General features: G+C 63.1%; 104 protein-coding genes (1 of these 104 running past the window's edge). 45 read left to right on the forward strand and 59 right to left on the reverse strand.

The genetic code is table 11. From position 1 onward, the window contains the following. The first annotated feature begins 333 nt into the window (after positions 1-333). Complete coding sequence (locus CRO06_RS06660; RefSeq protein WP_022996911.1) at positions 334-723, forward strand: nuclear transport factor 2 family protein; 390 nt, start codon at positions 334-336, stop codon at positions 721-723. Between the two features lie 50 nt (positions 724-773). Here CRO06_RS06660 and CRO06_RS06665 read toward each other — a convergent pair whose 3' ends face one another. The 3 genes from CRO06_RS06665 to CRO06_RS06675 form a co-directional block, all read right to left on the reverse strand. Further along, on the reverse strand, positions 774-1,901 hold the full coding sequence (locus CRO06_RS06665; RefSeq protein WP_022996910.1) for a zinc-dependent alcohol dehydrogenase family protein: 1,128 nt from the start codon (positions 1,899-1,901) through the stop codon (positions 774-776). 10 nt (positions 1,902-1,911) lie between these two features. Continuing rightward, complete coding sequence (locus CRO06_RS06670; RefSeq protein WP_022996909.1) at positions 1,912-3,294, reverse strand: membrane protein; 1,383 nt, start codon at positions 3,292-3,294, stop codon at positions 1,912-1,914. A gap of 122 nt (positions 3,295-3,416) precedes the next feature. Continuing rightward, entirely contained in the window at positions 3,417-4,184 is a 768-nt protein-coding gene (locus CRO06_RS06675; RefSeq protein WP_026948426.1) for a TSUP family transporter, read from the reverse strand. A gap of 159 nt (positions 4,185-4,343) precedes the next feature. Here CRO06_RS06675 and CRO06_RS06680 point away from each other — a divergent pair, with 159 nt between their 5' ends. After that, positions 4,344-5,711 (forward strand): hypothetical protein, encoded by a 1,368-nt coding sequence (locus tag CRO06_RS06680; RefSeq protein ID WP_026948427.1) that lies wholly within the window; start codon positions 4,344-4,346, stop codon positions 5,709-5,711. 91 nt (positions 5,712-5,802) lie between these two features. Continuing rightward, on the forward strand, positions 5,803-6,693 hold the full coding sequence (ypfJ, locus tag CRO06_RS06685) for a KPN_02809 family neutral zinc metallopeptidase (RefSeq protein ID WP_080531824.1): 891 nt from the start codon (positions 5,803-5,805) through the stop codon (positions 6,691-6,693). Positions 6,694-7,150: 457 nt separating this feature from the next. On the opposite strand, the gene CRO06_RS06690 is transcribed toward ypfJ, so the two are convergent. Both CRO06_RS06690 and CRO06_RS06695 read right to left on the reverse strand, forming a co-directional pair. Next, the gene (locus CRO06_RS06690) at positions 7,151-10,207 is read right to left on the reverse strand and encodes an efflux RND transporter permease subunit (RefSeq protein WP_097058055.1); all 3,057 of its coding nucleotides are present in this window, start codon (positions 10,205-10,207) and stop codon (positions 7,151-7,153) included. A 2-nt stretch (positions 10,208-10,209) separates the two neighbouring features. Next, positions 10,210-11,364 carry an efflux RND transporter periplasmic adaptor subunit gene (locus CRO06_RS06695; RefSeq protein WP_244902785.1) on the reverse strand — a complete coding sequence of 385 codons (1,155 nt, stop codon included), beginning with the start codon at positions 11,362-11,364 and terminating at the stop codon, positions 10,210-10,212. A 149-nt stretch (positions 11,365-11,513) separates the two neighbouring features. Between CRO06_RS06695 and CRO06_RS06700 the strand changes: the two genes are divergently transcribed. Beyond that, positions 11,514-12,146, forward strand: a complete 633-nt coding sequence (locus CRO06_RS06700) for a TetR/AcrR family transcriptional regulator (protein ID WP_022996903.1) — start codon at positions 11,514-11,516, stop codon at positions 12,144-12,146. On the opposite strand, the gene CRO06_RS06705 is transcribed toward CRO06_RS06700, so the two are convergent. Continuing rightward, positions 12,134-13,864, reverse strand: a complete 1,731-nt coding sequence (locus tag CRO06_RS06705; RefSeq protein ID WP_026948431.1) for a bifunctional protein-serine/threonine kinase/phosphatase — start codon at positions 13,862-13,864, stop codon at positions 12,134-12,136. The genes CRO06_RS06700 and CRO06_RS06705 overlap by 13 nt on opposite strands. A 58-nt stretch (positions 13,865-13,922) precedes the next feature. Continuing rightward, positions 13,923-14,732 carry a formate/nitrite transporter family protein gene (locus CRO06_RS06710; RefSeq protein ID WP_022996901.1) on the reverse strand — a complete coding sequence of 270 codons (810 nt, stop codon included), beginning with the start codon at positions 14,730-14,732 and terminating at the stop codon, positions 13,923-13,925. A 294-nt stretch (positions 14,733-15,026) separates the two neighbouring features. On the opposite strand from CRO06_RS06710, the gene CRO06_RS06715 reads away from it, so the two are divergent. The 4 genes from CRO06_RS06715 to CRO06_RS06725 all read left to right on the forward strand — a co-directional run bounded on the left by CRO06_RS06715 (position 15,027) and on the right by CRO06_RS06725 (position 16,992). Beyond that, entirely contained in the window at positions 15,027-15,578 is a 552-nt protein-coding gene (locus tag CRO06_RS06715; RefSeq protein ID WP_063142199.1) for a DedA family protein, read from the forward strand. 237 nt (positions 15,579-15,815) lie between these two features. After that, the gene (locus CRO06_RS06720) at positions 15,816-16,439 is read left to right on the forward strand and encodes a glutathione S-transferase family protein (RefSeq protein ID WP_022996899.1); all 624 of its coding nucleotides are present in this window, start codon (positions 15,816-15,818) and stop codon (positions 16,437-16,439) included. A gap of 44 nt (positions 16,440-16,483) precedes the next feature. Then, positions 16,484-16,690, forward strand: a complete 207-nt coding sequence (locus tag CRO06_RS20035; protein ID WP_179746507.1) for a hypothetical protein — start codon at positions 16,484-16,486, stop codon at positions 16,688-16,690. Further along, entirely contained in the window at positions 16,651-16,992 is a 342-nt protein-coding gene (locus CRO06_RS06725) for a methylated-DNA--[protein]-cysteine S-methyltransferase (RefSeq protein WP_280522541.1), read from the forward strand. The genes CRO06_RS20035 and CRO06_RS06725 overlap by 40 nt, the downstream gene beginning before the upstream one ends. On the opposite strand, the gene gcvA is transcribed toward CRO06_RS06725, so the two are convergent. Beyond that, entirely contained in the window at positions 16,993-17,886 is an 894-nt protein-coding gene (gcvA, locus tag CRO06_RS06730) for a transcriptional regulator GcvA (RefSeq protein WP_022996897.1), read from the reverse strand. Positions 17,887-18,061: 175 nt separating this feature from the next. Here gcvA and alkA point away from each other — a divergent pair, with 175 nt between their 5' ends. From alkA to CRO06_RS06745, 3 genes are all read left to right on the forward strand, one after another. Further along, positions 18,062-19,510, forward strand: coding sequence for a DNA-3-methyladenine glycosylase 2 (gene alkA, locus CRO06_RS06735; RefSeq protein ID WP_244902786.1), 1,449 nt, complete (start codon positions 18,062-18,064; stop codon positions 19,508-19,510). After that, positions 19,507-20,007, forward strand: a complete 501-nt coding sequence (locus tag CRO06_RS06740) for a methylated-DNA--[protein]-cysteine S-methyltransferase (protein WP_097058058.1) — start codon at positions 19,507-19,509, stop codon at positions 20,005-20,007. Before alkA ends, CRO06_RS06740 begins: the two co-directional genes overlap by 4 nt. Positions 20,008-20,183: 176 nt before the next feature. Beyond that, positions 20,184-20,591, forward strand: a complete 408-nt coding sequence (locus CRO06_RS06745) for a VOC family protein (RefSeq protein ID WP_022996893.1) — start codon at positions 20,184-20,186, stop codon at positions 20,589-20,591. A 7-nt stretch (positions 20,592-20,598) separates the two neighbouring features. On the opposite strand, the gene CRO06_RS06750 is transcribed toward CRO06_RS06745, so the two are convergent. Further along, positions 20,599-21,819, reverse strand: a complete 1,221-nt coding sequence (locus CRO06_RS06750) for an MFS transporter (protein WP_022996892.1) — start codon at positions 21,817-21,819, stop codon at positions 20,599-20,601. A gap of 284 nt (positions 21,820-22,103) precedes the next feature. Then, positions 22,104-22,838 (reverse strand): lipopolysaccharide kinase InaA family protein, encoded by a 735-nt coding sequence (locus CRO06_RS06755; RefSeq protein WP_244902787.1) that lies wholly within the window; start codon positions 22,836-22,838, stop codon positions 22,104-22,106. A gap of 194 nt (positions 22,839-23,032) precedes the next feature. Between CRO06_RS06755 and CRO06_RS06760 the strand changes: the two genes are divergently transcribed. Both CRO06_RS06760 and CRO06_RS06765 read left to right on the forward strand, forming a co-directional pair. Further along, on the forward strand, positions 23,033-24,391 hold the full coding sequence (locus tag CRO06_RS06760) for a DEAD/DEAH box helicase (protein ID WP_080530318.1): 1,359 nt from the start codon (positions 23,033-23,035) through the stop codon (positions 24,389-24,391). A gap of 29 nt (positions 24,392-24,420) precedes the next feature. Further along, positions 24,421-25,623: a class I SAM-dependent rRNA methyltransferase gene (locus tag CRO06_RS06765; RefSeq protein ID WP_055099364.1), complete on the forward strand. Its 1,203-nt coding sequence runs from the start codon at positions 24,421-24,423 to the stop codon at positions 25,621-25,623. A 224-nt stretch (positions 25,624-25,847) separates the two neighbouring features. On the opposite strand, the gene CRO06_RS06770 is transcribed toward CRO06_RS06765, so the two are convergent. The 5 genes from CRO06_RS06770 to CRO06_RS06790 are packed head-to-tail and all read right to left on the reverse strand — an operon-like array spanning position 25,848 to position 30,554. Then, positions 25,848-26,462 (reverse strand): LysE family translocator, encoded by a 615-nt coding sequence (locus CRO06_RS06770; protein WP_026948438.1) that lies wholly within the window; start codon positions 26,460-26,462, stop codon positions 25,848-25,850. Between the two features lie 52 nt (positions 26,463-26,514). Next, a complete protein-coding gene (locus tag CRO06_RS06775) occupies positions 26,515-26,937 on the reverse strand; it encodes a DUF411 domain-containing protein (protein ID WP_097058059.1) in 423 nt (140 codons plus the stop codon). 26 nt (positions 26,938-26,963) lie between these two features. Beyond that, positions 26,964-27,329, reverse strand: a complete 366-nt coding sequence (locus CRO06_RS06780; RefSeq protein WP_022996886.1) for a cupredoxin domain-containing protein — start codon at positions 27,327-27,329, stop codon at positions 26,964-26,966. Continuing rightward, entirely contained in the window at positions 27,326-27,985 is a 660-nt protein-coding gene (locus tag CRO06_RS06785; RefSeq protein WP_022996885.1) for a class I SAM-dependent methyltransferase, read from the reverse strand. The genes CRO06_RS06780 and CRO06_RS06785 overlap by 4 nt, the downstream gene beginning before the upstream one ends. Beyond that, complete coding sequence (locus CRO06_RS06790; RefSeq protein ID WP_218839876.1) at positions 27,975-30,554, reverse strand: heavy metal translocating P-type ATPase; 2,580 nt, start codon at positions 30,552-30,554, stop codon at positions 27,975-27,977. Before CRO06_RS06790 ends, CRO06_RS06785 begins: the two co-directional genes overlap by 11 nt. Before the next feature lie 272 nt (positions 30,555-30,826). On the opposite strand from CRO06_RS06790, the gene CRO06_RS06795 reads away from it, so the two are divergent. After that, a complete protein-coding gene (locus CRO06_RS06795; RefSeq protein WP_022996883.1) occupies positions 30,827-31,414 on the forward strand; it encodes a hypothetical protein in 588 nt (195 codons plus the stop codon). A 103-nt stretch (positions 31,415-31,517) separates the two neighbouring features. On the opposite strand, the gene CRO06_RS06800 is transcribed toward CRO06_RS06795, so the two are convergent. Together CRO06_RS06800 and CRO06_RS06805 are read right to left on the reverse strand one after the other, a co-directional pair. Next, complete coding sequence (locus CRO06_RS06800) at positions 31,518-32,453, reverse strand: hypothetical protein (RefSeq protein ID WP_097058061.1); 936 nt, start codon at positions 32,451-32,453, stop codon at positions 31,518-31,520. After that, on the reverse strand, positions 32,450-33,112 hold the full coding sequence (locus CRO06_RS06805; protein ID WP_022996881.1) for a histidinol-phosphatase: 663 nt from the start codon (positions 33,110-33,112) through the stop codon (positions 32,450-32,452). The genes CRO06_RS06800 and CRO06_RS06805 overlap by 4 nt, the downstream gene beginning before the upstream one ends. Positions 33,113-33,321: 209 nt before the next feature. On the opposite strand from CRO06_RS06805, the gene CRO06_RS06810 reads away from it, so the two are divergent. Continuing rightward, entirely contained in the window at positions 33,322-33,825 is a 504-nt protein-coding gene (locus CRO06_RS06810) for an RNA pyrophosphohydrolase (RefSeq protein WP_022996880.1), read from the forward strand. Beyond that, the gene (ptsP, locus tag CRO06_RS06815; protein WP_022996879.1) at positions 33,818-36,094 is read left to right on the forward strand and encodes a phosphoenolpyruvate--protein phosphotransferase; all 2,277 of its coding nucleotides are present in this window, start codon (positions 33,818-33,820) and stop codon (positions 36,092-36,094) included. Before CRO06_RS06810 ends, ptsP begins: the two co-directional genes overlap by 8 nt. Positions 36,095-36,194: 100 nt before the next feature. Here the strand turns inward: ptsP and CRO06_RS06820 are convergent, their stop codons facing one another. Next, positions 36,195-36,950, reverse strand: coding sequence for an NRDE family protein (locus CRO06_RS06820; RefSeq protein WP_097058062.1), 756 nt, complete (start codon positions 36,948-36,950; stop codon positions 36,195-36,197). 148 nt (positions 36,951-37,098) lie between these two features. Here CRO06_RS06820 and CRO06_RS06825 point away from each other — a divergent pair, with 148 nt between their 5' ends. From CRO06_RS06825 to CRO06_RS06840, 4 genes are read left to right on the forward strand one after another with little or no spacing between them, the layout of a single operon-like run. Next, complete coding sequence (locus CRO06_RS06825; protein ID WP_022996877.1) at positions 37,099-37,896, forward strand: sulfite exporter TauE/SafE family protein; 798 nt, start codon at positions 37,099-37,101, stop codon at positions 37,894-37,896. 10 nt (positions 37,897-37,906) lie between these two features. Further along, positions 37,907-38,704, forward strand: coding sequence for a prolipoprotein diacylglyceryl transferase (gene lgt / locus CRO06_RS06830; protein WP_218839877.1), 798 nt, complete (start codon positions 37,907-37,909; stop codon positions 38,702-38,704). After that, entirely contained in the window at positions 38,701-39,534 is an 834-nt protein-coding gene (locus tag CRO06_RS06835) for a thymidylate synthase (RefSeq protein WP_026948442.1), read from the forward strand. Before lgt ends, CRO06_RS06835 begins: the two co-directional genes overlap by 4 nt. Beyond that, positions 39,531-40,058 (forward strand): dihydrofolate reductase, encoded by a 528-nt coding sequence (locus CRO06_RS06840; protein WP_097058063.1) that lies wholly within the window; start codon positions 39,531-39,533, stop codon positions 40,056-40,058. Before CRO06_RS06835 ends, CRO06_RS06840 begins: the two co-directional genes overlap by 4 nt. On the opposite strand, the gene CRO06_RS06845 is transcribed toward CRO06_RS06840, so the two are convergent. Together CRO06_RS06845 and CRO06_RS06850 are read right to left on the reverse strand one after the other, a co-directional pair. Further along, positions 40,028-40,456 carry a helix-turn-helix domain-containing protein gene (locus CRO06_RS06845; protein ID WP_244902788.1) on the reverse strand — a complete coding sequence of 143 codons (429 nt, stop codon included), beginning with the start codon at positions 40,454-40,456 and terminating at the stop codon, positions 40,028-40,030. The two genes, CRO06_RS06840 and CRO06_RS06845, sit on opposite strands and share 31 nt — an antisense overlap. An 88-nt stretch (positions 40,457-40,544) precedes the next feature. Further along, complete coding sequence (locus CRO06_RS06850) at positions 40,545-40,898, reverse strand: helix-turn-helix domain-containing protein (RefSeq protein ID WP_022996872.1); 354 nt, start codon at positions 40,896-40,898, stop codon at positions 40,545-40,547. A gap of 389 nt (positions 40,899-41,287) precedes the next feature. Between CRO06_RS06850 and CRO06_RS06855 the strand changes: the two genes are divergently transcribed. Beyond that, positions 41,288-42,565 carry a site-specific DNA-methyltransferase gene (locus CRO06_RS06855; RefSeq protein WP_179746509.1) on the forward strand — a complete coding sequence of 426 codons (1,278 nt, stop codon included), beginning with the start codon at positions 41,288-41,290 and terminating at the stop codon, positions 42,563-42,565. Positions 42,566-42,568: 3 nt separating this feature from the next. On the opposite strand, the gene CRO06_RS06860 is transcribed toward CRO06_RS06855, so the two are convergent. Continuing rightward, entirely contained in the window at positions 42,569-43,249 is a 681-nt protein-coding gene (locus tag CRO06_RS06860) for a hypothetical protein (protein ID WP_097058065.1), read from the reverse strand. Positions 43,250-43,343: 94 nt separating this feature from the next. Next, positions 43,344-43,862, reverse strand: coding sequence for a DUF6231 family protein (locus CRO06_RS06865; protein ID WP_026948446.1), 519 nt, complete (start codon positions 43,860-43,862; stop codon positions 43,344-43,346). A gap of 136 nt (positions 43,863-43,998) precedes the next feature. Here CRO06_RS06865 and hemP point away from each other — a divergent pair, with 136 nt between their 5' ends. Next, on the forward strand, positions 43,999-44,181 hold the full coding sequence (hemP, locus tag CRO06_RS06870) for a hemin uptake protein HemP (RefSeq protein ID WP_014992841.1): 183 nt from the start codon (positions 43,999-44,001) through the stop codon (positions 44,179-44,181). A 225-nt stretch (positions 44,182-44,406) separates the two neighbouring features. Continuing rightward, positions 44,407-45,288: a ChuX/HutX family heme-like substrate-binding protein gene (locus tag CRO06_RS06875; RefSeq protein ID WP_244902789.1), complete on the forward strand. Its 882-nt coding sequence runs from the start codon at positions 44,407-44,409 to the stop codon at positions 45,286-45,288. Positions 45,289-45,408: 120 nt separating this feature from the next. Here CRO06_RS06875 and CRO06_RS06880 read toward each other — a convergent pair whose 3' ends face one another. Next, the gene (locus CRO06_RS06880) at positions 45,409-47,322 is read right to left on the reverse strand and encodes an ATP-binding cassette domain-containing protein (RefSeq protein WP_097058067.1); all 1,914 of its coding nucleotides are present in this window, start codon (positions 47,320-47,322) and stop codon (positions 45,409-45,411) included. A 77-nt stretch (positions 47,323-47,399) separates the two neighbouring features. Here CRO06_RS06880 and CRO06_RS06885 point away from each other — a divergent pair, with 77 nt between their 5' ends. Together CRO06_RS06885 and CRO06_RS06890 are read left to right on the forward strand one after the other, a co-directional pair. After that, complete coding sequence (locus CRO06_RS06885) at positions 47,400-47,870, forward strand: TIGR02444 family protein (protein WP_097058068.1); 471 nt, start codon at positions 47,400-47,402, stop codon at positions 47,868-47,870. Next, positions 47,867-48,190: a YnfA family protein gene (locus CRO06_RS06890; protein WP_097058069.1), complete on the forward strand. Its 324-nt coding sequence runs from the start codon at positions 47,867-47,869 to the stop codon at positions 48,188-48,190. Before CRO06_RS06885 ends, CRO06_RS06890 begins: the two co-directional genes overlap by 4 nt. A gap of 163 nt (positions 48,191-48,353) precedes the next feature. Here CRO06_RS06890 and CRO06_RS06895 read toward each other — a convergent pair whose 3' ends face one another. The 5 genes from CRO06_RS06895 to CRO06_RS06915 all read right to left on the reverse strand — a co-directional run bounded on the left by CRO06_RS06895 (position 48,354) and on the right by CRO06_RS06915 (position 55,600). Continuing rightward, entirely contained in the window at positions 48,354-50,141 is a 1,788-nt protein-coding gene (locus CRO06_RS06895) for an acyclic terpene utilization AtuA family protein (protein ID WP_097058070.1), read from the reverse strand. A 16-nt stretch (positions 50,142-50,157) separates the two neighbouring features. Then, positions 50,158-51,306, reverse strand: coding sequence for an acyl-CoA dehydrogenase family protein (locus tag CRO06_RS06900; protein ID WP_097058071.1), 1,149 nt, complete (start codon positions 51,304-51,306; stop codon positions 50,158-50,160). 42 nt (positions 51,307-51,348) lie between these two features. After that, positions 51,349-52,914, reverse strand: a complete 1,566-nt coding sequence (locus tag CRO06_RS06905; RefSeq protein ID WP_199466590.1) for an acyl-CoA synthetase — start codon at positions 52,912-52,914, stop codon at positions 51,349-51,351. A gap of 300 nt (positions 52,915-53,214) precedes the next feature. Then, positions 53,215-54,360 (reverse strand): C4-dicarboxylate TRAP transporter substrate-binding protein, encoded by a 1,146-nt coding sequence (locus CRO06_RS06910; protein ID WP_097058073.1) that lies wholly within the window; start codon positions 54,358-54,360, stop codon positions 53,215-53,217. Positions 54,361-54,445: 85 nt separating this feature from the next. After that, the gene (locus CRO06_RS06915; protein WP_022996860.1) at positions 54,446-55,600 is read right to left on the reverse strand and encodes an acyl-CoA dehydrogenase family protein; all 1,155 of its coding nucleotides are present in this window, start codon (positions 55,598-55,600) and stop codon (positions 54,446-54,448) included. Positions 55,601-56,104: 504 nt separating this feature from the next. Between CRO06_RS06915 and CRO06_RS06920 the strand changes: the two genes are divergently transcribed. The 8 genes from CRO06_RS06920 to bamJ all read left to right on the forward strand — a co-directional run bounded on the left by CRO06_RS06920 (position 56,105) and on the right by bamJ (position 67,260). Beyond that, a complete protein-coding gene (locus CRO06_RS06920) occupies positions 56,105-56,932 on the forward strand; it encodes a helix-turn-helix transcriptional regulator (RefSeq protein WP_158548999.1) in 828 nt (275 codons plus the stop codon). 338 nt (positions 56,933-57,270) lie between these two features. Further along, the gene (locus CRO06_RS06925) at positions 57,271-58,158 is read left to right on the forward strand and encodes a hypothetical protein (protein ID WP_097058074.1); all 888 of its coding nucleotides are present in this window, start codon (positions 57,271-57,273) and stop codon (positions 58,156-58,158) included. Between the two features lie 88 nt (positions 58,159-58,246). Then, complete coding sequence (gene bioA, locus CRO06_RS06930) at positions 58,247-59,518, forward strand: adenosylmethionine--8-amino-7-oxononanoate transaminase (protein ID WP_097058075.1); 1,272 nt, start codon at positions 58,247-58,249, stop codon at positions 59,516-59,518. A 333-nt stretch (positions 59,519-59,851) separates the two neighbouring features. Continuing rightward, entirely contained in the window at positions 59,852-61,474 is a 1,623-nt protein-coding gene (locus CRO06_RS06935) for an acyl-CoA carboxylase subunit beta (RefSeq protein WP_022996856.1), read from the forward strand. Positions 61,475-61,490: 16 nt separating this feature from the next. Further along, entirely contained in the window at positions 61,491-63,476 is a 1,986-nt protein-coding gene (locus CRO06_RS06940) for an acetyl/propionyl/methylcrotonyl-CoA carboxylase subunit alpha (RefSeq protein WP_097058076.1), read from the forward strand. Beyond that, positions 63,473-64,252 carry an enoyl-CoA hydratase/isomerase family protein gene (locus CRO06_RS06945; RefSeq protein WP_080530331.1) on the forward strand — a complete coding sequence of 260 codons (780 nt, stop codon included), beginning with the start codon at positions 63,473-63,475 and terminating at the stop codon, positions 64,250-64,252. Before CRO06_RS06940 ends, CRO06_RS06945 begins: the two co-directional genes overlap by 4 nt. Positions 64,253-64,329: 77 nt before the next feature. Beyond that, positions 64,330-65,931 carry an AMP-binding protein gene (locus CRO06_RS06950; RefSeq protein WP_026948455.1) on the forward strand — a complete coding sequence of 534 codons (1,602 nt, stop codon included), beginning with the start codon at positions 64,330-64,332 and terminating at the stop codon, positions 65,929-65,931. 558 nt (positions 65,932-66,489) lie between these two features. Continuing rightward, positions 66,490-67,260 (forward strand): BamJ family beta-barrel-assembly machinery protein, encoded by a 771-nt coding sequence (bamJ, locus tag CRO06_RS06955; protein WP_026948456.1) that lies wholly within the window; start codon positions 66,490-66,492, stop codon positions 67,258-67,260. A gap of 42 nt (positions 67,261-67,302) precedes the next feature. Here the strand turns inward: bamJ and rsd are convergent, their stop codons facing one another. Beyond that, the gene (rsd, locus tag CRO06_RS06960; protein ID WP_097058077.1) at positions 67,303-67,800 is read right to left on the reverse strand and encodes a sigma D regulator; all 498 of its coding nucleotides are present in this window, start codon (positions 67,798-67,800) and stop codon (positions 67,303-67,305) included. 318 nt (positions 67,801-68,118) lie between these two features. On the opposite strand from rsd, the gene CRO06_RS06965 reads away from it, so the two are divergent. Further along, positions 68,119-68,985, forward strand: coding sequence for a hypothetical protein (locus CRO06_RS06965; protein ID WP_218839878.1), 867 nt, complete (start codon positions 68,119-68,121; stop codon positions 68,983-68,985). A 24-nt stretch (positions 68,986-69,009) separates the two neighbouring features. Then, positions 69,010-70,440 carry an esterase-like activity of phytase family protein gene (locus CRO06_RS06970; RefSeq protein ID WP_097058078.1) on the forward strand — a complete coding sequence of 477 codons (1,431 nt, stop codon included), beginning with the start codon at positions 69,010-69,012 and terminating at the stop codon, positions 70,438-70,440. Between the two features lie 52 nt (positions 70,441-70,492). Here the strand turns inward: CRO06_RS06970 and CRO06_RS06975 are convergent, their stop codons facing one another. The 6 genes from CRO06_RS06975 to CRO06_RS07000 all read right to left on the reverse strand — a co-directional run bounded on the left by CRO06_RS06975 (position 70,493) and on the right by CRO06_RS07000 (position 77,024). Beyond that, positions 70,493-71,227: an LrgB family protein gene (locus CRO06_RS06975; protein ID WP_022996848.1), complete on the reverse strand. Its 735-nt coding sequence runs from the start codon at positions 71,225-71,227 to the stop codon at positions 70,493-70,495. Next, positions 71,220-71,594 (reverse strand): CidA/LrgA family protein, encoded by a 375-nt coding sequence (locus tag CRO06_RS06980; protein WP_022996847.1) that lies wholly within the window; start codon positions 71,592-71,594, stop codon positions 71,220-71,222. The genes CRO06_RS06975 and CRO06_RS06980 overlap by 8 nt, the downstream gene beginning before the upstream one ends. A gap of 203 nt (positions 71,595-71,797) precedes the next feature. Beyond that, on the reverse strand, positions 71,798-72,301 hold the full coding sequence (locus CRO06_RS06985; RefSeq protein WP_022996846.1) for a disulfide bond formation protein B: 504 nt from the start codon (positions 72,299-72,301) through the stop codon (positions 71,798-71,800). 182 nt (positions 72,302-72,483) lie between these two features. Further along, on the reverse strand, positions 72,484-74,052 hold the full coding sequence (gene gshA, locus CRO06_RS06990; protein ID WP_022996845.1) for a glutamate--cysteine ligase: 1,569 nt from the start codon (positions 74,050-74,052) through the stop codon (positions 72,484-72,486). Between the two features lie 125 nt (positions 74,053-74,177). Then, the gene (locus CRO06_RS06995; protein ID WP_055099345.1) at positions 74,178-76,523 is read right to left on the reverse strand and encodes a Tex family protein; all 2,346 of its coding nucleotides are present in this window, start codon (positions 76,521-76,523) and stop codon (positions 74,178-74,180) included. Positions 76,524-76,661: 138 nt separating this feature from the next. Further along, positions 76,662-77,024: a response regulator gene (locus CRO06_RS07000; RefSeq protein WP_014992868.1), complete on the reverse strand. Its 363-nt coding sequence runs from the start codon at positions 77,022-77,024 to the stop codon at positions 76,662-76,664. 236 nt (positions 77,025-77,260) lie between these two features. Between CRO06_RS07000 and ompR the strand changes: the two genes are divergently transcribed. Together ompR and CRO06_RS07010 are read left to right on the forward strand one after the other, a co-directional pair. Further along, positions 77,261-77,971, forward strand: a complete 711-nt coding sequence (gene ompR / locus CRO06_RS07005) for an osmolarity response regulator transcription factor OmpR (protein WP_022996843.1) — start codon at positions 77,261-77,263, stop codon at positions 77,969-77,971. Positions 77,972-78,072: 101 nt separating this feature from the next. Then, the gene (locus tag CRO06_RS07010; protein WP_063140468.1) at positions 78,073-79,392 is read left to right on the forward strand and encodes an ATP-binding protein; all 1,320 of its coding nucleotides are present in this window, start codon (positions 78,073-78,075) and stop codon (positions 79,390-79,392) included. Positions 79,393-79,619: 227 nt separating this feature from the next. Here CRO06_RS07010 and CRO06_RS07015 read toward each other — a convergent pair whose 3' ends face one another. After that, a complete protein-coding gene (locus tag CRO06_RS07015) occupies positions 79,620-80,807 on the reverse strand; it encodes an MFS transporter (protein ID WP_097058079.1) in 1,188 nt (395 codons plus the stop codon). A gap of 228 nt (positions 80,808-81,035) precedes the next feature. Between CRO06_RS07015 and ilvD the strand changes: the two genes are divergently transcribed. Beyond that, on the forward strand, positions 81,036-82,712 hold the full coding sequence (gene ilvD, locus CRO06_RS07020; RefSeq protein WP_097058080.1) for a dihydroxy-acid dehydratase: 1,677 nt from the start codon (positions 81,036-81,038) through the stop codon (positions 82,710-82,712). A gap of 70 nt (positions 82,713-82,782) precedes the next feature. Here the strand turns inward: ilvD and CRO06_RS07025 are convergent, their stop codons facing one another. Beyond that, a complete protein-coding gene (locus CRO06_RS07025; protein ID WP_097058081.1) occupies positions 82,783-83,223 on the reverse strand; it encodes a carboxymuconolactone decarboxylase family protein in 441 nt (146 codons plus the stop codon). Positions 83,224-83,246: 23 nt separating this feature from the next. After that, positions 83,247-83,687: a carboxymuconolactone decarboxylase family protein gene (locus tag CRO06_RS07030; protein WP_022996838.1), complete on the reverse strand. Its 441-nt coding sequence runs from the start codon at positions 83,685-83,687 to the stop codon at positions 83,247-83,249. Positions 83,688-83,815: 128 nt separating this feature from the next. On the opposite strand from CRO06_RS07030, the gene pdxR reads away from it, so the two are divergent. Together pdxR and CRO06_RS07040 are read left to right on the forward strand one after the other, a co-directional pair. Next, entirely contained in the window at positions 83,816-85,216 is a 1,401-nt protein-coding gene (gene pdxR / locus CRO06_RS07035) for a MocR-like pyridoxine biosynthesis transcription factor PdxR (RefSeq protein ID WP_022996837.1), read from the forward strand. Positions 85,217-85,278: 62 nt separating this feature from the next. After that, on the forward strand, positions 85,279-86,073 hold the full coding sequence (locus CRO06_RS07040) for a VOC family protein (protein WP_022996836.1): 795 nt from the start codon (positions 85,279-85,281) through the stop codon (positions 86,071-86,073). 34 nt (positions 86,074-86,107) lie between these two features. Here the strand turns inward: CRO06_RS07040 and CRO06_RS07045 are convergent, their stop codons facing one another. From CRO06_RS07045 to CRO06_RS07085, 9 genes are all read right to left on the reverse strand, one after another. Further along, positions 86,108-87,223, reverse strand: coding sequence for a PQQ-dependent sugar dehydrogenase (locus CRO06_RS07045; RefSeq protein ID WP_097058082.1), 1,116 nt, complete (start codon positions 87,221-87,223; stop codon positions 86,108-86,110). A gap of 219 nt (positions 87,224-87,442) precedes the next feature. Beyond that, positions 87,443-88,102, reverse strand: a complete 660-nt coding sequence (locus CRO06_RS07050; protein ID WP_026948467.1) for a glutathione S-transferase family protein — start codon at positions 88,100-88,102, stop codon at positions 87,443-87,445. A gap of 24 nt (positions 88,103-88,126) precedes the next feature. Next, entirely contained in the window at positions 88,127-88,918 is a 792-nt protein-coding gene (locus CRO06_RS07055) for a glucose 1-dehydrogenase (RefSeq protein WP_014992881.1), read from the reverse strand. A gap of 119 nt (positions 88,919-89,037) precedes the next feature. Continuing rightward, entirely contained in the window at positions 89,038-89,454 is a 417-nt protein-coding gene (locus CRO06_RS07060; RefSeq protein WP_097058083.1) for a PaaI family thioesterase, read from the reverse strand. Then, a complete protein-coding gene (locus tag CRO06_RS07065) occupies positions 89,451-89,888 on the reverse strand; it encodes a PaaI family thioesterase (RefSeq protein ID WP_014992883.1) in 438 nt (145 codons plus the stop codon). Before CRO06_RS07065 ends, CRO06_RS07060 begins: the two co-directional genes overlap by 4 nt. A gap of 85 nt (positions 89,889-89,973) precedes the next feature. Further along, the gene (locus CRO06_RS07070; RefSeq protein ID WP_022996832.1) at positions 89,974-90,552 is read right to left on the reverse strand and encodes a TetR/AcrR family transcriptional regulator; all 579 of its coding nucleotides are present in this window, start codon (positions 90,550-90,552) and stop codon (positions 89,974-89,976) included. A 63-nt stretch (positions 90,553-90,615) separates the two neighbouring features. Further along, positions 90,616-90,951, reverse strand: coding sequence for a DUF3325 domain-containing protein (locus CRO06_RS07075; protein WP_022996831.1), 336 nt, complete (start codon positions 90,949-90,951; stop codon positions 90,616-90,618). Then, entirely contained in the window at positions 90,948-92,555 is a 1,608-nt protein-coding gene (locus CRO06_RS07080) for a PepSY-associated TM helix domain-containing protein (protein WP_097058084.1), read from the reverse strand. Before CRO06_RS07080 ends, CRO06_RS07075 begins: the two co-directional genes overlap by 4 nt. Next, positions 92,552-92,839, reverse strand: coding sequence for a DUF3649 domain-containing protein (locus tag CRO06_RS07085; protein WP_097058085.1), 288 nt, complete (start codon positions 92,837-92,839; stop codon positions 92,552-92,554). Before CRO06_RS07085 ends, CRO06_RS07080 begins: the two co-directional genes overlap by 4 nt. A gap of 216 nt (positions 92,840-93,055) precedes the next feature. Between CRO06_RS07085 and CRO06_RS07090 the strand changes: the two genes are divergently transcribed. The 3 genes from CRO06_RS07090 to CRO06_RS07100 all read left to right on the forward strand — a co-directional run bounded on the left by CRO06_RS07090 (position 93,056) and on the right by CRO06_RS07100 (position 96,936). After that, complete coding sequence (locus tag CRO06_RS07090) at positions 93,056-93,574, forward strand: sigma-70 family RNA polymerase sigma factor (RefSeq protein ID WP_097058086.1); 519 nt, start codon at positions 93,056-93,058, stop codon at positions 93,572-93,574. Next, on the forward strand, positions 93,571-94,572 hold the full coding sequence (locus CRO06_RS07095; protein WP_097058087.1) for a DUF4880 domain-containing protein: 1,002 nt from the start codon (positions 93,571-93,573) through the stop codon (positions 94,570-94,572). The genes CRO06_RS07090 and CRO06_RS07095 overlap by 4 nt, the downstream gene beginning before the upstream one ends. Positions 94,573-94,692: 120 nt before the next feature. Further along, entirely contained in the window at positions 94,693-96,936 is a 2,244-nt protein-coding gene (locus tag CRO06_RS07100; RefSeq protein WP_097058088.1) for a TonB-dependent receptor, read from the forward strand. Positions 96,937-96,943: 7 nt separating this feature from the next. Here CRO06_RS07100 and CRO06_RS07105 read toward each other — a convergent pair whose 3' ends face one another. The 4 genes from CRO06_RS07105 to CRO06_RS07120 all read right to left on the reverse strand — a co-directional run bounded on the left by CRO06_RS07105 (position 96,944) and on the right by CRO06_RS07120 (position 103,019). Continuing rightward, complete coding sequence (locus CRO06_RS07105; protein WP_218839879.1) at positions 96,944-99,349, reverse strand: membrane-bound PQQ-dependent dehydrogenase, glucose/quinate/shikimate family; 2,406 nt, start codon at positions 99,347-99,349, stop codon at positions 96,944-96,946. A gap of 10 nt (positions 99,350-99,359) precedes the next feature. Then, positions 99,360-100,604 (reverse strand): lytic murein transglycosylase, encoded by a 1,245-nt coding sequence (locus tag CRO06_RS07110; RefSeq protein WP_097058089.1) that lies wholly within the window; start codon positions 100,602-100,604, stop codon positions 99,360-99,362. Positions 100,605-100,643: 39 nt separating this feature from the next. Continuing rightward, positions 100,644-101,555 carry a YihY/virulence factor BrkB family protein gene (locus CRO06_RS07115; RefSeq protein WP_035450515.1) on the reverse strand — a complete coding sequence of 304 codons (912 nt, stop codon included), beginning with the start codon at positions 101,553-101,555 and terminating at the stop codon, positions 100,644-100,646. A gap of 171 nt (positions 101,556-101,726) precedes the next feature. Beyond that, the gene (locus CRO06_RS07120) at positions 101,727-103,019 is read right to left on the reverse strand and encodes an NAD(P)/FAD-dependent oxidoreductase (protein WP_097058090.1); all 1,293 of its coding nucleotides are present in this window, start codon (positions 103,017-103,019) and stop codon (positions 101,727-101,729) included. Positions 103,020-103,275: 256 nt separating this feature from the next. Between CRO06_RS07120 and CRO06_RS07125 the strand changes: the two genes are divergently transcribed. Next, positions 103,276-104,958: an AMP-binding protein gene (locus tag CRO06_RS07125; protein ID WP_097058091.1), complete on the forward strand. Its 1,683-nt coding sequence runs from the start codon at positions 103,276-103,278 to the stop codon at positions 104,956-104,958. A 75-nt stretch (positions 104,959-105,033) separates the two neighbouring features. After that, entirely contained in the window at positions 105,034-106,689 is a 1,656-nt protein-coding gene (locus CRO06_RS07130; protein ID WP_097058092.1) for an AMP-binding protein, read from the forward strand. A gap of 594 nt (positions 106,690-107,283) precedes the next feature. Here CRO06_RS07130 and CRO06_RS07135 read toward each other — a convergent pair. The 8 genes from CRO06_RS07135 to CRO06_RS07170 form a co-directional block, all read right to left on the reverse strand. Continuing rightward, a complete protein-coding gene (locus CRO06_RS07135) occupies positions 107,284-108,771 on the reverse strand; it encodes an aldehyde dehydrogenase family protein (protein ID WP_026948479.1) in 1,488 nt (495 codons plus the stop codon). Between the two features lie 18 nt (positions 108,772-108,789). Next, on the reverse strand, positions 108,790-110,106 hold the full coding sequence (locus CRO06_RS07140; protein WP_097058093.1) for an alginate export family protein: 1,317 nt from the start codon (positions 110,104-110,106) through the stop codon (positions 108,790-108,792). A gap of 18 nt (positions 110,107-110,124) precedes the next feature. Next, positions 110,125-110,658, reverse strand: a complete 534-nt coding sequence (locus CRO06_RS07145) for a cytochrome c family protein (RefSeq protein ID WP_097058094.1) — start codon at positions 110,656-110,658, stop codon at positions 110,125-110,127. A gap of 7 nt (positions 110,659-110,665) precedes the next feature. Beyond that, positions 110,666-111,190, reverse strand: coding sequence for a methylamine dehydrogenase light chain (locus tag CRO06_RS07150; protein ID WP_097058095.1), 525 nt, complete (start codon positions 111,188-111,190; stop codon positions 110,666-110,668). Positions 111,191-111,205: 15 nt separating this feature from the next. Next, positions 111,206-111,811, reverse strand: a complete 606-nt coding sequence (mauD, locus tag CRO06_RS07155) for a methylamine dehydrogenase accessory protein MauD (protein ID WP_097058096.1) — start codon at positions 111,809-111,811, stop codon at positions 111,206-111,208. Between the two features lie 6 nt (positions 111,812-111,817). Then, positions 111,818-112,357 (reverse strand): MauE/DoxX family redox-associated membrane protein, encoded by a 540-nt coding sequence (locus CRO06_RS07160; RefSeq protein ID WP_014992901.1) that lies wholly within the window; start codon positions 112,355-112,357, stop codon positions 111,818-111,820. A gap of 14 nt (positions 112,358-112,371) precedes the next feature. Next, the gene (locus CRO06_RS07165) at positions 112,372-113,514 is read right to left on the reverse strand and encodes an amine dehydrogenase large subunit (RefSeq protein ID WP_097058097.1); all 1,143 of its coding nucleotides are present in this window, start codon (positions 113,512-113,514) and stop codon (positions 112,372-112,374) included. 128 nt (positions 113,515-113,642) lie between these two features. After that, on the reverse strand, positions 113,643-113,978 hold the 3' portion of the coding sequence (locus CRO06_RS07170) for a hypothetical protein (protein ID WP_143247725.1). It continues 195 nt past the right edge of the window; 336 of the gene's 531 nt are visible here — the last part of the coding sequence; its start codon lies off the right edge, out of view — the gene reads right to left on this strand; its stop codon occupies positions 113,643-113,645.

The following is a 113,978-nucleotide window of genomic DNA, read 5'->3' on the forward strand; positions in this document are numbered from 1 at the left end:
CCACAGTCTGTACCCTAGGGTCAGAAGCTTGCCTGGTCCCTCCACCCCGACAAGTCTCTTCTTTCTAAGACTTGCCGGGTAACCATACAAGCTTGCCTGCAAGCGAATAGTGGGGGTCCGGAAGCCTATTCGCTTGAAGGCAATCTCCCACAAATGCTGTTGCGGCCCGGAAGGCCTTCGTGCCCCGGTGGAAAGGTTTCCGCGGCGAACCTTTCCCTTCGATGGTGACAGCGCGCGTCAGTGTGCTATTGTTGGCCTCTGTTATGTTTACGGCGTAAACAATAAAGCGCGAAGATAATTCCTGACGATAAAATCCAACGAGAGGAACTGGCCGTGATAGAAAAAACCATCGCCGAATGGCATAAGCTGGTGGAAGCCCGGGATGCCGCCGGGCTGGATGCGATTCTGGCCGACAACGTGGTATTCCATTCGCCGGTGGTGCATACCCCCCAGGAAGGCAAGGCGATCACCTCCCTGTACCTGACCGCCGCTCTGCGTACCCTGAATAATGAGCACTTCCGTTATGAACGGGAGATTCTTGACGGTAACAACGCGGTGCTGGAATTCACCACCAATCTGGAAGGGATCCACATCAATGGCATCGACATGATCCACTGCGATGATCAGGGCCGTATCGATGACTTCAAGGTGATGGTCCGCCCATTGAAGGCGGTGAACAAGATCCACCAGATGATGGCGGCGATGCTGGAGAAGCTGAAATAGGATAGAAGCGTCTGACGCCGGAAGGCCGGCGTCAGAGCCTGATGCGGGGTTTAGTCGAACAGAATCACCTGGCGGATCGCTTCGCCATCGGCCAGACGGTCGAAGCCTTCATTGATGTCTTCCAGTTTCAACCGATGGGTGAGCAGCTTGTCCACCGGCAGACGGCCGGCCAGGTATAGGGCCACGTACTCGGGAATATCCAGGGCCGGCACATGGCCGCCCAAATAAGAGCCCAGCAGACTGCGCTCTTCCGCCACCAACTGCACCGGGCTCACCGCCATGCGAGTGCTGGGGTGCGGCAAGCCGGCGGTCACCGTTTTGCCGCCCTTGCCGGTGGCGGCGAAAGCGAACTCAAGCGCCGGGCCGACCCCGGCGAACTCCGCGGCGATGTCCACACCGCCGCCGCTGATCGCCTTGACCTGTTCCACCGCGTCCTCGTCTCTGGAATTCACCACATGAGTGGCGCCCAGGGACTTGGCCATGTCCAGTTTGTCCTGGGCGATATCGGCGGCGATGATCTGACGGGCGCCGCCGGCCACCGCTCCCAGTACCGCTGACAACCCGACACCGCCGAGGCCCACCACCAGCACGGACTGGCCGGCGCGCAGACCGGCGGTGTGCACCACCGCACCGACCCCGGTGAGCACGGCGCAGCCGAAGACGGCGGCGATATCGAACGGCAGGTCCTTATTGACCTTCACCGCGGAGCGCCGTGAGGTCACCGCGTACTCGGCGAAGCCGGATACGCCCAGGTGGTGATTCACGGTGTGCTCGTTCTGGTGCAGGCGCATGCCGCCGCCGAGCAGGGTGCCTTCGTTGTTGGCGGCGGCGCCCGGCGCGCACAGAGCGGCACGGCCATCGAGGCAATAATCGCAGGTGCCGCAGCTGGGAACGAAGGAGAACACCACATGATCGCCGACCTCCAGATCGGTGACGCCATCACCCACTTCCATCACTTCGCCGGCGGCTTCGTGACCCAGGGCCATGGGCAGAGGGCGCGGACGGTTGCCGTCGATCACTGACAGATCCGAGTGGCACAGGCCGGCGGCGCGTACCCGCACCAGAATCTCGCCGTGTCCGGGGGCATCCAGTTCCAGCTCTTCGATCTTCAGCGGCTGGGATGTTTTGTAGGGGCGCTGGGCGCCCATTTCGCGCAATACCGCGGCACGTGTTTTCATCGCTCTCCCCTTACTCTTCCGGAGCCTTTTGCTCCAGATCCTTCGTGAAGGTCTGATCGTTTTCACCAGTAAAGAACTGGCGGCCGTAAATCAAAACACACAGGGCCACGCCAACGGCGAAGGCCCAGGTGGCACCCTGGGTGGCAAGGACCGCGGCGGTAACGCCGGCGATACCCAGATCCCGCTGACTGCGGGCCTCCAGAATGCCAATGCGCACGCTGACATAACCCTGGATCAGCAGGGTCAGCGCCAGCGCCACGCCAAGAATCGGTTCCACCAGGCTGACGATGGGCATCAGCAGCAGGCCGGTGTTGGTGCCCCAGCGGAACGAGCCGGCGCCACCGAAAATAGAGTCCATGGCCTTGCGGCCTTCCTTGAAACGCTCGGTAATGACCACGTGCATGGCCGCCCACAGCGGGCCGCACATGGCCACATCAGGGCCGATGATGCTCATGGTGGCATTGCGGCCGCCAAAAATCATATGCGCCCGGTTGGGGTCGTAGTCGATCTTCTCGTCCTTGCGGGCTTCGTCCGCCTCGGTGAGCAGCGCCTTGCCCTGCAGCACATCGCCGAACAGCACGATATAAGCCGCCAGCATGGTCGGGATCGCCTGCAGGAACATACCCGCCGAGGGCAGTCCCAGGCCGAACACGGTGTACTCATTCCAGAGCGTGGCGAAGTCCGGTTTGGTGAAGCCCCATTCGATGGTTGGCCAGGGCGCTTCACCAAAGATCGGCGCCACCACGATGGCCAGAGCGATGATCGGAAAAATGCCCAGTTTCCCGAGTGTGGCCCAGAACGCATTGCGTTTCTTCAGGACATTGAAGTGGCGGGAAAAGATCAGATAGAAGGCGATACCGATGGCAATGGAGATGGTCCAGGGGAAGCTTTCAAAGCGGCCGCCGACCTTGAACACGGTGATCACCGCGGCGATGCCGGCACCCATGATGATGCCGGCCTTGATGGCCGGCGGCACCACATTGACCACCTTGCGGGACAGGCCGGTGAGGCCCAGGAAAATACAAAATCCTCCCAGTAACAGCTGGAAGGCGATCAGCGCGTGCACACGCTCCGGGCCTTCCGGGAAGCCGCCGCAATAGGCCATCAGCAATGGGATCGCCGGAGTGATCCAGCCCGGCACCACCGGGTCGCCCAGCAGGTGGTGAGTCAGATACAGAATGCCGTTGAGCAGTACCACGGCGAGGGCCGCCTCGAAGGGCATGCCGAGCAGCTCGGTCATCAGCGGAATGGCCGCCAGATCCACCGCGCACATCAACAGCCCTTGCAGATAATCGGGCCACTCAAAACGATAGTGGATAAAAGGCAGACGCAGTTTAAACGGGCCGAGAGGCCAATAGAGAGTTTCGCCGTCCGGGCGTCGGTAGTCACGCATAGTGAGGGCCGTACCTACTGGAGGGAATGACAGGGGTCAGTTTAGGGCCTGTTCACCCTATTTGCATCCCGCCTGCCGGATGCAAATAGGGTGAACAGGCCCTGGAGCGCAGCCCTCCCGGGTCAAGCGCCGCCGCCCAGTGTGGTCGCCAGATAGCGAGCCAGCATGGCGACGCAGACCACCACGATCAAAGGCCGGATCAGCCGGGCGCCGCCGCCGATCACCGCGTGAGCACCGAGGCGCGCGCCCAGCAACTGGCCGGCCACCATCACCGCGCCGGTGGCCCAGAGTACCTTGCCGCCGGCGATGAACAACGCGAGCGAGGCGATATTGCTGGCGAAGTTGAGCGCCTTGGCGCGGGCGGTGGCGGTAATCAGGTCGCGGCCGCGCAATGCCACTTCCACCAGGGCGAAAAAGGAACCGGTGCCGGGGCCGAAGAAACCGTCATAAAAGCCGATGCCCGGCACCAGGGTGCGCTCATAGATCTTGTCGCTGACCCGGGGCGCCCGTTCCACCTGGCCGGCGCCCTTTGAGAACAAAAAATAGAGGGCGATGATCACCAACACCACCGGCACCAGAATCTCCAGAATGTCGGTGTGCATGACTTGCACCAGGACAGTGCCGAGGGCGCTGCCAATCAGAGAGGCGAGGAAGGCCCGGCGCACCTCGGCAATGCGGAAGCGTCGCCGGCGCCACAACGTGAACGCGGCCATGCCGGAGCCGAAAGTGCCCTGCAGCTTATTGGTGGCCAGTGCCTGCACGGGCGACAGGCCGGCCAGCATCAAGGCGGGCAATGTCAGCAAGCCGCCGCCGCCGGCCAGGGTGTCGATGAAACCGGCGAGCAGCGACACCGCCGCCAATATCAGCAATATGGAGAGGTCTAATTCCACGATGTCCCTTCCTGGCGAGGGCCTACTTTACCCCGGTCGATGGGGGGCTGGCGATGGCCGTCACTATGTTGCAGCATGATCTGCGTTACCATCGCGGAAAGGGACAGGATGGTGCGGCGTCGCCGGGGCCTCCGGCGTGGACGATTGAGGGCGTTATTGATGGTGGTGTCGGGACAAGGAAGGCTGGAGGGCTGGCTCACGGCGCTGCTGGCGTTGTGGTCACTGACGCTGAGCGGATGCCAGCTGTTACCGCGGGAGCCGCTGCCCGAACCGGGCGTTGCCGGCGATGCCGGGCGGGATCAGCCTGGTACCCTGCATTTCCAGATTTCGCCCGGGCATACCGGATCCTATTACGGCTGGCAGGTGGAAGTGGCCGCCGCCGAGCATAACAAGGGCTTCATCTCATTCACCTCGCGGCCAATGGAGGCGGGTGAGCGCCTGGACGCGCAGCTTTGGGCGGATCGATATCAGGTGCGGGTGTTGCATTTGGGGCGGGTGCGGTTTCAGGAATGGGTGCCGGTGTCCGCTGGTGGCGATACGCTGATCTCGGTGAAACTGAGCTTTCTGCGGAGTACCGTTACCCCCCATGTGGGCGCGGAAGCTCGCGGTCGCCTGTATGGCAAGCCTTCCCGGATACGCGACCTTTCCAGCAACTATCAGCCGTTTACCGTGCATGCCGGTGACGGTCTGCGGGTGATTTTTGATGGGCCCCAATACCGTGGCGAACTGGCTGGCCCGGGGCGGCTCGAGTTCATCCAGAATGGCGCCACGCTGGCCACCATGGAGCAGGCGCGCATCGCCGCCAACGAGATCATCGGTGAGTTGCGTTTCAAGGACGAGCGTAAAGTGGATCAGGCGCTGAACGGCGCCTTCTCGTTTCCCGATGGTACCGTGTCCGAATGGTCCGACGGCCGCCGCTTCGAAGGGGCTTACCGGGGGCTGCAGCCGGATCAGGGCAAATTGCAATTGCCCGACGGCGATCTCTGGTACGGCTCGGTGGAGTTGTTGATGCCGAGGGGGCCGGGTGTGCTCAAGCGTCGCGATGGCAGCTGGCTGGAATTACCGGCGGGCAGTGATTTGCTTACCCTTACCGGAACCGTGCCTTGTGGACGGAGTAGTGGTGGCAGCCGCCAATGCCATTACCTGGATGGCCAGCGCCTGTCCTCGGAAGCGGATTTGAAACGGCGCCTGGCCAGCCGCCAGACCTCCTCCTCCGGCCCCGCCGCCGGGTGCCAACTGGCCCAGGGCCATTTCAGCCGTGGCCTCGGCCGCAGCCGGTTGTTGCTGGGACCCGGTGGCGAAGGGGAGTTTGAGCAGTACTCCGGCAGCCGCCGGTTCCGTTTTTATTCCGCGTTCGAGTACCAGGCGCAGCCCGAGCGGTTGGATGTGAAGTACGGGGAGGGCAGTTACATTCACGTGGAGAGCGGACAGGTCCTGCATCGTACCGGTATCAGTGAGGTGGCTTTGCCGTGCCGTTTCGACGGCCACACCCTGTGGCTGGAAGGAAAGCCCTACCAGCGTGATTGAAGCGTAAGCGCGAATGGGACGTCCCTGAATAAGTATGACGATGTTCCAGCAGACGTCGTCATACTTATTCAGAGACCAGGTGGGTGCCATCATGCGTTGGCGAGGAAGACGGCAAAGCAGCAATGTGGAGGATCGCCGGGGCCAGCCGCTCAGCGCCGGCAGTGGCGGTGGCGGCGCGGCTCTGTTAGTGCTCCGGGTAGTGCCCTGGTTGTTGCGCAGCAAGACCGGCCGGGTGCTGCTTCTGGTGGGCGCGGTGGGGTATGTCGGAGCCCGTTTGCTGGGAATTGACGTGCTGTCGATGGGGCAGGGAAGCATGACGGCGGAGCGCGGGCAGCCATTGTCCGCCGAGCAGCAGGAACTGGCGGAATTCTCCGCCGTGGTGCTGGCGGAAACGGAAGACACCTGGCGACGTATCTTCGCCGGTATGGGGAAACAATACCGCGAACCGACTCTGGTGTTGTTCAGTAATGGGGTGCGATCCGCCTGCGGCACCGCCAGTTCCGCGGTCGGCCCTTTCTATTGCCCCGGCGACCAGAAGCTTTATCTGGATCTGACCTTCTTTAACGAGCTGCGCCGGCGCCATGGCGCGCCCGGCGATTTCGCCCAGGCCTATGTGATCGCCCACGAGGTGGGCCATCATGTGCAGACCCTGCTGGGCATCAGCCAGCGGGTGCGCCAGGCCCAGTCCGGCCTTTCCCAAGCCGACGCCAATGCCCTGTCGGTGCGGCAGGAATTACAGGCGGATTGCTTTGCCGGGGTATGGGGACATGATGCCGGGCAAAAGCAGCTGTTGGAGGAAGGGGACCTGGAAGAAGCCCTGACCGCCGCCAACGCCATCGGTGACGATACGTTGCAGAAGCAGGCGGGGCGCGCCGCGGTGCCGGACAGCTTCACCCATGGCAGCTCGGCCCAGCGGATAAAATGGTTCCGGCGCGGATTTGATAGCGGTGATATCAGCGCCTGCGATACGTTCGCGGGTTGAGACAAAAGGGTTCATTGCGGAATGACGGGAATGAGTGTCTCCATCGGGGGCACGGGTCTGCACGGAGGCCTTCCGGGATCGCCGTGAATACGTCCCTGTAGGCTCCCGGTTTGACGTCCCTGTCAAACAGGGTCCCGGAAGGCCTCCGTGCAGACCCGCTTCGAGTGAACCGCCGTGTTCCGGGCTCCAACAACGACGAACCTTTCTGGAAAGGGAGGAGAATGCCCTCCATCCCGGCGTGGTGGTTTCGTCGCGGTCGAAAGGACACCCTCACTTGCCGATCGCCTCGAAGCGGAGCCGCGTTACGCCTTTGCGGGACCCTGCTTTACGGGGTTCCGCAAAGGCGTAACGCGGCTCCGCTGTCCCTGATGGAGGGCAATTCCTGTTCCCGCCAAACCGCGATGAACCAAAAAAAGGGGGGGCTTGCGCCCCCCATGTGGACTACCCTTTGCCTGGATTAGCGGGCCGGACGAGGAACCCTGAACCAGGCGGCGTACAGCGCGGGCAGAAACAGCAGTGTCAGAGCGGTGGCGACGATCAGTCCGCCCATGATCGCCACGGCCATCGGGCCGAAGAAATCACTGCGGGACAACGGAATCATCGCCAGCACCGCGGTGAGCGCGGTGAGGGCGATAGGCCGGAAGCGCCGCACCGTGGACTCGATGATGGCTTCATGTTGGCCACGGCCCTGGGCCAGATCCTGGCCGATCTGATCCACCAGGATCACCGAGTTGCGCATGATCATGCCGGCCAGCGCGATGGTGCCCAGCATGGCGACGAAACCGAACGGTTGGCCGAAGAACAGCAGGAACAGGGTGACGCCGATCAGTCCCAGGGGCGCGGTCAGGAACACCATCACCGTCAGTGAGAAGCTGCGCAGCTGCAGCATCAGCAGCGTCAACACCACCAGCACGAACAGCGGCATGCCGGCGTTCACCGATTTCTGGCCGCGGGCGGATTCCTCCACGGTGCCGCCCACTTCCAGCAGATAGCCCGGCGGCAGTGCATCACGGATATCCTGCAAGGTGGGCTGGATCTTGTTGACCAGCGTGGCCGGCTGTTCGTCGCCGTAGATATCCGCGCGGACGGTCACCGTGGGCAACCGATTGCGGTGCCAGATGACGCCTTCCTCGAAGCCGTATTCCAGGGTGGCGATCTGGGACAGCGGCACACTGCGGCCGTCCTCGTTCTGCACCGCCAGACTCGGCAACAGCCCCAGCGCCTCGCGCTCGCGGGCATCACCACGGACTTCCACATCGATCAACTCGTTGTCTTCCCGGTACTGGCTGACCGCTACCCCGGACAACGAACTTTGCAGCGCCTGGGACAGATCGGCGGTGTTGACGCCGAGCGCCCGGGCACGGTCCTGGTCGATGTTCAGGCGCACCACCTTGCTGGGTTCTTCCCAGTCCAGGTGCACGTTACTGACCTGTGGTTGCTCGCGTATCCGTTCCGCCACCTGCCTGGCCAGATCACGAACTTCGCCGATGTGTTCCCCGGATACCCGGAACTGGATCGGGTAGCCCACCGGCGGGCCGTTCTCCAGACGCGACACCCGCGAACGCACGGTGGGGAACTCCGCCGCCAGCGTGTCGATCAGCCAGGAGCGTACTTCTTCCCGCTCCTCGATATTGCGGGTCAGTACAACGAACTGGGCGAAGCTCGCCGCCGGCAGTTGCTGGTCCAGAGGCAGATAGAAGCGGGGAGAGCCGGTGCCGACATACGCCACGTAGTTCTCCACCTGGTCATTTTCCGCCAGCAACGCCTCCAGCCGCTCCGCCTGGGCCTGGCTGGCTTCCAGTGAGCTGCCTTCGCTCAGCTTCAGGTCCACCATCAGTTCCAGCCGCGCGGATGGCGGGAAGAACTGTTGCGGCACGAAACGGAACAGCGCCACCGCGCCAATGAAGATCGCCACCGTCATCACGATCACGGTTTTGCGGTGGTAAACGCACCAGCTCACCAGCGCGCGGAAACGGCGATAAAACGGCTTCTGGTAGGGGTCGTGAACTTCACCGGCGTCATCGCGGCGGACCAGATTGGGTAGCAGTTTGTCGCCCAGGTAAGGCACGAACACCACGGCGGTAATCCAGGACACCAGCAACGACAACGTCACCACCTGGAAAATGGAGCGGGTGTATTCGCCGGTGCCGGACTGAGCCGTGGCGATCGGTAGAAAACCGGCCGCGGTGATCAGGGTGCCGGTGAGCATGGGGAAGGCGGTACTGGTCCAGGCGAAACTGGCCGCCTTGATCCGGCTGAGCCCTTGTTCCATCTTGATCGCCATCATCTCCACCGCGATGATGGCGTCGTCCACCATCAGCCCCAGCGCCAGCACCAGCGCCCCCAGCGAAATCTTGTGCAGGCCGATGTCGAAGTAATTCATCAGCGCGAAGGTCATCGCCAGGACCAGGGGAATGGATAACGCCACCACCAGACCAGTGCGCAGTCCCAGCGAGAAAAAACTCACCAGCAGCACGATCACCAGGGCCTCCACCAGCACCCGCACAAAGTCGCCAACGCTGGCGCGTACCGCCGCTGGCTGGTCGGAGACCTTATGCAGTGACAGGCCGGCCGGCAGAGTCTCCTGCAGGCGCGCGAATTCCTTTTCCAGGTTTTCACCGAGGGCGAGAATGTCGCCGCCGGCCTTCATGGAGACCGCCAGGCCGATGGCGTCCTCGCCCATGAAGCGCATGCGTGGTGCCGGCGGGTCGTCAAAGCCACGGTAAACCTTGGCGATGTCCGCCAGACGCAGGGTGCGGCCCTCGAACCGGATGGGGAAGCGGCGGATCTCCTCCACGCTTTGAAAATTACCGGAGGCACGCAGGCGCACGCGGTCGGTAGGGGTCTCAAAATAACCGGCGTCGGAAACCGCGTTCTGTTGTTGCAGGGCCTGCTGCACCGCGCCGAGCGGGATGCCCAGGGCGGCCAGCTTGGTATTGGACAGCTCCACCCAGATTTTCTCGTCCTGCAGGCCAAGCAGCTCCACCTTGCCCACGTCCTCGACCCGTTGCAGGGCCAGTTGCAGGCGGTCGGCGTAGTCTTTCTTCAGCGCGTAATCGAAGCCGTCACCGGTGAGCGCGTAGATATTGCCGTAGGTGGTGCCGAACTCGTCATTGAAGAACGGGCCCTGGATACCCTGGGGCAGGGTGTGGCGGATATCGCCCACCTTCTTGCGCACCTGATACCAGAGATCGGGAATGTCGTCGGAGTGCATATCGTCCCGCGCCATGAACATGACCTGGGACTGACCGGGGCGGGAGAAGGACGTGATGCGGTCATAGTCCCCGGTCTCCATCAGCTTCTTTTCAATACGCTCGGTGACCTGGCGGGAGACGTCCTCGGCGCTGGCGCCGGGCCACAGCGTATTCACCACCATGACCTTGAAAGTGAACGGCGGGTCCTCGCTTTGTCCAAGCTGGCTGTAGGAAAGCGCGCCGAGGGCGCCCAGGAGGATCATCGCGTAGAGCACCAGGGAGCGGTTGTGCAGCGCCCATTCGGACAGATTGAAACGCATCCTCAGTGTCCCCCGTCGCCGAAGTCCACCTGGCGATTGCGCCGGTCCACCGGTTTCACGGTCTGGCCTTCGCGAAATAACTGGGTACCGGCGGCGACGATCCAGTCACCGGCTTGCAGGCCGGCCAGCACCGGTACCTGGTCTTCCTGGTAAGGCCCCACGCGGACGGGGGTCTTCACCAGGGTCTGGTCCGCGGGATTCACTTTCCAGACATAAGGGGCGCCGTCCTCGGCGGTGAGCGCGCTAAGCGGGATGCTCATGCGGGTGCCACCCTGAGGGAAGAATACCCGGGCACTTTGTCCCAGATCGGCGGGTACGTCGCCACTGGTGAAAGCCACCCGCGTCGCGTAGGTGCGCAATTGCGGATCGGCGGAGGGGGCGATCTCGCGGACCCGGCCGTCATAGTGGTCACCGGGCCGCGACCACAGCTCCACTTTGACGTCCTGCTGGAGAGAAACCTGGTTGACGCGGTTTTCCGGGAGATGGATCAGCACTTCACGATCGCCGTCGGCGGCCAGAGTGAACACGGTCTGACCGGCCGCCACCACCTGCCCGACTTCGACCTGGCGGCTCATGATGACCCCGTTCCGGGGCGCACGCAGTTCGGCGTAACCGGCCTGGTTCCGGGCTACTTCCAGATCGGCGCGGGCTTGGCGTAATTGCGCCGCGGCGGCTTCGAGCTGGCTGCTCACCGAATCGTACTGGGACTGGCTGATCACCTTGCGTTCCAGCAGGGTCTGGTAGCGTTTCTGCTCACTGAGCGCCAGATCATGGTCGGCCTTGGCGGCGGCCACCCGGGCCCGGGAAGCATCCAGCCGCAGGCGCACGTCGCGAGGGTCGATACGGGCCAGCGGCTGTCCCTTCTCCACCCGGTCTCCGACTTCCACCGAACGCTCGATCACCTTGCCACCGACCTGGAACGCCAGATCGGGCTCGTAGCGGGCGCGGACCTCGCCGGCGAAGCTGTCATGGCCGGCGTGGGTACTGTCCGGCTGGACCACCAAAGCAGTACTGATGGTGTGCTCGGTGGTGGCGGCATCACCGCTGCAGCCGCCAAGCGCGCTGGCAAGCAGGGCGCCGAGAAACAACAGAGGCAGGCCGGAAGCGCCCACGCGATGAGTGGGTAAATGCGATGTGGATCGGTTGCGGCGAGTCATGGAACACCTTATCCCTTGTTGGTACCCCCGGGCGGGAAAGAGCGCCTGCGGATAGCAGCAACAACAACGTCGTTATTTTGTCGGTTGAATGGTAAACTCGCCGGTATAGTAAAATTAGTGAACTCGCCAGTCCACCATTTGTTGAGATCATGTCGAACAATCTGACCCGCAGCGGCCCGGGCCGCCCCAAAGACCCCGCCAAACGCGACGCCATCCTGGCCGCCGCCACCACCCTGTTTCTGGAACAGGGATATTCCGGCACCAGCATGGATGCCATCGCCGCCGCCGCCGGTGTCTCCAAGCTCACGGTTTACAGCCACTTCAAGGACAAGGAGGCGCTGTTCGCCGCCGCGGTGGAGATCAAATGCCAGGGACAGATGCCCTTGCCGATCTTCCATTTCGACGAGAGCCAGTCGGTGGAACAGGTGTTGCTGCGCATCGCCCGCTCCTTCCATGAACTGGTGACCCAGGACGACGCGGTCAATCTGATGCGGCTGATGGCGGCTCAGGCCGGGCAGGACCAGACCATGGCCCGGTTGTTCTTCGAAGTGGGGCCGCAGAAGACGCTGCTGGATATGGAGCGGCTGCTGGCGGAACTGGACCGGCGCGGATTATTGCGGGTGGCGGCGCCGGATCGCGCCGCCGATCATTTCTTTTCCCTGATCAAGGGTTGCCATGAGATGCAGGTGCTGATCGGTTGCGGCGAGCCGATGACGGCGGAGGAGGCGGAAGCCCATATCACCGATGTGGTGGCCATGTTCCTGCGCGCTTATGCGCCATAGAGACGCACGGCGAGCAGTACCACCAGCAGGGCCAGCACGGCACTGACGCTCTGCCAGAAGCGCACCGGATGGCGTTCCATCAGCGGCGGCCGGATGGGGTGCGCCAGACCCGGACCAGGGTGGCGCAGATCATGGATAAATTCCGATAACTCCCGGTAGCGCTTGTCCGGGTGGGGATGCACCGCCTTGCGCAGCGCTCCGTCCACCCAGGCCGGCAGATCGCGGTCATCGCGCAAGGCGCTGCGATAGCGGAGCCGGTTCTGCGCGGACCGGGTCCGGCACTGGGACACGGCGGTACCGTAGGGCAAATCCCCGGTCAGCAGTTGATAGGCAATGACACCGAGGGAAAACAGATCAGAGGCGGTATTGCCCGGTTCTCCGAGAAAGTATTCCGGTGCCATGTAGGGCAGGGTGCCTTGCGGCGCTTCCCGGTCCCGGGGCGGGGCCAGCTCCGCCAATCCGGCCACGCGGGCGGCGCCGAAGTCGATCAGGGTGATGGTGCCGTTGGCGTCGACCATCACGTTCTCCGGGCGCAGGTCCTGGTGCAGGATCTCGCGCCGATGAAAGGCGTACAGCGCGCGGGCGATCTGTTCCACCAGATCCCGAACTGTTTCCAGCGAAGGGTTGGGGTGGTCGCGCATCCACTGAGTCAGGGTTTCCCCCTCCACATAGTCCGTCACCGTGTACAGGTAACGACGTTGCCGTTGCCGTGGCGGCGCCTTGAGAACATGGGGATGGTCAATGCGGTGGGCGATCCACTCCTCCATCATGAACCGTTCCAGAAAGGCGCGATCATCGGCGCGGTCGATGGCCGGGGTTTTCAGCACCACGGTGACGCCGCTGTCCAGATCTTCCGCCAGGTAGACGTGGCTGCGGCTGCTCGCATGCAACTCCCGCAGGATGCGGAAGCCGTCGAATTCCATGCGCGCATGCAGCTCCGGCGGTAGCGGCAGATCGTCAAGACGGCCGGACAAGGCGGAAGATTCATCCCGCGGCAACCGATCGACGCGCAGGACCTGCACGGTCAGGTTATCCTCACTGCCGCGTTCGTAGGCCAGCGCCGCCAGGGTCCGCGCCGCCTGTCGCGGATCGGTTTGCGAGGCCAGAGTGCTGGTCAGGGTGTCGGTATCCAGATACTCGTGGACGCCGTCGGTGGCCAGCACGAACCAGTCCCCTTCCGTCACCGGCATGCTGAGATGATCGATTTCCGCGCGGGCGTTCATGCCCAGCGCCCGGCTCAGGTAACTCTGTTCCCGTGACACCCATAACCGGTGGTCTTCGGTGAGCTGTTCCAGGACGCCGTTACTCAGCCGATACAGACGGGCATCACCCAGATGGAAGCAGTGGGCGCTGTCCCCCTTGATGACCAGAGCGGTAAACGTGCATACGTAGCCCCGGTCCAGGTCATAACGGTATTGGCTTTGGCGGGTTTGCGCGTGCAGCCAGGCATTGGTGGCGTTGATCACCCGTTGCGCGGACTGCCGTACCGACCAGGTTTCCGGGGTGCTGAAGTAGTCTTCGAGAAAGCTGCTGACCGCGGTTTCCGAGGCGATGTGACTGACGTTGCTGCTGCCGATGCCATCGGCCAGCGCCAGCACCAGCCCCTTGCTGATCAGCGCCATCCCTTCGGGAATCAGGGCGCCGTGGAAATCCTGATTGACGGCTTTGCGGCCTTTGTCGGAGTACTGTCCCAGGGATACCTGAAGGGAGGAAGGCATGGCGTTGGGTGCTCCGGCCATGACCGGAGCACGTTCCTGTTGGTTTTCGTTCCTTCGATTACAGGGAACGTTTCGGCGCGGTGCGCACATGGGTGGTATAGAGGGTCAGACCAGTGAAGGCGAGGCCGCCCACCAGGTTGCCCAGCGCGGTGGGGATCTCGTTCCAGATAAAGTAGTCGGCCACGGAGAAATCGCCGCCCATGAGCATGGCGCAGGGGAACAGGAACATGTTCACCACCGAGTGCTCGAAGCCCATGTAGAAGAACAGGAAGATCGGCATCCACATGGCGATCACCTTGCCGGAAACCGTGGTGGAAATCATCGCGCCCACCACGCCCATGGACACCATCCAGTTGCACAACATGCCGCGGATGAAAATGGTGATCCAGCCAGCCAGGCCGAACTCGGCATAGCCCAGCGTACGGGATTCACCAATGGCCGCCAGCTTTTCGCCCACGGTTCCCGGCTCGGTGTTGAAGCCGTAGGTAAGGATGAAAGACATCATGAACGCCACGGTGAGCGCGCCGGCGAAATTGCCCAGGAACACAAGGCCCCAATTCTTCAGGACGCGATTGGTGGTCACTCCCGGGCGCCGGTCCAACAGCGCCAGCGGGGTCAGCATGAATACGCCGGTCAGGAGATCGAACCCCATCAGATACAGCATGCAGAATCCCACCGGAAACAGCAGGGCACCGATCAGGGGATTACCGGTTTGTACCGTGATGGTCACCGCCATGGCCGCCGCCAGGGCGAGGATGGCGCCGGCCATGTAGGCACGGATCAAAGTGTCGCGGGTCGCCATGTAAATCTTCGATTCACCGGCATCCACCATCTTGGTGACGAATTCGGAAGGCACTAAGTAAGACATGGTCGCACTCTCTGGATCATCAATGTTTGCGGAAAGCCCTTAAAAGCGTCGTTCTATTGCTATGGAGAGGGTCAGCAAGAACCGCACCAGGAGCGCGAGTGAGTTTTTAAGTTGTTGATATAAAATAAGTTTTTATTTTTGTTGGTAGGGGTGATCAAGGGCCGGGCCGCACGCGTGGCGCCATTATGGTGCAGGGCGCCGGGTCCGTTTTGGTGCTTTTCCGGAAGGGGGGCGTCAATTGTGCGGTGTCGGCAATCGGGGTAGGCTGCCGGCTTCCCCCTGCCGGCCTTCACCATGCTTCAACACTTCCTGGAACACTTTGGCTATCCCGCCCTGTTCGTGGGGACCTTTCTGGAAGGCGAGACGATTCTGGTGCTGGCGGGGTTCCTGGCGTTCCATGACTATCTGCGTCTGGATCTGGTGATATTCACCGCTTTCGCCGGTGCTTTTTGCGGGGACCAGCTCTGGTTTCTGCTCGGGCGCCACCATGGCCGGCGGTTGTTGCGACGTAAACCCCGCTGGGAAGCGACGGGCGAAAAGGCTTTGAGGCTGGTGCGGCGTCACCCTGATTTGTGGGTGCTCGGTTTCCGTTTCGTCTATGGCCTGCGAACCGTAATGCCGGTGGTGATTGGCTTGTCCGGCTACCCGCCGCGCCGGTATTTGCTTTTCAACGCTCTGGGCGCCGCGATCTGGGCGACGGCGCTGGGCTTCGCCGCCTTCCATTTCGGTACCTTGCTGGAAGGGCTGCTTGGTCATCTGAAACGCTACGAGTTTTATGTCTTGGGGGCGCTGTTTCTGATCGGTGTACTGATGTGGCTGTGGCGCTATTTTCGCGCACCCCGCTGACACAGGATTCGCTGCCAAGGCCGCTTCCCACAGAATGAGCGCTACGGAGCCGCCGTGGAACCTGCCTTGGCTGCGACCGGCGTGTAGGCGTGCCCGCCCTCAGCGGTGGGACATCCATGGTCCACGGGCCGCTTTAGCCTTTCTATACTCTGAGCTCAGTACATATCGTTTTCCCCGAGCCCGTGGTCCGGCTACCTTGCGATTCTGGTTTTTCTGACAGAGAAGCGAGCCGGGCCCATGATCACCGTATTCACGGATTCTTCCCCCAACGGCTTCAAGGTCACTATTGCCCTTGAAGAGCTGGGGCTGCCTTATACACTGGAACAGATCAATCTTCATGCTGGCGAGCAGCGCCAGTCGTCGTTCCTGGCAATCAACCCCCATGGCCGGATTCCCGTCCTGCGTGATGAACAAACCGGAGTGACGCTTTTTGAGTCCTCGGCGATCCTGTTGTATCTGGCGGAAAAAACCGGGCGCCTGCTGCCGGAGGCGTTGACGGCCCGTTGGGAAGCCATCAAATGGCTGCAGTTTCATTCCGCCAGCATGGGGCCGATACTGGGGCAGCGCGTGCATTTCGAGTTGTTCGCGCCGACCCGGTTGCGCGAGGCTATTGATCGTTACCGGAGCTTGAGCGAGGAAGCCTTCGCCACGCTGGACCGTCATCTGAGTAGCCGGGTCTTTCTGGCTGGCGACAGCTATTCCATCGCCGATATCGCCACCTTCGGCTGGACGCATATCGCCGTGATTTGCGGCTTCGGATTCGAGCACCATCGCCATTTGACACGCTGGCATGATGCCGTGGCGCGGCGGCCGGCGGTGCGGCGTGGCGTGATGCTGCCGGCACCGGCCACCGGGCCGTAACGCCACCTATAAAGATCAAGAACAGATTCCAAGGTGAATCGGGTATGACGTACAGGGCTGATGTGTTAACCACGCCGCTGGGGCCGATGATGGCTCTGGTCGATGATCAGGGCGCTCTGGTTCGTCTGGAGTTCGTTGATGGGCAGCACCATCCGGCCAGTGTGCATTGGCGCGGCCTGTCTATGTTCGGGATGCGGCGGCTGTCCGTCCTGTGGCGGAGCAACTGGACGCTTATTTCGCTGAGCAATTGACGGATTTCGACGTGCCGCTGGCGCCCCTGGGTAACGCTTTTCTGCAAGAGGCCTGGCGCCATCTGCGGCGAGTGCCCTACGGCACCACCATCTCCTATGGCGAGTTGGCAACGCGGCTGCCCCGGCCCACTTCGGCGCGGGCTATTGGCCGTGCCAATGCGGTCAATCCGATCGCCATTATTGTCCCCTGCCACCGGGTGATCGGTGCCGACGGCAGCCTTACCGGCTACGCCGGCGGGATCGAACGCAAGCAGGCTTTGCTTGAGCTGGAGCGCGCGCTGCCGCAGCGGAGTTTGTTGTGATCAGTCCTCGCCGCACGATGCCTCCTGTGCCAGCCATTCTCTGAAGAGTGTCATGGCCGGCTTTTCCTGTACCGAAGAAGGCCACACCAGATAATAGGCGAAATCCGATGGCCAGGGCTGATCCAGGGCCAGTACCAGCCGGCCGGCATCAATTTCCGCCCGGGCATGCACGTCCCGGATCAAAGCGAGACCCTGCCCGGCCTCCGCCGCCCGGATCAGCAGCAGCTCGTCATTGAAGGCGGGCCCCCGGTCGGCATGAGCCGGTTCGTTTATTCCCAGTGCCTTCAGCCACAGTACCCAGTCCGCCCGGTTGCTGTTTTGCAGTAATGGAAAGGCCAGACAGTCGGCGGGTTCCCGGATCGGTGGGCCCTGGGCCAACAGGGCGGGGCTGGCCACCGGCACCAGCACCGAAGCCATCAGTCTCTGGCACGCCAGCCCGGGATAATCGCCCAGGCCATGACGGATCGCCACATCCACCCGGTCGCGCTGAAAGTGGATCAAATCGGATGAGGCCTCCACGCGAACATCGATATCCGGGTGACGCTCGGTGAAGCGGCCGAGACGGGGCACCAGCCAGGAGGCGGCAAAGGACGGCGTGGTGCTCACGGTCAGTGTTTGCCGGGCGTTCCGGGCTTCCAGGCTGCCCAGGCTGCGTTCGATCTGTTCGAAGGCCTGGAGCAGGGCGGGATAAACCTGTTCGCCGGCTTCGGTGAGCTGCATGCCCTGGCGGGTTCGGATAAACAGAGGGGCTCCGATCCGCTCTTCGAGCTGTTTCAGTTGCTGACTGACGGCTCCGGGCGTAACCCCCATCACCCCGGCGGCGCGCTTGACGCTGCCATGGCGTCCGATTTCAGTGAAGGCGCGTAGGGCCAGTAACGGCAGAACCGCACTCATGATTTAGTTTGCCTATGTGGAATGTTTGAGAAAGATTGGATTGCTGTTCTTTCAAAAAAGGGAGTTTCTCTCTTTTGGTGTCATTTTGGAATTTAGTTTTTCTGAATAAAAAACAAAAATCTCGAGGTCCGAAAAGGGCGAGTAGCGGACGCCGCGGCGGGGTATGATCGATGCCATGTGGATTGACGATGATCAGTGTTATCAGGCCCTGCGCACCCGCGATGTTCGTTTCGACGGGCGCTTTTTCGTGGCGGTGTCCTCCACCGGCGTGTACTGCCGGCCGGTGTGTCCGGCGCGTCTGCCGAAGCGGGAGAACTGCCGCTTCTTCGCCAGCGCCGCGGCGGCGGAATCCGAGGGCTACCGTCCTTGTTTGCGCTGCCGGCCGGAACTGGCGCCGGGGGATGCCAGCGTGGACGCGAACCGGCGCCTGGCCAGACAGGCGGCGGAATATCTGGATGCCGGGGCGGGCGATGGGGAATCGCTGGCGGCTCTGGCCGAACGCCTTGGCGTCACCGATCGCCATTTACGAAGGGTTTTCCACTCCGAGTTCGGCGTGGCGCCGGTGGAATACGTGCAAACCCGGCGCTTATTGCTGGCTCGGCGCCTGTTGCGCGACACAGGCCTGACCATTACCGAGGTGGCGCTGGCCGCTGGTTTCAACAGTTTGCGGCGCTTCAACACTCTGTTCCGGGGGCGTTATGGCCAGCCGCCCTCGGCATGGCGACGGGCCGCGTCGGGGCGCCGTACCAGCGACGGCGAATTGGTTTTTCATTTGAGCTATCGGCCGCCCTTTGATTGGGAGGCGCTGCGCGATTTTCTCGCCGCCCGGGCCATTCCCGGAGTGGAAGGCATGGAGCGGGGGCAATACCGGCGTACCGCGTTGATCCGGCGTGGCGGCAACGTTCACCGTGGCTGGCTGACCGTGGCGCCGGGGCCGCGCAACGGACTCACGGTGACGTTGTCCGAGTCTCTGTCACCGGTGGTACCGGAGGTGTTGGTTCGCTTGCGCCGGCTGTTCGATCTGGACGCCCAGCCGGCGCTGGTGGCGCAACGGCTGGGTTCGCTGGCGGCGGCGCGGCCGGGGCTGCGGGTGCCGGGGGCCTTCGATGGTTTTGAAGCGGCGGTGCGCGCGGTGCTGGGACAGCAGATCACGGTCAAGGCGGCGCGAACCCTGGCCGGCCGGGTGGCGGCGTCACTGGGCGAGCCGCTGGACACGCCGTTCGAGGATCTGACCACCAGCTTTCCGGAGGCCGCCGTGGTGGCCGCCGCCGAGGCGGAAACGCTGGGATTGCTGGGCATCATCCGTGCCCGGGTTAAGGCGATCCAGGCGCTGGCCGCGGCCTGCGCCGAGGATCCCATGCTGCTGTCGCCGACGGCGGATGTGGAGCGTACCCTCGCCGAGCTCAAGGCTCTGCCCGGCATTGGTGACTGGACCGCCCAATATCTGGCGATGCGGGCGCTGTCCTGGCCGGATGCGTTTCCCGCCGCCGACCTTGGCGTGCTCAAGGCGTTGGGGGAGACTTCGGCGGTGGCGGTGAGACGGCGGGCGGAGGCCTGGCGCCCCTGGCGCGCTTATGCGGTGATGCATCTTTGGTTTAGCGGCCAGGAGAACAAGACCCCATGATCGAGTATCACGCTTTACCCACATCCCTGGGCGCCTTGTTGCTGGCGGCGGAAGACGACGCGCTGGTGGGCGCCTGGTTCGAAGGACAGAAATACCATCCCGACCCGCGACCCTGGCGGCACAACCCGGCCCATCCCCTGCTGTTGACCGCCGCCGAGCAGGTGCGCGCCTACTTCAGCGGGGAGCGCCGCGATTTCGATTTGCCGCTGGCGCCACGCGGGACCGAATTTCAGCGCCAGGTCTGGGGCGCTCTGAGGGAAATCCGTTGCGGGAACACCTCCACCTATGGCGAATTGGCGCACCGGCTCGGCCGGCCCCGGGCGGTACGGGCGGTGGGGGCCGCCGTGGGCCGCAACCCCTGCTCGGTGATCATTCCCTGCCACCGGGTGCTGGGTGCGAACGGCAGCCTGACCGGCTATGCCGGCGGTGTCGACCGCAAAGCCCGACTGTTGGCACTGGAAGGCGGCGGACCGGATAACGGCACCCTGTTCGATTGACCACGGCTGCAGGTTGATTCGCGAGCAAGCGCTCATGGTGGACCCACGAAAGCATCGCGAAGAACCGCTTGGGCAGGGACCGGACTTTTTTGTCGAAATCCGGAGGCGTGGTACGACTAACCGGGAAACGGCGGCTCCAGCCGTCTTTTTGACCACCACCTTGAGAGGTCCCGAACATGTCCAAAATGATTTTCGTCAACCTGCCCGTGGCGGATTTGCCTGCGTCCATGGCGTTCTATGCCGCGCTCGGCTTCGAGAACAATCCGCATTTCACCGATGACACCGCCGCGTGCATGGTCTGGAGCGAGTCGATCCACGTCATGCTGCTCACCCATGACAAATGGCGCTCATTCACCCAGAGGCCGATTCCGCCCGCCACCGCCAGTGAAGTGATGCTGGCGCTCAGCCTTGATGATCGCGAGGCGGTGGATGCCATGAACGACACCGCCGCCGCCCATGGCGGCACCGCCGACATCAATCCGGTCCAGGATCTGGGGTTCATGTACAACCGCAACCTGGCGGACCCGGACGGCCATGTCTGGGAGGCGTTCTGGATGGACCCGTCGGCGATTCCCGGGCAATAAGCCGGATTCAGTCGGCCAGGCCGGCGCAGGTTTGCGGGGGCGGTCGCTGGTAACGGCGGCTGCGATGCCCCAGGTAGACACCCAGGGCCAACACCACCGAGGTGGCGGCGAAAGTGGCCCGAAAGCCGCCGCTCCACTCAATGATCAACGAGGCGGCGGCCGGGCCGATCAGCTGGCCGACGGCGTAGAACAGGGTGACGAAACTCACCGCCACGGCGGCCTGATGGGGCGCCACGGTTTCGGTGGAGGCGGCCAGGATGGACGTGAACAGGCCGGAGATGCACAGGCCCAGAATCAGGAAGTGGGCGACGAACATGGGCTGTACCGGCCACAGCACCGGCAGGGCGGTGCCCACCAGCGACAGCGTCATCGCCAGCACCAGACTGTTGGAATAGCCCAGCCGGTCCGCCAGGCCGCCCCACAGCGGACCGGTGAACACGGACATGATGCCCATCATTGACACCAGATGACCGGTGGTCAGCGCCGGCACTTCCGACTCCAGGGCATAGCTGTACATGAACGTGGTCTGCACGATGTAGGTAAGACCCTGTACGCCGTACACCAGTCCCACCGTGATCACATGGGGATTGCGGAACACCGGCAAATCCTTGGTGCGTAGCTTGGGTCTGGCGGCGTTGGAATGGCCCAGAGGGTTGCGCAGAATCAGCACTGACATAATCAGCACCGCCAACCCGCCGGTGGCGAACAGCAGCCAGACATCGCGCCAGCCCTGCTCGGCGCTGCGTTCGGTCATGGCCGGAACGATCAGGCCAACCAGCAGCATGCCCAGCCCCACGCCACTGTTGGCGAAGCCGATCACCGCGCCGCGCCGGTGCGGGAAAGTGTTGGCCAGCAGCGAGATCAAAGGGGTGTAGCCGAAGGCCGTGCCCATGCCCAATACCAGCATCAACAGCAGGATCGGCACGAAGTCACTGGCGTGGGCGAGGCCGAAGAAGCCGCCGGTCACCAGCATGAGTCCGAGTACCACCGAAGTCTTGCCGCCGAAGCGGGCGGCGAACACGCCGGCCACCATCACCAGCAGCAAATAACCGAGGGCGTTCACCGTGCTCAGGTTCGCCGCCTGGGCGTTGCTCAGCCCCAGCCCGTCGCGCATGGCCGGCAGCACCAGACCATAGCTGAGGCGGGCAAATACCAGGATGGCGATGGTGCATAAAGCCCCGTTGATCACCATCAAGGCGAAGGGCGGGCGGCGGCGGAAAAACGGCATGGTGGCCTCGGATTGATCTGATGTTTTTATTCGTGCTCCCGGTTCGTCACCTCCGGTCGGGGAAGACGGATCAAGGCGCTTGCCATATTGGCTGCATTTGAGTGTAGCTCAACAAGTGGTGGTGGGCATACTGGTTGGTTTGATGGTCGATGAGTCCGTGGCGATGGAAAGGCTGGTCTGCGGGTGTTGGAGACATGGATTCACGCTGCATTCGCTGGCAAGCCAGCTTCCCACGGAGGCGTTACGAAGCCGCTGTGGGAAGCGGCTTTAGCAGCGAATGATGTTTATTCCCGCCCCTGGAAGAACCGTAAAACCTTGCGGATTCGCCGACGGTCCGAGTGATTGAGCCGGGAGCGGCCGGTATAGCGCAGATAAAAGCGCAGACGTTGCGTGCGGCTGAGAGTGTGCTTGGCGACTTTGTCCAGGCAGGCGAGATCCTTGATCACGCGGTAGCGCAGGAACGGGCCGAACCAGAAGCGTCCGGCGGGGCAATCAATGAAGAACACCCGGGGCGGGGTACCGGTAACCAGAATATTGCGCCACTTCATGTCGCCATGGCAGAAGCCCCGGGCATGCATGACACGCAGGCCGTCGGCGACCTGATCGGATACCGCGGCCACCCAGGCCCGGTCCCGCAGGCAGCCCGCGCCGGAGCGGGCCAGAGTGGCGAGATCGGTGCTGTCGGGGATACCCACGGTGATCAGGGCGCCCTGATGAAAGCGGCCCCGGCGCCGGCGGAAACCGGCGCCGACCACGTCCGGTACCGGCAGTCCCCAGCGACGGAACAGGTCCAGGTTGCGCCATTCCCGCTGCACTCGTGGGGTGCCGATCCAGTTGTGCAGATGGCCGCCGCCGTTACGGTACCGTTTGACGAAGAAGGTTCGCTCGCCACGGCGCAGGTGCACCACGTCTCCCATGGGGCCATCGGAGACCACCTGGCCCTGGAGTTGAAACACGGCGTCCAGACCGTCGAAAGCGTGTTGGTCCGGGGCGCTTTTGACCCACCATCTCATGGCCATGCCCGTCCCCTTGTATAAAAAGTCTCGCCCGAAAACAGCGTCTATTGTAACGCCGCGATCCGGGAAAATCCGGTGCTGGCGGGGCCGGCTCTCGCGGACACGGTAAAACCCCCTTAAAGCGGGCGCAAATCCGTTACACTACGCCTCTTGGCCCGACCGCTGGCGGGTGGGTAACGATGCGAGGAGAGAATGGCATGACGGGGTTCGCCGAACTGGGGCTGCATGAGCGCTTGCTTAAGGGCATAGAGGCGTGCTCGATGGAGACGCCCACGGAAGTGCAAAGCGAGGCGATTCCACAGGCGTTGGCCGGACACGATCTGCGTGTCACCGCCCGCACCGGCAGTGGCAAGACCGCCGCCTTCGCGCTGCCTTTGCTGCAACATCTGTTGCTGGAGCCCAAGCCGCTGGCTGGTACCCGTGCTTTGATCCTGTCTCCCACCCGGGAGCTGGCCAGCCAGTTGCAGAAACAGGTGCAGGCGCTGGCGGGATTCACTTTCATTCAGTCGGAAGTGGTCACGGGTGGCGAGGATTTCAAAGTCCAGGCGGCCCGCATTCGCAAGAATCCGGAAATCCTGGTGGGGACACCGGGGCGCCTGCTGGAACATCTGGAAGCGGGTAATCTGGCCCTGGCGGATCTGGCGGTGCTGGTGATCGACGAAGCCGACCGCATGCTCGATCTCGGCTTTGGCGAGGATGTCAGCCGTCTGGCCGCGGCCTGTCCGGAACAGCGCCACACCTGGCTGTTCTCCGCCACCCCGGGAGATGCCAACATGGAGCGCCTGGTGCGCGGCGTGCTGCGTGAACCCCGGGTTCTGGCGTTGCATACCGTCCGTGAAATCCACCACGGCATTCGCCAGCAGGTGATTACCGCCGACGACGCGGCGCACAAGGAGCGCCTGACCCAATGGCTGCTGGCCCACGAAACCTATGCCAAGGCCATGGTGTTCACCAATACCCGGGTGCAGGCGGATCGTCTCGGCGGGGTGCTGCGCGCCACCGCCCGCAACAAGGTTTATGTGTTGCATGGAGAGAAAGCGCAGAAAGAACGCAAACAGGCCATGGACCGTTTACGCAATGGTGATGTGGATATCCTGGTGGCCACTGACGTGGCCGCCCGTGGTCTGGATGTTTCCGGTCTGGATCTGGTGATCAATTTTGACATGCCGCGCAGCGGTGACGATTACGTCCATCGCATTGGCCGTACCGGCCGGCTTGGCGGCGAGGGGGTGGCGGTATCGCTGGTGAGTGCCAGCGAATGGAATCTGATGGCGAGCATCCAGCGTTATCTCGATCAGCAGTTCGAGTTTCGCATCATCGAACCGCTCAAGGCCCGCTATCAAGGGCCGAAGAAACGGCGCGCCGATGGCCGTGCGGTGGGCAGCAAAAGCAAAAAGCTGAAACGCAAGGCCGCCGCCAAAAGCGGCGTGAAAGGAACGAAAGCGGCGAAAGGCGCAAAGAAAGCCGCCAACCCCCGCCGTAAGGCAAAACCCGCCGCCCAGGAACTCAAGGGCGGCCATGCCACCCTCAAGCGCAAACCCCGTTCCCAAGACTGATTTGCGGTCCATTTCTTTAAGGTGCTGTCATGAGTGAATCGACCCCGGTGATCCGGTTGAAGAAAAACGAGGAACGCCGGCTCAAGGCCGGGCACGAGTGGATTTACGCCAATGAGATCGACACTCGCGAGCAGCCGCTGAAAACCCTGCCCGCCGGTGGCGCCTGTGTGGTGGAAGACCATCGTGGCAAAGTGCTGGGGCGGGCATTGCTCAGCCCCAACTCCCTGATCGCCGCGCGCCTGTACAGCCGCGATGTCCGTCAGGAACCCAGTAAGAGTTTCTTCAAGAAGCGCATTGCCGAAGCTCTGGCGATGCGCGATACCCTGTTTGCTGAACCTTTCTATCGGCTGATCTACGGCGAGGCCGACGGCCTTCCGGGGCTGGTGGTGGATCGTTTCGGCGATACCCTGGTGCTGCAGTGCGGCACCGCCGGCATGGAAGCGTATCTGCCTTTGCTGGTGGAAGCCCTGGACGCGGTACTGGAACCGGCTTGCATCGTTGTCAAAAACGACGCCTCCGTGCGCGCCCTCGAGGGTCTGCCCATTTATGTGCGGGCGGAAAAGGGCGAACTGCCGACGGTTTTGTCGCTGCGCGAGAACGGGGTGGACTTTCAGGCGCCACTGGCGGAAGGGCAGAAAACCGGTTGGTTCTTCGATCACCGTGCCGCCCGGGCGCGCATGGCGCCACTGGCGAAGGGCGCGCGGGTGCTGGATGTCTTTTCCTACTGCGGTGGCTGGGGCGTGCAGGCGGCGGTGGCCGGGGCTGGAGAAGTGACCTGTATAGACAGCTCCTCCACGGCGCTGGATTTCGTGCACGCCAATGCCGAGCGCAACGGTGTGGCGGATAAAATGCGGACCCTGGAAGGCGATGCCACCGCCGCCATGAAGCAACTGGTGAGCGACGGCGAAAAGTTCGATCTGGTGGTGCTGGACCCGCCGGCATTCGTCAAGCGGCGCAAGGATTTCAAGAACGGTCTGGCCGGCTATCACGCCATCAATGAGCTGGCGGTGCGGCTGGTGAAACCCGGTGGTTACTTCGTATCGGCGTCCTGTTCCATGTTGCTGCCAGCGGAGAAGCTGCTGGATGTGGTGCGCGCCAGCGCCCGCCACATTGACCGGCGTCTACAGGTGATTGGCTATGAAGGGCAGGGGCCGGATCACCCGATCCACCCGTCGATACCGGAAACCGCTTACCTGAAGAGCTGGTTCACCCGGGTGCTGTTCAAGGTCTGAGGCCGGACATACCGACCAGCGCATGAATTCACATGTTGCCACGAAGCCGCTGTGGGAGCTTGCTTGCAAGCGAATGTCCCAAACGTCGGAGGGCGAATTCGCCAGCAAGCTGGCTCCCACAGGCCCTGCCACGAAGCCGCTGTGGGAGCTTGCCTGCAAGCGAATGCCCAACGCCGGAGGGCCGTATTCGCCAGCAGGCTGGCTCCCACTGGCGGACATTGGAGTCATAAAGCAATCCGCGCCAGCACCGCCAAGGCCAGTCCCGCCAGAATCAGCGCGGTTCCTCTTTCCAGCCAGTCGTGATGCCGCGCCAGCCAGGCCGGCGCCGGCCCTCGCGCCAGGACCAGTGCGAACAGGCTGTACCAGGCGCCGTCGATGACCACGGCGGTGGTGGCCATCTGGATCCGCGCCGGGGTACCCATATCCGCCTCGATGAACTGGCTGAACAACGCCAGGAAGAACAGAGCCACCTTGGGGTTCAGCAATGCAATGAGGAAACCGTCGCGGGCGGCACCGTGAGTGGCTTGTACCTCGGCTTCGGGAGCCGGTCCGGCGGCGGCGCGCCAACTTTTCCAGGCCAGCCACAACAGGAACAGCGCCCCGGCCGCCGAGATCAGGGTTTCCAGCCAGGGGAAGCGGTGCAGCAGCGCCGCCAGTCCCGCCACCGAGGCCGCGGCGTAGACGGCGATGCCGCCGGCGTGGGCCAGACCGGCGGCGACCCCGCCGCGCGCACCGCTCAGCACCGTGTGGCGGGTCACCACCGCCAGACTGGCGCCCGGCGTCATCGCGCCGAACAGACACACCGCCGCGAGAATCAGCCAGGAATGAAGATCCAACATGCTATCGGCCCCCATGGCAAAGAGGGCATTTCAGTGCGCCGGGGCCTTGCCGTCAATATTGCGCGTAGACCCTGGTACCTTTGTCATCGAACAGCAGCACCTGATAGGGATCCTGGCGATCGCCCATTTCCATGCCGGGAGAGCCGATCGGCATGGCCGGCACGGTCAGGCCAACGGCCTCGGGCCGCTCTTCCAGCAGGCGTTTTACTTCCTTGGCCGGCACATGGCCCTCGATGGTATAGCCATCGATAAAGGCGGTGTGGCAGGAACCCAGTCCCGCCCGCAGCCCGGCTTTTTCCTTGATCGGTTGCAGGTTTTGGGTTTCGTGTACCTTCACGTCGAAACCGTTTTCGCGCATGTGCTCCACCCACTTGATGCAACAGCCGCAGGTGGGGGATTTGTACACCTCGAGGCTGGCGGCGGAGACGGCCATGCTGGCCAGGGTAAGGGCGGCGCCCAGCAGTAGTTTTTTCATGGTGCGGTTCCTTTTCTCAAAAAAAATTATTCGTTGACGATCAATGTACCCTGGTACATCTGCATCTGGCAGGTGAAACGGTACTCGCCCGGCCGCTCCGGGGTCAGCGTTACGGTGGTGGCTTTGCCGGTGTCGAGGAATTCGGAGACGCCGAGCTCATGGAAGATCACTTGCTCCGCGCACGGACTCGGGTCCCGGCGCAGGAAGCGCAGCGTCAGTGGCTGCCCGGCCCGGGCCTGAATCACCGACGGCTCGTAGACACCGTTGTCCACCACAATATCCAGCGGCGCGTCACCGGCGCGCTTGGCCGGGCCGCGACCGGATAGCCAGAACCACCAGACGATCAGGGCCATCAGCAACAGCCCGCCGAGATTGATTAGCCAGGTTGTCATTCGCTTGTCTCCGCTTTATCGCCCACCACCACCAGACGTTCCTTATCCATCATCTGGCCGAGTACGTTGACGGTCTCCTCCCGGGCCTGCTCCAGGCGCACGGAGTGGAACCCCGCTGCTTCCAGGGCGGCGACCAGATCGGGGCCGTCATACAGGGCGAAACCATGTTCGAATACCGGCAGTTCCCGCATGCTGGCGCGGCTGCGCAGACCCAGGGCGCAGCGCCCGCCGGGAGCGAGCAGCGCATGGATACGTTCCAGTGCCGGCGCCAGCGGTTGCCAGAAATAAACCACGTTCACCGCCACTATCCGGTCCATGCCGCCGTCCGCCAGGGGCGGGGCCAGCAGATCGCCGAGCAGGAAACGGGCGCGGCCTTTCTCCACCCAGTCATGATTGGCGGCCCGTGCTTCACGGACCATCAACGGGGACAGGTCCAGGCCGGTGTAATCGAGCCCCGGCCGGTCCCGCAGCAAGGTGGCCACATGACCGCCGCCGCCGGGGCCGATTTCCAGTACTCGCTGGCCGGCGCGGCAATCGAGGGCGGCATAAGCCGCCTCGATCACTTCGGCGTTGCGCTGGTCCATGCTGGAGGCCACCTTGAGTCCGTCGTCGTCGTGGGGGCAGCGCAGTTGCGCCGCCAGTTGTTCAGGATTCACCACGGGTCTCCTTGTTGCCGCGGGATGCGCCACGGGGCCGAAACAGACGCAGCCGGTTGGCGTTGGTGACCACCGTCACCGAGCTCAGTGACATGGCGGCGCCGGCGATCACCGGGCTGAGCAGCCAGCCGGTGAAGGGATAAAGAATGCCCGCCGCCACCGGTACGCCGAGCGTGTTATAGGCAAAGGCGCCGAACAGATTCTGCTTGATGTTGCGCACGGTGACCCGGGAAATCGCCATGGCATCCGCCACGCCGTGCAGCGAGCCGCCCATCAGAGTGATGGCGGCGGACTCGATGGCCACATCGGTGCCGGTACCGATGGCGAAGCCCACGTCCGCCTGGGCCAGTGCCGGAGCGTCGTTGATGCCGTCGCCGACCATGGCCACCTTGCGGCCTTCGCCCTGCAGACGCTCGACCTCGCGGGCCTTGTCCTCGGGCAGCACCTCGGCCAGCACCTTGTCCACCCCGGCCTGGCGGGCAATGGCCTCGGCGCTGGTGCGCACGTCCCCGGTGATCATCACCACGGTGAGACCCAGGTCGTGCAGGCGTTGAATGGCGGCGCGGGAGTCCTGCTTGATCGGGTCGGCGACGCCGATCACGCCCAGCAGTTGCTGATCCCGTGCCAGGAACAGCGGCGTGGCGCCATCCCGGCCCAACGCTTCCGCCTGCTCTTGCAAGCCGCCGGCCACGCCTTCCCGGTCCAGCCAGCGGCGGTTGCCGAGCCGGAGCAGGGCGCCGTCCAGGCGGGCGCTGACGCCCTTGCCGTTGTGAGCCTGGAAATCGGTGACCGCTTCGGTTCGCAGGCCGCGTTCCTCGGCGGCGGCAAGGATGGCCCGTGCCAGTGGATGTTCCGATCCCGTTTCCAGGGACGCCGCCAGCGTCAGCAAGGTGGCCTCGCTTTCGCCGTTGATGGCGTGTACGCCGGTCACCGCCGGATGCCCCTCGGTGATGGTGCCGGTTTTATCCAGCACAATGGTGTCCAGGTCCCCGGCGGTTTGCAGCGCCTCGCCCTGGCGGATCAGGATGCCGGCCTCCGCCGCCTTGCCGACGCCGACCATCACCGACATCGGCGTGGCCAGTCCCAGGGCGCAGGGGCAGGCAATGATCAGCACGGTGGTGGCGGCTACCATCATGTGCACGATGCGCGGGTCCGGTCCCAGGTTGTACCAGGCCAGAGCCGAGGCCACCGCGATCAGCAGGATGGTGGGCACGAACACCGCCGAGATACGGTCCGCCAGGCGTCCGATGGGCGGCTTGGCGCCCTGGGCTTTTTTTACCAGGGCGATGATCTGCGCCAGGGCGGTATCCCGTCCCACCCGGGTGGCGCGATAGATCAGGGTGCCGCTGTCGTTGACGGTGCCGGCGGCGACGCTGTCGCCGGGGCCCTTGCTCACTGGCATTGGTTCCCCGGTGAGCATGGACTCGTCCAGGCGGCTTTCGCCTTCCTCCACTTCGCCGTCCACGGCGATTTTCTCGCCGGGGCGGACGCGCAGCAGGTCGCCGGCCTGTACCGATTCCACCGGTATGTCCCGTTCCTCGCCGTCACGGATGACCCGGGCGGTGCGGGCGCCCAGGTCCAGAAGCCGGCGGACCGCCTCGCTGGTCTTGCCGCGGGCGCGCATCTCCAGGGCCTGGCCCAGGTTGATCAGGCCGATGATCATGGCGCTGGCCTCGAAATAAACGTGGCGCGCCGCCTCCGGCAGCCAGTCCGGGAACAGCACCACCACCATGGAATAGGCCCAGGCCGCGCCGGTGCCCAGGGCGATCAGGGTGTCCATGTTGGCATTGTGGTGGCGGCCCGCTTTCCAGGCGCCGATGAAGAAATGCCGCCCGGACCAGGCCAGCACGCCGAGGGTGACCAGGCCCACCGCCAGCCAGCCCCACTGGCTGGCGGTGCCCGCCGTCACCATCATGGTGCCGCCGGCCAGCCCCCATGCCATCAGCGGGATACCCACCGCCAGGCCGATCACGGTGTGGCGGATCAACTCGCGGTAATGCGCTTGTTCCTGCTCATCACGCTGCTGATCGGCCTGTTGCTCATCGTCGATCACGCTGGCGCCATAGCCGGCGGCTTTTACGGCTTCTATCAGGGCCTCGGTATCGGCGTCACCGGCCACCCGGGCAGTGCGATCAGCCAGGTTCATACTGGCCTCGTCAACGCCGGCCACCCCGTTCAGCGCGGACTCGATGGTGCGCACACAGGAGGCGCAGGTGGCGCCGGTGATCGCCAGCAGATGCTCGCTGGTGCCCTGGGTGGTGTCCCCGTGTCCCGCGGTGCCGCCATGGTGGTGGTCGCCGCTGCCTTGCGCCGGCTGGCGCGGGGCTTCGATATGACACTCGGGCGCGGATTGTTCCGGTGAGGGAGAGGGGGCTTCCACCCCGTAGCCGCTTTCCAGCAGCGCCTCGCGCAGGGCATCGCCGTCGGCGTCACCGCTGACAGTCACCGTTTGTTGCTCCAGATCAACCTCGGCGCCGGAGACCCCGGGTACCGCCAGCAGGGCGGTACGGATCTTGCGGGCGCAGCCCTGGCAGGTAGCGCCCTGAATCGGCAGAGTCTGTTCATTCATGGAATAGTCCTCCATGGACAGCACTATCCAAGCTTGGGGTAACCCCAGGGTCAAGAAGGAAACGCTTCGAGCCGACAGCCTTTTTCCTCACAGCGGCATAGCACGCCGGATTTAAATCGCAAACTTTTATAAAAGCGTCATAAAACAACGACTGCCCCATGGCGGGGCAGCGGCCCCGGGTGCACCATGGGCGCACTATTTAGGCTGGGTGACGGGCCAACCTGTATCAGGCGGCGCCCGCGTTGTTCGACCGGTTAAAGAGGACCTGAATCATGAAAAAGACGTTGATGTTTTCCGCGCTTGCCGCTGCCACTCTGACCGGCAATGCGCTGGCCCAGAACGCGCCGGTGCGCGATAACGGTTTTTCCTATACCTACGGCCAGCTCGGCTACGATCGTTGGGATTATGACAATGGCCTGGACGTCGACGCACTGACCGCGGAAGGGGCCTTCGCTCTGGATGAGCACGTCTTCCTGCGTGGTGGCGTTAGCTTCTATGACGGTGACTACAACCGCTCCCATTGGGACGACGACGTGGATGGCCATCGCATGTACATCGGTGCCGGCATGCATACCCCGCTGAACCGGGGTCTGGATCTGGAACTGATGGGTGATGTGATTTACGACGATAACGACTTCGACGATGAAATGGGTTATGCCCTGCGCGCGGGTCTGCGTCACCGTACCCTGGACATGGTGGAGCTGTCCGGTGGCGTGGTTTACGAGGACATTTATGACGACCAGTTCGGTGTCTATGGCCAGGGCCTGCTGAATATCACCCCGGCGGTGGATGTGGGGGCCCGCATCACCCTCGCCGATGATGTGGATACCTTCGGCGTTTTCGGTCGCTATAACTTCTAAGCGGCACGCTGATTGCTTTCTCACCGAGAGGGCTGCGAAGCCGCTTCCCACAGCGGCTTCGTAATCAGGTCGAAGGGACCGCGGTCCCTATTCGGGAAAATCCCTAGGGCCCGCTCTGATCGTTGTTCAGCCAATTGCTGATCGGCGCCCACTGCCCGCTTTCACTGGCCTGTTGCAAGGCCTTCTTGAACCCCTGTTTTTGTTTTTCCAGTGCCGCCCGCAAGGGGGCGAGATCGTCGCCGTTCAGCTGTGCCAAAGCGGCATCCGGTAAGGTCTCGTGCACTATCGCCAGACTTTCCCCGGGCACCATCCGGTCTCCTTTCGTGGCCTCGCCTTTCGAGTCCGCCATCCAGCGGCGCGCTTGACGCAATCGCCGATCCAGCAGCCGCAAGCCGCAGCGTAACTCCGCCGCGCTGACACCGTTGGCGTCCCGTAGTGGCGTCAGATCGTCCATCAGCAGGGTGCCGGCCACGCGCACATAATCGTGGCGGCGCTGAGTGATCGGGCTGCCGGTATCGAATTCGGAGGCCGCCCGGGGCGAGCCGTCACTGTTATGCAGTAATAGCCATAGCGGCTGAAATCCCAGGCTTACTTCGCCGGGCGCGGCCATCCGGTGCTGCTCCAGCAAGGTATCGCGGCGGATCGGCAGGGCCTGGTCGTTGACGATGCCGGACTCCGGCCAGCTTGGCGTGGCATCCACGTAAGCCGGGTAGAGCGGCCAGTCGTCCACGCGTTCCAGGGAGGCCACCTGGTCCCGGCCGCAGGCGCGGGTGGCCAGCACCAGCCAGAACTGGTTGGTGGTGCGGTACAGCGCCCGCCACTGCTCGATCAGCGTGGCGAGGGTCTGGTCGTCGGCGCCGCTGGTGAAGGCTTCCAGGGCCTGTCGCCAATCCTCGAGAGCCGGTGCCAGCGCCTGGTCCGCCTGGCTGTCCAGGGTTTCCACCAGAGGGACGCGTGCCGGTTCCGCCTCCTGTTTCGACGGCTCGTTGCAGCCGGCCAGGGACAGCGCCGTCAGCATCAGCAGAGCCGCTTTTCTCATTGGCTCCGCCGCAGCGAGATGATCGGCCAGTCCCGTTCACGGGCCGCCGCCGCCAGCTTGTCGTCCGGGTCCACGGCCACCGGATGGGCGACCTCGCCCAGCAGGGGCAGGTCATTGTGGGAATCGCTGTAGAACCAGCTGCCGTCCAGGGACTCGTCGTGCTCCTCCAGCCATTGATGCAGGCGCTTGACCTTGCCGTCCTGATAGCAGGGGATTCCCGCCACCCTGCCGGTGTAACCCTGGCTGGTCATTTCCGCCCGGGTGGCCAGCAGATGCGGCACGCCCAGCCGTTCGGCGATGGGGGCGGTGATGAAATCGTTGGTGGCGGTAATGATCATCAGGGTATGGCCCTGGTCGCGGTGCTTTTGCAGCAACGCTTCGGCCGCCGGCAGCCACAGGTCTTGGATCACCTCCTCCATGTATTGCTCGCGCCAGGCGTGGAGCTGCTCCAGAGGACGGCCCGCCAACTCGCCGAGCACGAATTCCTGGTAGGCGATGATGTCCAGAGTGCCGTCCAGGTAGTCCTGATAAAAGCGGTCATTGGCGGCCTGGTAGGCGGCGGCGTCCACCAGGGACTGGCTTACCAGCCATTCCCCCCACTGATGGTCGGAGTCGCCGGCAATGAGGGTGTTGTCCAGGTCAAAGATGGCCAGAGTCATGCTGGATCCCATGAAATAGAGAGAAAGGTTGGCGCGAGGAGCATAGCAAAGGCCGATCCGTTCGGCAGCCGATTGATCGAGGCTACCGGGACAAGGTTTAATGAGTGAGTATCGGAGCCGCCATGATGGCCATGGCGCGGCACGCCCTGTGTGTGCCCCTCCGGCCCCGGCGGGCCGGATGTCGCTGGCTCCCCCGGGTTTGGAAGACCATGACTGGCATTATTGATGAACAGGGGTACCGGCTGAATGTCGGTATCGTGATCGCGGGGCCCGATGGCCGGGTGTTCTGGGGGCGCCGCGTCGGTAACCGGGATGCCTGGCAGTTTCCCCAGGGCGGCATGATGCCGGGGGAGACGCCGGAAGAGACCCTGTTCCGGGAACTGGAAGAAGAGGTGGGACTGCGCCAGGAGCACGTCAGCATTCTCGCCCACACCGAAGGCTGGCTGACCTACCGCCTGCCGCGCCGCTTCCTGCGGCCTCCACGCAACCGGCCCCGCTGTATCGGCCAGCGGCAAAAATGGTTCCTGCTGCGGCTTAACGCGGAGGAAGCAGCCATCGACCTGACTCTGGGACCGGAGCCGGAGTTTCAGGACTGGCGTTGGGTAAACTACTGGTACCCGATCCGCAAGGTGGTGCATTTCAAGCGCGCGGTCTATGCGCGGGCCCTGAGAGAGTTGGCCCCCGCCCTACCCAAGAGGAGCAAACATGCTTGATACCCTGCGCCGCATTGTGCAGGAAGTGAATAACGCGCCGGACATCCGCTCGGCCCTGGATCTTATGGCCCAGCGGGTGCGTGATGCCATGGGCACCGAGGTGTGCTCCATTTACTTGCGGGACAACGACCGGGAACGCTACGTGCTGATGGCTTCCGAGGGCCTCAAGCGCGAAGCGGTGGGCCGGGTCAGCCTGGGCCTGTCCGAGGGGCTGGTGGGACAGGTGGGGCAGCGCGAGGAACCGATCAACCTGGAAGATGCCTTCGCCCACCCGAAATTCCATTATCTGGCCGAGACCGGCGAGGATCCGTTCCACGCCTTCCTCGGCGTGCCGGTGATGCACCACGGCGAGGTGCTGGGCGTGCTGGTGGTGCAGCAGCGCGATGCCCGCCGCTTCGATCAAAGCGAAGAGGCGTTTCTGGTCACCATCTCCGCCCAATTGTCGGCGGTGATCGCTCATGCCCATGCGTCCGGCATTCTGTTCGAGCAACTGGAAACCCGCGAGCGGCAGGCCAGCATGTACGACGGCCAGCCCGGCTCCTCCGGTGCCGCCATCGGCATCGCCAAACTGCTGTTTCCGGCGGCCGACTTGTCGGCGGTGCCGGACCGGGAAGCGGAGGACATCAGCGCCGAGATCGCCCGCCTGGACGATGCGCTGGTACGGGTGCGCAAGGAAATCCGTGACCTGGCCGAGCGCGCCAAGGCAAGCCTCGGGGCCGAGGAGCAGGCCCTGTTCGATGTCTATTTACGCATGCTTGACCGCCATGCCCTGCCGGCGGAAGTAGTGGCCAAGATTCGCGAAGGCCACTGGGCGCAGGGTGCCTTGCGCATCGTGGTGGACGCCCATGTGCACAATTTCGAGATGATGGATGATCCTTACCTGCGTGAGCGGGCGGCGGACGTTCGTGATCTGGGGCGCCGGGTGCTGGCGCAACTGCAAAGCTACAACCGGCGTGAGCTGGAGTTTCCCGACCACTGCATTCTGCTTGGCGAGGATATTTCCGCGCCGATGCTGATGGAGCTGCCGCAGGAGCGCATTGCCGGCATCGTCACCACGCGCGGCTCGCGTAACTCGCATATGGCCATCGTGGCCCGGGCCATGAGCATTCCCACCGTGGTGGGGGTGGCCAACCTGCCGCTGAAGAAACTGGACGGCAAGGAGCTGATCGTCGACGGTTTTCGCGGCCGGGTGGTGGCCAACGCCACTCCGGAGCTGAAACATCAGTTCGAGGAATTGATCGCCGAAGAGCAGAGTCTGCTGGAAGGGCTGGAGAAGCTGCGCGATCTGCCGGCGGAAACCGAGGACGGGGTCAGTGTTCAATTGCAGGTGAACACCGGTCTGATGACCGACATCAACCGCTCCCTGGAGCGCGGCGCCCAGGGCGTGGGGCTGTACCGCAGCGAAATTCCGTTCATGATCCGTGACCGCTTCCCCTCCGAGGAAGAGCAGCGTGTGTTGTACCGGGAGCAGTTGCAGGCGTTCGCGCCGCTGCCGGTGACCATGCGCACGCTGGACGTGGGGGGCGACAAGTCACTGAGCTATTTCCCCATTGAGGAGGACAACCCGTTCCTCGGCTGGCGCGGTATCCGGGTCACTCTGGACCACCCGGAAATTTTCATCGTCCAGGTACGGGCCATGCTCAAGGCCGCCGCCGGCCTGAACAATCTGCGCATCATGCTGCCGATGATCACCAATGTGTTCGAGGCCGAGGAGGCCCAGCACCTGATTCATCGCGCCTGGCTGGAGGTGCGCGAAGAGAACGTGGACGTGGAAATGCCGCCGGTGGGCGTGATGATCGAAGTGCCGGCTACCATCTATCAGGCCCGGGCGCTGGCCCAGCGGGTGGATTTCCTGTCCGTGGGCACCAACGACCTGACCCAGTATCTGCTGGCGGTGGATCGCAACAACCGCCAGGTGTCGGACCTGTACAACTCGTTCCATCCGTCGGTGCTGCATGCGCTGCTGCATGTGGTGGAGCAGGCCCATGCCGAGGGCAAACCGGTGTCGGTGTGCGGGGAAATGGCCGGCGATCCGGCGTCCGCTCTGCTGCTGATGGCGATGGGCTTCGACGCCTTGTCCATGAACGCCTCCAACCTGTTACGGGTCAAGGCGGCGGTGCGTCAGGTCAACATGGGCTTCCTGCGCCGTCTGCTCAATGAGGTGCTGGCCATGGACAACGGTGAAGTGATCACCGCCTACATGGATCTGCAATTGACCAAGGTCGGCCTGGGCGATCTGATCCGCCACCGCGCGCCCGCGGCGGCGTAGTTCGCGTGCAAGCACGCTTCCCACAGCGGCTTCGTATCGACTTGTGGGAAGCGTGCTTGCACGCGAATGATCCTTCCCCTGGATCGGCGGGATGCCCCGCTCAACTGTCCGTGGGCGCCCCGTCCGCCTCGCCATCCGCCCGCCAGCACTGCTCGCGCATCATCGGAGCCCCTTCCCGGGGCAGCAGCACCGCCGAACTGGCGCGGGTGCCGTACTGTTGCGACTGAATGAAGATCGGCGCCACCAGTCGCTCCAGCTCCCGCTCCACGCCGGTATCCGGCAGGTCTTCTTCCGGCGGCTGGTAAGGGTCCACCACCACGCCGAGTAGATCGCGGAGAGACGGGGGATTGGAAGCGGCGCCGTCCAGCACCCGGGCCAGCCGCTGTTTGCCCCGTTCCACCTTGGGCCAGGGATCGTCCAGGATGCCGTTGGAAAGGCCGTGCAGGCCCGGCTTCACCGGCTGCGCCGCCGGCCCCCGGTTACTCAGGTACCACAGGCTTTCACGGTCGCCCACCAGCAGATTGAAACCGGAGTAACGATGCTCCTCCGCTTCCAGCGAAAGGCAAAACAGTTCCGGGCTCTGATGGCTCTCCAGGAAGGACTGTGGCAACAACCCCCGGGACAGCTCGCCGACGGTGCGTTCGGCCACCGGCTCGCGGTAATTGGTGACTACCGCGAAACGGCCGTCGCGGTGGATGCCCAGCCAGGTGCCGCCGGCCCGCAAATCCAGGCCGCAGAACACATCACCGCGCCAGCGGGCCGGCTCCGCCGGGCGCTGGTGGAATTCGTCACGATTGGCGGAAACCGCCAGAGGGTAGGCATCGCCGGGCTGCCAGCGGAACAAAACAATACACATGGGCGTCTCTTTCGGGGTCGGAAAACGAAATAGTGTGAACAGGCCCTAGCTGCTAGCATACCGGCTCGGCGCGTACCTGGCGAAAGCGGTCGGTGGCGCGGCGCTTTATCTGTTTGCCTGACCTGTTTACCAGAGGAATGGGCCTACCATGACCCTGTTTTTGATCTGTGCCCTGATCGGTGTGTTCGCCGGCCTGTTGGGCGGCGCCCTGGGGCTCGGCGGTGGTGTGGTGATCGTGCCGCCGCTGATTTACCTTTATCACGCCATGGGCATCGACCCTCAGGTGGTGGCCCAATTGGCGGTGGGTACCTCGCTTTGCACTATCATCGTCACCTCGATCAGTTCCGTGCACACCCACCACCGGGCCGGCTTCGTGCGCTGGCCGGTGGCGTTTCGGCTCGGTGTCGGTATCGTGGTGGGAGCGCTGATCGGCGCGGTCATCGCCGACCGCCTGTCCGGCCCGATGCTGACCCGGTTGTTCGGCGTGTTCGCGGTACTGGTGGCGTTGCAGATGCTGCTCAGCGGCCGCCGCAAGCAGCAACAGGGCGAGGAACGGGTGCCGGGAAGCGCCGGTCTTGCCGGGGCCGGCGGTGTGATCGGCACCATCTCCAGTCTGTTTGGTATCGGTGGCGGTTCGCTGACCGTCCCGTTTTTGTCCTGGTGCCGGTTGCCGATGCAAAATGCGGTGGCGATCTCCGCCGCCTGCGGGCTGCCCATCGCGCTGGCCGGCACGCTGGGCTTCATGGTCACCGGCTGGGGCAAGCCGGAATTGCCGGAATGGGCACTGGGCTATGTGTATTTTCCGGCGGCGCTGGCCATCGTCGTCACCAGTTTTCCGATGGCACGGGTGGGGGCGCGGCTCAGTCACCGCCTGCCCTCCGCCACTCTGAAGCGTATTTTCGCCGTGGTGCTGATCGTGATCGGCACTGAACTGATGCTTGGTTAGGGAGCCTTTGATGACCTTCCCGCAAATCGATCCCGTGCTGGTCTCCCTGGGGCCGTTGCAGATTCACTGGTACGGGGTGATGTACATGATCGGCTTCGCCGGCGGCTGGTGGCTGGCGAAGACGCGAGCGGACCGGCCCGGCAGCGGCTGGACCCGGCAGCAGGTCAGTGACCTGCTGTTCTACGCGGCGCTGGGTGTGATCCTCGGCGGCCGCGTGGGCTACGTTCTGTTCTATGGTTTCGACCGGTTTCTCGACAACCCGCTGTGGTTGTTCCAGATCTGGACCGGCGGCATGAGCTTCCATGGCGGCGCCCTGGGCGTGCTGTTCGCGTTCTGGCTGTTCGCCCGCCGCACCGGCAAGCGCTATTTCCAGGTGGCGGATTTCGCCGTGCCGGTGGTGCCCATCGGTCTGGGTGCCGGTCGTTTCGGTAACTTCATCAACGGCGAACTGTGGGGGCGCGCCTCGGACATGCCCTGGGCCATGGTCTTCCCCTCCGACCCCATGGGCGTGCCGCGCCATCCTTCCCAGCTCTATGAGTTTTTTCTGGAAGGCGTGGTGTTGTTCCTGGTGCTGTGGATCTACTCCGCCAAACCGCGACCGGCGGGTTCGGTCACCGGCTTGTTTGGCATTGGCTACGGGCTTTCGCGGATACTGGTGGAATTCTTCCGCGAGCCGGATGCGCACATCGGTTACCTGGCCGGCGGCTGGCTGACCATGGGCATGCTGTTGAGCCTCCCCATGGTGCTGATCGGCGCCGCCATGGTGGTCTGGGCGTATCGACATGATCAACGGAGAGCGGCGGCATGAAGCAATATCTCGATCTGTTGCGCGAAGTGCGTGAGCACGGCATTCAGAAAGGGGATCGTACCGGTACTGGTACCTTGTCCCTGTTCGGTTATCAGATGCGCTTCGATCTGCGCGACGGCTTCCCGTTGCTGACCACCAAGAAGGTGCATCTCAAGTCCATCATCCATGAGTTGCTGTGGTTCCTGGCCGGTGATACCAACATCGGCTATTTGAAGGACAACGGGGTGTCGATCTGGGATGAGTGGGCCACCGAAGAGGGAGACCTGGGGCCGGTGTACGGGGCGCAGTGGCGTTCCTGGGCGACGCCGGACGGCCGTGTCATCGACCAGATCAGTGAAGTGGTGGACGAGATTCGCCGCAATCCGGATTCCCGGCGGCTGATCGTGAGCGCCTGGAATCCGGCGGTGTTGCCGGATCCGGCGGTGTCTCCGGATCAGAACGCGGCGCAAGGCCGGCAGGCGCTGCCGCCCTGCCATTGCCTGTTCCAGTTCTACGTGTCCGACGGCCGGCTCAGTTGCCAGCTTTATCAGCGCAGTGGCGACGTGTTCCTGGGCGTGCCCTTCAACATCGCTTCCTATGCACTGCTGACCCTGATGATGGCCCAGGTCTGTGATCTGCAGCCGGGGGTGTTCGTGCACACCCTGGGCGACGCCCATCTCTACAGCAATCACCTGGAACAGGCGGATACGCAATTGGCGCGGGAGCCCCGCGCTCTGCCCACCATGCATCTCAATCCGCGGGTGCGTGATCTGTTCGCCTTCCGTTATGAGGACTTCACCCTGGAAGGCTATGACCCCCACCCCCTGATCAAGGCGCCGATCGCGGTATGAAGGCAAGCAATGAACAAGGCGTGCGAGTGGCGATGATCGTGGCCATGGCCCGTAATCGGGTGATCGGCCGCGACAACAAGCTGCCCTGGTATCTGCCCAACGATCTCAAGTACTTCAAGCGCACCACCCTGGGCAAACCGGTGGTGATGGGGCGGCTGACCTGGGAATCTCTGGGGCGGCCATTACCGGGCCGTACCAATATCGTCATCAGCCGGGATCCGGACTATCAGGCCGAGGGCGCCAGGGTGGTGGCGGATCTGGATCAGGCTCTGGCGCTGGCGGAGAACGTGGCGTTCATCGACGGTCAGGACGAAGTGATGATTCTGGGTGGCGCGCAGATCTATGCTCTGGCGCTGCCCCGGGCGGACCGGCTCTACATCACCGAAGTGCAGGCGGAGGTGGATGGGGACGCCTGGTTCCCGCAATGGGACCGGTCACAGTGGGTGGAGCGGGGCCGGGAGTCCTTCAAAGCGGAAGGGCCGAACCCTTACGATTACGACTTCGTGGTTTTTGACCGCCGCTGACGGCGGCGGGCAGCGGGCGTGCGTTTGGCCAGGACCCGGGCCATTTCCACCAGCGTGATACGGTCCGCCGGGCTCATGGTGCCCACCACCGACAGTAATTCCCGGGTATGTTTGTCGAAGGCCGCTGCGGGATCGCTCAAGGCAGCGCCGCTACGGCCTTGCAGTTCCTGAAAGAAGTCCGCCAGCGTTATTTCCAGGGCGTCGCAAAGCCGCCCCAGCCGCTGTACCGTGACGTCCTGCCGATTGCGCTCGATGCGCGACAGATTGCCCGCGTCGGTGTCCGCCCGGAACGCCACGTCCTCGAGAGTTTCGTTGCGGCTAAGCCGCCGCCTTTTCAAGATGCCGCCGATATCCGTGTCCATGGAATAAGTGTCGGGAAGCGCTCTTTTGCCCGCCATGACCTATTTGCAAGAATGCAAAAGAGCGAATTTGCATTTATGCAATAATAGAGCAGATGCTCTTGCCATTGCGCAAGGGAAATCGTGCTCAAGCCAGCCGGCCGCTTTTGGCGATGGTCTCGGTGATTTCCAGAATCAGGCGCCGCCGGGTCGGCGGGACGGTCTTGATCGTCTTCAGCAGCCAGCGGGTTTCCTTGTCGAAAGCCGCGGTGGGATCGCTGAGCCGGTTGCCGCCGTCTCGTTTCTCCAGCTCCGCGAAGAACTCGGAAAGGCTTATTTCCAGGGCTTCACACAGTTTGATCAGACGATTGACGGAAAGATCCTGCCGGTTGCGCTCGATGCGGGACAAATTGCCCGGATCGGTGCCCGCGCGAAACGCCACCTCTTCCAGAGTTTCTTTGCGGCGCTCGCGCCGTTCCTTGAGTAGTGCCCCGATATCCATGATGAAAGTTTCATAGGCCGATGTCCGGGGCGCAATGACATAATTGCAACATCGCAAAGAGCGACATTTGCAATTGAGCAAAGAGAGCTGCGTCACATTTGTTGAACTGCAAGGCGGTGACTTGCCGGTCGCTCTAATTTATTTCCATATTGCGTTTATGCAAACCAAAATGCTCTGCTTCGTGCTACGGTTACTCCACGGAGGGCCGTGGAAAAGTCGGTAATTAAAGAGCGAAGTGAGCACTGATGGATATGGATGGGGCTGCTGTTCGTAATTTTTATTATAGACCTTCCAGCAAGAATGATTTTGCAAATTCGCAAACCGGATTTTCCCTCAACGACCCTCGTGACAATGGCGGTTTCGGCCTTTACTGGCCAGGCAAGGAGGCCATGCTTGCCGAGCTGGCCCGGGTGCCCGCTGGCCGTCTGGAACACCTGGAGCGGCCGCCGCTGACCGGCGGGGCGGCCCCTCATCGCATCATCGAGGGCGACAACCTGGCGGTGCTCCATCATCTGCAGCCGGACCTGCGCGGCCAGGTGAAAATGATCTATATCGATCCGCCCTATAATACCGGCCGAGGCTTTCTGTATCCGGACAATTATCGCCATTCCGTGGCCGCCTATCTGGCCCTGGCCGGTGACATCGGCGAGAACGATGACAGTGGCCGCCTGCATGCCCGCTGGCTGAACATGATGTACCCGCGGCTGCTGCTGGCGCGGGAGCTGTTGCGTGATGACGGGGTACTGTTCGTCAGCATCGATGATCACGAGGTACACACTCTGCGCCTGATTCTCGACGAGATCTTCGGCCCGGACAATTTCGTCGCCACTTTTCCCTGGCAGTCGCGCACCTCACGGCAAAACGACACCGATCTCAGCGTGCAGCACGAATACATCCTTGCCTATGCCCGGACGCGGCGGCGCCAGCAGCGGCGTCTGACCGCCAGTAATCAGGAAGTATGGGATCGTTTGCCCGGGTTCGCGGTGCGCCCCGGCCCGTTGATCGATGACCGTTACAGCAATCCGGATGACGATCCGCGCGGCCCCTGGAAGCTGGACCCCTTCGACGCGCCCAACCGCCGCCCGGGGTTGACCTACGCGATCACCAATCCAAACACCGGCGAAACATTCTGGCCGCCGGAGGGACGGTGCTGGCGTACCGGTGAGGAACGGTTCAAGGAGCTGAACGGGCAGAAGCGCATCCTGTTCGGGCGGCGCGGGAGGGGGCGGCCGCAACTGAAAGTATTCCTGCGCGAGAAAGCGCCTTTTGGCGAGGTGCCGGTGACCTGGCTGGATGGGCACCACTACGGCACCGCGCGCTCCGGTACCCAGGAGCTGCAGGCCCTGTTCGGCGGTCAGGCGCCGTTCTCCTATCCCAAGCCCACCCGCTTGATCCGCTTTCTGCTCGAGATCGCCACCGGCCCCAGGGATCTGGTGCTGGACTTCTTTGCCGGCAGCGGCACCACTGGGCAGGCGGTGTTGGAATTGAACCGGGATCAGCACAGCCGCCGCCGCTTCGTCCTGGTGCAGGGCAGCGAACCCACCGGTGATGCTCGCTGGCCCACCATCGCCGAGCTGACCCGCGAGCGGGTGCGGCGGGTATTGGAGCGGGATGCTTTGGTGAACCAGGGATTCCGGGCCCTGCGCTGGGTGCCGCGGGGCCGCTGAGGGTCAGGCTTGCTGAGTGCCGGGATCGTTCAGCAGCCAGAAACGGAATACCACGACGTTGATCAGAGTGGTGATCAGGGAGGCCAGCACGTTGATCACCAGGCCGACCCCGGCGCTTTCACCAAGCAGACCGACGAACAGGGTATTGGTCAGGCCGATCAGGCCGAACATGATCAGCCCGGTGAGGAGGATGGCGCCCAGCAGCGGCCACTGGCAAGGGCCGCTGTACTGGAAGGCGCCACGCAAGGCGGCGATCGGGGACTGCCGGTGCAACACGACCCGGAAGGGGGCGAAGCACAGGCGGGTGTAAACCCACAGAGCCGGGAAGAACAGCAGCGTCCAGCCCAGAGTGACGCCGATACCGATCAGAAAGTAGGTCAGCACCAGTGCCGGGTACAGCATCAGCGCGGGCAGGGTACATGCGATCACACCCTGGGCACGGCCCTGGTGTATCGACGCCAGCTGCATGATCAGCGCGCCCTCCGCCAATGGCCGGATCAGCAGCATGACCATGCCCACGCTCAGATTGATGCCGGTCAGTTGATCCCCGTCGAACATCAGAAACGGGCCCATCACCCACTGCGCGGCTTCACCGAGCAGGGCGAAAGGGGCACTGATCAGAAACAGGGCGGCCAAGTGGCGTCGCCAGAAATAAAGGGCTTCCTTGAGGCGCTCGAAGATCATCGGTCTGCATGTCTGGACGGGTCGCGCGTCACCTTACTTGAGGCGCGCGGTCTTGGCTACCGGCCGGGAATAAATCCCGGCTCGTGGGCCTCGATCACCACCAATACTTGCCCCAGTTCTCCGGATTGGCCCAGAAGCGCGGATTATTCCAGGCGCGTTTGAAATTGTACGAATCCAGGTCGTAGCTATAGAGCAGAAGTTCTCTTTGATCGTGAGCGAAATGACCTTCCTCCCGGCACCCCAGAGCGAGGAAGCCATTGCTGGGCCAGCGCAGTTTTTCCGGTGCCAGGTGCGGTTGGTAGACCGCCACCAGGGAATCGGTGTGCAGGTTGCGCAGCAGGCCGATCAAGGATTCACCGTCACGCTGACTCATGTATTCCAACTGATCGGCGACGATCGCCATGTCCACCCGGTCGATGTGATCCAGAGCCTCGAACGGGTTTTGTTCCTGGATGCGGATCAACTCGCAATCATGATCGTCGCACCAGTGTTCGGCGACCGGGACCGGGTTAAGGCTGACGGTGAGCAGGCGACGGGGTTGGTGGCTGTCGAGGATGGCAGCCAGTTTTTCTTGCGGCGTACGAATGGCGGAAGCAGCTATCGATGTCATCATGATTTCGAGTGTAACCAGGATCGAACGGCGCGGCGAGATGATGAGGGTCGGATTTCTTGTAAACAAAGGTTGACGGCACTATTGAGGTGTGATGATAATCATTCTCAGTTAAAGGATGAGCGAACAGGAGCCCGCCATGTCGCAATGGAAAAAACCGGTGACCATCGCCACTCGCAGTGGTCGACGCATCGCCGTACAGGAAGACAGCGTCGCCAGCCGTGCCTTGCTCAACGCCGATGGCAAACTCTGGATCGAGCACGGCGGCGAGCGTTACCTGTTACGGCGCACCGCCAATGACCGCTTGATTCTGACCAAGTAGCTTGATTCTGACTAACCAGAATGCCGGCCACGCCCGTGGCCCCCGACAGTTCTCCCTGACTGTGGAAAGCCAGCCGCCGCCAGCTGCCCACACCCTAATTTCTTCGCGTACCTTGGAGGTAGGATCGTGACGGTAATGGCCATAGGCGGCACTGCCCAGTCGGCGACCCTGCGACATTGTCGTGCCGCCCTGGGTGATCGCGTACTGAGGCTCCAGGAAGAGCCCATGGCGATTCTCAAAGGGCTCTATCGGCTTGGTTCCCTGGTGGTAACCACTTTCGCCAGCGGCGGCCGGGTCTCCCAGTCAATACGCTATCCGGCCCTGACCGGTTCCAGCCCTGGGCTGGACTGCCGCGGTGAGCAGTGCCGCATGCGTCAGGAACTGGACGTTCGCCAATGGCGCTCGGTGCTGGCGGTACTGGCACCGGTGGCGGATCTGCCGGCACGCAGCCTGCTGTTTTTCGACGACTACGGTGAGCCGGTACAACAAATGGCGGTGGCGCCGGAAAGCGGCGGCCTGGCCTTCGAGGAACTGGTCTGCGCCATGCTGCATCCGGATCAGCAGCAATTGGGCTGCCCGCTCGCTGTTCGTGCGCCGCACCGCCCGACAGGCTCGCTCATGGATTGGGAACGACGCTGGTCGCAAAGCGACGAGGACGCGTTCGAGGAACTACTGCGCCAGGTGGGGGATCGCCGGCAGGTGTTGTATCAGGCGGTGCGAGACAAGTTCGCCTGTCCGATACGCAGTGAAACGGTACCGTCACTATTGTCTCTGGCCGCCGAGCGCGCCACGCCATTGACGGTGTGTACCGGTAACCGTGGCGTCAGGTTGTGCCTGAGCGCGCCCTGGTCTTCGCCACGTTGGCAGCAAGGGCAATGTCATCTGGCCCATAACGGCACCCTGATCAGTCTCGATATGGGACGGGTGGCATCGGTGTGGCGTCTGCGCCGCCCGGGACCGGGCCGGGTGCTGACCGCGCTGGAAGCGCTCGACTCGGAAGGGCGTTGGTTGTGGACGCTGTCTTCCGGCGGGGACGAGGATGCCTGGTTGGCCTTGCTCGGTGAAGCCCTGATTCAGGAGGGCCGCCCCGGCGCTTTGTTCGCCTGAGGCCGGGGGACCGAGATCACTACGAAGCCGCTGTGGGAGCTTGCCTGCAAGCGAATCTTGGGGCCCGGAAGTCCATTCGCTTGCAGGCAAGCTCCCACAGCGGCTTCGTAGCTCTCTTTGTTAACTGTTCACTGCCTTTTCCGCCTCTTCCAAGGCTTCCATCGCTTCCAGCAGCGCCATTTCCTGTTCTTCCTTCTCGTTGCGCAGTTGCCCCTGGCGGGCGAGCAGATCGGCCAGCTCCTGTTTGCGTGCGCTGTCGGTATACAAGCCCTCATCACCCAGCAGCATTTCCACCTCGGCCAGTTCCCGGCCAGCGACTTCCAGCCGCTGCTCGTATTTCTCCACCGTTTTCTTCAACGGCCGCAGCTGTTCGCGGCGGCGGGCCGCGTCTTGGCGCCGCTGTTTGGCGTCATCGCGTACCGGTGTCCGGGTGTCGTCCGCTTTCGCTTCGGCCTGCTCATCGCGGCGGGCTTGTTGCAGCCAGCGGGCGTAGTCATCCAGGTCGCCATCGAAGGGGCGCACGCCGCCGTCCGCCACCAGCAGAAACTCGTCGACGGTGGTTTCCAGCAGATGGCGGTCGTGGGAAACCAGTACCACGGCGCCGGCGAAGTCCTGCAGCGCCATGGTCAGCGCTTCGCGCATATCCAGATCCAGGTGGTTGGCGGGTTCGTCGAGCAGCAGCAGCGACGGTTTCCGCTGCACGATCAGTGACAGCGCCAAACGCGCCTTCTCGCCGCCGGAAAAACGGCCGATCGGGGCGAACACCTCGTCGCCATGAAAACCGAAGCCGCCCAGCTCATTGCGAATCTGCTGTTCGCTCCATTGCGGATATTCGCGGTTGAGCAGCTGGTAAGGGGTGTCCTTGGCGTCCAGCCGGTCCACCTGTTGTTGATGGAAGTAACCGATTACCAGGTCCGGGCCGTGCAACAGATGGCCGCCGATGGCCGGCAGCTCGCCCACCAGGGTGCGGATCAGGGTGGACTTGCCGGCGCCGTTCTGGCCAAGCAGACCGAGCCGGGATTCCGGGCGCAGATTCAGGGTGACATTGGTGAGCACTGGCTGACCGTCGTAACCGCAGCCGACCCCTTCCAGGTCGATCATCGGATCCGGCAGCCGCTTGGGCGTGTGAAACGAGAAGCGGAACGCGGAATCCACATGGGCCGGGGCAATACGCTCCAGCTTTTCCAGCGCTTTTACCCGGCTCTGCGCCTGTTTCGCCTTGGATGCCTTGGCCTTGAAGCGGTCCACGAATTTCTGCAAATGAGCAATCTGGGTCTGCTGCTTCTCGTACAGCTTTTGTTGTTGCGAGAGCTGTTCCGCCCGTTGCCGTTCGAAGTCCGAATAAGTGCCGGTATAGCGCTTGAGCCGCCCCTGGTCGATGTGCAGGATCTCGCCCACGGTGGCGTCGAGAAAAGCGCGGTCGTGGGAAATCACCATCAAGGCGCCGGGCTGCTGCACCAGCCATTGCTGCAACCAGAGAATGGCGTCCAGATCCAGGTGGTTGGTGGGCTCGTCGAGCAGCACCAGATCGGCGTTGGCGAGCAGCACCTGGGCCAGATTCAGACGCATGCGCCAGCCGCCGGAAAAGGCGCTGACCGGCTGTTGCTGTTGCGCTTCACTGAATCCCAGCCCGGCCAGCAGGGTGGCGGCGCGGGCCGGCTGCTCCCAGGCACGCAGGGTGTCCAGGCGGGCATGGGCGTGGGCCATGGCGTGGCTGTCGTCGTTGTCCTGGGCGCGGGCCAGCTCCCGCTCGGCGTCGCGCAGCTCCTGGTGGCCGTCCAGAACATAGTCGATGGCCGGTTGGGGCAGGGCCGGGACTTCCTGGGCCATCATCGCCAGACGCCAGTCGGCGGGGCGGAATAACTGGCCGGCGTCGGTGTCCAGCTCGCCGCTGATCAACTTGAACAGGGAGCTTTTGCCGCTGCCGTTCTTGCCCACCAATCCGACTCTCTGACCCTGATGCAGAGTGAAATTGGCGTCTTCCAGCAGCAGGCTGGTGCCACGGCGCAGGTTGATGTGTTCCAGGGAGAGCATGGTATAAGGACTCAGCGACAATTGAGTGGAAACCGGCGCAGTGTAGGGTATGGCCGCGCGCAACTGAAGGACTGCCGATGACCGAGGACTCGCTTTGGACTTTCGCGCTGCGTTTGTGGCGACGAGCGGATGTGGAGCGCTTGTGCCTGCGCCTGCAGGATGAGTATCAGGTGCCGGTGGCGGCGGTGCTGGCGGCGCTGTGGCTGAGTCGCCGGCCCAGTCCGGCGGACGCGGCCCTGGGCCGGCGTTTGCTGGCACGGGCGGAGACCATGGAGAAGGATTATCTGCGGCCGCTGCGGGAGGTGCGCCGCCGGGCCGCCGCCGAGAGCTGGGCGCGGGAGCTGAAACGGCAGATCCAGGAGGCGGAACTGGAGGCGGAGCGCCTGCTATTGAATCAACTGGCGGATATGACTCAGGGGGCGCCGCCCACGGATCAGCCGGTATCGGCATTGTCCTGGTTGTTGATGGTGGCGCCGGAAGCCGGCGTTTGCCAGGGTTTGCAGGCGACCCTGGAGGCGTTGTGCGAGGCGGCGGAGTTGGCGCGGTGACGCCGCTGGTATACCTGGCGGCGGCACTGGCGGAGATCGCCGGGTGCTTCTCATTCTGGGCCTGGTGGCGGCTGGATCGCTCGGTGCTCTGGCTGGTGCCGGGGATGCTCAGTCTGGCGGCGTTTGCCTGGTTGCTGAGTTTGGTGGACGCCGACTACGCCGGGCGTGCCTACGCCGCCTATGGCGGTGTCTATATCGCGACGTCGCTGTTGTGGCTGTGGGTGGTGGAGCAGCGCGCGCCGGATCGTTGGGATCTGATCGGCGCGGCGGTTTGCCTGGCCGGCGCCGGCATTATTCTGCTTGGCCCGCGGTCGGCCTGAGACGGTTTCCCACGGTGGTGTCGTGGCTCCCTGTGGGAAGCTGGCTCGCCAGCGAATCCGGCGTGAGTTTGATCTCGGGACCTTTTCGCTGCCAAGGCAGTCTTCCACAGTGGCTTCGTAGCGCTTTCCGTGGGAGGCGGCAATGGCGTGCCGGTACGGCCTCTCAGCTGCCGGGCAGCAGTCCTTTGGGCACCGGGATTTCCATATCCAGTAACACCTGGGCATAGGTCTTGGCCTGCGCGTCCAGGTGCAGGGAGGCGACACCGCCGCCGTCCAGAGCGTGGCGCAACAGAAAGTTCATGGCGTGGCTGCCGGGCAGATCGAAGCGCTCCACCTTGCCCTTGAGAGTATGGGAGAAGCGTTCGGCGACCGCGTCCTCGGTGAGCGCCGCGCGCAGTGCCGGCAGATATTCCGGCCGCCGGGCGATGACTCCGATATTGGCGTGGTCGCCTTTATCGCCGCTGCGTGCCACGGCCAGGCGATACAGTGGCACCTTGACCGCGCTATCTTCCAGTGCCGGCGCCGGATCGGACTGGCTGGCCACCGGCCGGCCGCCGCCGCGCTCCGCTGCCTGCGCCAAAGATACCGGTTCCCCATCCACCGCCACCTGTACCGGCACCCGCTCCTTGTCGATCAGGAACGAGAACAGCCGCACGATCGGCGTGGGGCGCGGCCGCCCAGGGCTGAGGCCGGTGATGCCCGGCGCCATGGACAGGCCGGCGCCGACGAATTCCTTGGAGAACAGTTCCACCCCTTCCCGGCGTGGATGGTGCACGCCCAGACGCAGTACCACCTCCCGCACCTGCCGGGCACTGTCGCTGGCGTGATCGCCGTAGCTGCTTTCCGCGCCAACCAGTTGCATCGCGGTTTTGCTGAAGTCGCCCAATTCCGACTGATCCAGCAGACGGCGGACTTTTTTCAGCACCGCTTCCCCTTGCCGGCGGGCCTTGGTGGCGGCGTCGCGTCCGGCGATAACGAAGGTGCCGACACAACCGAAGCCGTCGGCGTAGGTGGCGCTGACCTTGTAGGTATCGGTGGGGGCATGGCCCCGGGCGCCCTCGATGCGGACCCGGTCCGGTCCGTCCTGTTCCAGGGTCACCTGGCGGAAATCCGCGATCACGTCCGGCAGCACATAGGCGCCCGGATCACCGATCTCATAGAGCATCTGTTCGCCGGCGGTGAACGGGGTGACGGTGCCGCCGGTATCACGGGGTTTGGTCAGTACGAAAGCGCCATTGGCGGAGACCTCGGCGACCGGGAAGCCGGTGTCGTCCCAGCCGTCCACGGTATCCGGCCAGTCGCTGTAATTACCGCCGGTGGCCTGGGCGCCGCACTCGATCACGTGGCCCACCAGGGCTCCGGCGGCGAGGCGGTCATACTCGTCCGGCCGCCAGCCGAATTCGTGGATCAGTGGGCCCACCGCCAGGGCACTGTCCACGCAACGGCCGGTGAGCACGATGTCGGCGCCGGCATCGAGGGCGGCGGCGATCGGGAAGGCGCCCAGATAGGCGTTCATACTCATCAGTTTGGCGGGTAACGGGGCGCCGGTGTCCAGTTCGGTGGGACCAAGAGCACGTACCGATTCCACTTGAGGGAGCAGGTTGTCGCCTTCCACGGTGCCGATGCGCAAAGGCAGGCCGGCATCAGCCGCCACCTTCTCCAAAGCCTGGCGGCAGGCGGTCAGATTCACGCCGCCGGCGTTGGCGATCACCTTGATGCCCTGGCGGTGGATCTCCGGCAGCAAAGGCACCATCACCCGTTCAATGAAATCGGTGGCATAGCCCAGGGCCGGGTCGCGGGCCTGGGCCTTGGCCAGAATCGACATGGTGATTTCCGCCAGATAGTCGAAGATCAGGTAGTCCACCTGCCCCTGGCGAATCAACTGCACGGGGCCAATGGCGGTATCGCCCCAGTAGCCGGAAGCGCCGCCGATGCGGATCGTTTTGCTCATAGTCTTTCACCCATTACTACAGTCCCATTTGCCGCACGGCCAGGTCGCGCATGATTTCCTCGGCGCCACCACCGATGGCGTTGACGCGGACCTCCCGGTAGATTCTTTCCGACTTGCAGCCGCGCAGATAACCGGCGCCGCCGAGGGTCTGCACCGCTTCGCGGGCGCAGTATTCCATGGTCCGGGTCGCCTGGTTTTTCAGCAGACAGACGTCCGCCACCGGGTTCTGACCGTTCTGCACCCGCCACGTCAGTTGTTCCAGATAGGCCTGAGTGGCGTTGATGCGCATGCACATGTCCGCCACTTTATGGCGGATCACCTGATGTTCCATCAGGGCTTTGCCGAAGGTCCTGCGCTGCTGGCCGTACTCGATCATCTCCTCCAGGCAGACCCGCGCGTAGGCGGTACAGGCGGCGGCCATGAACAGCCGCTCGCTATTGAAATTCTGCATGATCAGCTTGGAACCCTGGTTCTCCTCGCCCAGCAGGTTTTCCACCGGCACCCGGCAATTGTCGAAATACAGGGTGGCGGTGTCGGAGCACCACCAGCCCATTTTTTTCTCCAACTGGGTGCGGGTGAATCCGGGTGTGTCGCGCTCGATGGCGAGCAGGGAAATGCCCTTGTGGCCGGGCTCGCCAGTGCGCACCGCCACGGTATAAATATCGGCGCGCATCCCCGAGGTAATAAAGGTTTTGCTGCCGTTGACGACATAATGGTCGCCGTCACGTCGGGCGGTGGTGGTCAACGCCGCCACGTCCGAGCCGCCGCCCGGTTCGGTAATCGCCAGGGCGCTGATCTTGTCACCGCGAAGCACCGCCGGCACCCATTTGTCCTTTAACGCCGGGAGGCCGGCGCGGATGATCGGCGGCAGGCCGATGTGGTGGCTCATCAGGCTGGCGTGGAGGCCACCGACACCGGCGCGGGCCAGTTCCTGGGCATTGATCAACATGTAGAACAAATCCAGATCCAGACCGCCGTACTGCTCCGGATAACCGGCCGCGAACAGGCCGACCTCGGCGGCTTTGCGGTACAGCTCACGGGGAAAGGTGCCTTCCTCATCCCATTGCGCCGCGTGGGGTTCCAGTTCCTTGCCGACGAAGGCGCGCAGCGTGTCGCGGTAGGCTTCGTGCTCTTCGGTATAGAACGGACTGCTGACTGCGTTCATTACTTACTCCAGGCTTGGGACGGCGCGAGACGGCGTCCGGGATCAGGCGCCGGTGAACCGGTCGCGCAGGGTGCGTTTAAGTATTTTTCCAGTGGCGTTGCGGGGCAGTTCGTCCACCAGAGCCAGGTGTTTGGGAATCTTGAAACGGCCCAGTTTGCCGTCGCAGAAGTCACGCAGGGATTCCAGTGTCGGCGTCTGGCCGTCCCTGGGGACCACCACCGCCATGGGCACTTCGCCCCATTTGTCATCGGGGACGCCGATCACCGCCACTTCCAGCACCTGCTCGTGTTTGTAGAGCACCTGCTCCACTTCGGTGGGGTAGACGTTTTCGCCACCGGAAATCAGCATGTCCTTCTTCCGGTCGACGATGTAATAGAAGCCTTCCTCGTCACGGCGGGCCAGGTCACCGGAGTGGAACCAGCCGTTGCGGCAGGCCTCCTCGGTGGCGTCCGGTCGCCCCCAATAGCCCAGGAACATGGTCGGGCCGCGCAGGATCAGTTCGCCCACCTCGCCGGTCGCCACATCCTGGTCGTTTTCGTCGACGATGCGCATCTGCACGTACACCAGGGGCTTGCCCACCGAGCCGTTTTTGCGCACCGCGTCGGCGCTGCCGAGGATGCAGGCACCGGCGCAGGTCTCGGTCATGCCGAACCCTTCCTGAAAGGCCAGGCCCCGTTTTTGGAAGAACTCGATCACCGGTATGGGGCAAGGCGCGCCGCCGGAAAGCAGGCTGCGCAGGGAAGACAAATCGTAGTCGTCGACGTTGGGTAACTGACTCAGTGCCTGCCACATGGCCGGCAGCAGGAACAGTTCCGTGATTCGTTCCTCCTGTACCGTGGCCAGCGTGTGTCGTGGATCGAACTGCGCGTGCAGCACCACCTGGGCGCCGATATTCAAGGCCGGCAGGGTATGCACGGCGAGCCCGCCGATATGAAACAGCGGGGCGATCGTCAGGATCACGCTGTCACGGCTGATGGCCGCGTCGCTGGCGACCATGTCGGCGGTCAGCCAGGTCGGATTGCCGTGGCTGAGCAGGGCGCCCTTGGGTTTGCCGGTGGTGCCGGAGGTGTACATCATCATCAGTGGATCGTTCTGATTCAACGGCACCCCGGGCTCGCTGGCGGGCGCGGCGTCGAGCAGGGCGTCATAGTGGTGATCTCCCGGTTCCGCCTCGCCTTCGGTGGCGATGCCGTGACGCAGGGCGGAGCTCTGGCGAATCGGGCGGAACAGATCCGCCAGGGCCGGCTGGTAGAGCAACACGGTGGCGCCGGCGTCGCCGAGGATGAAGCCGATTTCCTCGGCACTGAGGCGGTAGTTCAGAGGCAGGGCGATGGCGCCCAGCTTGGCGCAGGCGAAAAAGCTCTCGATGAAGTGGTTGCCGTTGAGCATCAGCAAGGCGACACGGTCGCCCTTGCCGACGCCGAGATCGGTAAGGGCGTTGGCGAGCCGATTAATGCGCTGGTTCAGCTCCGAGTAGGTCAATCTCAGATCGCCGAACACCAGCGCCATGCGTTGCGGATCCTGGGTGGCGTGATGGGTTATCCAGTCGCCGACCCCACCCAGATAGTGCACATCCTGGTGGGTTGGGAAGGAGGAGGGTTGGGTCACCTTGGTGTCTCCTGAGCGAGTGTTGTTATCGGTATGGGGCGGCGCCCGGGAAGACGCCTTTGTAGAAAGGAACGCTAGCAACGGCCACGGTGCTGGTCTTGTGTTAACTGGCTGGTCTTGGAGACATGAGTCAAACGGCCGCTGCAAGGCCGCTGTAGGAGCTTGCCCTGCAAGCGAATTTCTTGAGGCCGTGCCCATTCGCTTGCAGGGCAAACTCCTGCAGGGGCTCCGTAGCTCTCATGGAGGGAGAGCAATCAGCATATGGAGCTGCCAGCGGGGCGCCCGGAAACCATTGGACAGCTATAGCCCGTAACGGTCGACATCGACCTTGGATTGCACCTCTTGCCAGTACAGATCGGCCAGGGCCTCGGTGCTATCGATATCGGCGGTGAGTTCCAGCCATTTCTTCACCAGTGGCCGCATCACCTCGATCTTGCCGGCCGCGTCGCGGACCTGGTGTTTTTCTTCATAATATTGAACGATGTTTTTCGCATCCTGGCGAACAAAGTCACGGGAGGCGGCGATCAGCGCCTCGCTGGCCTCATGCCGTTTGGCGCCCCGTTGCTCGGCGGCTTTCAGATCCCGCTCTCCATAGTCCCGGTAGAGAACAGCGGCGTTGGCGGACATAACGGTACCGGCATGCAGAAGCGCTTTGCGTTGATCAGCATCGAGATCCTGCCAGACTTTTTGGTTGATATTGGCGGGCCCGGAACCACCGAACACGCCGCCGGGCACCGACATGGTGATATCGCTGACCGCGTCCATCAGCCCCAAACCGCTCAGTTCGGCCGCCGATTGAATGGTACAGTCCACCACGCCCTGATTCAGAGCCTCGAAAATCTCGTTACCGGGCAGTGACACCGGAGAGGCCTCGAAATGCTTGGCCCAGCGTGCCCATTGCGCGCCGCCGGCACGCAGGCGCTTGCCTTTAAGATCGGCGGCGGTGGTGACCGGTGTGGTGCACAGAAGACCGTACTGAGGGCTGGCGCCGCCACCGGTAAAGACCTGGTTTTGCTGCTTCAACTCCGCCACGCAGTCGTCGCAGTGCAGCATGATGTATTCGCTCATGGCGCCGGCGTAGGCCAGCCCTTCGTTTCCGGTGGGGTCATTCAGCGCCAGCAGCATGGACAGCTCCGCCGCCATGTTGATATTGGGGTATTCGGCCGGGAAGTAGGGCGTCAGCAGGTAGCCCACGTCGGCAATGCCCTGCTTGAGCCCGCCGCTCATCTCGGCCAGGTTGAGCAGGGAAAGCTCGTAGATTTTTATTTCCAGATCGCCGCCGGAATAGTCCGCCACCGCCTTGGCATAAGCCTTGGCGGCATCCACGTTGGCGGAAGCGGAAGGGAAGCCCACGGCGAATCGCAGAGATTCAGCCTGGGCCGTTGACGTCAGCGCGGTAACACCTGCCAGCGCGGAGCTGGCCAGAAGCGTGGTGAATCGTTTCATTTTATTCTCCTTATCGATTGGTCGCGCGGAGATTTCGGCGCGGCCATTAGCGAGCAAAATGGGCGTGGAGGTGGTGATCGGGCTGTTAGCGTTTGTCCGGAAAAGTACCCATGAATTTGGCGATGATGCCGAGCATCACTTCATCGGCGCCGCCGCCGATGGAGGTCAGACGGGTATCCCGATACATGCGCGTGATTGGCGTTTCGTTCATGAAACCCATGCCGCCGTAGTACTGCAGGCAGCTGTCGGCGACTTCGCGGCACAGCCGGCCGGTCTTCAGCTTCGCCATGGACGCGAGATAGGTGACGTCCTCGCCATTGATCATCTGTTCGACGGCGCGATACACCATGGAACGCAGCGCTTCGATTTCCGTTTGCAATTCCGCCAGGCGGAAATGCACCACCTGATTGTCCAGCAGTGACTTGCCAAAGGCCTGGCGGTCGCGGGTGTAGGTGATGACGTCCTGTACCGCGATATCCATGTAGCGCAGATTGCAGGCCGCTCCCCACAGTCGCTCTTCCTGGAACTGCTGCATCTGGTAAATGAAGCCCATGCCTTCTTCGCCAATACGGTAGCGCTGCGGCACGCGCACATCCTCGAACCAGATTTCGGCGGTGTCGGAAGCGCGCATGCCGAGTTTGTCGAGCTTACGGGCGATGGTGACACCTTTGCTTTTCAGTGGCAGCACAATCAGGGATTTGTTCTTGTGCACCGGGCCATCACCGGTGTTGGCGAGCAGGCACATGAAGTCCGCCTGGGTGCCATTGGTGATCCACATCTTGCCGCCGTTGATGATGTAATCGTCGCCATCCTTGCGGGCGTGGGTGCGGATGGACGCTACGTCGGAGCCGGCTCCCGGTTCGGATACGCCGATGCAGGCCACGTAATCGCCGGCGATGGCCGGTACCAGAAATTCTTCACGCAGGGCATCGGAGCCCTGTTTGGCCAGGGCGGGAGTGGCCATGTCGGTTTGCACACCCACCGCCATTGGAATGGAGCCGCCGTTGACTTCGCCCATGGCTTCGCAGAAGGCCAGGTTGTAGCTCCAATCCAGGCCCATGCCGCCAAACTGTTCCGGTTTGGCAATGCCAAGAAAACCCTTGTCTCCCATTTTCTTGAACAACTCATGGGCGGGGAAAATACCCTCCTTCTCCCATTCATCCACGTAGGGGTTGATCTGCGTGGCGACAAACTTCTTCACCGATTCCGACAGCGCCCGGTGCTCGTTAGTGAACAGCATTTTCAAATTCTCCTGTTGTTTGGATTCGCGGCGCGGCTGTTGATGTGACGACGCATGCGCGCAATCGACATGATGGTATGGCTATAAAAAACACGGGAATCAAGCGTTAAAAAAGCGAAAAACAAAAAAAGAGAAATAAAGTAAGGATTAGCCAGTTGGCACAAGTCCATGACCGGGGCAGTGACTATGCTGAAGGATTGCAGCGTGCCGGTCCTGCCTGGGTATGCGGGTCGGGAACCCCTGCCGGGGCGGCGCGGAAGGGTGCGGCCGTGAGCCGATGTAACCTTTCAAAGACCAGGTCCAGTGGTCGTTGCATTTAGCCGATCGTTTGGTTTAAGTTCGAACACGCCTTCATGGCTCGGGATTTATATTTTTGGCCGATGGTTTTTGATATTTTTCGCCAATCGGCTATGTGGGAATAAGGGTAAATCCTTTTTCTTATATTCCTCGCAGGCCTGTGTGGATACGGGCCCTGCGGTGACGTTGTCACCGGAGGAGGCAATGATGACAACAAAGACAAGTTCCCGTCGGCGTCGTGGACGGGTCATGCTGCTCGGGCCTGAGCGGGTCTGCTACCTGGGTCTGCTGGGACGGCCACGTCTGCGCAGTTTTGGTTCCTTGACCGTCTATTGCGGCCCGGACCAGCCATTCCGTTTCAGCATTGACGGCCGCAATTGGCAGGAAACCGCGGTGGCGGTGGTGCCCCCCTATTTGCCGCACTGGGTGGAAACCGGTGAGCGTTTGCTCGGCTCGGTGATGGTGGAGCCGGAAACCGTGAATATGGGGGCGTTGCCCCCCATGTTACGCAGCGATTATTGTGGCGACCGTGATGAGCTGCTGCAAACCCTGAGACGTGGCTTCGCCCGCATTCAGGCGCTGGCGGAAGACGGGGCTGATCCTCGCGTGGAAGTGGACCCGCTGTTTCTCGGGCAGACGTTGCCGCGCCGCGAACTGGACCCTCGCGTGGCTCGAGTGCTGGCGTATCTGAGAGAGGATCCCTCCCGCCATTGTCCTGCGGAGGAGGCGGCGCTGCTCAGCGGTCTGTCGTTTTCCCGTTTCCTTCATCTGTTCAAGGAAGACCTGGGTATCACTTTCCGCAAGTTCCGCGCCTGGAAGCGCGCCCGAAGCCTGCTTTACCACGTTAATCGTCGTGACACCCTTACCGACATCGCCCTGGATGTGGGCTATCCGGATTCCACCCACTTCAGTCATTCCATTCGGCAGTTCTACGGCCTGACACCCAAGGACATCCTGGTCGGGTCGCGCAAACTGGCGATCCTGTTGCAGAGCCGGGTTGGCGCGCCGGACGCCCTGGTCAACGCCGGCCTGTGATCTCCCGGAAGCCTTTGCGGGCTCCCAAAACGTCGACCTCCAGCACAGAAAGGGCTACGAAGCCGCTGTGGGAGCCTGCCTGCAAGCGAATGGGTTTCCCGGTCGCAAGTTTCGCTTGCAGGCAAGCTCCCACAGCGGCCCCCGAATTTATGTCTACAAGGCGGCTCCGCTGTCCTTGATGGAGGATAAGGCTGGTTCTCTCTAAACCGCGATGCCCCCCAAAAAGCCATTCACAAAAGTTCACCTTAATGTCCGACAAAGCGCCCCCGACAGCGCGCCAGACTGTTTAAAATACGCCCCTTGTCTGATGCGAGCGGATTGCCGGCGGAGCGTAAAGAGTGAATACCCGAGGACGAAGCGTCATCGCCTTGCTGATGTTGCTACTGACGGCGGTATCGGTGGCGCAGCCGCGGATACTGGTGCGGGAATGGGATACCCGGGAGCGGCTTTATCGGGGTGAGCAAGGAGACCAGCCGCTGACGTTGATGCTGAGAGTGCATGAATTCTCGCCTGGTCACCGTGATATCTACTCTCTCAGCGGGGCCTATCGCCGTGGAGATTCGCGCACCTGGGTGCCCGTGGTGGGGCTGCATGACACCGATGGCTGGGTGCTTTATCGCTTCGACAGTCCGCTGCCAGGGCGGGAGTTGCTGGATTTCACCTACGAGGGCAGCCGCTTTTGGGACAGCATTGCCTACTACCGTGCGCTGACCGGCTGGACTGAACGGTTCGAGGTGAATCAGGAGGGCGTGGGGATTTGGCGTGACGAAGACGACAGTGCCCCCTTGCGCCTGTATAACCCGGATCTGTCGGTATACCGCCGGTATTCTTTTCTGCATCTGGAAGACGGCGACCGCGAGAGGGAGCTGGACCTGACCGCGTTCGATATGCCGACGGCGGGTAACCAGGTGCTGGACTGGCGTGAGGACGAGCAGGGTCTGGTGGTCTTGCTAGGTTATCAACACCCATCCCGCCCCTATGCGTTGGGCATGTGTGGCGCCGGCGACGAGAGCGGCCTGGTACGCGTGCGGTTGGACACGCAATGGCGGCTGCTGGACTGGCGTACGCTGGCGCTGGACAGCTGCCTGAAGAATCAGATCTCCGAGCGCGAGGTCACCCGGGACGGCGACTATCGCTACCGGGTGCAGGACAGCGACGGCCGCTGGCGCACCTGGCTGCTGGATCAGGAAACCCTGGATTGGAAGCCGGTGGACGACGACGCTTGAGCATTGGCGCCGGTCTTGGCATGGTGCTCGGGCTTTCCCTGTAAACCGCTGTCCCCGTAAACAGCCGTCCTCTTAAATAGGTAGTCCCATGGCCTCCATCGACCTCGATTTCGACCGCGACCATCTCTGGCATCCTTACACCTCCACCTCCCGGCCCTTGCCGGTGTACCCGGTACGCGCCGCCGAAGGCGTCTACCTGGAGCTGGAAGACGGGCGCCGGCTGGTGGACGGCATGTCGTCCTGGTGGGCGGCGATCCACGGCTATAACCACCCGCGTCTGAATCAGGCCCTGCGTGACCAGACCGAACGCATGGCCCACGTGATGTTCGGCGGCATCACTCACGAGCCGGCGGTGGAACTGGGCAAGCGGCTGGTGGCGTTGACGCCCGCCGAATTGACCAAGGTATTCCTGGCGGACAGCGGTTCGGTGTCGGTGGAAGTGGCGATCAAGATGGCGCTGCAATACTGGATGAGCCAGGGCAAGACCGGCAAACACCGGTTGCTGGCGCTGCGCAACGGCTATCATGGCGACACCTTCGGGGCCATGGCGGTGTGCGATCCGGTCAACGGCATGCACGATCTGTTCAGCGGCATTCTGCCGCGGCATTACTTCGCCGAGGCGCCCTCGGTGCGGTTCGACGGCGTCTGGGACGATGGCGCTCTGGACTCCGTGCGCACGCAACTGGAGCAGCACGCGGACGAGATCGCCGCGCTGATTCTGGAGCCAGTGGTGCAGGGGGCCGGCGGTATGTGGCTGTACCACCCGGAATTCCTGAAAGGTTGCCGCCGTCTGTGCGACGAGCATGGCGTGCTGCTGATTTTCGATGAGATCGCCACCGGTTTCGGCCGCAGCGGCAAGTTGTTCGCCCTGGAGCACGCTGATGTGGTGCCGGATATCCTCTGCCTTGGCAAGGCCATTACCGGCGGCTACATGACCCTCGCCGCCACCCTCTGCAATGATCGCGTGGCGGCCGGCATTTGCGACGGTCAGGCCGGCGTCCTGATGCATGGCCCTACTTTCATGGGCAACCCGCTCGCCTGCGCGGTAGCCAACGCCAGCATCGACCTGCTGTTGGAAAGCCCCTGGCAGCAGCGCGTTCAGGCCATCGAAGCGCAGTTATGGACGGAACTGACGCCCTGCCTGGAATCCGACAAAGTGGCGGATGTGCGGGTGCTCGGCGCCATCGGCGTGGTGGAACTCAAACAGCCTTGCGATGTGGGCCAGGTGCAGAAGCAACTGGTGGACCTGGGGGTCTGGATTCGCCCGTTCGGTAAACTGCTTTACATCATGCCCCCGTTCATCATCGAGCCGGAGCAACTGAGGCAACTGACTCACGCCATGCGGGTGGTGAGCCAATGACGATCTGACGGCGCAGAACGAAGAGACAAAACAGCCCGTTATCAGCCGCTGTGGGAGCTTGTCCGGGCGGCGGGCCGCTGCAAGCGAATTTCTTGAGGGCCGGGATCCCATTCGCTTGCAGCGGCCCGCCGCCCGGACAAGCTCCCACAGCGGCTAAAGATCATTCGCTTTTGATTTCCGCTGTTACCTGTTCACTATTCACCGTTAACTTTCCTTCCCCCCATAGCTATTTTTCGCAAGACCCGCCGCTTTGCCGCTGCGTAGGCTACCAGCACTGTTTTAACACCAAGGCGCCGGTGATCCCCGGTGCCGACAGACTGGGAAGCCCTTTTCATGGCAGTACTCGAAACCCAAGTGTCCTCCGCGGACACCACTTTCCGGGAAAACCGGGCCGGTATGGAGGCGCTGCTGACGCGTTTGCGCTCGGTGGAGCAACGGACCCGGGACAAGTCCGCCGCCGCCAAGGGGCGCTTTGAAAAGCGCGGGCAACTGCTGCCGCGTGAGCGTGTGGCGCTGGTGCTGGACCCCGGCGCCCCTTTTCTGGAACTGGCTACCCTGGCCGGTTACGGCATGGACAACCCGGATCCGGAGAAAACCATCCCCGGCGGCGGCAATATCGCCGGCATCGGCTATGTCCGCGGCGTGCGCTGCATGATCCTCGCCACCGATTCCGGCATCGACGCCGGTGCCGCCCAGCCCATGGGGCTGGACAAGGTGCTGCGGGTGCAGGAGCTGGCACTGGAAAACAAGCTGCCGTACGTGCAACTGGTGGAAAGCGCCGGGGCCAACCTGCTCAAGTACCGGGTCGAGGAGTTCATCCTGGGCGGCTCCTCGTTCCGCAACCTGGCGCGTCTGTCCGCCGCCGGTCTGCCGGTGGTGACCGTCACCCACGGCTCCTCCACCGCCGGCGGCGCATACCAAACCGGACTGTCGGACTACATCATCATGGTGCGCGGCCGCTCCAAGGCCTTCCTGGCCGGTCCGCCGTTGCTGAAGGCGGCCACCGGTGAAGAAGCCACCGATGAGGAACTGGGCGGGGCCGAGATGCACACCACCTTGTCCGGCCTGGGGGACTACCTGGCCGAGGATGATCGCGACGCCCTGCGTCTGGTACGCGACATCATGGGCAAGCTGGACTGGAATCGGGATATCCCGGCGGCGGCCGCTGAACCGGCTCCACCGCCCCGTTACGACGGCGAGGAACTGCTCGGCATCATGCCCATGGACCACAAAAGACCGGTGGATATGAAGGAAGTGATCGCGCGCATCGTCGACGATTCCGACTTCCTCGAGTTCGGTGCCAACTACGGCCCCGCCACCGTCTGCGGGCAGGCGCGCATCGAAGGCATGGCGCTGGGCATCATTACCAATAACGGGCCGATCGACCCCGCCGGGGCGACCAAGGCCACCCATTTCATTCAGGCCTGTTGCCAGTCGCGCACACCGATCCTGTATCTGAACAACACCACCGGTTTTATCGTCGGCAAGGACTATGAGCAGGCCGGCATCATCAAGCATGGCTCCAAGATGATCCAGGCGGTGACCAACGCCACCGTGCCGCAAATCACCCTGTACTGCGGTGCTTCCTTCGGCGCCGGTAATTACGGCATGTGCGGCCGGGGTTTTCACCCGCGTTTCTGTTTCTCCTGGCCCAACGCCAAGACCGCGGTAATGGGCGGGGAACAGGCCGCCCGCACCATGAGTATCGTCACCGAATCGGCGGCCAAACGCCGTGGCCAGGAAGTGGATCGCGCCGCCCTGGAGGATCTGGAAGGGCGCATTATCGAGACCTTTGAAAAGCAAATGGACGTGTTCGCCACCAGCGGCCGCCTGCTGGACGATGGTGTCATCGACCCGCGCGATACCCGCGGCGTGATCGCCTATGTGCTGTCCATCTGCCGCGAAGCGGAGCAGCGGCAAACCCAGCCGATGCAGTTCTCCGTGGCCCGTCCCTGATCCGAGCGGTAACGATATGAGTAAAGCGACCCCTTTCAGCAAGATTCTGATCGCCAACCGTGGCGAAATCGCCCTGCGCATCCAATGTAGCGCCAGGGAGCTGGGCTACCGAACGGTGGCGGTTTATTCCAGTGCCGACCGCGATGCCCGCCACGTCCTGGAGGCGGATCAGGCGGTTTGCATCGGTGAGGCTTTGCCGGCGCAATCCTATCTGAATATCGACCGCATCGTTGACGCCGCCAGACGCGCTGGCGCCGACGCGGTGCATCCCGGCTATGGTTTTTTGGCGGAGAATCCGGCGCTGGCCAAGGCCTGCGCCGACGCCGGCCTGGTGTTCATCGGCCCCTCCGCCGAGGCCATCGAAGCCATGGGGCACAAGGCCCGCGCCAAACAGTTGATGGAGCAGGCCGGCGTGCCCTGCGTGCCCGGTTATCAGGGCCAGGACCAAAGCGAACAACGGCTGCATCGGGAAGCGGATGACATCGGCTACCCGGTGATGATCAAAGCCACCGCCGGTGGTGGCGGACGCGGTATGCGTCTGGTGGAAAGCACGGACACTTTTCTGGAGGCATTGGCCAGCGCCCGTTCGGAGGCGCAAAGCGCTTTTGGCGATCCGGAAGTGATTCTGGAAAAAGCCATCGTCGAACCGAGGCATGTGGAAATCCAGGTAGTGGCGGATCGTCACGGCAAGGCGCTGCATTTCGGTGAGCGGGATTGTTCGGTGCAGCGCCGTCATCAGAAAGTGGTGGAAGAAGCGCCATCTCCGGCCGTGGATCAGGCGCTGCGTGAGCAGATGGGCGAGACCGCCGTGCGGGCGGTGCGGGCCATCGGCTATGAAGGCGCCGGCACCCTGGAATTCCTGCTGGATGGCGAGGGCCGCTTCTACTTCATGGAAATGAACACGCGCCTGCAGGTGGAACACCCGGTTACCGAGGCGATCACTGGTGTGGACCTGGTGGCCCTGCAATTGCGGGTGGCCGCCGGGGAGGCCCTGGCTTTGGAACAGGATGACATCCGCTTCCGGGGGCACGCGATCGAAGTACGTCTCTGCGCGGAAAGTCCGCGCCAGGGCTTCATGCCGCAAAGCGGCACTCTGGTGCGCTGGCGCGCGCCGCGAACTCTGCGGGTGGACAGTGCCTTGCGGGACGGCGCCGAGGTGCCGCCGTTCTATGACTCCATGGTGGCCAAGTTGATCGCCTGGGGCGAGAACCGCGACGAAGCCCGCCGCCGTCTGGCCACGGGGCTGGAAGAACTGGTGGCGCTGGGGGTCGAAACCAACCAGGGCTTTCTGGCGCGCTGCCTGCGCGACCCGGTGTTCGCCGCCGGCGAAGCGACTACCGCTTTCGTGGAACAGCGGCAGGCCGACTTGCTGCACCAGGATGAGGAACACGGGCAGCAACTGCGGGCGCTGGCCGCCGCTTTGTTGTATCTCACCGACAGTGGGGCCGGCAGCGCCAGATCCGGTTTGTCTTCCCGGTTGCCGCTGATCGTGCGCTATCAACTGCGTGATGAAGACGGCGCCGCGACCTTGACCCGCTTGCGGGCGGATCGTTTGCAAGTGGTCATCGAGGATGTCGCCACGGAGTTCGGGCTGCTCGGTTTCACCGCTGACGGGGTGCGACTGGAGCGCGGCGGCGTGGTGGAGACGGTGCCGCTGGCGCGGCGCGGTGACGTGCTGCACTTCCTCCATGGCGGCGAAGGTTATTCGGTTACGGACCGCACCTATGCCGCCGCCGCCCAGGGTGCCGCCGATGGTGGCGACGGCCGGGTACGGGCGTCCATGAACGGCCGCCTGGTATCGGTGGCGGTTAGCGAAGGTCAGCGGGTGGAAGCCGGCGAAGCGGTCCTCACCTTGGAAGCGATGAAGATGGAGCACGTGCACCGGGCCGGTGTCGGCGGTGTGGTCTCGGTGATCAGCGCCGCCGAAGGAGATCAGGTGGCCGCCGGCCGGGTGCTGGTGGAAATCGAAGCGGATGCCAGTGAGGAGAACAAACCGGAATGAGTACGGAACAAGCGGTACTACTGGAAAAACGCGGCCGGGCGCTGTGGATCACGGTGAACCGGCCGGACAAACGCAACGCCATCAATCAGGCGGTGATCGACGGTATCCGCCAGGGTTATGAGCAGGCCCAGGCGGATCCGCAAGTGCGTGTGATCGTGCTCACCGGCAGTGGTGACAAGGCCTTTTGCGCCGGCGCCGATCTGCGTCCCGGAGAGGGGTTTGTCTTCGATTACGCCAAACCCAATGCCGACTACGCCGATCTGATGCGTCTCGCCAGCAACAGTACGGTGCCGAGTATCGCCCGGGTGAACGGGGTCTGCATGGCTGGAGGCATGGGACTGTTGTGCATGACCGATATGGCGGTGGCGGTGGATACAGTGCGCTTCGGCTTGCCGGAAGTGAAGGTCGGGGTCTTCCCGATGCAGGTGTTGAGTTTGTTGCAACGGCTGGTGCCGCAGCGGGTGCTGCGTGAATGGTGCTTCACCGGTGAGCCTTTCACCGCCGACGAAGCGCTGCAGGCGGGGCTGGTCAATCATTTGGCGCCAGCGGCGGAATTGGACGCCAAGGTCGAGTGGTTGATTGACCGCCTGGTGGACAAATCCCCCACCGCTATTCGCCGGGGCAAGTACGCGTTACGTGCCATCGAGGCAATGTCCTTCGATCAGGCCATCGCCTACACCGAAACCCAGATCGCCACCCTGGCGCTTACCGAGGATGCCAAGGAGGGCCTGGCCGCGTTCAATGAGAAGCGCGCGCCGGATTGGCCCGGGCGGTAGCCCGGATATCCCACCAACTGGTGAGATATCCGGGCTGGCCGCCCTTCCCATAAGCACAACAACAGGAGAGCCGTATCATGACAGTGAATCTCGACGAAGAAGCTTTCGGCCGGCATATGGTGGACCGGGTCTGTGTCGGTGACATGAGCACCCGGGCCGCGGACTTGTTTCCTGACAGAGTGGCGCTGGTTTGTGGCGAGCAAAGCCTTACTTACGGTGAACTGGATCGGCGCGCGAACCGTCTGGGCAGTGCCTTGCTCGGCCTGGGTTTGAAGCATCAGGACGTGGTCGGGGTGATGGCCGGCAACTGCCTGGAAATCCTGATCACTTATCTGGCCTGTGCCAAGGCCGGGTTGATCTGCGCGCCGGCCAATCTGGGGCTGCGTCCCTCGGAAATCGCCTATTGCTTCCAGGATTCCGCGGCGAAGGTGCTGATCGTGCAGGACCAATTGCTGGCGGTGGCGAAGGAACTGGTGCCGTCGTTGCCTGAGCTTCAGGGTGTTTATTGGACCGGCGCGCGGGCGCCGGAGGCCCTGCCCAAGGACGCCGGTTCGTTCGACGGGTTGCTGGAGCAGGGCGACGATGCCGAACTGCAGGTGCCGGTGTTTGATCGTGACGCGGTGCAATTGCTCTACACCAGCGGCACCACCGCTTTGCCCAAGGGCGTGCTCACCAGCCATCTGGCGGTGACCATGGCCGGGTTGTCCGGGGCGCTTGCCCATCAAGCCGATCACAATACCAAGGCACTGGTGGTGCTGCCGCTGTTCCATTGCGCCATGCTCAATTCCATGACCGTGCCCATGTTCACGGTGGGGGCTCGGGTGATTCTGGCGCCAGGGTTCGATACACCGGAAAACATGCTGGCTCTGATCGAAAAGCACCAGGCCAATGTGATCATGTTTCTGCCGATGATGTACGGGCAGCTGCTGGACGCCGCGGCGCGCGGCAACCATGACCTTACCTCGGTAACACGGGCGGTCTATGCCATGGCGCCGATGCCGGATGAACGGCTGCGCGCTCTGCACGAGCTGTTTCCCAATGCCGATGTGGTGCTCGGTTCCGGCCAGACCGAATTCACTCCGGCCACCTGCATGCAGCGCCCGGAGCATCAATGGAGCAAGGCCGCCACCTGGGGCACCGCCACCGCCATGACGCGGGTGGCGATCATGGATGATCATGGCCGCCTGTTGCCCCGTGGCGAGCCGGGGGAAATCGTCTATCGCGGCCCGCAGACCATGAACGGCTATCTGAATCAGCCGGACAAGACCCGCGAGAGCTTTCAGCACGGCTGGTTTCACAGTGGCGACATTGCCTGGATGGACGAAGACGGCGCCATCTGGTTCACCGATCGCAAGAAGGACGTGATCAAGACCGGTGGTGAAAACGTGGCGTCGATCGAAGTGGAACGCTGCCTGATGGAGCATGAAACCGTGGCGGAAGCCGCGGTGGTGGGGCTGCCCCATGAACACTGGGGAGAGGCGATTACCGCGATGGTGATCCTCAAACCCGGCGCGCGCGCGGACGAAGAAGGAGTGCTGGAGCACTGCCGGGAACGGCTGGCGGGCTTCAAGGTGCCCAAGGCGGTGCTGTTCACGGAAGAATTTCCACGCACTGGAACCGGCAAAGTGCAAAAGCACATGATTCGCTCCGAGCACGAGGCCTATTACCAGCAGGGTTAAGGATGCCGTGTGGCCGCTTTCCCTCAAATCGGACTACGAAGCCGCTGTGGGAGCTTGCTTGCAAGCGAATTTGGGGGCCGAAAGCTCCATTCGCTTGCAGGCAAGCTCCCACAGTGGCTTCGTGGCCATCTTTGAATTCATGTCTCCAAGGCTCGCGATTGGCGGTGGAGCACTCTGATTCATGCCCCCTCTTGTGCTTACGCGTCGCCCACTACCCCCTTTTCCTGCCAAATGCTTGTTATTGCACGACATTGACACGGTTTTCCGCGCCAGGGTTTTGACAGCCGTTTCGCCACGGGCAGAATGAAGGCTGACTGGAACTCTTGGGGGAAATGCCGGTCAGCTTCAGACGTTACATCTTTGTTTCTCCTGTTGGTCGGGGTGTTTTCGGTTCCGTTGGACCATGGCGACCCCCGACCCTTGTCGGCGTTCACGGTTTAGCGCTGGCGCGAGGGGGCGGGAAACTGGCAGTATGGCCAGATTCCGCCGCCGGGTGCTGGGGCGCGGCCGTTACTTCGGCGGGCGAGCGGGAAATAACCACAGGCCAATGGAGGCAGAATGAAAAAGTTGGGAATCGTGCTGGCCGGTACCGTCCTGGTGGCGGCTTGCGGTCAACAGGACGGCGGTGAGGATGCCGCCAAGGTGGAGATCAAAACGGACGACCAGAAAGCGTCCTACGCGCTGGGTTATCGCAGCGCCGAGCAGATGAGTGCCATGGAGGGACTGGATACCGAAGCGATGATTGCCGGTATCCGCGACGGTCACACTGGCACGGATTCCCGCCTTGGGGATGAGGACCTGAACCAGCTGATCCAGGACTTCCAGATGCGTCTGGTGGAAAAGCGCCAGGCCAAACTGGAACAGGAAGCCGAGGACAACCTGAAGAAAGGCGAGGAATTCCTGGCCGAGAACGGTAAGCGCGATGGTGTTACCACCACCGACAGCGGGCTGCAGTACGAAGTGCTGAAGTCCGGCGAGGAAGGCGCGCCGTCCCCCACCGTGGAGGACACCGTTACTGTCCATTACGAAGGCAGCACCACCGATGGTGAAGTATTCGACAGCTCCATCGAGCGGGACCAGCCGGCCACGTTCGGTCTGGCCCACATTATCCCGGGTTGGCAGGAAGCGCTGCCGATGATGAAAGTCGGTGATAAGTGGAAGCTCTATCTGCCGGCGGAACTGGGCTACGGCAAGCAGGGCGCCGGTGGTGATATCGGCCCCAATGAAGTGCTGATCTTCGAAGTGGAGTTGCTGGGCATTCAGGGTCAGGGCGATGACGCCGCCGATGACCAGGCCGCGGAAGAATCCGCAGCGGACGATGCCGAATAATACCGCCGTTCCGGCCGGCCCCGATGGGCCGGCCGGAAACCGCTACCTTTGCTCGGCTCGCGCCGCCGGCGCCGGTTCCTGGTAAAGACTCACTATCAACTGATCTTCCAGCGCGAACCGCTCCTCCAGCGCCACCATCAAGCGCGCCACCCGTTCCGGTAATTCCGTCAGCCGCGTCATGCAGTGGGTCGGGCTGTCGTAATCCTCGTTGAATGCCAGTGCTTCCTCGGTGGAGGCATCCAGCCTCTGGATCAATTGTTCCGCCCACTGTGGTGGCCCGCTGCCGTAATGGCGCGCCGCTCGCACCAGGGCGTTGTACACCTCGAAATAACCCGCGCTGAGATAGTCCATCAATACCTGACAGAGGTCCTGGATGCGTTGATGGACGGGGGTGTCCGGTTCTTCCCGCGACGGCGTGTGGTCGATGCCTTGTACCTGGCAAAGGAGCACGATCAATTGCCGCCGCTCCTCCAGCCAGGCTTGTACCAGTGCCTCAATATGCTGCCATTGGGCCAATGCTGTGGAACTGGAACTTGCCATTGTTCGCTCTCCTTTTTCGGGCATGGCTGACAGATTTTTTTCCTTGGGGGAAGTCGAGACTAGAGCCGGCGAGCGGCCACTGGCAACGGGTGAGAATGGGACACGATCGGGGTGGAGGGGAAAAAGCACGCGCCATCAGTGAGTTGCCGCAAAAGATGATTTCTTCATAACCCTCCCGCTCTCTTATAAGTCCCACGGAGAGCCCTGGCTATGGCATTGAAATACCAGAGGTTATTGGCTCCGGGTCATTAAAGTGTCACGGCCACCTTCTAGGGTCTGCAGGGTTTTCCCACCCTCGAATCCGGATAAGGAGGTCTCGTGCGACGATTGCTGATCGCGGTGTTGGGTTCGCTGGCCTTGCAGGCGCAAGCCAACCCCGATGTTATTTCCCGGGAATACAAATTGATTCTGGATGCCAGCCGGTTTCAATCGCAAACCGAATCGGGTGATGTGCTGGCCCTGATGCAAGCGGTGAAACCGGCCATCGAGAATGCCATTGGCCGCGATGTCAGCGGGGCCATCAGCCTGGATCACGACCGCCAGGTGCGTTTTTATGACACCGCCTCGACGTGCCGGCTTAGGGAATTGGGCTACAGCTTTCGTGAGCGAGTGGAAAACGGCGAGTCCGAGGTCACTCTGAAATTCCGCGGTCCGGACCGGTACATCGCGGACTTCGAGGATGTGTCGTCCTCCACCAATGGCGCGGAGAGCAAGCTGGAAGCGGATGTCGGCGCCACCAGAGCGATTCCTTTCAAGGTGGTTTATAGCCACTCCACCAAGGCGCCCAATACTCGCACGCTCAATCGCATGGACGATATTCATGCCCATTTTCCCGGTTTCCAGTCCGACTACGGCCTGGATGACAACCTCACTCTGTCCCTGGTCGGGGGGCTGACCATACGGGAGAGAGCGTACCGGAACGTGGATATTGATCTGGGCCAGCACGACGCCGAAATCAGCGTCACGCTCTGGTATCAGGGCACACCTTCGGGCAGCCAGTCACCGGTAGTGGCGGAGCTGTCCTTCAAATACGAAGACCCGTCCGCGGACTACACACGCAAAGTGGTGAACCGGGCCCGCCAGGCCTTTGATGCCCTGCGCGGCCTGGAGCAATGGGTGGAAGCGGACGGGCAGACCAAGACCGGTTTCGTCTACCAGTACGACAGCGCTTTTTGTCAGCCCTGAAACAACAACACCAAGGATCTTCCCATGTTCAAAAAAACTTTGCTTGCCACTCTGGTGGCGTCCTCGTTACTGGCGGGATGCGGTAGCGACTCCGACAATGACCCGGCGCCCGCCAATCCGTCCTCCCTGGCGGACATCGTGCCGGCGGAGGGCGCGTTACTGCCATACTCGGTGCTGCGCTCCGATCTGATCGACGCCAGCGACCAGCAACCTTTCGAAGTACGTAACGGGGGGTTTGGTTCCGCCATGACCGCGGATCCGGAAGCGGACCGGCGTTTCTATGCGCTGACCGACCGTGGTCCCAACGCCACCTATACCGGCAATTATGGCAAGGGCAAGAAATTCCCCACGCCGGAATACACCCCGCGTATCGGCCATTTCGAAGTCACCGACGACGGTGAAGTGGTATTGCTGAACGAAATTCTGTTGAAACGTCCGGACGGAACCCTGATCACAGGCTTGCCCAACAGCGACGGTCTCGGCGGCACTGGTGAAACACCTTATAACGCCGACGGTTCGCCAATTCTGGTTGACCCCAGCTCGCCCTATGACGAAGAGAGCAACCCCCTGCGCCTGGATGATTATGGTCTGGACGGTGAAGGGCTGGTGGCGCTCAGTGACGGCACTTTCTGGGTCAGCGACGAGTATGGCCCGCACATGGTGCACTTCGATGCTGACGGCAAGGAGATTGAACGCATCAATCCGTTTGTCGCGGACTCACGCAACACCCATACGCTGCCGGCGGAGTTTGACCACCGGCGCGCCAATCGCGGCATGGAAGGGCTGACGATTACTCCGGATGAGAAGACTCTGGTGGGTATCATGCAGTCCACCATGGATCTGCCCAGCAAGGATGTGCGGGCGCTGGATATCACCCGTATCGTTACCGTTGATCTGGAAAGCGGCCGGGTCGGCCAGTATCTCTACAAGCAGCAGAAAGCGCAGAACTCCAATTCGGAGTTGGCGGCGCTGAGCGAGAACCAGTTTCTGGTGCTGGAACGGGACGGCAAGTTTCTCTACGGCGGCCCCGACGGCGTTGACGCCGCGACTCCGGATGCCCAGAAGCATGTCTACCGTATCGATCTGACTACCGGCACCAACCTGGAAGAGCTGGCGGTGGGCGGCGATCTGGTCCAGGACGACGCCTTGGGGTTGACCATCAACGGTGAGACCCTGGAGCAGGTGGTGATGAACCAGGGCTGGCAGGCATTGGCCGCGCATAACATCGTGCCGGTGGAAAAGAGCCTGGTGGTGGATATGGTGGCCCAGGTGAGCTATCCCCACGACAAGATGGAAGGGCTGTGGGTGATCGACAGTGAAACCCTGGGCGTGCTCAACGACGATGATTTCGCCACCTGGTCCGTTGATGGCGAGCTGGTCCAGAAGCGCTTGGACAGCAACACCATCGACGGCAACCGGCTCTACGTAGTGCCGGCGGATCTGTCGGTGCAATAACCCTCCAGGCTTCCCCGCTTGTCGCGGCCCTTGCACCGGAGGGCCGCGATGCTCATCCCATCAACGAGGAAACCCACGGCCAGATCCAGGGCAGGGCCAGGGCGGTCAGCAGGCCGGTCAGGCCCAGCGCCAGACCACCGAAGGCACCCGCCTTTTCGCTGAACTCGAAGGCGCGGGCGGTGCCGATGGCGTGGGCCACCAAGCCGAGGGCGAAGCCGCGGATGCGGTCATCCTCCACCCGCAACAGCCGGAATACCGGGCCGGCGGCCAGGGCGCCGACGATGCCAGTGATCGCCACCGCGCCGGCGGCCAGGGAAACATCCCCATTGGTGACCCTCGCCACCTCGATGGCGATAGGCGTGGTGATGGATTTGGGCGCCAGGGAGCCGACCACGGTTTCCGGCGCGCCCAGCCACCAGGCCAGGCCCACCGCCAGCCCGGAGGCCAGAGCCGCGCCGATCACCACGGTGATCAGCAATGGCCGCCAGACGCTGCGCACGGTATGCAGCTGACGATACAGTGGCCAGGCCAGGGCCACGGTGGCGGGACCGAGCAGGAAGGAAATCAGAGCGGTCTGCTCACGGTATTCCTCGTAAGGCACGCCCACCAGCGGCAGCACGATAATGACCGGAATGGCGGCGACGATGAACGGGTGAAACAGCGCCAGGCTGTTGGATTTGGCGTAGGCCCATTGGGCGAAACGGTAGCTGGCCAGCGTCAGCAGTAATCCGAACAAAGGGGTGTGCAGCAGCTCACCGAGCAGAGGAGTGTGCATCAACTCAGCCATGGTGCGAGTCTCCTCCACCGCTGCCATGGGAAGAGCGCCGCAGCAGCACCTTCAGCAGCAGAGTCACCAGTACCAGGGCGATCAGAGTGCCGAACACCACCGACACCGCCAGGGCCAGGGCATTGTCCTGGTAGCGGTGCCATTGCAGCACGATGCCGACGCCGAGAGGAAAGATCAGCAAGGTGATATGGCGAATCAGGGCCCCGGCGGCCTCGGAGACTTTATCCATCCCCGGTGCGCCCAGCATCAGCGCGAACAGCAGCAGGATCATGCCCACCACCGGTGCCGGCAGGGGCAGGCCGGTGAGGTGGATCAGCACCTCGCCAAGAAATTGAAACAACAACAGAATCAGCAGGCCATCAATCATCAGGATCTCCCGGAAGTCCCTACCTCTGGACAAAGCCCGGAATCACGGCGCTGCGGACCTGAAGTGGTGGAATGGGGGAATCGGCGGAACGGCCTGAATCAGGCCCGAAAGGCCCGCGTCGAGTGCCTCCCTGCAGCGTCGTGGCGCCTGGCCCGGAGGCATGAAGCCGGCGGCCAGTGAAAAGGGCCGCCGGCGACAACCGGTCAGGCGCGTAACGGACGGAACAATTGTACCAGGGCGAACAGCAACAGTCCGGTAAACACCACCAGCGACCAGCCGGGGATACTCAGGCCAAGAAAGGTCCAACTGATCTCGGCGCACTCGCCGGAGCCGGACAGCACCTGCGCCAGGACGTCATGGAGCGGGAACACGTCGAGCATGTAATCCAGGCCGGGACCGCAGCCGGGCACCTGATCCGGCGGCAGGCTTTGCAGCCATAGATGGCGGATGGCGATGCCGCCTCCCACCAGGGCGGCGAGAGCGGTGAGCACGGCATAGATACGCACGCCGATACCGCGCGGACCGTGCAGGAACGCCACCAGCAGAATGGCCATCGCCGCGAACACGGCGATGCGTTGGAAGATACACAGCGGGCAGGGCTCCAGGCCATCCACGTGCTGCAAATACAGGGCGCTGGCCATGGCGATAACGCAGGCCAGCAGGGCGAGCCCGTTAAGGGCCCGGGGCGAAGGCAGTTTGGACCACATCGATTTGATTCCTTTCCGGCCTGTTTATTGTTCACCCTCTCCCTCGGCCCCTCTCCCGGAGAGGGGAGACAAGACAACCCATCTATTCGGTCCCCTCTCCCTTGAGGGGAGAGGGACAGGGAGGGTGAGAAGGACATGATGGTATGGAGTGCAGGGGAGACACAATGGTTCCCGCGCCGTCGTCAGTCCTTGAAATAGGTGTCCAGATAACTTTCGAAATCCATGTCGTCCGCCGCTTCCCAGGCGGCCTGTTCGGTCAGGCTGTGGCGAGCCAGCGTGGCCAGTTGCGCCTCGCGGTCGGCGTCCAGCGGCCGGGAGCGGAAGTGGTCCCTGTGGGCCAGAGCCTGGTTCATGGCGAACTGGAAGAAGGTCTGGTCGCGGCTTTCCAGCTTGTCCATGATCTGCCCGGATGGCGTGGCGTCCGGTTCTTCCACCTTCAAGCGTTGACGCTTCAAGGCGTCGCAATAGTTGTTGCCGCCGTGACAGCGGTCGAACAATTCGGCGATCGGCACCATCTGGTCCAGCTTCTCCAGCGCCCACTGTTTCAGTGTCACGCTCTCACCCCAGTTATTCAGGGCCACGGAGGTGTCCCGGCCGTTGTAGACCACCTGGCGCAGGTTGTCCTTGCTGGCGTTCAGATCGCAGCTTTCCAATTGCGGCGAGGTACGCAGCAGGCAATAGGTGGCGAACAGGTCGAGGAAGCGGATTTCCTGCTGATTGATGCCCACCGGTTCGAACGGATTGAGATCCAGAGCGCGGATCTCGATGTACTCGACGCCGCGCCGCTTGAGCGCCAGGGTGGGGCGCTCTCCTTTGTTGATGGTCCGTTTGGGCCGGATCGAGGAGTAGTACTCGTTTTCGATTTGCAGGATGTTGGCGTTGAGCTGTTGATAGTCGCCTTTGGCATCCAGTACGCCGATGGCGTCGTAGGCCGGTTCCGGTGTTTTGATGGCGTGGGTCAGCGTCTCCACGTATTCGTCGAGGTTGTTGTAGCTGATCGCCAGGGACGACTGGGCATTGTTCTGGTAGCCCAGATCGCTCATCCGCAGGCTGGTGGCATGGGGCCGGTAGAGACTGTGGTCGAAGCGCTCCAGCAGGTGGTGCTCGCGGCCGGCCAGGAACGACGCGCACAATGCCGGCGAAGCGCCGAACAGGTACACCAGCAGCCAGGAATAACGCTGGAAGTTACGGGTCAGATCGAAGTAGCGCCGGGAAATGAAATCCTGCAGCGGCTCCTCGCTGCCCTCCTGGGCCTGATGCAGTTGCCAGAATGATTCCGGGAAGGAAAAGTTGTAGTGAATGCCGGCGATGGTCTGCATTTTGCGGCCGTAGCGGTGGCCCAGACCGATGCGGTAGATGTGCTTCATGCGGCCCACATTGGAGCTGCCGTAGCGGGCCACCGGCACTTCGCTGTCCTCTTTCACCCGGCAGGGCATGGAATTGACCCACAGCAACTCGTCACCGATGTGGCGGTAGGTGTAGCGGTGCAGTTGATCGAGAAATTCCAGCGGGCTGTGCAGATCGCTGCTGGCGGGCGTGATGAACTCCAGCAACGCTTCGGAGTAGTCGGTGGTGATGTAGGGATGGGTCAGGGCTGAGCCGAGCGCCTCGGGGTGGCCGGTTTGCGCCAGGTTGCCATCGGTGCTGATACGCAGGCTTTCTTTTTCGATGCCCCGGCGAATTCCCACCAGGGTGCTGGCGGCGTCGGAGTCCAGGAGGGCCTGAATGCGTTGACTGAGCAAGTCGGTCATGGGGCTGTCCCATTCTTGGGCGGTGATCGGGGCGGTGTCGGTCCGCCGCCCGTGTTGATGATCCTTTACCGGCGGCGTGCCGCCGCTTTGGCCGGCACGCTGCCCGCTGGCTGCTTGGCGGAAGGTTAGCCGCGCTTCTTCTGTTGCTCCAGAGCCTTGGCGAAAGCCGCTCCCAGAGCGCCTTGCGGTGCCGCCGCCGGTTTGTTGCCGCCGCCACGCTGACGCTGGCCCTGGCCGCCGCCACGCCGGCCCTTGCCCGCCGGTGCGCCCTGGCTTTGACCAGCCTGACGTTCCTGATGGCGATCGTCCATACGCATGGTCAGGCTGATGCGTTTGCGCGCCTGATCCACCTCCAGCACCTTCACCTTGACGATGTCGCCGGGGTTGACCACATCATGGGGATCCTCGACGAATTTGTCGGCCAGCGCCGACACGTGCACCAGGCCGTCCTGATGCACGCCGATGTCGACGAAGGCGCCAAAGTTGGTGACGTTGGTCACCGCGCCTTCCAGGATCATGCCCGGCTTCAGGTCGGCCAGGGTTTCCACCCCTTCCTTGAACTCCGCCGCCTTGAATTCCGGTCGCGGGTCGCGGCCCGGTTTTTCCAGCTCTCCGAGGATGTCGGTAACGGTGGGCAGACCGAAATGCTCGTCGGTGAATTCGGCCGGTTTGACGCTCTTCAGAAACGGGATGTCGCCGATCAGATCCTTGATCGGGCGGTCGTGTTTCTTGGCGATCCGTTCCACCACCGGGTAGGCCTCCGGGTGCACGGCGGAACCATCCAGCGGGTTTTCACCGTTCATGACCCGCAGGAAGCCGGCGGCCTGTTCGAAGGTTTTTTCCCCAAGACGCGGCACCTGCTTGAGAGCGTCACGATTGTTGAAGGCGCCGTTCTTCTCGCGGAAGCTGACAATGTTGCCGGCGATGGTGCTGTTGAGGCCGGCGATGCGGGCCAGCAGCGGCGCGCTGGCGGTGTTCACGTCCACGCCGACGGCGTTCACGCAGTCTTCCACCACCGCGTCCAGGGAGCGCGACAGCTTCACCTGGCTGACGTCGTGCTGGTACTGGCCGACGCCGATGGATTTCGGGTCGATCTTGACCAACTCCGCCAGCGGGTCCTGCAGACGGCGGGCGATGGACACGGCACCGCGGAAGGACACATCCAGTTCCGGGAATTCCCGCGCCGCCAGCTCGGAGGCCGAGTACACCGAGGCGCCGGCCTCGGACACCATGATCTTCTGGATCTGCTGTTTGTCCTTGAGCGCCTTGACCAGTTCACCGGCGAGCTTGTCGGTTTCGCGGCTGGCGGTGCCGTTGCCGATCGCCACCAGATCCACTTGATGCTTGATGCTCAGCTTGGTCAGCGCCGCCAGGGACTGCGCCCACTGGTTCTTCGGCTGGTGCGGGAAGACCGTGGTGTGTTCCAGCAGCTTGCCGGTGGCGTCCACCACCACCACCTTGACCCCGGTACGCAGCCCCGGGTCCAGGCCCATGGTGGCTTTCGGGCCCGCCGGGGAGGCCATCAGCAGGCTCTTGAGGTTGCGGGCGAACACCTGGATCGCCTCTTCCTCGGCCAGTTCGCGCACGCGGCCGAGCAGTTCGGTTTCCAGGTGGGTGTTGAGTTTGATCTTCCAGGTCCAGCGCATCACTTCGCCGAGCCAGTTATCGGCGCCGCGGCCCTGATCACGCCAGCCGGCCACTTCACGGACCATGGCCACGCAGGGATGGGGCTCGGCGTTTTCCAATTCTTCCGGCAGTACCATGGCGACGTGCAGCACGCCTTCGTTGCGGCCGCGAAACAAAGCCAGGGCACGGTGGCTGGGGATGCTCTTGAGGGCTTCCTGATGCTCGAAATAGTCGCGGAACTTGGCGCCCTCTTCTTCCTTGCCATCGGCCACCCTGGACTGGATCTGGGCCCGTTCCCAAAGGAAGGTGCGCATGCGGGTGAGCAGCTCGGCGTTTTCGGCGAAGCGCTCCATCAGGATCTGCTTGGCGCCGTCCAGGGCATCCTTGGCGGAAGCGATCTTGTGCTCCTCGTTGAGGTAGCCGGCGGCCTCGCTCTCCGGATCCAGGCCGGGGTCGTTCAGCAGGGCGTCCGCCAGCGGCTCCAGGCCGGCTTCGCGGGCCATTTGCGCGCGGGTGCGGCGCTTGGGCTTGTACGGCAGATACAGATCCTCGAGCCGGGTCTTGGTGTCCGCCTCGCGGATCGCCTTCTCCAGCTCCGGGGTCAGCTTCTCCTGCTCGTCGATGCTCTTGAGGATCGCTTCGCGGCGCTCCTCCAGCTCGCGCAGGTAGCGCAGTCGCTCTTCCAGGGTCCGCAACTGGGTGTCATCCAGCCCGCCGGTGGCCTCTTTCCGATAACGGGCGATAAACGGCACGGTGGCTCCTTCGTCCAGCAGGGCGACGGCGGCGGTCACCTGTTGCGGCTGGGCGTTGAGTTCCTGGGCGATGATCTGTTCGATGCTCTGCATGGGTATTCCTGGATTGCACGCTGATCCGCATCACGCCGGCGTTTCCGGCACGTATATAAGAAACGACCGGAATCATAGGGAATGACTCCGGCCGTTCATAGATTGACTTGCCAGGATGGCTGTGGTTATCGCCGCGGATCAGCGCAGAACCCGGTCGATTTCCGCCAGTAGCTCCGCTTCCCTGGGAGGCTTGACGATGTAGCCGGAGGCGCCCTGGCGCTCGCCCCAGACTTTGTCGGTCTCCTGATCCTTGGTGGTCACCAGGATCACCGGAATGCCCCCCAGCTCCGCGTCCCGGGTAATCTTGCGGGTGGCCTGGAAACCATTCAGTTCCGGCATCACCACGTCCATCAGAATCAGGTCCGGGCGTTCGCTGCGCGCCCGTTCAATGCCCTCCACGCCGTTCACCGCGGTGATCACCTGATGCCCCTGCCCCTCAACGATCTTCGCCAGATTGGTGAGCTGGGTGGGTGAATCGTCCACCACCAGTATCTTGGCCATGCGTATTATCCCCCCTGAAAACGGCATTTTGGCAAAATGATAGCAGCCCGTCCGGCAAAGGTAAGCTGATGAAAAACGTCAGCCGGGTGCCGTTTCCGGTCAGGCCGGAGGTCGGGATACCAGGTACCGACAGTAATCTTTATATACAATCTTAATCATCGTAAAACTTGCCCGCCGTCACAGTGACGGGTATGAGACGGGGGCATCTGGCAGTTAAAAACGATTCGGGAAGCCTCATGAGCGAACAAGTGGACAAGATTCTGGTGGTGGACGACGACGCCCGCCTGCGCGGCCTGCTGCAACGGTTCCTCGAGGAGCAGGGCTACGCGGTGAAAGCGGTGGCGGACGCCGAGCAGATGGATCGGGCCTTGTCCCGGGAGATCTACTCGCTGATGGTGCTGGATCTGATGCTGCCCGGTGAGGACGGCTTGTCGATCTGCCGGCGTCTGCGCGAGAGCGAGAACGACCTGCCGATCATCATGCTCACCGCCAAGGGCGATGACGCCGAACGCATCGAAGGGTTGGATGCAGGTGCCGACGATTATCTGCCCAAGCCGTTCAATCCGAAGGAACTGAGCGCCCGCATCCGCGCGGTGTTGCGCCGTCACGTGCGTGAAGTGCCGGGGGCGCCGAGCAAGGCGGAGGGCAGCGTGGACTTCGGGCCCTGGACGCTGGACCTGTCCAGCCGCACGCTGAGCCGTGACGGTGAGCCGCAGGCGCTGACCACCGGTGAGTTCGCCGTGCTCAAGGCGCTGATCCAGCATCAGCGGGAGCCGCTGACCCGGGACAAGCTGATGAGCCTGGCCCGGGGGCGGGAATGGTCCGCCATGGAGCGTTCCATTGACGTGCAGGTGTCGCGGTTGCGCCGCCTGTTGGAGGAGGATCCCTCCAAGCCCCGCTATATCCAGACCGTATGGGGCGTGGGTTATGTGTTCGTGCCGGACTGAAATAATTCGCTTGCAGCGGCCCGCCGCCCGGACCAAGCGCCTGCAGCGGCTTCGTGGCCCTTCGTGAACACCGCCCTGGCAGCGCGCTGGAATGAGAACCTATGCCCAAACTTTACCCCCGTACCGCCTTTTTCCGCGCTGCCCTGATCGTCGGGCTGGTGATCGGCTTGAGCCAGGCCATCACCCTGTGGTTTTTCGCCCGTAACGCCTATCTTCCGGGTATCCGCGAGTACGCCCGGCTTACCGCCCTGCAAGCGGAATTGATCTTCGAGGAGGGCGCCGACAGCGACTTTCTGGAAGAACGTCTGGGAGCCACCACCGGTATTGGCGTGGGGGCGCCGCCGAGCTTGCGAGAGCCGGACAGCCTGTTGCTGACGCGGCCAGTGGTGAATCAATTCGGTGATGAACTGGCGGAACTGCTGGACGAGCCGGTGACGGTCCGTCTGGAGGACGCCCGCCAACCGGTGCTGTGGGTCAACGCGCCGTCGTTCGAGGGCACCTGGCTGCGCGTGCCGATGGTGTTCTTCCGCGACTATGATCGTTACCTGCTGCTGGGCTGGGGGGTCACCGTGCCGCTATTGGCGGTGATCGGCGGCTTGCTGATCGCCCGCAGCCTGAACCGGCCGCTGCGCCGGCTGGCGCGGGTCGCTCTTAAAGTCGGCCGGGGGGAAGCGGTGCCGGTGCTGGACGACACCATCGGTCCCACCGAGATCCAGGCGGTGAACCGCGCCTTCAATCGCATGACCCGGGATCTGCAACAAGCGCAGCGCGACCGGGCGTTGCTGCTGGCGGGGGTCTCCCACGATTTGCGCACGCCGCTGACCCGGCTGCGGCTGTCCGCTGAATTCCTCGATGACGAGGAGCTGTCCCAGGGCATCATCGCCGATATCGAGGACATGGACGCGATCCTCGAACAGTTCATTGCCTTCATCCGCGACGGCGCCGACGAGCAGCCTTCCTATGAAAGCCTCAACGCGCTGATCGAGGAAGTGTGCGGCAAATACCCGGCGGAGCAGCTCCGTGTCGCTCTGGCTGAGGTGCCGCGCCTGATGCTCAAGCGGCTCACCGCCAAGCGCATGCTCACCAATCTGATCACCAATGCGCTCAAATACGGCGCCGCGCCGGTGGAGATCCACACCATGGTGGATGACAACGCGGTGTTGCTGATTGTCCGCGACCATGGCCGGGGCGTGCGCGAGGAGGACATTCCCATGCTGTTGCAGCCATTCTCTCGCGGGGAGAAAGCACGCACGCTCAGCGGCAGTGGCCTGGGCCTGGCCATCGTCAAGCGCATCGTCGACATGCACCATGGCCAGATGGCGCTGGACAACCACCCGGATGGCGGCTTGCAAGTGCGCATCCGCTTCCCGGTCACCGGCCAATTGGTACAGCCGGAGACCCTCTCCGCCGGGGTGCGGTGAACCGGAGCTGGTGACGTCAAGCGCCATCCATGGGCCTCCGCCGTTGAAGAGCCGGCTTGCACGCAACACGACTACTGCCAAGGCAACTGGCTTCCCACGGATTGGGCTACGAAGCCGCTGTGGGAAGCTTGCTTGCAAGCGAATGGTCAACGGCCCGAAGGCATTCGCGGCCAAGGCCGCTTCCCACAGCGGCTTCGTGGTTCGGTCTGTGTGAAGCGGTTGGGCGGTTAATGGTCGGTGGCCCGCTCCACCGCCCGGCCGGCGAAGAACACCAGCAGGCCACCCAGGGCCAGAGCGGTGCCCACCAGCCCGGTGGTGGACCAGGGCAGGTCGCCGCGGGTGGCGACGCCGGCCAGCCAGGCGCCGAGGGCGTTGGCCAGGTTGAAGGCGGCATGATTGAGAGACGCGGCCATGGTCTGGCCGTCGCCGGCCACATCCATCAGCCGCGTCTGCAGCGCCGGACCGAGCGCCATGCTGGTGCCCACCAGGCCCACGAACAGCAATCCCCACCACATGGAATTGGCGGCAACGAAGAACAGGCCCTGGATCACCGCGCACCAGATCAGAATGCCGGGGATGGCCTTCATCAGATTGCCGTCGGCGGCACGGGCGCCGGCCAGGGTGCCGAGAATGGTGCCGATACCGAAGATGGCCAGCACCAGCGGGCCCAGGGATTCGTCCATACCGGCCTGTTCGGTGAGCGTGGGCATCACATAGCTGAACACCGCGAACATGCCGCCGAAGCCGATGCTGGCGATGCCCAGGGTGAACAACACCCGGTGCTTGAGCAGCGCGGACAGTTCACGCAGCGGGCTGGCGTGGGGATCCACCGGTTGCATCGGCACGAAAATCCGCACCATCAGCGCGGTGAGCAGAGCGATGGCGCCGACCCCGGCGAACGCCACCGGCCAGCCGAACTGATTGCCGGCCCAGGTGCCCAGAGGGGCGCCCAACAGGATCGCCACGGTCAGGCCGGTCATCACCCGGGCTACTGCTCTGGCCCGTTGATGAAACGGCACCGCCGAGGCGGCGACCAGAGCGGCGACGCCGAAATAGGCCCCGTGTGGCAGACCGGCGATGAACCGTAACGCCACGAAGGACCAGAAGCCGGGAGCCAGGGCGCTGGCCAGATTACCCACTGCGAACACCAGCATAAGTACGATCAACAAGGCGCGGCGTGGTACCCGGGCCGCCAGGGTGGAGATGATCGGCGCGCCCACCACCACCCCCATGGCATAGCTGCTGATGGCATAGCCCACATCCTGCGGATCCACCTGAAGATCCAGCGCGACCCGGTTGAGCAGGCCCATGATCACGAATTCCCCGGTGCCGATCCCAAAGCCCCCCAGCGCCAGGGCCAGTTCGGCGATACGGGGGTGTCGGGCCATGGCGGCCTTGGGTTGCTGGACGGACATGCGCGCTCCTCGCTGCCGCGGCAAACAAAAAGCCGCCGGAGAAGCCGGCGGCCGGGAATGAGGTATGGGAAGACGCCTATTTTGACAGATTGGTTCCTAAACAAAAGAAAAGATTTTGTTTAGGACGCTGATGGGCGGCGGGCGCCACTTCTTTCCGATTGTTTACGGCTCTGTGACGTGGCGGTAAAAGCGTTATGCTGGAACCTGCCCGTGATCAGGAGAACAACGATGACTGAAGACAAACGCCGCCGTTATTCCGCGCCGGTGGTGGACGGTATTGCCAAGGCGCCGAGTCGGGCCATGTTGCGTGCCACCGGGTTTACCGACGAAGATTTCCAGAAACCGCAGGTCGGCATCGCCTCCACCTGGAGCCGGGTGACGCCCTGCAACATGCATATCGACGGGCTCGCTCGCGAGGCCGGCGAGGGCGCCGACGCCGCCGGCGGCAAGAGCGTGATCTTCAACACCATCACCATTTCCGATGGCATCGCCAATGGCACCGAGGGCATGAAGTATTCCCTGGTTTCCCGTGAGGTGATCGCCGACTCCATTGAAACCGTGGCCGGTTGCGAAGGCTTCGACGGGCTGGTGGCCATTGGCGGTTGCGACAAGAACATGCCCGGTTGTCTGATGGGGCTGGCACGGCTTAACCGGCCGTCGGTGTTCGTTTATGGCGGCACCATCAAGCCCGGCCCCGGGCATACGGACCTGATTTCCGTGTTCGAGGCGGTGGGTGCCTACACCAAGGGCGACAAGCGCCTGATCGAGGTGGAGCAGGTGGAAAAAGTGGCGGTGCCCGGCCCGGGTTCCTGTGGCGGCATGTACACCGCCAACACCATGGCCAGCGCCATCGAGGCACTGGGTATGAGCCTGCCGGGCAGCTCCGCGCAGAACGCGGAATCCGAGGACAAGCTGGCCGACTGCCGGGCGGCCGGGGCCGCCGTGCTGGCTCTGTTGGAACGGGACATCAAGCCCAGCGATATTCTGACCCGGGAAGCGTTCGAGAACGCCATCACCGTGGTCATCGCCCTGGCCGGCTCCACCAATGCCGTGCTCCATCTGATGGCCATGGCCCATACCATTGGCGTGCCGTTGAGCCTGGAAGACTTCACCCGCATCGGTAAAAGGGTGCCGGTGCTGGCGGACGTGCGCCCCAGCGGGCATTACCTGATGAGTGAACTGGTGGCCATTGGCGGCATTCAGCCACTGATGAAAACACTGCTGGAGGAAGGCTTGCTGCACGGCGATTGCCTGACCGTCACCGGTCGTACGCTGGCGGAGAATCTGGCCAAGGTGGCGCCTTATCCCGACGAGCAGAACATCATCCGCGCGCTGGATAACCCGATCAAGAAAGACAGCCATCTGCGTATTCTCTACGGCAACCTGGCGCCGACCGGCGCGGTGGCCAAGATCACCGGCCATGAGGGCACCCACTTCAGTGGCAAGGCACGGGTGTTTTCCTCCGAGGAAGACGCCACCGTCGGCATCATGGAAGGTGCCGTGGTGGCCGGCGACGTGGTGGTGATCCGCTACGAAGGCCCGCGCGGCGGTCCGGGCATGCGTGAAATGCTGACACCCACTTCTGCGATCATGGGACGTGGTCTGGGCAAGGACGTGGCGCTGATCACCGATGGCCGTTTTTCCGGTGGCAGCCACGGCTTCGTGGTGGGCCACATTACTCCCGAGGCGCAGGAAGGCGGTCCCATCGCCTTGGTGGAGGACGGTGACGAAATCGTCATCGACGCGGAGAGCAACACCATCACCCTGAAGGTTTCCGAGCAGACGATGATCGAACGCCATGCCCGCTGGCAGGCACCGGCACCCCGCTATACCCGCGGGGTGCTGGCCAAGTACGCCCGCACCGTGGGGTCGGCCTCCCTGGGAGCGGTGACCGACGGCGATTAACGTTCCGACATGCCCGCGAATGGTGGACACCGGTGGTCCTTGCCATGAAGGGAAGGGCCACGTTGTTTTCTCAATCCGGCGCGCGCCGGAACCCCACGCCGAAGCGGTTGAGCATGTTGATCACGCCGATCACATAAGTGAGATCGGTGCATTCCTTCTCGGTGAACTGATTCGCCAGCGCCTGGTAAAGCGCCTCGTCGTCGTGGCCGGCGTCGCTGAGGCGGGTCAGGTGATCGGTCCAGGCCAGGGCGGCCCTTTCCCGCTGGCTGAACCAGGGCGCTTCGTGCCAGCCTGGCAGAGTATCCAGCACTTCGTCGGGAATGCCCCGGTTACGGGCATCCGCCGCGTGCATGGACATACAGAACAGGCAGCCGTTGATCTGCGAAGCGCGCAGTTTCACCAGCTCCACCAGGCGCTGTTCCAGACCGGTGGCATCGATGACTTTTTGCGTGGCGAACACCGCCTTCATGGTGTCCGGTGAGGCGCTGTAGAAATCGAAGCGGGCTTTCATCTTTATCTCCTTCAACAAGAAAGTTATTCCGGCTCGTGACGGAAGCCAACGTTGAACCGGTTCCACATGTTGATGACGCCGATGGCGTAGGTCAGATCGGTGCGTTCTTTTTCGCTGAAGTGGGCGGCCAACTGGTCGTATTCCGCCTCGTCGTCACGATGGCCTTCGCCGAGGCGAGTGAGGCATTCGGTCCAGGCCAGAGCGGCCCGTTCCCGTTCACTGAACCAGGGGGCTTCACGCCAGCCGGACACGGTATCGAGGACTTCATTGGGCACGCCGGCGGCGCGGGCATCCCGGGCATGCATGTGGAGACAGAAGGCACAGCCGTTGATCTGCGACGCTCGTATCTTGATCAGTTCCAACAGACGGTGATCCAGGCCGGTGTTCTCGATCACTTCCGAGGTACCGAGCATGGCTTTCATGGTGTCCGGCGAAGCGGTGAAGAAGTTGATACGGGCTTTCATGGTTGCTCCTGTTAAACAAGCGGGCCTGTTGAACAGGCCAGGTGGCAAAGAGGTTGAAAAGCCGGTTCAGATTAGGGCTGAATTGGAAGGCCTGGCAGATCCAATTCGAATGATTTTGGGAGACCAATTTGCAAATCCATCTACCGCTGAATGGCACCGGCACGGTACCCCAGCGGCTCTACCGCGACCTGCGTTCGGCTCTGGCGGAGGGGCGTCTGACCCCCGGCGAGCGGTTGCCGCCCAGCCGCGCGCTGGCGGCGGAGCTGGGTATCGCCCGGCAGGCGGTGGTGGATACCTATGAGCGTTTGGTCGCCGAGGGCTTCTTTGAAGCGCGCCGGGGGGCCGGAACCTTTGTCCGCCGGCTGCCGCCGGTGGTGGACGGCGAATCGGCGGAACCGGGAGTAGGTCCGGGCCGCCACTGGCGTCCGTTATCCGTGTGGGGGGACCGGGAGGCGCCGAGGCGCTATAACTTCGCTGGGGGCGTGACTGATCGGCGCCTGCTGCCAATGACGGATTGGCGCCGGGCGGTGATGCGTGCACTACGTGAGGAAGCCCAGGACCGCACTCTGCAGGGTGAGTGCCAGGGGTACATCGGTTTGCGCGAAGGTATCTCCCATTATCTGGGCTACAGCCGCGGTTTACCGTGCGCGGCGGGCGAGGTGATGGTCACTCAGGGCGCCATGCAGGGGATGGATTTGCTGTCCCGGGTGCGCATCGAGCCGGGAGCGGTGGTGGCGGTGGAGGAGCCGGGCTATCCACCGGCGCGCTGGGTGTTTGAGTCCCATGGCGCGCGCGTGGTGGGAGTACCGGTGGATGAGCAGGGGCTGTGCGTGGATCAGGTGCCGGAGTCGGCCTCGATGATCTATGTGACGCCATCCCACCAGTTTCCCCTGGGTATGCCGATGACCCTGGAACGGCGGCTGCAACTGCTGGACTTCGTTCACGGTCGTGACGTGTTGATCGTGGAGGACGATTACGATGGTGAGTTCCGCTTCGATGGCCGATCCCTGGAAGCGCTCAAGAGTCTGGACCGGCACCAGCAGGTAGCGTATCTCGGCTCGTTCTCCAAAGTGCTGCACGCGGATCTGAGACTCGGCTATATGATCATGCCGAAGGGGCTGCAACCGGCGCTGCGCCAGGCCAAGAGCCTGACCGACGGGCGTGCCCCCAATCTGATGCAAAAAGCCCTGGCCAATCTGATCCAGGAGGGCGCTTTCGCCCGGCACTTGCGCCGCATGCAGAGGCTCTATCAGCGGCGCAGGCAACGGCTGCTGGCGGCGCTGGCGCAGCGGCCGGATCTGTGGGAGTGTCTGCCGCAGGTGGCCGGCATTCATCTGGCGCTGGCATTCCGGCAATCGGTGGACAAGCTGGAAGCCCGATTGCTAGGGGCCGGCATCAACGCGGAAGATCTGAGCGACTTTCACGCTTCGTCCGAAGGGACGAAGGGACTGCTGATCGGCTTCGGTATGATTGATGATGAGGACATTGAGGTCGGTGTACGCGCGCTGGCGCGGGCCTTATCGGCGTAGAGATCCTCAACAGGCTCTCAGGCTTTGGGGCGCCGTAGCCCGCGGATCAAGGAGAATAATGAATGACCTATCTTCGCTTCCGTCAGTTGTGTTTGGTGGCCCGCCAGTTGGAACCGGTGGTGGAGGATCTGGCCGAGGTTTTCGGCATCCAGGTTTGTCATCGGGATCCGGCGGTGCGGGCGTTCGGTCTGCACAATGCGCTGCTGCCGGTGGGCAATACCTTCATCGAGGTGGTGGCGCCGGTTCGCGAGGACACCACCGCCGGCCGCTTCCTGCAACGCCGGGGCGGTGACAGCGGTTACATGGTGATTCTCGATACCGATGATGTGGACCGCTGGGGCCCCCATGTGGATGCGCAGGGCGTGCGGGTGGCGGCTTTTCTCGGCCACGGTGACTATCGGGGCATGCAGCTGCACCCCAAGGATCTTGGTGGCACTTTGCTGGAAATCAATCACACCCGTTACGGTGAATCTCTGGACGGTCCCTATAACCCGGCGGGGCCGGACTGGCAGAGTTTCGTTAACACCGACCGGGTGGAACGCATGGTCGGTGTGGAGTTGCAGGGCGAAGAGCCGGAGGCCATGGCGAGCCGTTGGGGAAGCCTGTTGCGCCGCCCCCTGGAGAATAGTGGAGAAAGCGGTGGCGGCGGTCATCAGGTGACGCTGGATAACGCCTATCTGCATTTCGTCGCCGATCGGGATGGACGTGGTGAAGGGCTGAGTGGCGTGGATATTCTGGTGAATGACCTGGAGGCGATCAAGGAGCGTGCTCTTGAACGGGGCCTGCCGGTGGATCAAAGCCAGGTCAGCATTGGTGGCGTCCGTTTCCACCTGGTCCATTCCGAAGCCTTGAACTGACCGGCTGGCGCAAGGCCGGGATCCAGGGCGGCGTTCAATCCGGCTCCACCCGCAGCAGTTGCCCGTCATTGCTGTCGGTGAGCAAATACAGGTAACCCTCCGGGCCCTGGCGCACATCGCGGATACGTTGCTCGCGCTGCCGCAGATAACGCACTTCCTGCTTCGGTGTCTCACCCTCGAATCGCACCCGGTTCAGATGCGTCAGTTTAAGCGCGCCGGATAACGCATCGCCCCGCCATTGCGGATATCGATCGCCCCCGACGAAAGCGAAACCGGAAGGGGCAATGGAGGGTACCCAATAATGCAGTGGTTGGGCCAAGCCTTCCTGGTGGGTCTCGCCGATGGCGGGGCCGTAATATTCGCGGCCGTAGGTGATTTCCGGCCAGCCGTAGTTCGCTCCCGGTTTCACCGCGTTGATTTCATCGCCGCCGCGCGGGCCATGCTCGTTGAGCCAGGGCTGGCGGGTGTCGGGGTGTAACGCCAGGCCCTGGGGGTTTCGATGCCCCCAACTCCAGATTTCCGCGCGGCCGTTGCCGCCGTTGGCGAACGGATTACCGCTGGCGGCGGCGCCGTCCTGATCCAGACGCAACACACTGCCCGCGTGATCGCCGGTGTCCTGGGCTCGCTGCCGTTGTCCCCGGTCGCCGATGGTGAGAAACAGATGGCCGTCGTCATCGAACAGCAGCCGCCCGCCAAAGTGCTGGCCGGTATCACTGCAGGCGTCGGCCACCAACACATCGCGGAAGCCATGTAGCTCGCCGTCACGATATTCACCGTGGCCCACCGCGGTGGTGGCGCCGCCGTCACAGGCTTTGGCGTAGCTCAGATACAGCCGCCGGTTATCCTCGAAGAGGGGGTGAGGCAGCACATCGAACAGGCCGCCCTGGCCCCGGGCCACCACGGCGGGAACACCGGGAACCGGTTCTTCCACCAGTACACCATCATGGAAACGGCGCAGGGTACCGCCCCTTTCGGTAATCAGAACCTCGCCTCCGGGCAGAAAGGCCAGGGACCAGGGATGCTCAAGCCCTTCAGCGAGAACGGTGACGGTGAGTGGTGGCCCGTTTTCCGGGGTAATGGGGGAGGTGGCGTCGGCGCAGCCGCTCAACAGAGCAACGAGGGGAAGCGCCAAGCAAGAGCGGAGCCGCATGACGGAGAGTCCTGGCTGAAAGGCCCGGTCAGCTTAGCGGGATGGAGGGCGGCAAAAAAGTGCCGGTGTCGCGGTCCGTGAACCGCTGCCGCCCTGGAGTTTCGGACATGAATTCAGAGATCGCTACAAGGACGCCGTGGGAGCTTGTCCTGCAAGCGAATCCTTGGGAAACGAGCCGCTTGCGGCGGCCCGCCGCCCTGACCAAGTTCTTACAACGCCTTACTTGCCGCCGCGCACATGAGCCATAAACTCGGCCATGCCGGCTTTGCGTTCCTCGTCCACCTGGCGCGCGCTGTCTCTTTGGTTGAGTTGATCAAGCAGCGCCTTGCTGCCGGGGATCTCCGCCAGCAGGTCCAGATCAAACAGCTTGCCGGCGATACCGGCGGCCAGATCCAGACTGTAGAGCAGGACGGCGTCGGCGGCGGTAAGTTGGGCGCCGGCCACGAACGGATCGAACTTCGCCACCCGCTTCAGGGCGGCGGCGCCTTTGATCAGCGCGTCCCGTGTCTGTTGCTTGGTTTCGTCGCTGACCTTGCCGCCGAAGAACACCTCCGGATAGCAGCGGCGGGCCGGCAGTTCGATATACAACTCGATCAGCTTGGCCAACTCCTTGACCTGGGCGCGCTGGAACGGATCGGCGGGATACAGCGCCGGGCCCTCGCCGGTTTCATCGATGTATTCCAGGATCACGTTGGTTTCGGCGAGAAAGCCCTGGTCGGTTTCCAGCACCGGCACCTTGCCCATGGGGCTGATGTCGAGAAAGGAGGCTTCCTGGGACGGGTAGTCGTTGACCTGCTCGAAGGCCATGCCTTTTTCCAGCAGCGCGAACTTCACCATGTTGACGTAGTTGCTGGCACTGAAGCCATGCAGTTTGAGCATTGTTGTTCTCCTGAACAGTCCGTTTTATAGCGCGGTCAGGCCACCGTCCACCGACAGTTGATGACCGGTGACGAAAGAGGACGCGTCCGACAGCAACCACTGAACCGCCTGCGCCACTTCCGTTGCTTCACCGACACGGCCCATGGGATGCAGCGCCGCGTGCAGGCGCCGTTGCTGTTCGGCGTCGATGCCGTCGTCGCGCTCCACCTGAGAGATGGCACGCTCCATCATGGCGGTACGGATGATGCCTGGACAGACCGCGTTGACGCGAATGTTCTGACGGGCGTATTCCGCCGCCACGCTCTTGGTCAATCCCACCACCGCGTGTTTGCTGGCGGCGTAGGCGGCGCGCTTGGGAGCGCCCACCAGGCCGGCGATGGACGCGGTATTGACGATGCTGCCACCGTCACCCTGTTTGGCCATGGCAGCGATCTGGTATTTCATGCACAGCCACACGCCTTTGACATTGATATCGATGATGCGGTCGAACAGGCTCTCTTCCACGGCCACGATCTTGGCGTTTTCTTCCTCCACGCCGGCGTTGTTGAAAGCGCCATCCAGACGTTCATAGGCCTCCAGCGTGGCCTGCACCAGGGCGGACACCTGATCCGCGCGGGTGACATCCACAGCCATGGCTCTGGCGGTGCCGCCGGCTTCGCGGATGGCGGCGGCGGTGGACTCCACGGCGTGTGCGTCGATATCGGACAGCATCAATCGTGCTCCCGCCGCGCCCAGGCTTTCCGCCGTGACCCGGCCGATGCCGCCGCCGGCACCGGTGATCAGAATGACCTTGCCGGCCAGTTGTTCATCCCGCATCTGTCGTGTCTCCGTTGAGGTTCGCTCTCTACTGTAGCGGATTCCAGTGGAAAACCCGCATGTCGAAAGCGGCACGAAGGCGGCGACAGGCGACCCGTGAGCCTGAACAGGCTCTTGGGTCAGGACGGGATGGGTACCATCAAGGCCTCGCCGACCGCGAACGGTGTTTCATCGGTGTCGGCCAGATCCCCCAACTCGGCATTCACGAATACCTGCCGACGGCCGGCCTTGAGCACCCGGGCACGTACCACGAAAGTCTCCGCCACCGCCGGTCTCAGGCAGCGCACGGAAAATTGTGAAGCGGTGACGTTGCCGACTTGTGACGCGGCGGCGAAGCCGCAGGCGGTATCGATCAGACCGCCAATCAGAGCGGCATGCAAAAAACCACTGTATTGGGCGAACTCGTCGCGCCATCTCAAGTGCAGCTCCGCCTCACCGGATTCGATTCGGTGTACCTCGAGATTGAGCCAGTTATTGAAGGGCGCCAGACGGGAAAGGTCGCGGATGCGTTCCAGTATCTCTGGGGTGTCGCTCATGCTGAGGTCTCCGCTGAAGGGCGCGGTGCCAACGCCTTGAAGACGGCGGTGGCGCGGGCGCACAGGGTATCGTCCGCCCATACCTGGGCGGCGGCGAAGTTCAGGGAAGGTCCGGTCCGGGTGGCCTCGGCGCGGATTTCCACCCACTGGCCGAGGCGGGCGCTGCCCAGGAAATCCAGCGTCATGCTCACCGTGACGAGGCCGGAAATACCTCCCAGCCGGTCGGCGCAACTGAGCCCCATGGCGTTGTCCGCCAGTGCTGAGATCAGGCCGCCATGAACAAAGCCCCGGCTGTTGGCATGGGGCTGGTCGGCGCGGATGGCGAGGCTGAGCCCGTGATCATGATGGCGGATGAAAATCGGCTCCCAGGGCGCGGTGAGCCCGCTGGCGCGGCGGTGCCGCTGATAACCAGCGGGAACGGCGAGGTCGGACATGACAGGTCTCCAATTATTTTTAATTAGACCAGTCTATATAATTTTGAGGCAACGACAAGCCTTGCATGAACATCGAAGGGGGGCATCAGGGGCGCAGGGCGTTGATCTGGTCCGCCAGGCTGGCGCAGGCGTCGGCGATGGCCTGGCCGTGGCATTCCACCCGGGCCTGGACCAGGGCGCCTTCCAGAGCGGAGAGGATCAACGATGCCAGGGGGCGGGCCCGGTCGGCCTGGATACCATCGTCGATCAACAGGGCTTCCCATTCCCGGCGCCAGTTTTGTATGGCTTCGCGGCCGGCGTCGGTGATCAGGCGGGAAGCAGGGGTGGTTTCCAGCAGGGTGGTGGCCAGCGGACAGCCATCAGCGAAACCGGACTGCGCCATCCAGCCGGCCAGCAGCTCACCATAGGCACGTAAAGCGTCGGCGCTATTGCCATGCTGACGGCGCAGGTCACGCAATGTATCCAGTACCCGCTCCCCGGCGTGGCGCACGGCGGCTTCGCCAAGCTGCTCCTTGCCGTTGGGAAAGTAATGGTAAAACGAGCCTTTGGGGGCGCCGGCGGCGGCCAGTATGTCGTTGATGCCGGTGGCGGCGTAACCCTGTTTGCGGAACAGGGCCACGGCGCTGTGGATCAGGCGGTCGCGATGTTTGGGGCGGGCAGCCATGGCGTGGGTCCGTCAACGAATAATCTAGACCAGTCTATACAGTGGGCAAGGCACTGTCATGATTCAGCCCAGGCCGCCCACCGCCAGGCCGCCGGCAACCAGCGGCAGCGCCCAGGCCAGATGGCGTGCCAGCGCTGGCCGGTAGGGCAACAGAAAGATCAGCGGCAGCCCCACCAGGGTCACCAGAATGGGCACCATGGACAAAGCCAGCCCCAGCGGCCAAAGCATCAGGCAGGCAGCCGTGGTGGCCAGGAGCAACAGCCAGCCGATGGCCTTGAACAACCGCAGCCGTGCTTCGGTGGGTTTGCGTCCAAGCAGTTCCTGGTGGTGACGCTTCATGCCCAGCGCAAGACAGGTGAGGCCGGTATAACCGAGAGCGAGAGCCAGCAGGACCGTCATGTGTTGCCCTCCGCCAGAGCCGGTTGGCGGGCACGCGCTGGTTTCCGTTTATCCGGTTTGGGCCGCGCCACCCGCCAAAGCGTGTAGCCCCACAGGGCGCCGAGCAACAGGCAGATCAGATCGAAGCCGGCCAGAGCGCCCAGGCGCCAGGCGGCGGCACTGAACAGGTGGCTGTCGGTGGTGGCCATATCCACGAACGGCAGGGCCAGCCACAACACCGTGATGACCGCCAGTTGCTCGATCCAGCCGCGACGATGCGGGCGCAGCAGGCCATGCACCAGACTCACCAGCCAGACCAGGAAAAACACCCGGATCTCCCAGGAGGAGCGCTCAGCCAGGGCCGTCGGTAGCAGCCGGTTGGCGGCGAAGTAGGCGCCGATGGCAGCCAGAAGGCCGGTGATCGACGCCATGTTGAGACCGTTCACCAGTTTCAGCGCGGCGCCCGGCTGTTGCCGGCGCAGTTGCTGGGTGCGTTTCGATACCCAGAGCAACATGCCGGTGGCCACCATGGCCGAGCCGGCCAGCCCGGAGAAGAAGAACAACAGCCGCACCACCGGGTCGGCGAAACGCACCAGGTGAAGGTTGGTCATAACATTGTAGACCTTGCCCATCAGCGGAGCCGGCGCTTGCGATGGCTCGATGGTTTCCAGCAGATCGCCGCTGGAGCCCTGGAATACCTGGGTGGGCGAGCCGCCGCGCCGCCGTCCGCTAATGGCCACGTCCTGCTCGACGCTGATGCGAATCCGCGCGTTTTCGCGGTTGGGGTGCTGCACCTCGATACGGCTCACCGGGCGTTCGAAGCGGGCGGCGGTGGCCTCGGCCAGCGGTCCGATAGCAACCATGTCCGCCGGTTCGCCGGCCGGCCCGGGCGCCTCGGTGGAACGCGGAAACGCCTCATCGAAGAAGGCGCGGCGGTCGCCATCGTAGGCGGCGTCGATACCCCACGGCATCAGCATCACCATGAACAGCAGCAGCCCCGAGTAGGTGATCATGAAGTGAAACGGCAGCGCCAGAACGGCGCTGGCGTTATGGGCGTCGAGCCAGGATCGCTGTCCCTTGCCCGGGCGGAAGGTGAAGAAATCCTTGAAGATCTTCTTGTGGGTGATCACCCCGCTGATGATCGCCACCAGCATGAACATGGTGGCGACGCAGATCAGCCAACGCGCCCACAAACGCGGCACGCCGTACAGCTCGAAGTGGAAGCGGTAGAGGAAATGGCCGCCACGGGTTTCCCGTGGCGTGAGCACCTCGCCACTGCCCGCGTCCATCCACGCCTGCTCACCACGGTTACGGCCTCCGCCCTGACGCGGCTGCTCCTCTCCGGCGGGCTGCCATCGCAGTTGTACCGCCGGATTGCGGGCATCCGGCAGGGATATATCCCAGGAGCGGGCCTCAGGGGCGATCCGCCCCAGTGTTTGCCAGGCCAGATCCATGGTGTCATCGGAGGCGGTGGACTGATGCAGTTCCGGCTCCATCCACAGGGAAATCTCCTCGCGGTAGTAGGCGCTGGTGCCGGTCACGAACACGGCCACCAACAGCCACCCCAGCAATAGCCCGCTCCAGGTATGCAGCCAGGCCATGGACTGCCGCAGGGAGCCGTTCATGATGCCGGCCCCAGCAGCCAGACCAGAGCACCGCACAGCAGGGTGGGGATGGCGATGCCGGCCCAGGCGCGGGCGGTGGTGGCGCAGGCGAAGGCCCAGATCACCGCCACGCTGTAGATGAGAAACGACAGCACCGAGGCGGTGATCACCGCGTCCATGCGGGACATCGGCAACCCCACACTGAGGGCGGCGGTGGCGGTGGCGCTCAGTGCGTATCCCCCCAGCACCGCGGCGATTGCACGCGACGCCACCGACAGCCGGGTGGCGTTCTTTAATTGTGACATGGTGTTTCTCTAGTCGGATCGGCGGAGAGTGGTGCCATTATGGGCAGTGAATGATAATTGTTGCTATCGGCAAATCAATATCGAAAATGTGTAAGAAATGTGCAGGGCAGGGCTTGCCCCTGTGAGAATCGATCCCTAGACTTCATTTCTTATTGATAATTATTACTAACCGCTATTCGTTTTTATTTGCTGCCATGTCCGGACGATAGCCCGCTGATGATGACGAACGCCACGCAAACCGACATCGGTTCGCTGTACCGCGATCATGCCCATTGGTTACTGGGCTGGCTGCGCCGGCGCCTGGGCGGAGACGGCGCTGATGCCGCCGATCTGGTCCAGGACACTTATGTCCGGTTGATGGTCTCCGGCCGCTTTCCGGCGCCGGAGCAGTCCCGGGCATTCCTGGCCCGCATCGCCAAGGGGCTGATGGTCGATATGCACCGCCGGCGCCGGTTGGAGCTTGCCTACCGGGAAGCCCTGGCGGCACTGCCGGAAGACAGCGCGCCTTCCGCTGAGCAGCGTGCGCTGACCCTGGAGACTCTGGCCCGTATTGACCAGGCGCTGGACGAACTGCCCTCCAAGGTGCGCGAGGCCTTCCTGTGTTCCCGTTTCGAGGGTTTGACCTATAGCCGTATCGCCGAGCGTTTGGGTGTGTCCCATGGATCGGTTCGCAAGTACATGCTGCGGGCCGCCCAGTCCTGTCTGTTGGCGCTGAGCGAATTCGAACCGGTATGAGTGACGCTTTGCCCGGCCCTCTGCGCCAGTACGCCGACCGTCATGGTCTGGACAGCGCCAGCCTGCAAGCTGCTCTGGACTGGCAGGTGCTGTTCTGGTCCGGGGAACAGCAAGCCGCCGACCGGGAGCGTTGGCGCCGCTGGCTCAACGCCGACGCGGAGCATCGCCAGGCCTGGGACGTGGTGGCGAGGATGGCGGGCACACTGGGTACTCTGAGTCCGCAAGTGGCGCGGCGCACCCTGGAGCGGCCATCGTCAGTGGGCCGGCGCCGGGCGCTCGGTGCTCTGGCGGCGGTGGGGGTGGGATCGATGCTGATGCTTGCCGGAGCGCGTGGCGGGTTCTGGCAAAAAGCGATGGCGGATTATCGCTGTGCCCGTGGCGAACAGCAGCGGTTCCGGTTGGAAGATGGCTCGTCGTTGATACTGAACACCGCCAGTGCCGTGTCGGTGGACTTCGGCCAAGACCGCCGCCGAATCTCCCTGGCGCCGGAAAGTGAAGTCGCCCTGGATACGCGATCCTCCACCCTGAAGAAGGCCGGCCCATTATCGCTGGCCCTGCCGGCGGCATTGTTGAATGTGCAAGGCGCCTGGCTGACCGCGCGTGACCTGGGGCATGGGGCCGGCACGGTGGGTGTGCTGGCCGGCGGGGCGCAACTGGTTACCGCCTATCCCCGCCAGGCCGCCGTCACCCTGAATGCCGGCCAGCAGGTTCATTTTGACCCGGACGGGCTGTCGGTAACGCCATTGTCCAGGCAGCGGGCGCTGGCCTGGACCCGCGGCGTATTGCAGGCGGACCGTTGGCGGCTGGCGGATTTTCTCGATGAGCTGAGCCGTTATCGCGACGGCCTGCTCTATTGCGACGACGAGGTGGCGGACCTGATCGTGTCCGGTGCCTATCCGCTCAAGGATACCGACTATGTGTTGGAATCCCTGGCCCGGGCGCTGCCGGTGGCGATTCATTACCGCACCCCCTGGCTGGTGCGCGTGGCGGCGGTCTAGCGTTTTGGTTTCCCCCAATGGGGTGCAAGAATCGGGATCCGAAAAAAATCCAATTCGGGGTAGCACTTTTCCGGCGCCCGTTCGGGATAACAGGTAATACACCCTGTTAAGGATCGGAACATGATGTGTTTTTCCCGTTTTCGGCATCTGCCATTGACGTTGTCGTTGTGTGGAGTGATGGCCGGGGCCGCCGTGGTCAGCGGGCCGGCGGTGGCCCAGGAGAGTGCCGGCACCCGCCTCTACCAGGTGGCTGCCGGGCCGTTGGACGGTGCCCTGGCTGAATTCGCTGGTGCCGCCGGTCTGACTCTGGTGATTGATGGCCGTCTTACCGAGGGCAAGCGCAGCGCCGGATTGAGCGGCGAATACTCACCGCTGGAAGGGTTGGGCGTGCTGCTGGCCGGTTCCGGGCTGGAGGCGGTGGCCCAGGGTAACGGCAGCTACCGTCTGCGCGCGCGCCCGGTGCGGTCCGGCTCTCCTCATACTCTGGAAAAAGTCACTGTCACGTCCGCCTCGGCGTCCGGGCAGGCGGTGGATGTGACCAATGCCCCGGCCAGCATTTCCGTGATTACCCGCGAGGAGTTGGAAGGCAAGGCGTATCGCGACATTACCGAGGCGCTGCAGGCGGTACCCGGTGTGTACGTGGACGACGGCCCGTCCGGCAAGGGCGGCACCGAGGAAATTTCCATCCGTGGCATGGATTCCAAGTACACCCTGATTCTGGTGGACGGCAAACCGCAGGGATCCGGGCAGGGTTATTACAACGGTTTTGGCGCCGGTGCCGAGTACGGCTGGTTGCCGCCGGTGTCCGCCATCGAGCGGATCGAAGTGATTCGCGGGCCCATGTCCTCGCTGTACGGTTCCGACGCCTTGGGGGGCGTCATCAACGTCATCACCAAAAAAACGCCGGACCAGTGGAGCGGTTCGGTGACGCTGGACCGGGTCATGCAGGAAAGCCACGATGCCGGCGATTACCATCAGAACCGCTACTATCTGAGCGGGCCGCTGGTTCCGGACCGGTTATCGTTCACCATGTTCGGTTCCCGCTATGTGCGTGACGAAGACGATATCCCCAGCGGCTACCGCGATCTGGACCGTGACAACACCACGGCGCGGCTGGGCTGGACCCCGAGCGAGCGCCAGTCCCTGCAACTGGAAGCAGGGTATGCCACCCAGGATATCGTTGGCACCGCGGCGCGCACCGGCAGCGACAGCGAATTGGAAACGGTGCGGCGCCATCAGGCGCTGTCCTACGATCTCACCTGGGGCAACGGCTTCACCACCAAGAGCTATGTGCAGCATGAGGAAATGCTGAACCGTACTCAGAGCGCGTTGTACGAGCGCACCACCGCCAACACTTCCACGGTGCTGCCGTTCGACAGCCATGTGATGACGGTGGGGGCTCAGTATCGGTTGCAGAAAACCGAGAACCCGGCGCGCGCCATCAACAAAGCGAATCTGGAACGTTGGGATGCGGCGTTGTTCGCCGAGGACCAGTGGTTCATTAGTGACCCGCTGTCTCTCACCGGCGGCCTGCGTTGGGTCAAGGACGAGAACTACGGCAGCGAAGTGGTGCCACGGGCCTATGCGGTCCATGCGCTGTCGCCGGCCTTCACTCTGAAAGGCGGCGTCAGCGCCGGCTATCGCACGCCGGATCTTAAACAGGGTGATTCCAACTGGGTGGAAGGCGGCGGTGGCCCGTCCACCGACGGTGGCGACATCGGCAATTCCGATCTGAAACCGGAAAAAAGTGTCACCTATGAGCTGGCGGGGTTGTGGCAGGGCCGTAACGGCATCGAAACCAGCGTCACCGTGTTTCACACCGACTACAAGGACAAAATCGAGAAACCGTTGATCTGTGATCGCGTCAGCGGAACCGACACCGACTGTATTTATCAGGGCTACGACTACGAAAAACTGTATCAGTACACCAACGTGGACGAGGCCAGGGTACGGGGAGTGGAAGTGACGTTCGGTTTTCCGATACGTCACGATATGCGCGTGCACACCAACTACACCTTCACCGACAGCGAGCAGCTTTCCGGCGACAACAAAGGCAACCCGCTCAACGATCAGCCCCGTCATCGCGCCAATATCGCTTTCGACTGGCAAGCCACCGACAAAGCCCGGATCTGGTCCAAGGCCCGGTTCAAGGGCCGTGCCGAACAAGTGGCCGGACGCGGCGGCCTGACCGAGCGTTACCCGAGCTATACGCTGGTGGATACGGGTATGCAGTATCAGCTTTCCGAGTTGGTGAGCGTGTACGGCGGCGTCTATAACTTGCTCGACAAGGAAGTGGACAGCGATACCTATGGCCGGGTGCTGGATGGCCGGCGTTATAACGCCGGCATCACCGTGCGGTTCTGACGCTCGTTCAGCGAACCTGATCGACGTCCTTTTCCGCCGCCGCGTCATCCAGCACATAAGCGATCACGGCATCGCGGCTCGGGCCCCGGGTGCCGATGGCGCTGTGGCCGCCGGCCACCACCAGCAGGATCTGCCGGCCGGTGTCGTCCAGATAGGTCATCGGTGTGGCGTGACCGCCAATGGGCAGATGGTCTTCCCATAGCGTGCGCCCGCTGGTGATGTCGTAGGCGCGCACCTTGTTATCCAGGCCGCCGCTCATGAACGCCACGCCGCCGGCGGTGATGATCGGTCCGCCGATATCCGGCACGCCGATGGTCACCGGCAACGCGATCGGTGACGGGTAGCCGATGGTGCCGTTGCGATGACGCCATACCACTTCGCCGGTACGCAGATCGGCGCCGGCCACGTAACCCCAGGGCGGTTGCTGGCAGGGCAGGCCCAGTGGCGACAGGAACGGTTTCATCTCCACCGCATAGGGGGCGCCATAGTTTTCGTTGGCGCCGGGCCCCCGTGAGGAAACATGGCGGCTATGGTCGTCTTTTCTGGGAACCAGAGTGGAGACGTAGGCGAGATAGGAGGGCGAGGTGAATGCCACCTGGCGGACCGGATCCACCGCCAGGGCGCCCCAATTGAATACGCCGAAGTTTCCCGGGTAAATCAGGCTTCCTTGTTCCGAAGGCGGTGTATAACGGCCCTGGTACTGAAGCTGGCGAAAGCGGATGCGGCAAAATAATTGATCCACCGGCGTGGCGCCCCACATGTCCCGCTCACGCAATGGCGGTGGATTGAAGTTGAGGGCGGAGCTGGGCTGGCTGGTGGCCACGGTCTGATAACCGAGACTGGCCGGCGCCGGTTGTTCACGTACCGGCAACACCGGATCGCCGGTGCGGCGGTCGAGCACATAGATGTCGCCCTGTTTGGTCGGTTGCACCAGCACCGGCACGCGGCCCTGGGGGGTATCCAGGTCCAGCAGGCTGGGCTGTGCCGGTACATCCATGTCCCAGAGATCGTGACGCACGGTCTGAAACACCCAGCGCACCTTGCCGGTGGCCAGATCCAGCGCCACCACCGAGGAACTGAAACGTTCGGCATCGGGGTCGCGCTGTTCCCCCCATTGATCCGGAGTGTGATTGCCCATGGGCAGATAGACCATGCCCAGAGCTTCGTCGACGCTGGCCACCGACCAACTGTTGGGACTGCTGGCGCTGTAGGTTTCGCCCTCCGGTAGCGGTTCGGTCCGTTCCGGGTTGCCGGGGTCCCAGTTCCACACCAGCCGGCCGTCGTCCACATCGTAGGCGCGGATGACACCGGAGGGCTGGGCGACGGAAACGTTGTCGCTGATCAGGCCGCCGATGATCACCAACTGGTCAGTGACCGCCGGTGGTGAGGATGGATAGTAGAGCGGCGGCTCGGGATTGGGCATGCCGTTCCAAAGGTTTACTTCGCCGTTGTCGCCAAACCGGGCGCACCGTTCACCGGTGTCCGCGTCGAGCGCGATGAGGCGGGCGTCGGCGGTGGGCAGGAACAGCCGTTGTTCACAATGCAGATCTTCCGGATCGATCAGGCTGTCCCGTTCGCTGCCGGTGGCGGCGAGCATTTCCTCTGGCTGTGGATTGGTGCGTTCCACCGTGGCCAGCGGCGGCTGACGATGACCGGGGAAATAAGCCACGCCGCGACAGATCTGGCGCCGGCGATTGAGCTCCGGTTCGATGTCGGGATCGAAACGCCAGCGTTCCACGCCGGTGGTGGCGTCCAGCGCGATCAGCTCATGGCGCGGCGTGCACAGGTACAGGGTGTCGCCCACTTTCAGCGGCGTGGCCTCGAACGTGGTGGCGTCGGTATCGCCGGTATGGAACACCCAGGCCCGGCGCAACCGGGTCACGTTGTCGGGGGTGATTTGCGTCAATGGCGAATACCGCTGGCCCAAGGCGGTACGTCCGTAGGCGTGCCAGTCTCCTTTGGGTACCAACTCGGAGTGGCCGGCGTCCGGGCTGACCGGGCCGGGCAGCTCTCCGTTCAGATTATGGGGGTCCTGATAGTAGCCGACAGCGGCAACCGCCGTGCTCAGCAAGACCGCCAGCAGCAAGGGCGCGCGCCCGCCCCGGATCGGGGACGTCACGCCGGGAATCACCAGCAGCAAACCAAACAGCACCAGCAATGCGCCGCGTGGCGCCAGGGCCCACCAGTCCAGTCCTGCCTCCCACAGGCTCCAACCGAGGGTGCCGATCAACAGTAGAGCGTAAAGACTCAGGGCGCTGCGCCGCTTCATCAGCAGCAGCAATGCGCAAAGTACCAGCACCGCGCCAGCCACCAGGTAATAGGGGCTGCCATTCAGGGATACCAGCCAGCCGCCGCCGGCGGCCATGGCCAGACCCAGCAATAGCATCAGTAGGGCGATGACGACACGAATCACGGTACAGCTCCTATTCCTGCGGCGTCCGTGGCGATCCGCCGGGTTTGGCTTCCGCCTCTTCCTTGAGAATGCCCAATGCCTTGAGACTGGCTTCGTCCGGGAAACCGTCGGCCGGCAGCCCCTGTTGTTGCTGGAAGCGCCCAAGCGCGGCGCGAGTGCCCGGACCGAGCAGCCCGTCTTCGGAGCCGGCCTTGAAGCCGTCGGCGTTCAGGCGCGCTTGCAACGCCTTGACCTGGTCCCGGTGCAGACGCGGCGCCGGGACCGGTGCCCGGCTGAGTTCGCCGGCGCCATTGATCCGGTCCGCCAGACGGCCCACCGCCAGCGCGTAGGCTTCGGAGCGATTCCAGCCCATGATCACGCGGAAGTTCTCGTACACCAGAAAGGCGGGGCCATGGGCGCCGGAGGGCACCAACAGCGACGCGTTCATCGGTGCCTCCGGCAGTGGCTGGCCGTTGGGAAGTCGCACGTTGCGTTCGCGCCAGTAACTCAGCGGCCAGGATTCACCGAGGCCGGCCAGGCCATAGTCGAACTGGTCCGGTAACGAGACTTCGCGGCCCCAGCGCTCGCCGGTCCGCCAGCCCAGGGCGTTGAGGAAATTGGCGGCGGAAGAGAGTGCGTCCGGCAGGCTGTGCCAGAGATCCCGGCGGCCGTCACCGTCGCCGTCCACGGCGTAACGGAGAAAGGTGGAGGGCATGAATTGCACATGGCCCATGGCGCCGGCCCAGGAGCCTTCCATTTGTGGCACGGCAATGGCGCCTTCCTCGACGATGCGCAGAGCGTTCATCAACTCGGCGGTGAAGAAAGCGCCGCGACGGCCTTCACAGGCCAGTGTGGCGAGCGCGTCGAGTACCGGCGTGTTGCCGTAAAAACCGCCATAGTTGGTCTCCAGCCCCCAGAACGCCAGCAAGTAGGCGGTGGGGACACCGTACTCGGCTTCCACCTTGGCCAGCAGATCGGCGTGTTGGCGGCGCAGCTCCCGGCCTTGTTTTATCCGCTGCGACGTTACCCGGCGCCCATAATAGTCGGCGAAGCTGCTGGTGAATTCCGGTTGTTTGCGATCCAGCTCGACCACCTTGGTCTGCAGGGTCAGAGCGGGGATCCGCTGGCGGGCCAGCTCCGGATCGATGCCGTCCTCGATGGCTTTTTGTTCCAGCTCACCCAGGCACGCCCGGAAATCTTCCTGTTCCAAGGCATGGGCGCCGGTAATCAGACCGAACAACAAAACCGGCATGGTGATGAAAAAGGGGCGGGGCATAATCTCTCCATGACATCAGGGGGCGGGCCGGGGCCCGGGTTATTGATCTTCCAGTACGCGTCGTACCCGTACCGCCGTGGCGCGCGGGCGGACGGTGCTGTTGCGGGCTTCCGCGCGGGCGCGGGTGACGGCGGCGCCGAACAGCAGGATCAACGACGAGTAGTACACCCACAACAACAGCAACACCAGGGAGCCGGCGGCGCCGTAGGTGGAGGCGGTGGCGGTATGGGAAAGATACAACGCGATCAGGAAGCGGCCGAGGATGAACAGCAAGGCGGTGACCAGTGCGCCGAGCAGCACGTCGCGCCAGCTCAGGATGGCGTCCGGCAGGACCTTGAAGATGGTGGCGAACAGCAATGTGATCACCGTCACCGATACCAGTGTTTCCACTACCACCATGAACATGCCGGGTACCGGCAGCCAGTCCTGAGCGAACACCATCAGCGCTTGGGTGATCACACTGAGCAGCAACGACACCATCATCACGAAACCGATGGAGAGCACCACGGTAAGCGACAACAGCCGGTTCTTGATCAGCGCGAAAAGAGTATTGCGCGACGGGCGGGGGGCGATATCCCAGATGTTGTTGAGTGAACGCTGCATCTGGGCAAAAACCGTGGTGGCACCGAGCAACATGGCGCCGACACCGATGATGGTGGGCAACAGGCCGCCGTCGGTGATGCGGGTACGCGCCACCGCTTCCGCCACCGCCTGGGCGGCTTCGGCGCCGACGTTGTCTTCCAGCAGACTCATGATCTGTTGCATGGCGGCATCGGTGCTCATCACCAGACCGATCACCTGGACCGCCAGAATCACCACTGGCGCGATGGAGAACAGCGTGAAGAACGCCAGCGCGCCGGCGTGGATCAGGGCATCACCTCTTAACCAATAGCCGATGGACGCTTTGAGAATACCGAACCAATAGAGGACGATGTCCTTGATTTTCTGCATGCCGTGTCGTCCTGGCGGCGATTAATGATGGGACTATTGTTCCGCTATGCGCGCCGAGAAGAAAGTCCACTTTTCTTCGTAGAAGGACAACCGGATCTGGTGCATCGGGTGCCGAGCGTTAAAGACAGATGTTCAGAATTGCCACGAAGCCGCGGTGGGAGCCCGTTGTCGTCAATGCAGCTTCAAACGCGGTCGCACCAAACGGCTGAAACGGCCCGCTGTGAGCAGCATGATCGTTCGTGGCCAGCCATACAACGCGGCCTGGTGCATGCGATACAACGCCACGTACATGATCCGCGCCAGCCAGCCTTCGACGAAGAAGTTGCCGCCTTTCAGGTTGCCCATCAGCATGCCCACGGAACTGTAGTTGGACAGCGACACCAGCGAACCGTGGTCCTTGTACTCGAACGGCTTCAGCTCCTGACTGTTGAGCAAGCGAACCAGATTCCGGGCGGTGTGATGGGCCATTTGCTGCGCCGATTGCGCGCGCGGCGGAATCGGCCGCTCCGCCCCTTCCGGTTTAAGGAAAGCGCTGTCGCCGATAATGAAGACATTGTCGTGGCCCTTGGCCAGCAGATTCGGTTCCACCTCGATCTGGTTGACGCGAGTGACGGCGAATCCCTCCAGCTGTCCGAAAACATCCGGGCCTTTTACCCCCGCGGCCCACACCATCAGGTCGGCCTTGATCTCCTCGCCGTCCTTGGTGACCAGCGCCTGCTCGGTGGCCTCCGCCACCATCACGCCGGTGCGGACTGATACACCGAGCGCCTGCAACCGTTCGGTGGCGGCGGCGGATACCCGCTCACTGAGAGCGGGCAGAATCCGTGGCAGTGCCTCGACCACGGTGACGCGCAGTTGCTTGCGGTCCAGATGTTCGTGGCCGTAGAGCTTGAGCATGGCCACCGCATGATGGATTTCCGCCGCCAGCTCCACACCGGTGGCGCCGCCGCCGACAATTGCCACGGACACCGGATCATTGCGGTAGTTGGCGTGCAGACAGGTGTTCAGGAAGCGCTCGCGAAAGCGTTCCGCCTGGGTGCGGGTATCCATGAACAGGCAATGCTGGCGCACGCCGGGAGTGCCGAAATCATTGCTCTGGCTGCCGATGGCAAGCACCAGGTAGTCGTAGTCGAGCTGGCGTTCGGGCAGTACCTCTTCGCCGTCCGGGCCGTTCATCGCCGCCAGGGTGACGGTCCGCGCGGCGGCATCCACGTGGGTCAGGGTGCCCGGCTCGAACCGGTAGTGATTGAGTCGGGCATGGGCGCGGTAGTCCACGGCATCCAGGTCAGCGTCGATGGCGCCGGTGGCCACTTCGTGATAGCGCGGTTTCCACACGTGAATGTTGCTGGTATCCACCAGGGTGATGTCGGCGCGACCGCGCTTGCCCAGCTTCCGTCCGAGTTGGGTGACCAGCGGCAGGCCGCCGGCACCGCCTCCTACTACCAGGATTTTGGGTTTGCTCATGCAGGGGCTCCGTCCTTCAAAGCAGGGCCGCCCCGGTCCCGGGAAGGGAAGGGGGCGGCGAAAAGAACAGTTTACCGGCATCTCCGGACGAACGGAAAAGCCCAAGCTAGTGCTTAGGAACTAAAAGCGTGGACAGCCAGTCACGACTTAAGTATAAGTGACGTCGTGCAAGTTTACCTTTACGTTAACGTAAAGGCGTAAAGCGGGGCTGGACGGGCCCCTCATACCGACAACAATGAACGACAAGGAGCCTGCCATGACGGAGTCCTATACCCGTGGGCCGCGGGACAAGACGCTGCTGACCTCCACCATTGGCGATGCCTTTGACAATACGGTGGCCGCATACGGTGAACGGGAGGCGCTGGTGGCCAGTCATCAGCAGCTTCGTTACTCCTGGAATCAACTGGCCGAGGAAGTGGAACGCTATGCCCGCGCTTTCATGGCCCTTGGTCTGCAACCCGGTGATCGTCTTGGTATCTGGGCGCCAAACTGCGCCGAATGGTGCATTACCCAGTTCGCCAGCGCCAAAATGGGTGCCATCCTGGTCAACATCAATCCCGCCTACCGCCTCAATGAGCTGGAATACGCGCTAAAGCAATCCGGTTGCCGCTGGCTGGTCTGCGCCGATAACTTCAAGACCTCGGATTACCAGAGCATGTTGATGGAGCTGGTGCCGGAGCTGGCATCGTGCCGTCCCGGGGACGTGCACAGCGAAGTCCTGCCCGAGTTGCGCGGCGTGGTGAGCCTCGCCGATCAACCGCCCGCCGGTTTCGTCAGTTGGCGAGAGCTGGGCGCGCTGTCGGAATCGGTGGCGGTGGACGACCTCGGGAAGCGCCAGGCCGGCCTCAAGCCCGATGACCCGATCAACATCCAGTACACCTCCGGTACCACCGGCTTTCCCAAGGGCGCCACGCTCAGCCACCGCAACATCCTCAATAACGGCTATATGGTGGCCGAGAGCATGGGCTTTACCGAACGTGACCGGCTGGTGATCCCGGTACCGCTTTATCATTGCTTCGGCATGGTGATGGGGAATCTCGGTTGCATGACCCATGGCAGCACCATGATCTATCCGGCGCCGGGCTTTGACCCCGAAGCCACGCTGGAAGCGGTGGCCAGTGAACGGGCCACCGCCCTGTACGGCGTGCCCACCATGTTCATCGCCGAGCTGGGCCATCCGCGCATCAAGGAATTTGATCTTTCCTCCCTGCGCACCGGCATCATGGCCGGCGCGACCTGTCCCATTGAAGTCATGCGGCGGGTGATCAGCGAAATGCACATGGAGGAGGTGCAAATCGCCTACGGCATGACCGAGACCAGCCCGGTATCACTGCAAACCGGCGCCGATGATGAACTGGAGCGCCGTGTCTCCACCGTTGGCCGCACGCAGCCGCACCTGGAAACCAAGGTTGTCGACGAGCAGGGCAATACCGTGCCGCGTGGTGAAATCGGCGAGCTGTGCACCCGGGGCTACAGTGTGATGTTGGGTTATTGGAATAATCCGGACGCCACCGCCGATGCCATCGACGAGGACGGCTGGATGCACACCGGTGATCTGGCGGTGATGGACGCCGCCGGCTATGTCCGCATCGTGGGACGCAGCAAGGACATGATCATTCGCGGTGGCGAGAATATTTATCCCCGTGAAATCGAGGAGTTTCTCTACACCCATCCCGCCGTGGCCGACGTCCAGGTGATTGGTATTCCCGACGATAAGTACGGCGAGGAAATTGTCGCCTGGGTGAAACTGAAAGGTGACGAAAATACCGATGCGGAGCAGTTGCGTGACTACTGCAAGAACCGCATCGCTCACTTCAAGACTCCCCGGCATTTCAAATTCGTGGACGATTTTCCGATGACAGTGACTGGCAAGATCCAGAAATTTCGTATGCGTGAGATCAGCATCGAGGAGGTTCGCGTCACCGTTACCGAATCCTGATGTTCCCGAGCCTGTGACGACAGGGCCCGGCTGGCCGCCGGGCCGCGAGATACAAAAAAAGAAGGAGAGCGACCCATGCGCCAGTACAACGAGGCGGTGGACCAATTCGATATTCAACAGGTGGCGAAAGCCACTCTGGGCGGCTCCCTTGAGAGCCTGAATGCCTGCGTGGAATGCTGTGACCGCCATGCCCTGCCGGGGCGGATCGCCCTGTTCTGGGAAGGCGCCGACGGTGACAGCGCCACCTACACATTCAGCGAGTTGCGCGACCAGGCCTCCCGTTTCGCTGCCTTTCTCGCCAATCAGGGTGTGGGCGCGGGCGACTGCGTGGCGGGGCTGTTACCACGCCGGGTGGAGCTGCTGATCACGGTGCTGGCCACCTGGCGGCTTGGCGCGGTGTATCAACCGTTGTTCACCGCCTTCGGTCCGAAGGCCATCGACCACCGGCTGCAAACCGCCGGTACCCGGGTTGTGGTCACCGACGGTGACAATCGCGGCAAACTGGACGGTCTGGAAAGCGATCCATTGGTGGTCACCGTGGGTGGAGATAAAGGCCGGGGTATCCGCCGTGGTGACTTCAGTTTCTGGGCGGAACTGGAGAGCCAGCAGGACGGCGCCGAGCCGGTAATGCGCAGTGCCGATGACCCCTTTCTGATGATGTTCACCTCCGGCACCACCGGCTTGCCCAAGGCGGTACCGGTACCGCTCAAGGCCATCGTCGCTTTCGCCGGTTACATGCAACACGCGGTTGGATTGCGTGAAGACGATGCATTCTGGAATCTGGCCGATCCCGGCTGGGCTTACGGGCTTTACTATGCGGTGACCGGGCCGCTGTCCCTTGGTCACCCCACCACCTTCTATGACGGCGGCTTCACCGTGGAAAGCACCTGCCGGGTGATCAACAAATACGGTATTACCAACCTGGCCGGCTCGCCCACCGCTTACCGATTGTTGATGGCCGGCGGGGACACCGTGGTAAAGGCGTTGCGCGGCAAATTACGGGCGGTGAGCAGTGCCGGTGAACCGCTGACGCCGGAGGTGATCCGCTGGTTCGCCAAGGAACTGGGCACCACCATCCACGATCACTACGGCCAGACCGAGCTGGGCATGGTGCTGTGTAACCATCACGAACTGGAGCATCCGGTGCGGATCGGTGCCGCCGGCTTCGCCGTGCCCGGGCATCGGGTGGTGGTGGTCAACGAAGAGGGCGAGGAATTGCCGGCGGGACAGCCGGGAATTCTTGCCGTGGATCGCAATCAATCGCCGTTATTCTGGTTCCCGGGGTATCCCGCGGATCCGCAAAAGTCGATGCTGAAACACTATTATATGAGCGGCGATACGGTGGAGCTGAACGACGACGGCAGCATCAGCTTTGTTGGCCGTTCCGATGATGTGATCACCACTTCCGGTTACCGGGTTGGCCCGTTCGATGTGGAAAGCGCCCTGATCGAACACCCATCAGTGGTGGAAGCGGCGGTGATCGGCAAACCCGACGAAGAGCGTACCGAATTGGTAAAAGCGTTCGTGGTGTTGGGGGCGGGCTATCGAGGGGATGACGACCTGGCGAAGGAACTGCAGCAAGCGGTTCGCCAGCGGTTGTCCGCTCACGCCTATCCGCGCGAAATTGAGTTCGTGGAGTCGCTGCCGAAGACACCCAGTGGTAAGATACAGCGATTCCTGCTGCGCAACGAAGAAGTGGCGCGGCAACGCCAGGCGGCCGCCACGGCCTGATCCTGACGTTTTTTGTTCTGCCTTGCGCCGGCCCATTGGGCCGGCTTTTTATTGGGTTGATCGCGGTTTAGCGGCATCCGGCCCTACCCGCCATCGTAGACAGCGGAGCCGCGTTACGTTAAACCCCAAGCCTGTTGCGGGCCTTGGAGATATAAATTGGCGGGGGGCACTACAACACCACTGTGGGAGCTTGCCTGCAAGCGAATGGGCTTCCGGGCCCCAAGATTCGCTTGCAGGCAAGCTCCCACAGTGGTGTTGTAGCCCGTTCCGTGCCAGTGGTTGGTCCGGAAGGCCTTCGTACAACCCCGCTTCGAGTGAACCGCAGCTTCCCTGGCTCCAGAAACGACGAACCTTTCTGGACAGGAGAGATTGCACGTCCTCCCCTTCATGGCGCTTCGGCGGCGATCGGAAGGATTCCCGCGCTTGCCGCTCACCTCGAAGCGGAGCCGCGTTATACCTTTGCGGGACCCTGTCGAACAGGGACGTTCGACCGGGAGCCTACATGGACGTATTCACGGCGTTCCCGCAAAGGTATAACGCGGCTCCGCTGTCCCGAATGGGGAGGTGGAGAGGAACCAAACCGCGATCGTGTCTTTAATACCGCACCGTCACCGACTTCAGTTCGGTGTAATCCTCGATGAAGGCGCTGCCGAACTCCCGGCCGATGCCGGAGCCCTTGACGCCACCGAACGGCACCGCCGGATCGATGAAGGTGTGCATGTTCACCCACACCGTGCCCGCTTCAATGCGCGGCACCAGACGCAGGGCCCGGGACAAATCGTTGGTCCAGAGGCTGGCGGTGAGGCCGTAGGGACTGTCGTTCATGAGGGAGAGCAATTCCTCTTCGTCATCGAAAGGCAGGAAGCACGCCACCGGGCCGAACACTTCCTCTTGCAGCAAAGTGGCATCGCGACGATCCGCCACCGCCAGGGTTGGTTCGATAAAGAAGCCAGGGCGGTCCAGCGCCCGGCCACCGTGGACGATCTCGCAACCCTGATCGGGGGCACTGGCGAAGTACTGGCTGACTTTTTCGAAGTGCGGGCGGTTGGAGAGCGGTCCAAAGTCGGTGCTTTCATCCAGCGGCGAGCCGATTTTGAGCTGCTTCAGCTGTGCCGCCACGCCGTCGACGATTTCATCCAGCCGTGAGCGGTGCACGTAGAACCGTTCCGCCGCCGCGCACACCTGGCCTTGATGCAGATAGGCCGCTTCCATGACACCCGCCACTGCTTTTTGGGTGTCGATATCAGCGAGAAAGCCGGCGGCGTTCTTGCCGCCCAGCTCCAGAGTGGCACGGGTCAGGTTGGCTTGCATGGCCTGGGCGCCAACCCTACGGCCGGTGCTCATGGAGCCGGTGAACGAGACCTTGTTGATCTTTTCGTGCTCGATCAGCGCCTGGCCGCAGGCGCCGGTGCCGCAGACCACGTTGAGAACGCCGTCGGGCAGGCCGGCTTCCTTTGCCAACCCGGCCAAACGCAGCAGGGTGAAGGGCGTGAACTCGCTGGGCTTGATCACCACGGTACAACCGCAGATCAGTGCCGAGGCAATTTTCCAGATGGCGATCATCAATGAGAAGTTCCACGGCACGATACCGGCCACCACGCCGACCGGTTCGCGTAACGTGAAGGCGGTGTAGCGTTCGCCCTGCATGGAAGGCAGTGACGGTGTCAGTGTCTCACCGTTGATCTTGCCGGCCCAGCCGGCGTAATAGCGAAGGAAATGGCTGCTTTGTCCTACTTCGAAGGCCCGGGACAACTGAATGGTCTTGCCGGAGCACAGCGTTTCCAATTGCGCGAGCTCCTCCCCATGCTGATCGATCAGATCGGCGAGCCGGTTAAGGATGGCGCCACGCTGGAGTGGCGCCATATCCCGCCAGACGCTGTGAAAGGCGTGGTGGGCGGCGTTCACCGCAGCGTCTGTTTGCGCCGGTTCCGCCTCCCGTACCTCCGCGAAGGTTTCGCCGGTGCCGGGGTTCACCACCGGATGGGCCGGACCGGTGGCCCGGCCATAGTCGCCGTTGATGAAACAATCATGGCCTTGCTGCAGGAATGCCCGCACCTCGGGTAATAAAGCGATGTCGCTCATGGTCCAGTCCTCATTGCATTAAAACGAAAAGGCGACGATCAATTGGCTGTACAGGTTGCGATCGTCATTACCTAATTGCGTGCCACCATCGGCGGCGGCGCGGTCCGGTTGGTACAGGCCGATGACCGGAATCAGGGCGAGGTGGTCGTTCACCGCCCATTCCAGATAGAGGTCGTATTCCCGGGCACTGGTGTCCGCTCCGGCGTCCCGGTCCAGAGTGGTGAAGTCGTAGGCCAGCAAACCGAGCGACAGGTTTTCCTTTGGCGTCACGGTCGCGGCGAGATGATGGACTCGTGAATTGGTGTTGAACGGTCCAGCGTAATTCGCCGCCACTTCGCCCTGGAACCAGGTGCCTAGAGCGCGGCCATTACCGTAGAGCAGCGGATCGTAGCCGGTGGAGAAACGGCTGAATCGATAATGGATACTGGGCCGCCAGGGCATCCCGGAGAAGGTCCAGCCCAGTTCCGCGTACCAGGCGTTTTCATCACCCTGGTCCTGATCCTGCCAGGCGTATTCCGCGGCCAGGAAAAGATTCTCCACGCCAGCGTTGCCCTGAGCGCGCAGGCTGACGGTTTCCATGTCATCCCGTTGCGGATAGAGGAAGGCGAATTCGTCGTCGAGATCGGTGACCTTGACGTAGGTGAGGCCCACGGTGCCTTTGTCGTTTACATGCTCCAGCACACCAATGTTGAGCTCCGGTTTGGCCTGGGCCGGGTTATCGGATTGCAGCCACATGACGTCACCGCGCCAGCCTTGTTCGCCACCCAGGCTGATGATGGCAGTCTTGTCGAAGGCGCTGCGGCCGGCAAGATAGTAAGCACCGCCGCGGTTCAGCGCGCCGTCGGCGATGCCCTTGCCGAAGTTCAGCGAATCACTGGTGATCAGAAAGCCGTCGCCGACGATCACGCTCTGGCGGCCGGCGGACACCGCCAAGCCATCGTTGCCGAGGACGGGAAACAGGGCGCCGGAGTGCCAGGTCAGGAAAGCATCCTCCAGTTTGGTGGTGCGCTCGCCGCCATCGGAGAAACCGGCGGCGTCACCATCACCCCAGGTGCCGGTGGAGGTCCATCTCAGGGCGCCGGTGACACGTTGATCCCGGGCCAGCCGGTGTTCGCCGCTGATGCCATACTTCACCGCGCCTTCCTGCCAGGTGACGCTGCCCTCGTCGAGAGTGCCGGCCTGGTCGTAGCTTTCCTGACTGTGCAGCCAGGCGGCGGTGCCGGAAACATCGAAATTCAAAGTAGTATGATCGTTGTTGGTCAATTCCAGCGCTTGTGCACTGGTGGCCATTAGCAGGAGAGAGCCCCCGGCAAGGGGGGCGAGCCTGATGCGCATGATGAATGTCCTCTGTTGTTATGGCGCTGTGGCGGGCATGCCGTCGTTGATGTCGATACCCTGGTCGCGCATGGCACGGATCAGTCCGGCCCGGGTGCCGGGAATGTTGTCCATCATCCGGTGTCGAATCGCCGCCACTTCATCGGCGCTATAGGGCTCGGCGCCGGCCGGGGTGCTGTCCCCGGCGATGCCATCGCGGCGCAGGATCCAGTTCAGCAGCGCCGCCAGTTGTTCGTCGTTCAGCGCCGCCTGAGCCACGCCAGGTACGCGCACCAGAAATTCCCTTCCCCCCGGTACGCGCAGAAAGTTGCCGACAAAGCCGATCATGTTGGGTACATCGTTGGCGGGCGCGCCTTGCCCCTGGGGCAGATGGCAGCCCGCGCATTGCAGCTGATAGTTCACCTCCGGGCGATAGCCGGCCCGTGACAGTGGCACCTGCGGTTGTTCATTACCGGGTGCTGGTTTCTGCCCGGGGTCGGGAAACGCCCGGGCATGCCCGGCAGGGGTGGCCAGACAGGCAACGACCAGCAACAGTGGCGGCAACGGCTTCATACCGGGCTCAGGCGCTGGCCACGCCGCGAATCACCGCGACGGTGCAGTTGTAGACGTTGGCCTTGGCGCCCAGGCACCAGTTGATGTCGTTGTTGTTGAACGGCCGGTACATCGGTTCCTCGCTGTCGTTACGGGTGCAGGCGCACTGACCGCAGCTGTGCTTACCGCAGCAATCGTTGTAGGAGATGATGTAGTCCAGGCCGTCCGCCGGGTTGCGGCAGGTGCCGATCCAGGTGACTTGGGAGACTTCCGTGCCCGGCGGACAACTGGTCACCGAGCCGCCGCAGCAACTGCACAGAAAGCCGTCCACGGAGCAGTAACGCCAGTAGTCGCAGCTGTTGGGATCGCCCGGATCACCGGCGGATGGCGACTCCGCGGCCAGCGCCTTGGCGGTGCGGTCGATGGGTAGCAGCACCGGCATGGCGGTGCCCACCACCATCAGGGAACCAAGTTTGGAAAGAAAATTCCGCCGCGACGTGGTGTTGGCCACGTGCCGGCTGGAGCGTTCGAAAAAACGGTCGAGAAATTTCATGGTCGGACTCCTGGCTCAGGACGGCGTATGCATGGAAGGGGAGGGCTTGTTGAGGTATTCCTGCAGGGTGGCCGCGCCCAGGTGCTCGGTTTCGAACAGGCTGTCCAGGTGTTCCCGTGAGTTCACCAGCCCTTTGGCCTTGAGCACGCCCTGACCATCGATCATCACCGCGTAGGGCAGCTTGCCGATCTGATAGGTCATGCCCACCTGCGGGCTGACCACGTAGCGAGTGCCTTCCAGCCCGAATTCCTTGATCAGTTTTCGTTGCTGTTCCGGCTCACCGTCGCTGATGTACACCACTTCCAGATCGTCGCGGGCCTTATCGATGGCACGCAACGCCGGCAACAGGGATTTGCAGATCGGGCAAGTCGGTGACAGGAAGAACAGCAGTTGAGTGCGATCGGCGGCGTAGCCGAAGTTCACCGGACGCCCCAACAGATCCTCGGCGGTAACCTGGGGCGCGGGCTGATTCACCGCCACGCCTTTGTCCACCATAAGAGCGCCGGCGGGGGCGATACGAGCGTGCAGAACACCGATCTGACGGATCAGGCCAAACACCACCAGAGCCAGGGCGATCAGTAAGCACCAGAGCAGAATGTTGGAAATCAATAGAGCAGTCATAGCGTATTACCTTCCGGTCAAAGCAAGCAGGCGCGGCCGATTCGCCAAGAGGGCATCGGTCGCGGCGTAAATCAGCAGGGTCGCGGCGCCGGCGGCCAACACCACGAAACCGTCGAATAAACCCAGGGTGCGTTCGGCCACGGGCAGGCCGGCCGGTATCGCCAGGGCGATCAGCAAGCCATTGCGGATCAGCAGCAACGGATGCAGGGGTTGCTGACTGTTGGGGCCGGCGCAGCCGCAATCGAGATCGTGGCGCCCGCGCAGCAGATTGGTGATCATGGCCAGGGCGTAGAGCGCGAGCAGGCCGGCGGCGAGAACGGCGCTGGTGACGCGGCTGGGCTGGAACAGCAAGCCCAGGGCCAACGCGCCTTCCAGAACCGGCAGTGCGCGGGCGGTGACCGTGGTCAGACTCGTTGGCAACAGCTGGTAGGCATCCAACTGGCGTTCGAACCAGGCCGGTGCCTGCAATTTATGCAGCGCCGCGCTGGCCAGGATCACCGCCAGGGCCAGGGCGCCGGCGATGCTGATAATCGGATCCAGCGTCATGGTTATTCCTCCACTCAGTGATTGAGGATCAGCGTTGGGGTTTTGCTGACGCCTTCCATGGTGTGAAGGTGCTTGCCGGTTTTCAGATCAAAGGTCTCCAGGCCGCCCTCGATGTTGGTGCCCAGCAGCAGCGGCGCGTCATCGTTGGTGGCGTTGAGGCTCCAGATCAGATTAGGAGCCTCCAGCGTGCCGACCTTTTTGTGGGTCTTCAGATCGAACGCCCAGATGATGGTGCTCGGATCTTCCCACTTGTGCCGCTCATGATCCGGATGCATCAGTACGTAGAGACGATTCAGTCGCGGTGCGATGGCCATCAACTGCCAGCCGCCGGGGGCCCAGCCGTCTTTCTTTTCTTGTTCGCTGGTCAGGGACCAAGTGGGCAGGACCTTGGGTTTGGCGCCGGAGAAATCGACACCGTGAATGACGCCCTCGGTGGTAACGAAATAGAAGGTGTCGCCCAGATGGATGGCCCTTTCCACCAGCTTCTCCTGCTCCGGGTCGAAGAATTGGGTGGTGGTGCGATCACTGACCTTGCCGTTGTCATCCAGGGTGGTGACTTGCAGATCACCACTGCCGCACAGGGATGCGAAACGCCGGTCACCAATCGGGTAAGCGAGAATGCAGCCGTTGATGTTGACCTCGCTGGCCACTTTTTGGGCCTGGGTATCGACCACGGTAATGGTTTGTGACGGCGTGAAGTTGTAAACGTAAACAAAGCGGTCATCGCCGCTCATCGACAGCGCGTACTTCTCGGTCAGCGTGGAGGCGCGCTTGGCGGGGATTTCCACTTCCCAGGAGGGGGACAGGGTGCGGGTATCCCAGGCGGTCAGCACATCGGTACGGGTGCCGCGCACATAGCGGCTGAAAAAGATATCGGCGGTGTAGACCGTCTTCTGATCGTGGGCCAGCACCGCCGGCGCGGCGCCGCCGGTACTGAGCATGCCCAGCACTTTTTGTCGGTCCGGATCCACCACCACCACCCGGGTGGCGACCATGTTGTCGAACTCGAAGTCGATCAGATAACTGCGATGAGGACTGGGAGGGAAAGGCAGTTCGGCCTGGCCGACGGTTTCGGTCGGCAGCGCCGCGTACAAGGACGGTGGGATCAGTGCGGATCCCAGCGCCAGCAGGCCGGCGGCAAATTTGGACAAAGGCATGGTGATTCCCTGTTTTTGGTTATCGATGGCATGGAACACTGCCTTCAGTCTGCGCCGGTCAGGGAAGGGGAAGCTTGAGAATGGGTGCCAACCCGTTGGCTATTCTTGCCAAGACTAAGAGCAGGCTCTTAGAGGCGGGCGCGTACCCGTTGCTGAATGTCGCGAAGCTGGGGTTCGCTGAGTGTGGTGAGCGTATGCAGGCGTTCGGGCAGTCCGCTGCTCTTGCGCTGAACGTAGAGATTGAAGCCTTTGCGTCGATCCCCGCGCACCTGAATATCGGCGATATCCTCATAGGGTATGAGGGCCAGCCGTGGGCGCAAGGTGGTGCCGAACAGAACCCGGAGGATGTCCCCGAACAGGGCTGGCCGGTCGGGCAGCGGCGCCAGAGGGACGTAGTGGATCCCGTGATCGTCCAGTCGGCAACGGATAACCCGGCCGGTACACCACAGCAAGGCCAGCCCGAT

Source organism: Alloalcanivorax xenomutans, from assembly GCF_900217905.1.
Classification (GTDB): Bacteria; Pseudomonadota; Gammaproteobacteria; order Pseudomonadales; family Alcanivoracaceae; genus Alloalcanivorax; species Alloalcanivorax xenomutans.

Coding starts and splice junctions, on each gene's coding strand:
- CRO06_RS06795 (WP_022996883.1), top strand. CDS start 30,827: ATGAAAAAGACGTTGATGTTTTCCGCGCTTGCCGCTGCCACTCTGACC.
- CRO06_RS06670 (WP_022996909.1), bottom strand. CDS start 3,294: ATGCGTGACTACCGACGCCCGGACGGCGAAACTCTCTATTGGCCTCTC.
- ypfJ (WP_080531824.1), top strand. CDS start 5,803: ATGCGTTGGCGAGGAAGACGGCAAAGCAGCAATGTGGAGGATCGCCGG.
- CRO06_RS06875 (WP_244902789.1), top strand. CDS start 44,407: ATGGCGATTCTCAAAGGGCTCTATCGGCTTGGTTCCCTGGTGGTAACC.
- CRO06_RS07065 (WP_014992883.1), bottom strand. CDS start 89,888: ATGTCCGACCTCGCCGTTCCCGCTGGTTATCAGCGGCACCGCCGCGCC.
- CRO06_RS07115 (WP_035450515.1), bottom strand. CDS start 101,555: ATGCAGAAAATCAAGGACATCGTCCTCTATTGGTTCGGTATTCTCAAA.
- CRO06_RS06715 (WP_063142199.1), top strand. CDS start 15,027: ATGCTTCAACACTTCCTGGAACACTTTGGCTATCCCGCCCTGTTCGTG.
- CRO06_RS06755 (WP_244902787.1), bottom strand. CDS start 22,838: ATGGCCATGAGATGGTGGGTCAAAAGCGCCCCGGACCAACACGCTTTC.
- CRO06_RS07125 (WP_097058091.1), top strand. CDS start 103,276: ATGACGGAGTCCTATACCCGTGGGCCGCGGGACAAGACGCTGCTGACC.
- lgt (WP_218839877.1), top strand. CDS start 37,907: ATGACCTTCCCGCAAATCGATCCCGTGCTGGTCTCCCTGGGGCCGTTG.
- CRO06_RS07165 (WP_097058097.1), bottom strand. CDS start 113,514: ATGCCTTTGTCCAAATTTGCCGCCGGCCTGCTGGCGCTGGGATCCGCA.
- CRO06_RS06910 (WP_097058073.1), bottom strand. CDS start 54,360: ATGAAACGATTCACCACGCTTCTGGCCAGCTCCGCGCTGGCAGGTGTT.
- CRO06_RS06860 (WP_097058065.1), bottom strand. CDS start 43,249: ATGATCTTCGAGCGCCTCAAGGAAGCCCTTTATTTCTGGCGACGCCAC.
- CRO06_RS06845 (WP_244902788.1), bottom strand. CDS start 40,456: ATGGCGGGCAAAAGAGCGCTTCCCGACACTTATTCCATGGACACGGAT.
- CRO06_RS07085 (WP_097058085.1), bottom strand. CDS start 92,839: ATGTCACAATTAAAGAACGCCACCCGGCTGTCGGTGGCGTCGCGTGCA.
- CRO06_RS06790 (WP_218839876.1), bottom strand. CDS start 30,554: ATGAATGAACAGACTCTGCCGATTCAGGGCGCTACCTGCCAGGGCTGC.
- CRO06_RS07060 (WP_097058083.1), bottom strand. CDS start 89,454: ATGAGCGACACCCCAGAGATACTGGAACGCATCCGCGACCTTTCCCGT.
- CRO06_RS07070 (WP_022996832.1), bottom strand. CDS start 90,552: ATGGCTGCCCGCCCCAAACATCGCGACCGCCTGATCCACAGCGCCGTG.
- CRO06_RS07120 (WP_097058090.1), bottom strand. CDS start 103,019: ATGAGCAAACCCAAAATCCTGGTAGTAGGAGGCGGTGCCGGCGGCCTG.
- CRO06_RS06880 (WP_097058067.1), bottom strand. CDS start 47,322: ATGCTCTCCCTGGAACACATCAACCTGCGCCGTGGCACCAGCCTGCTG.
- CRO06_RS06900 (WP_097058071.1), bottom strand. CDS start 51,306: ATGAACGCAGTCAGCAGTCCGTTCTATACCGAAGAGCACGAAGCCTAC.
- CRO06_RS06775 (WP_097058059.1), bottom strand. CDS start 26,937: ATGAAAAAACTACTGCTGGGCGCCGCCCTTACCCTGGCCAGCATGGCC.
- CRO06_RS06705 (WP_026948431.1), bottom strand. CDS start 13,864: ATGCCTTCCTCCCTTCAGGTATCCCTGGGACAGTACTCCGACAAAGGC.
- CRO06_RS06770 (WP_026948438.1), bottom strand. CDS start 26,462: ATGTTGGATCTTCATTCCTGGCTGATTCTCGCGGCGGTGTGTCTGTTC.
- bioA (WP_097058075.1), top strand. CDS start 58,247: ATGGCCTCCATCGACCTCGATTTCGACCGCGACCATCTCTGGCATCCT.
- CRO06_RS06765 (WP_055099364.1), top strand. CDS start 24,421: ATGAGTGAATCGACCCCGGTGATCCGGTTGAAGAAAAACGAGGAACGC.
- CRO06_RS06720 (WP_022996899.1), top strand. CDS start 15,816: ATGATCACCGTATTCACGGATTCTTCCCCCAACGGCTTCAAGGTCACT.
- CRO06_RS07130 (WP_097058092.1), top strand. CDS start 105,034: ATGCGCCAGTACAACGAGGCGGTGGACCAATTCGATATTCAACAGGTG.
- bamJ (WP_026948456.1), top strand. CDS start 66,490: ATGAAAAAGTTGGGAATCGTGCTGGCCGGTACCGTCCTGGTGGCGGCT.
- CRO06_RS06995 (WP_055099345.1), bottom strand. CDS start 76,523: ATGCAGAGCATCGAACAGATCATCGCCCAGGAACTCAACGCCCAGCCG.
- CRO06_RS06980 (WP_022996847.1), bottom strand. CDS start 71,594: ATGATTGATGGCCTGCTGATTCTGTTGTTGTTTCAATTTCTTGGCGAG.
- CRO06_RS06810 (WP_022996880.1), top strand. CDS start 33,322: ATGACTGGCATTATTGATGAACAGGGGTACCGGCTGAATGTCGGTATC.
- gcvA (WP_022996897.1), bottom strand. CDS start 17,886: ATGAGTGCGGTTCTGCCGTTACTGGCCCTACGCGCCTTCACTGAAATC.
- CRO06_RS06800 (WP_097058061.1), bottom strand. CDS start 32,453: ATGAGAAAAGCGGCTCTGCTGATGCTGACGGCGCTGTCCCTGGCCGGC.
- CRO06_RS06780 (WP_022996886.1), bottom strand. CDS start 27,329: ATGACAACCTGGCTAATCAATCTCGGCGGGCTGTTGCTGATGGCCCTG.
- CRO06_RS07150 (WP_097058095.1), bottom strand. CDS start 111,190: ATGAAATTTCTCGACCGTTTTTTCGAACGCTCCAGCCGGCACGTGGCC.
- CRO06_RS07045 (WP_097058082.1), bottom strand. CDS start 87,223: ATGCGGCTCCGCTCTTGCTTGGCGCTTCCCCTCGTTGCTCTGTTGAGC.
- rsd (WP_097058077.1), bottom strand. CDS start 67,800: ATGGCAAGTTCCAGTTCCACAGCATTGGCCCAATGGCAGCATATTGAG.
- CRO06_RS06950 (WP_026948455.1), top strand. CDS start 64,330: ATGACAGTGAATCTCGACGAAGAAGCTTTCGGCCGGCATATGGTGGAC.
- CRO06_RS06985 (WP_022996846.1), bottom strand. CDS start 72,301: ATGTGGTCCAAACTGCCTTCGCCCCGGGCCCTTAACGGGCTCGCCCTG.
- CRO06_RS07100 (WP_097058088.1), top strand. CDS start 94,693: ATGATGTGTTTTTCCCGTTTTCGGCATCTGCCATTGACGTTGTCGTTG.
- CRO06_RS07135 (WP_026948479.1), bottom strand. CDS start 108,771: ATGAGCGACATCGCTTTATTACCCGAGGTGCGGGCATTCCTGCAGCAA.
- CRO06_RS07160 (WP_014992901.1), bottom strand. CDS start 112,357: ATGACGCTGGATCCGATTATCAGCATCGCCGGCGCCCTGGCCCTGGCG.
- CRO06_RS06920 (WP_158548999.1), top strand. CDS start 56,105: ATGACAACAAAGACAAGTTCCCGTCGGCGTCGTGGACGGGTCATGCTG.
- CRO06_RS06855 (WP_179746509.1), top strand. CDS start 41,288: ATGCTTGCCGAGCTGGCCCGGGTGCCCGCTGGCCGTCTGGAACACCTG.
- CRO06_RS06840 (WP_097058063.1), top strand. CDS start 39,531: ATGAAGGCAAGCAATGAACAAGGCGTGCGAGTGGCGATGATCGTGGCC.
- CRO06_RS06750 (WP_022996892.1), bottom strand. CDS start 21,819: ATGCCGTTTTTCCGCCGCCGCCCGCCCTTCGCCTTGATGGTGATCAAC.
- CRO06_RS07090 (WP_097058086.1), top strand. CDS start 93,056: ATGATGACGAACGCCACGCAAACCGACATCGGTTCGCTGTACCGCGAT.
- CRO06_RS06885 (WP_097058068.1), top strand. CDS start 47,400: ATGACCGAGGACTCGCTTTGGACTTTCGCGCTGCGTTTGTGGCGACGA.
- CRO06_RS20035 (WP_179746507.1), top strand. CDS start 16,484: ATGACGTACAGGGCTGATGTGTTAACCACGCCGCTGGGGCCGATGATG.
- CRO06_RS07040 (WP_022996836.1), top strand. CDS start 85,279: ATGACCTATCTTCGCTTCCGTCAGTTGTGTTTGGTGGCCCGCCAGTTG.
- CRO06_RS07075 (WP_022996831.1), bottom strand. CDS start 90,951: ATGACGGTCCTGCTGGCTCTCGCTCTCGGTTATACCGGCCTCACCTGT.
- CRO06_RS06665 (WP_022996910.1), bottom strand. CDS start 1,901: ATGAAAACACGTGCCGCGGTATTGCGCGAAATGGGCGCCCAGCGCCCC.
- CRO06_RS07015 (WP_097058079.1), bottom strand. CDS start 80,807: ATGTCCGTCCAGCAACCCAAGGCCGCCATGGCCCGACACCCCCGTATC.
- CRO06_RS06760 (WP_080530318.1), top strand. CDS start 23,033: ATGACGGGGTTCGCCGAACTGGGGCTGCATGAGCGCTTGCTTAAGGGC.
- CRO06_RS06970 (WP_097058078.1), top strand. CDS start 69,010: ATGTTCAAAAAAACTTTGCTTGCCACTCTGGTGGCGTCCTCGTTACTG.
- CRO06_RS06975 (WP_022996848.1), bottom strand. CDS start 71,227: ATGGCTGAGTTGATGCACACTCCTCTGCTCGGTGAGCTGCTGCACACC.
- CRO06_RS06895 (WP_097058070.1), bottom strand. CDS start 50,141: ATGAGCAAAACGATCCGCATCGGCGGCGCTTCCGGCTACTGGGGCGAT.
- CRO06_RS06690 (WP_097058055.1), bottom strand. CDS start 10,207: ATGCGTTTCAATCTGTCCGAATGGGCGCTGCACAACCGCTCCCTGGTG.
- CRO06_RS06935 (WP_022996856.1), top strand. CDS start 59,852: ATGGCAGTACTCGAAACCCAAGTGTCCTCCGCGGACACCACTTTCCGG.
- CRO06_RS06865 (WP_026948446.1), bottom strand. CDS start 43,862: ATGATGACATCGATAGCTGCTTCCGCCATTCGTACGCCGCAAGAAAAA.
- CRO06_RS06745 (WP_022996893.1), top strand. CDS start 20,184: ATGTCCAAAATGATTTTCGTCAACCTGCCCGTGGCGGATTTGCCTGCG.
- CRO06_RS06835 (WP_026948442.1), top strand. CDS start 38,701: ATGAAGCAATATCTCGATCTGTTGCGCGAAGTGCGTGAGCACGGCATT.
- CRO06_RS06940 (WP_097058076.1), top strand. CDS start 61,491: ATGAGTAAAGCGACCCCTTTCAGCAAGATTCTGATCGCCAACCGTGGC.
- CRO06_RS06680 (WP_026948427.1), top strand. CDS start 4,344: ATGGTGGTGTCGGGACAAGGAAGGCTGGAGGGCTGGCTCACGGCGCTG.
- CRO06_RS06945 (WP_080530331.1), top strand. CDS start 63,473: ATGAGTACGGAACAAGCGGTACTACTGGAAAAACGCGGCCGGGCGCTG.
- CRO06_RS06820 (WP_097058062.1), bottom strand. CDS start 36,950: ATGTGTATTGTTTTGTTCCGCTGGCAGCCCGGCGATGCCTACCCTCTG.
- CRO06_RS06700 (WP_022996903.1), top strand. CDS start 11,514: ATGTCGAACAATCTGACCCGCAGCGGCCCGGGCCGCCCCAAAGACCCC.
- CRO06_RS07030 (WP_022996838.1), bottom strand. CDS start 83,687: ATGAAAGCCCGTATCAACTTCTTCACCGCTTCGCCGGACACCATGAAA.
- CRO06_RS07010 (WP_063140468.1), top strand. CDS start 78,073: ATGCCCAAACTTTACCCCCGTACCGCCTTTTTCCGCGCTGCCCTGATC.
- gshA (WP_022996845.1), bottom strand. CDS start 74,052: ATGACCGACTTGCTCAGTCAACGCATTCAGGCCCTCCTGGACTCCGAC.
- CRO06_RS07095 (WP_097058087.1), top strand. CDS start 93,571: ATGAGTGACGCTTTGCCCGGCCCTCTGCGCCAGTACGCCGACCGTCAT.
- CRO06_RS06825 (WP_022996877.1), top strand. CDS start 37,099: ATGACCCTGTTTTTGATCTGTGCCCTGATCGGTGTGTTCGCCGGCCTG.
- CRO06_RS07080 (WP_097058084.1), bottom strand. CDS start 92,555: ATGAACGGCTCCCTGCGGCAGTCCATGGCCTGGCTGCATACCTGGAGC.
- ompR (WP_022996843.1), top strand. CDS start 77,261: ATGAGCGAACAAGTGGACAAGATTCTGGTGGTGGACGACGACGCCCGC.
- mauD (WP_097058096.1), bottom strand. CDS start 111,811: ATGACTGCTCTATTGATTTCCAACATTCTGCTCTGGTGCTTACTGATC.
- CRO06_RS06740 (WP_097058058.1), top strand. CDS start 19,507: ATGATCGAGTATCACGCTTTACCCACATCCCTGGGCGCCTTGTTGCTG.
- CRO06_RS07140 (WP_097058093.1), bottom strand. CDS start 110,106: ATGCGCATCAGGCTCGCCCCCCTTGCCGGGGGCTCTCTCCTGCTAATG.
- CRO06_RS07050 (WP_026948467.1), bottom strand. CDS start 88,102: ATGCTCAAACTGCATGGCTTCAGTGCCAGCAACTACGTCAACATGGTG.
- CRO06_RS07000 (WP_014992868.1), bottom strand. CDS start 77,024: ATGGCCAAGATACTGGTGGTGGACGATTCACCCACCCAGCTCACCAAT.
- CRO06_RS07055 (WP_014992881.1), bottom strand. CDS start 88,918: ATGCGGGATGAACAACTGGCCGGCAAGGTCATTCTGATCACCGGTGCC.
- CRO06_RS06695 (WP_244902785.1), bottom strand. CDS start 11,364: ATGACTCGCCGCAACCGATCCACATCGCATTTACCCACTCATCGCGTG.
- CRO06_RS06710 (WP_022996901.1), bottom strand. CDS start 14,732: ATGTCTTACTTAGTGCCTTCCGAATTCGTCACCAAGATGGTGGATGCC.
- ptsP (WP_022996879.1), top strand. CDS start 33,818: ATGCTTGATACCCTGCGCCGCATTGTGCAGGAAGTGAATAACGCGCCG.
- alkA (WP_244902786.1), top strand. CDS start 18,062: ATGTGGATTGACGATGATCAGTGTTATCAGGCCCTGCGCACCCGCGAT.
- CRO06_RS07025 (WP_097058081.1), bottom strand. CDS start 83,223: ATGAAAGCCCGCTTCGATTTCTACAGCGCCTCACCGGACACCATGAAG.
- CRO06_RS07110 (WP_097058089.1), bottom strand. CDS start 100,604: ATGCCCCGCCCCTTTTTCATCACCATGCCGGTTTTGTTGTTCGGTCTG.
- CRO06_RS07145 (WP_097058094.1), bottom strand. CDS start 110,658: ATGAAGCCGTTGCCGCCACTGTTGCTGGTCGTTGCCTGTCTGGCCACC.
- CRO06_RS06805 (WP_022996881.1), bottom strand. CDS start 33,112: ATGACTCTGGCCATCTTTGACCTGGACAACACCCTCATTGCCGGCGAC.
- CRO06_RS06915 (WP_022996860.1), bottom strand. CDS start 55,600: ATGCTGTTCACTAACGAGCACCGGGCGCTGTCGGAATCGGTGAAGAAG.
- CRO06_RS06850 (WP_022996872.1), bottom strand. CDS start 40,898: ATGGATATCGGGGCACTACTCAAGGAACGGCGCGAGCGCCGCAAAGAA.
- ilvD (WP_097058080.1), top strand. CDS start 81,036: ATGACTGAAGACAAACGCCGCCGTTATTCCGCGCCGGTGGTGGACGGT.
- hemP (WP_014992841.1), top strand. CDS start 43,999: ATGTCGCAATGGAAAAAACCGGTGACCATCGCCACTCGCAGTGGTCGA.